Raw genomic sequence first — 115,343 nt, forward strand, 5'->3', positions numbered from 1 at the left:
GCAGGACCCATTAACCCCATTGCCATTGTACCCATTTCAATCATTACATTAGAAATCATGCCTAGTTGTAATTGTTCACCAATAGTTTTAATAATCAACCCTATAATTAAAGTGGAGAACAATCCTAAAGCCATACTCCCCATAGCGTCTATAAAATATACCTTTAGAGACAGTTTTACTCCCTTCTTATTAAGAAAAGCGTTCATAAGTATAATTCCTCCATCATTATGTTCATTTAACACCATATTATCTTATCACATGTAAAGACATATGTAATACCTTAATTTTTATTTCATTAAGATGTTAATAGAGGGAGTTACAACCTTAAAGTTTTATACCATTCAAAAATAAAATGAATGGGATGACCATTTGTATTTCTTCAAAAACGTTCAGTAGATACTTGTCCACATTCTTTCTTCATCTTCTCATATTCATACTTCATTTGATGAAATAGTTAATACCATTAGAATTAGCCGCCATACAAGCCTTCTAATAATGAAATAGACTATCTTAATGCGCGATTGTTCGAAAGATCTGTTCTTTAATAGATGAACGACATTAAGTAAAGGGTAACTTTTATTTTTAGAAAGGAGTTAAGCATCGGAACAGAAAATAGTCATTTAGCACATACAGTATCAAACAAAATAAGCAGTGCACATATTTTCACTATCAATCCATTTGATGTTAGAATAAGTAAAAGTGTAGAGGAGGAAGACAATGGAACTGAATGTATATTTAGCTGGGGAAATTCATTCTAACTGGCGTGAAGAACTGAAGGATAAAGCCAAATCACTACAGTTACCGGTTCATTTTTTCGGACCTATGGAGAATCACGATCGCAGTGACTTCATTGGGGAGGAAATCCTTGGTAAGCAGCCTAATGCTATTTTCAAAGACGAAGCAGCTTCAAATATCAATAATTTACGCACTGAGCTTTTATTGAAAAAATCTGATTTAGTGATTGCCTTATTTGGCGAAAAGTATAAGCAATGGAATACTGCTATGGATGCAAGTGCAGCAATCAACCAAAACAAACCGCTTATCCTCATTCGGCCAGAAGAACTCCACCACCCTCTGAAAGAATTATCAAGTAAAGCAAATGTTACAGTGGAAACGGTTAATCAGGCCATTAAAGTACTTTCTTATATTTTTGAGGAAAAATAGTAGACTACTCCCTACCTGCCACCATTCATGTGGTGGGTATATTTTTGAGACTTTTGCAGAAAACACATCATATGCATCTTAAATAAAAACCAGCCCTAAAATGAAATAGGCTGGTTAATTTATTGTAAAAGGCTTTATTCACCTCTATTGCGATATTGCCATTGACCATACAATAGCTTAACAAGATGGGTAAACATTTCTTCGCGGTTGATTTGATTTTCAGTAAATACCCCTATTGCTCCTTCTTGGCTACGGATATTATTTTTATTCGTAAAATCATCCATGACTGGTCCCAGTTCCTCTCCTTCAATCAGACGTTGCGCTATAGAATCTGGTAAAAGAATTCTTGCTCCACCTGCAACAATTGGCGTATGCCCTTCTACTGCAAGTGCACCCCAATTACATAAGAATAGACCATAATCTGTTTGCTGTACACCACCTTCTAGGCCAATGCCAATGACTCCATCGCCTTCATATAAGGCACCCTTCGCCCTGTTAATTGCTCCTTGAATCGTTTCTTGATCAGTCATTGGTTGTTTAGCTACATTAGATGCAACATCAACAGCAATAACATCACTATTTTCAATGAAAATATTTTTAACGGCCTGTACTTTTGTAGGGTTTTTCGATCCAATATAGATCTTCATGATAGCCCCTCCTAAAATAAATATATTAAAAATCATCCTGATATACTCATTGCCAATGCAAAACTTAAAAAGGACCTCTTGTAAAGAAGTCCCATGTTACTTATTTGAAATTCTAACTGTTTTGACGAATGGTTTCAACTGTTGTGCGATCAAGTGATTTTATCAATGTGACAAGTAGTTCTTTCGCAGCAGCATAATCATCTATATGGATAATTGAACCGTGCGTATGAATGTATCTTGAACAAATACCAACAACTGCACTTGGGACACCATTATTTGTTAAGTGAACACTGCCTGCATCCGTTCCACCAGGAGAAACAAAGTATTGGTATGGAATCTGATGACTTTCAGCCGTATCTAGAATAAATTCTCTCAAACCGCGATGTGTAACCATTGAGCGATCAAGTATTCTTAATAATGTACCTTTCCCTAACTGTCCGAACTCGTCCTTTTTACCAGTCATATCATTGGCAGGACTTGCATCAAGCGCAAAAAAAAGATCCGGTTTAATCATATTAGCAGCTGTTTTTGCACCTCTTAAGCCTACTTCTTCTTGTACAGTCGCACCAGACCATAAATTAATAGGTAGTTTCTCATCTTTTATCTCCTCAAGTAATTCGATAGCAAGACCACACCCATAGCGATTATCCCAAGCCTTCGCCAAAATTTTCTTCGGATTCGCCATTGGTGTAAATGGACAAATAGGAACAATTTGTTGTCCCGGTTTGATACCGATTTCTCTTGCATCTTCTTTATTGTCAGCCCCGATATCAATCAACATATTCTTTATATCCATCGGCTTATTTTTTGCCGTATCATCTAATAAATGTGGAGGGATAGAACCAATTACCCCAATTACCGGTCCGTTAGCAGTCATAATCTGCACCCTTTGTGCCAATAATACCTGGCTCCACCAGCCACCTAATGTTTGAAATCTGATCATGCCATTATCTGTAATAGCAGTTACCATAAAACCTACTTCATCCATATGACCTGCAACCATAATCGTAGGATCTGTTTCAGCACCTTTTTTCACACCAAAAATACTTCCTAAATGATCTTGAACAATTTCATCTGAATATTTACTAAGCTCTTCTCTCATAAAATTTCTAACTAAGTGTTCGTTACCAGCTGCTCCGGGAAGTTCTGTTAATGTTTTAAATAGTTCTAAAGTCTTCTCATTCATTATTTCCCACTCCTATTATTTGACTATATTGAATCCTATGTATATTACCATTCTACATAACTTTTATGACGGGTGCCACCATTAGGAAAGTTAATTAGTTTTTAAATATTCAATTCTTTGCTAAGATAAAAGTGAAGCAATTAGCATAGCAAAACATCTAAAAGATTATGTAGATACTTTTTAATAATGGAGGTTTAATTATGAGTTGGAAATCATTTGTTTTAGGTGTAGGGGTCGGTCTTGTTGGAGGATATATTACGCGCGAGGTAATGACAGAGAAAATAGCAGCGTCACCTGAGAAGGCATTACAAAATGCAAAAGATGCCTTCAAAGAGAATGGGGAAATAAGTGGTTCATGGATTCATATGGAAAAAGAACCTTATCAAAAGGAAGAATTACATTATGAAGTGTATAAAGGCGGCATATCCAGATATACTGGTGAAGACGTAAAACAATATGAATTTGTTGCCGATGCAAAAACAGGTGTCATTATTGACGCTTATCCTATTTAATTTATTCCTAAATGAGCGCTGAGCCTCATCGACGCAGATGCGTTGATGGGCACAGGCATTCATTATTTATTTGGCTCTTTTAATTTCTGCGATGATTTCTTTCCCCTCTTGATTCCATTTAACTGCTCGATAAAAGGCATCATGATAAAAACTAAACCAAGCTTCTTTTTCTAATCCTATCTTCATCCACTTTTGTTTTGCAGAGATAGAATCCATCGGATAATCATCAAACGCCAATACCCATAGCACATTTTGATGCGCATGTGTTGGCATAATATCGGCCATATGTATAAGCAACTCTTCTTTTCCCTCAATGATAATGATGCTATGTCCATCACTATGGCCGCCTGTATGAATCATTTGAACAGGTCCCATACTCCATTCTTTATCAAATGTTATTACTTGTTCTTGTATACTCTGCCAATTTTCCTTCCAATATGTATTACGTGAGCGAATATTCGGATTTCTCATTTCATCCCATTCGATTTGTGAACAAATAATCTTCGCGTTCGGAAATACAGAATGATAGGATTCTCCTTCTAATTTAGTCAAACCACAAGCATGATCAAAATGCATATGAGTCATAAGAACATAATCAATATCCGACGTCGTAAAACCTAGTTGCCTTAAGTCTTCCTCTATAAACGATTCTTCCCATGCACCGTAATTCCGCTTTTGTTTATCTGTAAACTTCCCAATCCCTAAACCGCTTTCAACTAACAGCAATTGATTATTCCATTGTATGAGGATAGGATCTGTTCGTAGCTCAATTTGGTTATTTTCATTACTAGGATACTTTTTGGACCATAATGGTTTCGGAACGACACCGAACATCGCTCCCCCATCTAGATGATTGACACCACCACGAAGCCAAGTTAATTTTATATCGTCTATTTGTAAAGTCTCCATTCTTTTCCCTCCCTTTCACACCATTAGTCTATCATATTTACGCAATATTAAGAAATCTATTATTAAGCAGTATTCCATTAATTAAAGAAAAAACAAGTTCAGTTAAGCCACTGGGTATAGTCACTAAAAAGTTCTGAAATCAGGAGGAGAAATAGAGATTCATCGTTCACATAGAAACTCTCTTTCCGTTGACTTCCGTTACAGGATCGATGTGCTTACAATTCTTCAATTTTTCATATATTCGATTTTGTACGGAACTCGTATTCTCTTCGCTTTTTTGAACACATACTCTTGATATGCAGTCTACTCAAAGAAACATGATTAGAGAAGTGAAAAAGGCCTTTATCACCAACACAACATGACGATAAAGACCTGTTACTATTTTCTGAGCCTTTCTTAAGTGAAGCGGCATTTTCACCTTATCGATATTGCACTTCACATCGGAAAATACGACTACCTTTATTCGAGAACTTTTCTTCGTACTCTGTCATTATATTTCCTTCATAATCACTCTGGTGAAGGTCTAAGCTGACATATTTCAATATCATTCCGTATTGAGAGAAACTCATTAAAGAATATTCGAAAAGACCTTGGTTATCTGTTTTAAAATGAATCTCTCCTTGAGGAGGTAGAATATCTTCATAAAGAGATAAGAATGTTTGATAAGTTAGTCTTCTTTTTGCATGTCGTTTTTTAGGCCACGGATCTGAGAAGTTTAAATAAATCCGATCTACTTCACCTTTCTCAAATACCTCCCGTAACTCTGCTGCATCGATATTCATCAGTTTTACATTTGGTAATTCTTCTTCAATAATATGATCTAGCGCACTTACAATGACGCTCTCCGCTAATTCAATACCAATATAATTAATCTCAGGATTCTGTTTTGCCATTCCAGTAATAAAACGACCTTTTCCCGTACCAATTTCGATATGAAGTGGACGATTATTACCAAAGCACACTTGCCACTTTCCTTTTTGTTCTTTTGGCTCTTGGATAATGTATTGTGGATAATTGGCAAGTTTTTCTCTCGCCCACGGTTTATTTCTTTGTCGCATAATTACACCTCTATATTCAATTCATCTTTCAAAAGATAACATGCAATGTAAAAGTGTGCAAGCTCCTTTAAAAGGGTAGCTTACTATGCAGTTTTGCAGACACTCAATACTTCCCATGGTGAAACCTCTTTTGTCATTACGGTTTTTTGCATGTATAAAAAACGAAAGGAATCACAATCTAGTTGTGATTCCATAAAAAGAAAAAAGGTGAGTAAAATGCCAATTAGTCAAAAAGACCAATTAACATTGCTGCAGGATCTATTAAGGAACCATCACACAGATACCTGTGGCTCCAAATCAGAATGTGAACAAATTGCTAGGCTTGTACAATCCCTACAAAACCAAGAAACTATTCATCAAGATTTACTTCCTTTATTAAATGATGTTGACCAATATAGTAAAAACGGTATAGAATCATCTGACCTAAACGAGCATATTTCTTCTAGCAAAGATGAACTCGCTCAATGGGTCGACACAATGAATCAACTAATATAATCTAAATGAAGCCTTCTTTCCAACCCTTGGATTAGATTATTCATTTCCTGAAAACGGAATTTACTTTTATGCCATTGAATACTATCCAAGGCTTGGAACAATGCATACCACTTCATGCGCAATCGCAAATCTTCCGTCAACACCATGCCATATAACTGAAGCCACTCACTCCATTGTTCATATGGAATATAGGCATATAATAATGTACCAATATCTATAGCCGGGTCACCGATCATTGCTCCATCCCAATCTATTAAAAACAACTGATTATCCTCGGATAATAGCCAATTATTATGATTCACATCACAATGACACACAGTCGTTACATCCGTTTCAATCGCATTCACTGTGTCTTTTAAAAATGTTAGTGACTCAGCTACTAATGGAATTTCCAATAAGTCTTGATCCAATTCCGTTAATAGTGATTGTAATACTGTCTCTGGATGGATGGCCGATTTCCCTAACCTAGTTAACATGGCAAGCAATGGTTTTGATGAGTGAATCTTCTTTAGCAGCTTGGCTACTCTCTCGCTATTCATTTGCGATTGCCTAAGCTCACTACCACTCATCCATTGCTGAGCAGTAAATACATCTCCATTCTCCATCCTTTTCGTCCAAACAAGCTTCGGGACAATTCCTTCTGCAGAAAGCACGGCTAGAAAAGGAGAAGAATTCCTTTTTAAAAATAATCGCTGTTCATCATGTTGTGCATAATAGGCTTCTCCAGTTGCACCACCAGCCGGGATAATCCGCCAGTCATCCCCGAATAAATTTTCCAAAATAGTTCACCTGCAATTTACTACGCCATTTATGAATAGCTGTATTAAACAATTTCACACTTAAAGTTTCAATTGAAAATAAAAATAGCTATTGATACAAATTCAACAATAGCTATCTTTATAAATTTTATCTCTTTCAAGAGTTTTTAGCAAGTTACTTTTTCCTGAACAAAACAATAGCAGGAAAAGGGAGGCAAAGTAATATTAGAATAGTTACCTAACGAATGAGGAGAGGCTTGATTTTGAGTGACATATAATTTCCATTGCCCATATGGTAAGGAAATTTCATATTCCTTTTCAGTTGGATTAAAATAACATAATACATCCTCATTAAACTTATGATGTGAAAGTAAATACGCCAGTAGTGGTTTTTCAATATCTAGAAAACTTACCGCTTCATTAATTTGCTTCGTACTGGATAAACGTAAAATCGCATACCTTTTTCTGAAAGCAATTAATCCTTTTACATATTCAACATTCTCTTTATATTTACTCCTAGCCATCCAATCCAATTGATTCACACAATCAGGTGAACGATAACTATTCCCTTCACCGTTTTTTGTTCGAAAGAACTCTTGACCACTGTGCAAGAAAGGAATCCCTTGTGCAAGAAGAACCATCGCTGTTGCTAATCGATGTCTTAGTCTTTTACTTTCATCTGTGTCTTCAGGAAAACATATATGGATTTTATCCCATAATGTATGATTATCATGTACTTCCACATAATTAACCGTCTGAAATGGTTCATTAAATATCCCTTGTTGACCAATGCTCCCCTTCAATACTGTTTTAGCTGTTTGATAATAATAGTGATTACCAAGTGCATATCCACAATCGTATAGATTAAATGTATTCCCTTTTATTCCATCTCTAAACTGATCATTAAATTGTGCAATGGCACCAAGCCTATCTTGATTATGAATATTCGCTTTCTCTTCTTTAGCGAGAGGTGTATTTAAGTCCCAACCTTCACCAATAACAAGGATTGTCGAATCAATGCCATCTAACGTTTTCCGGATAAGTTTCATCGTTGTCACATCTAAAATACCCATTAAGTCAAATCGAAAACCATCAACCTTAAAAGTGTTGGTCCAATAAGTAATCGAATCAACAATAAACTTTCTTACCATATGCCTTTCAGATGCGATATCATTTCCGACACCTGTACCATTTGATGGAGTACCATTTAGATCATGTCTAAAATAATAACCTGGTACAATTTTTTCAAAAGAGGAAGTTTCTCTTTCATACACATGATTATAGACAACATCTAAAATGACCCTTATACCTTTTTGATGAATGTCATCAATGAGTCCGATTAATTCATTTATTCTTGTATAAGGAGTGGCAGGATTAGAGGCATAGCTTCCTTGTGGCACATTAAAATGAAGAGGATTATATCCCCAATTATAACAATCGTCTGGTCTAGTCTCATCAACTCCAGCAAAATGATTCAATGGTAAAAATTCGATATGTGTTATACCTAATTCTTTCATATAATTGAGCGCTGTAGAGTCTCCTTTTACGTTAGCAGTGTTCTCTTCAGCTATGCCTTTATATAAACCTTTGTGGCGGACACCGCTATTTGGATGAATGGTCAAATCCCGAATATGCGTTTCGTAAATAATAGCATCTGTCATCATTGAGAAGGATGGGCGTGCTGTTTTTGGATGTTTATATCGATTCTCATCAATAATGACACCTAATTGCCCATTTGGAGTAATTGCTTTTACATATGGGTCTACAGCTTCTCTCCAAACCCCGTTCACACATATGTGGTAGCAATAACACCATTCATGTACATCCATTGATACAGTAACCTGCCAAACACCTTTTTGCTTCCTACTCAGTTCAATCATTTCTGAATCATTGCCATGATGTAACTCTAATCGTAGGGCAGTTGCCGTTGGTGCCCATACTTTAAAAGTCGTTGCATGCGGTTGATATTCATATCCAAGAGGCCCTTCATATTTGAAGAGCTCATCAAATTCAGGTGTTCTTGTCACCGACCCAATATCGACCTCAATCACATCTCCGTGTTCACTTTCTATATAACATATCGCCCCAAATGGAAAAGGATGAGGAAAAGAACAATAGTATTTGCGAAAATCATTAATTTCTTCTATTCCTTCTATCACAAGCTCGTAACTTTCATCACGATGGATATAAGTAAAATACTTTGAATGACCCTGGTGATAATCATAAGGAAGTAATAATGTGACTAAATCTAATCGATCTAAATACGCATAAAATGCTTTCTTACTATCATTCATATTACTCCCCCATCCCTTCATTTAATTATTGTCCTCTTTGCTAGATTGGAAATATCTCTTAGGCGAAATGATAAGCCATTCTCCCCTCTATCCTGCACATCAAATGAACGGGAAGCCGCATTGAGATAGAAAGTCCAAGAAGTGACATCACTTCTTTATACTTCCCTACTTTCCTTTGCAATGTGAGCATACTAATCAATTATAAATAATGTCCATCTCTGTACTCACCACAGTTCCTACGACATTTGCGGAAATCATATGTAACGCCAACAAAAAGTCTCAGGTTCTATTCCTATCGGTTTATAAACCGATTCACCTTATAGGCAACTTAAGCATCAAACCACAGCCCATTATTTTTACAAATAGCAAATAGAGTTATTTAATCCCTAAATTCACCCGATATCAAAACTCTTCTTCATTATCTATATTATTCACCAGTGATTTAAGTGCTTGTTTAGCTGAATAGACTTTCAAAATACCTCTTATCAAATCATTACCCGATCTATATGGAAAAAGGCCAGTTTAACAGCCGAGCTCTTATTCCATCCATGCAGTTCATGAATGGTATAAACACTGCCTTACAAACCAATAACACTTTTTATTCGGACCTGTTACTGGACAAGAGTATTTGACTTTGCTGTCTTAAATTTGCCTGAACGAGAGACACACTCATTTCATTTTTTTCGTATGGATAGACAATAATGATTAATCGCCTATTCGTTACCCTTCCCCTATGTCACTCCATTCCGATCTTTCGAATGATATACTTTCCGCATAAGTCAACAAGGCTTGTGCTGCTAATAACTGCTGACTTTTTAACGGTGCTTTTGTTTGTCTTTTATTTATGAACCAAGACGGATACTCTTTCCGATCAATTAAAGTAACATCAAAGGGTACTGAAGGATAATCAATATATCCTTCTCGGCAAAGAACAACCTTTTGAACAGGTAAAGTGACATCATGTTTGTCCAAAATTTTCTTGACTACTGTGACTGTTCTGTTTAATGAGATCAATGGGTTTAAAATTTTCTGTTCATTTTCTTTTTTAGCTAACCAAAATCGGCCAGCACTTCCGGTATAAGCCGTTAATTCAGCACCGTCTAAAAAATGGAGACAGATTACTTCCGTCGGTGTGAGAATAATTGTATCAAGAGAAACCGGTGCTTGACCTAGCTTTAGTATCGGCTGGAATAGGACAAGGAATGTATCTGGAAACCTTTGTAACAAGTATTTTAACTGTTCATTATAATAGTAACTTCTTGGTAGAGATGATTCAGAAAACAAGGTTGAGCTTGCCCACTTTAATTGTGTACGAAATAATTGATCGAGGTACATTTGCTTAAGTTCCTTTGTTGAGGTAGGTCTCACATGATAGTCCGCGGTAAACGAAAATGAATCTTCATTATGATTCGTTTCCTCTTCAGCCACCTCTTCAATCATTGTCTCCTTGTTTCTTTTTACAATATTGAGCAGCTTATCCTTCAAGCGTGGTTTATGATATTGAGCTGGTTCTTCCTCTATGAGTTGGTACTCTTTTCCTTCTTCTTCAAAACGGGTCAATAACAGTTCCCATTGTTGTTTTTTTAATTTTACAAATCTAGATGGATATAAATAAATATTCTGCTCATATCGTGAAATACAATCGACAATTTTTATTAACTGCCCCACCCTACTACCCCCTTAACTTTTTAATGAGAATGTTGCTATTCTTTTATATTTCGGCTTACTCTCTGTATTTACTTCATAAAGACCCACTTCAGTAGCTTCAAATGATAACGGTGTTTCCATAATAGGCGGAAAATGTGTGAACTGATTTTTACCTTGCCATTTTTTAGCTAATGTAATATGTGGTGTGAAATTTCTTCTATCACGTGAGAAACCATACTTTCCACAGACTTGATTAACAATGGATTGAATTTCATGTAATTGCTTTTCTTTATGTATATCACACCATAGAATACGAGGGCGTTCCTTAAGTCCAAAAGTTTGAACACCTTCAAGATACAGCGTAAATGGGGAAGTATTTTTTAAATCATTAACTATCAGTTGGTTCATTTCGTCCAATACTTCTAAAGAAGCACTCCCTAAGAAAGCAAGAGTAATGTGATAATCACATTCATGTACCCAATCTTTAAACGGATAATCAGCCTCTACTGCCAGACATTTTTGTTTTATGATTAATTGTATATTTCTTGGTATACTAATCGCATAAAAGTAATGAGGATTTCTCTTTTCCATCATCTTTATCCTCCCAATTCCTTTTGATTATCTATATCTATTTTATCAGAACAGATAAGAATTTCAGTATTTTTCCATAGGTATGATGTCATGTTTGCCTTTAAGCAATTCCTTTATAACTGATAAGTTAAATATGATATAACTATAATAAAGAGTAAAGCATTGAAGAAAGGATGCGACTTGAATGAAGGTTGTTGAAAACTTAGCGCAACTAATAGGAGACACCCCTCTATTGAAATTAAATAAAATTGGGCCTAAAAATGGGGCTACTATTTATGGAAAACTAGAGTTTTTTAACCCTAGCAAAAGCGTAAAGGACAGAGCAGCATATAATATGATTCTAAAAGCTGAAAAAGCGGGGTTATTAAAACCAGGGGCTACAATTATTGAACCCACAAGCGGAAATACAGGCATAGGTCTTGCTATGAATGCTGCCGCTAGAGGATATAAAAGTATACTCGTAATGCCCGATACGATGACGAAAGAAAGAATCAATTTATTAAAAGCGTACGGTGCAGAAGTTGTTCTCACACCAGGAGATGAAAAAATGCCTGGTTCAATCAGAAAAGCAAAAGAATTAGCTAAACAAATTCCTAATAGCTTTATCCCTATGCAATTTGAAAATAATGCTAACCCAGATGCCCATAGGCATTCAACTGCTATTGAAATTATTGATGGGATGAAACAAATAGGTAAGGATTTGTCTGCATTCGTTGCTACTGCAGGCACAGGGGGAACCATTACAGGTACCGGGGAAGTATTGAAAGATTATTATGAGGGACTCCAAGTCCATGTTGTAGAACCAAAAGGTTCGCCTGTGCTTTCCGGTGGAGAACCAGGAAAACATAAATTAGTAGGGACAAGTCCTGGCTTTATACCAGAAATCTTAAATACAAATGTCTATGATGAAATACATCAAATCACAGACGAAGACGCCTATCAAACAACAAGAGACCTCGCACGAAAAGAGGGCATCCTTGTCGGTCCATCATCTGGAGCAGCTTGTTTCGCAGCGATACAGGTCGCTAAAGGTTTAACATCAGATGATGTCGTTGTATTCATTGTTTGTGACACAGGTGAGAGATATTTATCAAGTGATTTATTTAAAATTTGAATATAGAGCTAGAAAGCCGGACGAATGCTATCGTAGATTTGTCAGGCTTTTTTATTATTACACTCCTAAATTAAATACCGATCCCCCGTTAACCAAGTTTACCAAGCTTTCACACCTCGTGTGTACCCAATTTAATTCCCTAATTTCCTATTTTAGTTTTCATTTGTGTCTTTCCTGCTGAATGACTTGCAAGTTCGCATTGCTCGGCTTTCATTTCCATTCTCGCTTCTGAGTAATATGCAAACCACACATTTAATAAGTACCTTGTGCTTCCAATATGCCCTAAAGAAACCCTCCCATATTTCTTTCGCGTGTTCCCCGCTCATATGCGTTATGTTTAGAACAACAAAAAAAGGCCACTCGATTTATCGAATGGCCTTTCTCTTATACTTCAGCACTCACTTGTTTTGAATGCCTATTGTCTTCCTCTTCTTCTAACTTACGTACTGCTTCCTCACTTGTATCCACTCGTTTTATAAATAATACGAGTATAAGTGCAACAATATTAATTGCAAGTGATACATAGAAGGCATATTGTATACCTGCTAGTAACGCTTGTTGAGTAACTGCAGCAGTTGTTGCTTCTGTCATTGTTGTAGGGTCTACACCTGTCATTAAGCTTTCTGCTTTAGATTGTGTGACACTATTCATAATCGTTACTAATATAGCTGTACCGATTGAACCCGAAACTTGTTGAGCTGTGTTATTTATTGCTGTTCCATGTGGATTTAAGCGATTTGGAATTTGGTTCATACCATTTGTCATAATTGGCATCATTACCATTGACATACCAAACATTCTCAACGCATAGATAATCACAATATGACTATAGGATGTATCGATTTGTAAATTAGCTAACATATAAGTTGAAATAGCTGTCACTATTAAACCAACAGCAGCTAACATACGCGGCCCAAATTTATCAAATAACTTACCAGTGATTGGTGACATAATTCCCATCACAATTGCTCCTGGAAGCATTAACAGACCAGAATCGAGCGGCGATATTCCACGAACACTCTGTACATATGCTGGAGTTAAGATCATACCTGAAAACATGGCGACCGCATTAACAATTGCAATCACTGATCCCAGTGCAAACATCGGATATTTATATACACGTAAATCTAATAGTGGTTTTTCCATTGTCATTTGACGAATAATAAAGAGAATAAGTGAAATGCCACCAACAATTAAAGTCGTTAGTACCCATGTATCTGTCCAACCATCAGCACTTGCAGAACTAAAACCATAAAGCAAGCCGCCGAAACCTAAACAAGATAGCACGACTGAAAAATAATCAAGTTGCACATTTTTATTTTGAGGCATAACGTTCTCTAATTTCCAAATAGATAGTAATAAGCTGATGATTGCTAATGGCAAAATCATCTCAAAAAGAACACGCCAATCATGATATTGAACAATATACCCAGACAAAGTCGGACCAATGGCTGGTGCAGTAATCATAACTAATCCAAACACACCCATTGCAGTACCGCGTTTTTCACGAGGAAAACTAACAAGCATGACGTTCATTAATAAAGGCCCCATAACGGATGCACCTGCAGCCTGAACCATACGACCTGCTAATAACATACCAAAGTTTGGTGCAAATGCAGCCATAGCTGTACCAATTGTAAATACAGACATACAGAAAATATATAAGCTACGATTTTTAAAACGTGTTAGTAAGAATGCTGAAGCAGGAACAAGCACGCCACTAACTAGCATATACCCAGTTGCCAGCCACTGTACTGTAGAATAATTTTCTACATTTAAATCGACCATAATACTAGGCAACGCCACATTTAATAATGAATTATTTAAGAAAGACACAAACGCACCGACAAATAATATTGCAAGCATTAAATACGGAGGTTTTTGAGGTTGTAAACTTGAATCCATACTTTCTCATCCTTTTTATTTTTTATTTCGAGTACTGAACCATTTTAAACCCAAAGTATAAATCGGTCAACATATTTATACTAAAAGTTCAATTACATTGTATTTCTCTTCTTAAGAATTTATAATTAAAGCCATAAGGGTGGGGAATACACGATGAATAACAAGAAGAAGAAAGTGGCAGATGCAGCATTGAAACTGTTTCAAGAAAAGGGAATTCAACAAACATCTGTACAAGATATTATTGATTCAGCAAATATTTCCAAAGGGACATTTTACAATTATTTCGCCACAAAAAATGATTGTATCGCTGAGATATTAGAGGATTTGCGCTATGAAGCAAGTCAAAGAAGAATTGCACTACAAGTGGGGAAAGATACAAAAGATAGAGATGTCTTTATAGATCAAATCTCCCTATTATACACACTACAAGAAGCCAGTAATCTTCATCGATTATTTGAAGCGATATTGCATTCCAATGAAAAGGATTTAAAGAAACTCGTTTTACAACATAGAGTGTACGATATGGAATGGTTAACATTTAGAGTTATTGAGGTATTTGGAGAAGACACTAGAGATTATGCGTTTGAAGGAGTTGTCTTATTTACTGGAATGCTCCAACACCTTCTCTTTGTGAAAAGAATTACGAATAATGTTTATGATTTAAAACAACTTATTGATGTGACACTATCTTATTTAGAGATGATTTTACAAACGATGAAATCTAGTGGCGTTTCTCTTCTCAATTATTCAGCTATTAATCAGCTAAGAACTCATATAAATAAACGGATTATCAAAATTGAAGAAATTTTTGAGTTTGCTCAGCAATTGCAAGAACAGCACCAATTTGATGAAGATCAACAAGATTTATTTGATGCGATATTAACAGAATTAAAAGCAGACCGAATTCGTAAACCTGTTCTGTTACCTTTACTCAAACCTTTCCAAACCTCACTAGACAAGACAGAGATCGAACTACAAGCTCATACGTTTACAAATTTGATTTGGTACTATTTACAAACAAAATAAAAACAGCTTGGACAGTTTTGCTTTTATCTAAAATAACCACGAGCCAAATGAATTTGGTTCGTGGTTATTTATTTCCCATTAGCTATTTGCTTTTGCTAACTTTGGCCAGAAGACAATTGGTACTAAAATGAATGAAATCAATCCACCAACTATACTTAAAGTAGCATAACTAGAATGAGCAACAACCATGCCCGAAAGCAACCCACCTGTCGCACCAGATAGGGCAATAAACACATCGACTTTTCCCTGAATGTGAGCTCTGTTTTCATTGGTTGTTCCATCAACAATTAATGTCGTTCCACTGATTAAACCGAAGTTCCAGCCTAACCCTAATAAAGCTAAAGCTAAGATTAATCCAAATAAAGAATCCTCAGGCACACTAGCAGCGGTAATTCCAGATAACAATAATGTAACACCTGCAGCAATTGCAATAAAATATCTACCTAATCTATCAACTAGAACACCTGTAAATAGAGATGGTAAATACATCGCACCAATATGAACGCCAATTACCACTCCGATTGCTTGTAGTGTATGACCATGATGAAGCATATGAACAGGGGTCATCGTCATAATCGCTACCATAATTAACTGTGTTAAAATCATTACTGTTGCCCCAACAACGATATGATATTTATTTACATTTTTGGTAGCAATAACAGAATTACTCATTTGATTTTCTTCTTCAGCGACCCATTGCTTCGCTAAGATAAATGGGTCTGGACGTAATAAAATAAACAATACAATCCCAGCAGCTATGTATGCAAGAGCAGATAATAAAAACGGGCCAGCTAAAGGAGGAATGGTTAATCGGCCTGCCACCTCCCCCATAATATTAACTAGATTGGGCCCTAATACTGCTCCAAATGTGGTCATAACCATTGTTAAACTTACTGCTTTTCCCCTTTGATTCTCATTAGCCAAATCACTGCCGGCATATCTCGCTTGTAAATTGGTTGCCGTACCTGCGCCGTAAAGGAATAAAAAAAAGAATAATAGAAAGATATTCTGTAATATAGCTGCCAAAACAACCCCTAATGCTCCTAGTCCACCTACAATAAAACCTATAGTAAGTCCAATTCTTCTGCCATAATGTTGAGAAGTTTTCCCTACTATAAAAGCAGTAACTGCTGATCCAATCGTGAATAAAGCTGTTGGCAAGCCTGCATATGAAGCCGTTCCTAATATATCCTCTGCTAATAATGCTCCTACCGTAATGCCTGCAGCCAAACCTGCTCCACCAAACAACTGAGAAATACTCACAACCGTTAAAGTTCTTTTATATAATCTCTCTCTCTCACTCTCACTATAACTCGATTGAATCGGTTCTCCCATTTCTTCCCCTCACTTTGTTAAATCTTATATTTCTTGATTTTGAAGTTTTATTAGTATTGTATCCTTAATAAACTGTCGGCAGCTTTCAGATAAAAGTGACTTATTCGGATGAATCATATCACCATATATGTTATTCCCTAGAATTCTCACTTCTCCTGCAAATGGTTTATCGGATTGTGCATCGTACCCTTGTAGGACAATATAAATAGATTGTCCCCTCCTCGCAAAATCAATGATAGACATTTGATGTTTACTCAATTTTATTCCATCCCCTCTGGTTATAACCGTTATTGACTAGTTTACTCTATTTTTGGTAAATGGGAGCAATGATTTGATTATCATTCAGCTAGTAAAAGCTTTCATAACACCTTATTTTAAGGTATTCAACCATTTTTTAATCTTCAAGCATAATAAGTAATACATGAGAGGAGTTGATTTTATAAAGGAGTTTTTATAATTGACCCTATTACGACGTTTAGATGGCACTAATCGTCTTTACTGGATCTAACAGACAAGAGAAGATAACGGATGATTTGATTAATAAAATTGAGGGTACAACTATTTCAAAAACAATACATCATAATCATTGAAGAAATTCTCTATAAAACAACTATGTATGATAGAAAAGATGATACATGTAGTTAAATTTACTATTGAACGCAAAAAACAGAGACACCATTAGATGACGTCTCTGTTTTCCTTCTTAGTCATTATACTTGCGACCGATTCCAAAATCTGTGAGCGGACAAAGCATCAATTATTTGTTTCGCAAAATCATTACCTGATTGTTCTTCTAGTAAAATGCCTTCTTCACTAGGATAATCTAAATCTTTAATCCAATAGATGGCATCACCAGTAGCAGCGATTGGTTTGAAGTGTTGGTATGCTTCATCTATAAACAGCAATGCATCATGCTTAAAGGTTGCATCAACTTCATCACTACCAATGAGATACACACCATCAAATACCACTGAACTGTCACTAGCAAATGTATGTTTTGCTTGTAACTCTACTCCCCCACTCCCTCTAATTGTGCCAAGACGGTCACTTATAATACATGGGTTCACACCAGCTTCTTGCAAATCATTGATGATTGACTTTGCTTTTTCACCTTCAAACCCATCTGTAACAATGATTGCTAGTTTACGTGTAGCTGCGGAAAAGATTGTGTTTTGTTGACTTAGTGCAGGTGATGATTTCGCTGTAGTTGTCTCATTTTTATTCTCAACTGCATCTACACCCACTTTTTCAGCAATGCGATTAGCAAGATCACTATTTACGTGACTAAACATTTCGACTACACGCTCTTTTACAGCTTGGCTTTCCACTTTACTCAATTCGAATTGAAAAGCACTAATCGTATGTTCTTTTTCTATATCGCTCAAGCTATTCCAGTACAGTGTAGCTTGACTAAAGTGATCTTCAAAACTATCACTTCGTTCTCTAATTTTCCTACCTTCTACTTTTTCTTGATAGTGAGCATAACCACCTTCAGATTCTTCAACCGTATTCGGCGAACCATTTGCTAGGGTATTATTATGATAAGCAGCTTGTCCTGTATTAATCGTTTGGCGACCATAACCATCTCTTTGATTATTGTGGAAAGGGCAAACAGGTCTATTAATAGGTAGCTCATGGAAATTTGGACCACCTAAACGAATGAGTTGGGTATCTGTATAGGAAAACAATCTTGCTTGTAATAATGGATCATTCGTAAAATCAATACCAGGTACTACATTTCCAACTTGGAAGGCCACTTGTTCTGTTTCAGCAAACACATTGTCTACATTGCGATTCAGTGTCATTTTACCAATTTTACGAACAGGAATTTCTTCTTCTGGCCAAATCTTCGTTGGATCCAGAATATCGAAATCAAACGAAAATTCATCCTTCTCTTCTAAAATTTGCACACCAAGTTCGTATTCAGCATAGTCGCCTGCTTCGATAGACTCCCATAAATCACGGCGATTGAAATCAGGGTCTTTCCCTCCTAACTTTTGTGCCTCGTCCCAAACAAGGGAATGTGTGCCTAATACTGGTTTCCAGTGAAACTTAACAAAGTGACCTTCCCCTTTATCATTAACCAATCTAAATGTATGAACACCGAATCCTTCCATTGTTCGATAACTTCGCGGAATACCACGGTCACTCATCACCCACATCACCATATGGGCAGATTCCTGATTTTGCGAAACCCAATCCCAAAAAGTATCATGTGCAGAAGCCGCTTGTGGCATTTCATTATGCGGTTCAGGTTTCACTGCGTGAATTAAATCAGGAAATTTAATACCATCTTGGATAAAAAATACAGGAATATTATTACCTACTAGATCATAATTTCCTTCTTCTGTATAAAATTTTGTAGCAAATCCCCTGGCATCTCTCGGCGTATCAAGTGAACCACGCGAACCAACAACTGTTGAAAACCGGACAAAAACAGGCGTTGTCGTATGAGGATTAGTTAAAAATTTCGCTTTCGTGAATGCCTTCATTGAATCATCATAAACTTGAAACTCACCGTGAGCCCCAAATCCCCTAGCATGAACAACACGCTCAGGAATTCTTTCATGGTCAAAATGCGTTAACTTCTCACGTAAATGGAAATCCTCTAGTAATGTTGGACCTCTTGTACCAGCTTTTAAAGAATGTTCATCTTCTGAAAGTTTTACTCCTCCGTTTGTTGTTAAGTCTTTATCCTTATTGTCATTACTTCTAAAATTTTCAAGTTGTTTGTCTTTATCATTTTTAGACATAGTCATTCTCTCCTTTTATTATGTAATTATTTTTAAGGAATAGTTGTTTTTATTTACCCTCCATATTTTTTCTAAAACAAAAATAATCATTTTTTTTAAATAATAATTATAAAAAAGATGGAATCAACACATTGATTATTTTAAGCCAACGCCTATTTACAGGTTTCTTTTATGACATACTAGCGTTTTATCATAAAAAAAAAGCACCCTATGATGGATGCTTTTCTTCGTGCATTTGTAATGATCTTTGAAGATGAATCATGTCATTTTTCAAGTTAGATAAACCTTGCATTTTAGGAAAGGACAAATTTGCTGGAGCGTGCTCTCTGTAAGCTGCATTAGCTAAAGATTCATAAGAATACAAGAGTTGCGCTAAAGCCTCATCAGATAATTTCACTTGGTGCGCTTTCTCTTCTGCTGTTTTTTCAAGAAAATAGGTGATTTGCTCTAACCAAAAAACAACTGGCCAATAATAGGTTAATGCGCTGCGATCGATCGGGATCTCACCAGCTGCTGTATTATATACAGTCTTTAAGCCTTGAATATTTGTTTTCAATTTAGATAGTTCTCTTTCTGATTCATGACCATCTTTTGTATGGGTTGAAAACATTGTAAACATGAGCTGAGCTTGGCTACGAATTGTTTTTGAAATGAGGTGGGGTAGCCTACTAGAGGCTGAGCTTCTCCCAATAATTAAAACACCTAATAAACCAATGATACTGCCTATAAAAACATCAATTATTCTTGCTTGTGCGAAATAAGTAAAAGCAAAATCACCTGGCGTTACTGTTTCTGCCATCAACAGCGCATTAGGTGTAAAAAAGATTGCCGCTAATCCATAGTTTTTCACAATAAATAATTCTGTAATAAAGGTAAGTAAAAAGATTAATAAGGCAATGACAAGTCCAGTAGGGTGAAAACTAAGTATAAAGCTAGCGATTAAGATTCCCACTATTGTTCCAATTCCACGTTGAATTGCACGATGATAAGTGGCAACGACTGTTGCTCCAGACATGACAGCTACACAAGAAAGAGGTACCCAAAATGAACGTTCAAAATGAAATTGGTAAGCGATAATCCCTGCAATGATTGTCATAATTCCAATTCTCAAAGCAGACAGTAATACAATCGAGTTCTTATCAAATGAATGAAGTAAAGCTTTTCTAACAGTGGGCTTAGAAAGCTCTATTTCTTCTTTCACATGCGAAGATATATCTTCTGTATCCCAATCGAGGCGTTTAATAATTGCATATAATTGCTTATACTTGGCGTGCCAGCCTCTTACTTCATCTTCTTCGATTTCAATTATATCCAATCTATTTTTATCAACTGAATTCGATAAAACTTGAAGCTGTTCTATTAATTTTTGTGGTGGCGCTGTTCTTTCATTTAAAAAGTTTTTAATCACCTCTAGAAAAATGCGATTCAAATGATCATTTAACACATATAAACGATCATATCTCTTCTTCCTTCTAAGAGGTAGGTAGCCAGCAATTAAGATATCCTCGACATCATTTAAGGAGGACATGACTTTATATCTCTGTTCATCAAACTGCTCTGTACCAATGCTTTTTATCAAAATGGTTAATTCATTATAAGCCCTTTTAACGACATCTGTTTCAGGTCCAAAAGGATTCACAAACCAGCCTGCCATCGCAATCAACCATGACAGTGCACCACCTAAAAACACAAACCCAGCACGCTGAAACGCTAGCTCAGGCTCTGTAGGCATTCCAGAAGTCATTGCGAACACTAATACAAAAAAGATCGCACTTGGCCCGGTAAAGCGTAACGCTCCAAAGACAAACGTGGCCATTGCAGCAATTATACCCATAATGATTGCAACAGCAAGTGGAAACGGTGCAGCAATTGTCCCTAAGAAGGATGATAAAGTAATTCCTATGGCAACGAAAAATAGTTTTTTTGCTCTTTGGGCATAAGGGATATTAAATACATAAAGATAGGTAAACCCACCCATACCTGTTAATAAACCATACTCTAGCTCTCCAAAAAGGATACCAATAATAACTGGAAGACCTGCAGCTAATCCAGCTAGAAAAGCCTTTACCCATGGAAAAGGTTTTTTGTTCACCTTTAGAGCTTGTTGAAGAAGGGATGCATTTCCTTTATCTGTATTTCCACTCATTTATAAAACCTCACTTAAAACCTTAAAATAAAAACAATAAAGAGCATCTATTCACACTAGATGCCCATGTTCTATAGAACGTAAATAAATCCCTTTAAAAGGGAATTTCCTGACATATATATTAGTATAACATATTGCCAAAATACTTATGTGGCAATCCTCATGGTACATTTTCACTTTACTACTTGTATGAATATTTCGTATACTTTTATTGATTGTAGAAAAAGTAAGGAGTGTGGTTGCTGTTGAAAGTACACCAAGCGTTGTTAGCTGATGTAGATGATATTCTTACTTTGCAGAAAGGGATCGTTGAAGAAAATCGATTTTTCATTACTACAAACGAAGAATTTTTAGCAAATATAGATGAAGAAAGAAAAAGATTATCTGCAATCATCACAAATAGCAAAAAACACTCGGTTGTCTTTGTCGCTAAGTCTGATCAAAGAGTCGTTGGATGTATTATATTTCGCTCATCATCCATAGCCCGACTAGCTCATCATGGTAGTTTTAGTATATATGTTGACTCAAGCTATCGTAAAAAAGGCATTGGTATGCAATTATTGCAAACACTGATTAAATGGGCTGAAGAACATCCTGTCATTGAAAAATTATCTTTAGGAGTGTTTTCTACTAATTACCCTGCTATCCATCTTTATGAAAAAATGGGCTTTGTGGAAGAAGGACGAAAAATAAAAGATATTAAACTTAGTCATGATGTGTATGTTGACGATGTTTTAATGTACAAGATGGTTTAAAAATATTACGAGGTGATTCCGTTGATAAGACGTCATACTGTTCTTATGAATCAATTACACACGTATCGTGAGGAAGTGCTATTAATCCTCAAGAATGTATCTGCATAGCAAGCAGAAATCATTCCTGCCGGTTTCCGCAATAACATCAGATGGCATATGGGGCATATTTACCTTGATCAGTTTTTATGGATACAATCGTTAACAAGAGAGGTTAGCATAGACTTATCAGCCTATCATTCATTCTTTGGTTTCGGTACAACACCAACTGATTTCAATGAATGCACCCCTTCTTATGAAGATCTTATCAGATTACTTCGTGACCAACCGACAGTTATTGAACAGCATTATGGTGATATCTTAAATCGCGAATATCAACCTATTGATATGGGTATGTGCACCATTGAGGATGTCCTCATCAGAACCATCTGTCCTGAGGGAATCCACATGCAAACAATCAATATAATTATCCGTTTAATTAAGGAAGGTTCCTATGACCAATATTCGAAAAATTAAGCAGAAAGATAACTTAAAGATTGCAGCAATTATAAAAGAAGCATTAGAGTCAGCCAATTTAGCTATTCCAGGAACGGCTTATTACGATCCTCAATTAGATTCGCTCCATCAATACTATGAAGAAACCCCAGGCTCAGCCTATTGGATTGTTGAAATGGAAAAAGAAATCATTGGAGGTATCGGCATTGCTCCTTTTGACTTAGACGAAGGAATATGTGAATTACAAAAACTATATGTATCACCTAAAGCTAAAGGACTGGGCTTATCCAAAAAGTTAATGGATACTGCGCTGACATTCGCAAAACAACATTATCAATATTGTTATTTAGAAACACACAATACACTAACAATTGCGGATCGCCTATACCAATCATATGGGTTTGAATTACTTCATGAGCCACTAAAAGGGTCAGAACATTCAGCTATGGATCGTTGGTACATAAAGCCACTGTAAATGAAAAAACGAACAAATTGTTCGTTTTTTCTATTTCACCAAACTAACCAGCTTTTTCATTCTGAAACCCATCTCTTATAAAGTAATAAATACTATGTGTAATCTTTATATCGTGAAGAATGATAAGCAATACAAGTGTGACTGGACCAATAAATAAGCCAAATGCTCCGAATAATTGGAGACCAACAAAAAGAGAGATTAACACAGCAACCGGATTTAAATCCATGCTGCTCGATAAAACTTTGGGCTCTAACAATTGTCTTACGACTAATGTCACACCATAAACAATGGCAATGCCAACCCCAAGTCTGACATCTCCTGTAATGAGAAGATAAACACTCCAAGGAATGAGGATTGTCCCTGTGCCTAAATAAGGTAGAAGTTCTGCGATACCTATAATAACCGCTAGTGTAAATATATTTTCTACTCGCAAAATAGCTAGACCAATGAAGACAATAATTCCTGTTGCGATCATTAGAATAAACTGCGCTCGTATAAAACCAAACAGTCGGTTTCTTATGGCAAAGTTAAACTCTTTTGCCTTCACTCTCACACGAAAAGGGAGGATTCTCCTGAAAAAACTTCTATATTGTCCCCAATCTTTTCCCATAAAGTAAATGCTTAATAAGAAAAAAATAAAGGCAACAAAAAAAGTAGGCAAGCTGAGTAGCAACTGAGATAACCAATCAACAACCCCTTGACCAATATCTCCTAAAATAGAACCAACCTGTGAACCAAGTTCCATTATTCCTTGCTTCATGGCCTGATTATTACCCGAACCAATTGAGTTAAATAACCCTGACGCATCTTGCCAAAAAGGTAAAATAACCGTATTAAAAAAGTGTTGCACATTAATAGAAGCGCCCTCTATCCAGTTAGGGATTTGCAAGAAAAAGGTTTTAAAATTGGCAATTAGTAAGAACAGTAGGCCAGTAATCATACCGCATATAACAAGAACACCGCCTAACAAGCCAACGAAGCTTGCCCATCCTGAAGAAAAGCGTAATTTACTTTGTAATAACCGAACAAGGGGCTGTAAAAACCAGGCAAATAAGGCAGCCAACCAGAAAGGATAGGTAAGGGTGAATGTTTTTATGACGAACCAGCCGACCAACACCAAAGTGAGTATAAGCACGCCAGCTCGTACAATCATCCAAGCATGACTTCTTTTCATAAAACATCCTCTTTTCATTCAATTCTACTGTTTATTTCATGTCATAATTATATACTAGTCCTCTGAAAGAACAAAAAGTCTACACTCGAAAACCATGAAAAATTTGGTGCGTTTTTTTGAAAAGTGCTGGATATTTAGAGATATTAAAGTTAGTAACTTTACAATAATGTCCTTGAAAGTGAAAAATTCCTTGAGCATCTCTATGCAGCTAAAGAAACAGCCCCACGCCCATTCTTCATATTCATGAAGACGATTAATGATTTGTGTGCAATCAAGAAAGGTATTAGCTGACTTTATTCATGAAAAGGCCCTGCTAGCAATAAAAAAGCACCTCCACTTGTAGATACCGTCTAACAAGTGGGGTGCAGTTTTTGATATTACTTATGGTTAGAAAGAATTCTACTTCCCTTTATATTGATATCCCTTACACTGTCGTTGTTAAGCTTCCGCATTCGCTTTCAATCGCTGCATCAAATAATCCTTGAATTCTCTTTGTTAACACGCCAGGTACACCTTCACCTACTTGTTTTTCGTTTATTTGAATGATAGGTGTAATTTCTGAAGTTGTGCTAGATAAAAATACTTCATCCGCTGTATTTAAATCATTTAACGAGAACGGCTCTTCCACTACCGGAATACCATCCTTTTCACAAACCTCAATCATTTTACGACGAGTGATGCCATTTAAAATCAGATTGGAAGCAGGATGTGTGTAAAGTGTTCCATCTTTAATAATAGAAATATTAGATGAGCTACCTTCTGTTACAACTTCGCCACGATGTTGAATCGCTTCATAACATCCTTTTGAGATAGCCTCTTGTTTAGCCATTACATTACCAAGTAAATTTAAGCTTTTAATATCGCAAAGTAACCAGCGAATATCTTCTTTTAATATGGCTTTGACACCATTTTCTAAATTCGCAAGCGGACGCGCTACTTCCTTCGTATAAGCCACAAATGAATGAGCTACATCAGAAGAGGGGTATGGATGATTACGTGGAGCTACTCCTCTTGAGAATTGCATATAAATCGTTCCATGCTCTAATGAATTTTTTGTTATTAATTGTGTTAACAGCTCTTTCATTTCTTTAACAGTATAAGTTAACTCCATGCCAATTTTTTTTGCGCTTAAAATAATTCGCTCCAAGTGTTCTGTCGCTGTAAACATTTTGCTATTATAGACGCGAATGACTTCATACACTCCGTCACCAAATTGGTAACCACGGTCTTCAATATCAACATTTGCTTCCGATCTTTCAATGATATTGCCATTAAAAATGACATAATTCATGATAGAGCATCTCCTTCAACGATTTCATTTTTCCTTTAAAGTGCTAAACTTCAACGCTATCTTATCAAGGAAAACAGCATTTATCAATAGATTATTTTGTTAATTCGTATATTGCTTCTGCATAGATGGCTGTTGCTTTCAATAAATCTTCAATATACATATATTCATCTTTCTGATGGGCTACATCTTCTCTCCCAGGGAATAACGCACCAAAAGCTACTCCAGCTTTTAATGAACGCGCATAGGTTCCTCCACCTATCGAAAGTAATTCAGCTTCTTCCCCAGTCTGTTCTGTATACACTTTTTTTAATGTTTGAATGAGGAAAGAGTCACCATCTACGTGATGTGGTCTTGAATCATCTAGGTTTTCAAATAGCATCCCCAATGTTTGAGCTTTTTGTTCAATTTTCTTCAATGTAGATTCAATATCAGTAGTAACTGGATATCTCATATTTAAACCCAATCTACCTCCAGTTTGTTGTTTGTAATAGATTTTACCTACATTGATTGTCAAGTCTCCCGTGATATCGTCCGAGAAGGCAATACCTAACTGATTACCTCTAGAATCATTAGCAAAATGCTTCGCTATGAAACCGATAAATTGGTCTGCTTGTTGATCTAGCTTTAAACTTGAGAGAAAATCTGCTAATAATAGTCCGGCGTTTTTACCCAAATTCGGCTCCATCCCATGTGCAGATACACCTTCAAGCTCAAGAATAAGTTCACCATTGTCCATATAATATTTACCTTGAAGTTCTTTTTCCTTTAAAAAGTCAACATACATTTGTACAACTTCAGTTGGCTCATATTGAACCATAAGTGATGCTTTAGCAAAGTCAGGAACCATATTGTATCTTTTACCTGACTGGAGTGAGAGCACTTTTACTTGTGAGGAAGCGACACCGCGAATAATTTCTTTTTGCACAAGGTCAAAGTCAGCAATGCCCTTTTCTGCATAAATAATAGGAAAATCCGCATCTGGGGCAAAACCTAAAGTTGGCATTTCTTCTACTTCAAAGTATCGATCCACACAACGCCAATCACTCTCTTCATCCGTACCAATAATCATCCTTACTCGCTTGTTCATATCCAGGCCTAACTCTTTGACAATTTTCATTGCATAATACGCAGCCATTGTTGGTCCTTTATCATCAATCGCTCCACGAGCAAAGATTTTACCATCTCTTATTTCGGCACCATAAGGATCACTGGACCAGCCATCTCCCTCAGGAACAACATCGACATGACAAAGAATACCGAGTAACTCTTCACCTTGTCCAAACTCTAGGTGACCAGCAAGATTCTCAACATTTTTTGCTATAAATCCATCGGATTCACCTAAATTCAATAGATAGGTTAACGCTTCTTTTACCTCTTTACCGAGCGGTGCATCAGATGTGGCATTTTCCTCATCTAGCACACTTTTAATTTGCAATAACTTTTGTGTATCTTTAATTAAGTCGTCCTTCCTTTTCATAACTTCTTCTTGCCAATTAATATCACCCAATATAAAAACCTCCTGCTATATGTAATCAACATCCTTCTCTTTTAAAAGGATTAATAAAGTAAGTGCTTTCATGGTTATTATAACACTACCCTTAAAAATATAACGATAAGTACGGTGTTCTTATATTCATTATTGATTATTTCTTTAATAAACGTTAAAAGTCCGAACAACACATCACATTGTTCGGACTTTCTTATCTTTCTTGTTCGCTACTGGATAAGACCTTTCTCTTTTAAATATTCTTCTGCTACTTCTTTGGCACTTATCCCATCAACATTTACTGCATAATTCATTTTTCGCATCTCATCGTCTGTTATCTCCCCTGCCAACTGATTGAGAGGATCAACAATTTCCGGATATTTCTCAATTGTTTCTTGTCTCAATAACGGTGCACCTTGATAAGGAGGAAATAGTGATTGATCATCTTCTAGAACAGTTAGTCCATACTCTTCTAACTCAGAATCAGTTGAGTAGGCATCAACAAGATTGATTTCACCATTTTCCAAAGCGGTATACCTTAATTTAGGCTCCATTGTCACCACTTCAGAAAAACTTAAGCCATACAACTCCTGAATACCGATGTAACCATCTTCTCGATCAGAGAATTCGAGTGTAAATCCTGGTTTCATCATGCTTTCAATTGCTTTTAAGTCGGATATTGTTTGAAGTTCATGTTCTTCGGCAAATTCATTAAGCACAGCTAATGCATAGGTATTATTATATTCCATTGGTTCTAATAGAACTAAATCGAATTCCTCTTGAATTCCTTCTTTCGCTTGTTCATAGACGGCTGTTTGGTCTGTGCTTACTGCTTCTTCCTTTAAAAACTCAGCAATCACTGTACCAGTGAATTCAGGATAAATATCAATACTACCGGAAGTTAAAGCTTTAAATACAAAAGAAGTCTTACCCAGTCCTGGCTGGAGCTCAACCGTTAAGTCTGTTTCTTCTTCAATCAATAATTTATACATATTGATAAGAATCTCAGGTTCTGATCCAAGTTTTCCGGCAATCTTCAAGTCTTTCTCTTGTTGAAAGATATAAGGAGACACCGTTACAAACAAGGCAATTATAGCTCCAATACTGACACCTACTAGCGCTTTCTTAAATGATAATTTCTGGAACCTTCTTAAAATAAAATCAAATAAAATAGCTAAAAGGGCCGCTGGAATAGCGCCAATCACAATTAGTGTAGAATCATTGCGGTCAATCCCTAGTAAAATAATATCTCCTAGGCCTCCTGCACCTATAAGTGCTGCTAGAGTTGCCGTTCCTATAATTAGAACCATACCTGTACGGATTCCAGCCATTATGACAGGTATCGCTAGAGGGAGTTCGACTTTCATCAACCGTTGTGCAGATTTCATTCCCATCGCACTGGCCGCCTCTATTAAGGCTGGATCAACTTCTTTAATTCCTGTATATGTATTTCGTAAGATTGGTAAAAGAGCATAGGCAACTAAAGCAATAATAGCTGGGATCTTACCAATACCTAATAAGGGAATTAATAAGCCAAGTAAGGCTAAAGAAGGGATTGTTTGAATAACTGCCGCAATGCCAAGAATGGGTTCTGCTACCTTTTCATTCCTCGTTAAGATAACCCCTAATGGGATTGCAATAATCACGGCAAATAATAAACTAATAAACGAAATTTGCATATGCTCAATTAATGCACTGAGCAATTGGTCTTGTCTCTCTGATAAAACGTTAATAAGTTCATTCATACTCTCCACCCACATCTTTCGCTTGAGTGGCTAAAAACTGAATGACACTCTCCCTTGTAATCATCCCAACGATAACACCATTTTCTTCCACTGCTATTTTTTCATGTGTGACCAGTTGATCTAGCACTTGCTCTTTACTTATGTTTGACGTTACTGTTTCAGTGATTGATACATCGCTCGTATCAAAAGGAATCATCACATGATTAATGGCAAATCGATCAACTGTTTGGTCAGTTGAAGTGATGAACTCTTCAACAAATTGACTTTCAGGTTGATACCTCAGCTCTTCTGGTGTACCAATTTGGACCATTTTTCCTTCATTCATAATAGCAATGCGATCACCTAGCTTTAGCGCTTCTTTCATATCATGTGTCACAAAGACAATTGTTTTATTTATATTTCTCTTCATTAACAATAAATCATCTTGTAGCTTCACTCTCGTAATCGGATCAAGCGCACTAAATGGTTCGTCCATTAATATCACTTCAGGATTGGCAGCTAAAGCACGGGCGACACCTACTCTTTGTTGCTGACCACCAGATAGCTCAGCTGGCTTTCGGTTCCGATACGTACCTGCATCCAGTCCCACTAAGTCTAATAATTCTGTCACACGTTGATGAATTTTGCTTTTTTTCCATTTTTTTAATTCTGGTACAATGGCTATATTCTCTTCTACTGTCATATGCGGAAAGAGAGCTATCTGTTGCAACACATAGCCGATGTCATAACGTAAATCATGAAGAGCATAATCACTAATATTCCTTTCATTTATTGTAATTGATCCACCACTTGTTTCTTCTAAGCGGTTAATCATCTTTAGTGTTGTTGTTTTACCACAGCCGCTTGGACCTATTAATACAAATAGTTCGCCTTTTTCTATGGAGAAATCCAAAGAAGTGACGACTTCTTTTTCTCCAAAAGCCTTAGACACACCAGCAAATGTAATCATGAGTTTCCTCCAACTAGATAATTTCAATCTATAATAACTTCCCTAACATTTCATTCTTTAAACCAATAAAAAAGTTTTTTCTTTTATTTTTTTGAATATTTAGAACATAAAACAGGCTCCTTTAGCCATATATATGATGTTAAAAAGAATGGAGGATGCTTTTGTATATTTAGGAGGAAAAAGAGAAAAATAATGTAAAATCATGCAAGTGACTAGAAATTATCTGAAAATAGGTTTACAATATTAATAATTAGTATGACATCTTGATTATTTCTTCTGTTAAACCAAAAAAGGAGTTGTCTCGGGAAAAAGAAGACTACATATAACTGAAAGGACATGTTTCTTAACTGAAACTGTCGGTTGCAGGCACTTGCCATGGGTTTATAAATTGGATAGGGAGTGGTTTTTTGAAACCTTCGACTAACCGGATGTTAAACCGTATCAAATCCGTTTATATGTTTATTCGGAAAAACGGAACTGTAACAACTCAGGAGCTTGTAGAGGAATTCGGTATCACTCCTCGTACGATACAGCGAGATTTAAATGTTTTAGCTTATAATGACTTGGTGAAAAGTCCAAGCCGAGGAAAATGGACTATTACACAAAAGAAAGTGAAGATGTCATCATAAGAAAATGACAAGCGAAAAAAAGAAGCTCTTATTCAGGCTTCTTTTTTTGTTACAAAGTATATTTTAGTACTTACATTTCATTACTTGGATCATAAGATAATAATTCTTCTAATTCTTCATCCGTTAATTCTCGATATTCTCCTAACGCAAGAGAATCATCAAGTTGAAGCGGACCCATTGTAAGCCTTTTTAAATAAATCACCTTTTTATTTACTGCCTCAAACATGCGTTTGACTTGATGAAACTTCCCTTCTGTAATCGTTAAATAAATTTCAGAGTTTGTCTCACTTTTTAATATTTCTAGTTTTGCTGGCTTCGTTTCATAACCATCATCAAGCTTCACACCTTTAGCAAAGGAATGAATATCAGCCTCTGTTACTCTATCATTAATAATGGCATAATATGTTTTTGGCACATGTTTTTTTGGTGACAATAACTGATGACTAAGCTTCCCATCATTCGTTATTAGTAATAGTCCCTCTGTATCCTTATCCAGTCTACCTACAGGAAATGGAGAATAAACGATATCTTCCAGCTCTAATAGATCAATGACAGTTTGATGCATCGTATCTTCTGTGGCAGAAATTACCCCGTTAGGCTTATTCATCATTAAATATATGTATTCTTTATACTCAATTATCTCCCCATGAATACCCACTTCGTCCTGTTTTGGATCAATATGTTGTTTAGCATCTTTAATCTGCGCCCCATTTACCTTTACTGCTCCTTGCTTTAATAATTGCTTTACTTCTTTTCTACTTCCATAACCTAAGTTTGCTAACATTTTATCTATTCTCATCTTACTTACTCCTTTTATATCATCGTTCCTACGCACATATTGCTCTTATCAACATAGACTAACATCATAGTTTATCGATAAAGGAGTGCAAGAAACATGTATTACTATCGTCAACAACCAACGTTTTTCCCTATTCCAGGCTTCCCGCCGAGCAACACCAACCGTAGAATAGAGCGTTTAGAAAATCAAGTACAACGCTTAGAGCAACAATTCGATCGTTTAGAAAGAAGATTAGAAAGAGTGGAACGACGCATTGGTATTAGTCATCCGCCACCCTCTCCTCGCCCTTATTAAGGAAGGAGGAAAGACCAAGAGGAAGTTTTTCCTCTTTCTACATATCCTCTTTATGTCAGTTACTCCTAGTATATCATCTACCTAACATAATGTAACTTACACATACATCCTGGCTCATACACTCTTACTATTTGTTAGAGGACCTTTCTCTATTTCTTTGTTATCTCCATGCTTTTGTCTGTTTTCATTTAAATGACAAAGGGAACCTAATTTCTGTTGCCCATAGTGATGTGACATGTGTTTTTTCCTGTTAACTAACATTTTCCTCACCTCTTCATTCAGTTTTATTAAATATTCTATGTAAGTCCTTCAATAAGTGATTAAAACAATAGAAAATGAAACAAGACTGCATGGTTTCATCATGCAATCTTATGCTTATTTTACTTCCTCCAAATAAATGATAATGTCTTCTTTATCAACAGAAGGTGAATCCTTTAAGGTCTTAAAAGCAATCGATCCATCCTTTTTACGAACACATAAAGGATAACCGCCCACTTGTGCTTCCTCTATTTTTTCATAATTGTCGTTAGCTTGCTTACTTTCTATCGAATAAGTTGTATTTATCTTCTTATTTAACTCTGTGAACACATGCTCTTCGTCAAAAAGCATATGAGCTTTCACAGTTGTGGGAAACCCTCCATCCTTTTCCTCATCCATCCGCTCAGTCGCAATGGTAAACGTTTTATTATAGCCAAACTCCGGAAGAAATGACTGTGTAACCAGGGCATTATAATTAGGGTCATCAGACAATACCAGGATGAATTCGTAAGGAGTTAAGTCGATTTCGAATTGACTATGCTCATCTAGAATTTGTCCCGAGTAAGTTTCAATCCCCTTTTTTCGGATAAGCTTTAACTTGCCACTTGATGTGTCACTAATCAGTACAGGATTACCCAACTCTTTTAACTTGTATGCTAAAGCAATTGAAAAACTACTTGCTCCAACAATCAGTACACCTGGCTCTGATTCAGATGCTAATTTTAATTTTTTTGCCAGCGGTGCTAACGTAAAACCATGAGCACAAACCGTAATAAAAACGAGAGCAAAAGTTAATGTTGTAAGTAATCCTGCTTCTCGATAACCATCATCCATTAATATAGTTGCGAAATAACCAGAGACCGTTAATGCCACAATTCCTCTTGGGGCAATCCATCCAATTAAAGTTTTCTCTCGGTTGGTTAGCTCTGTCCCTATTGTTGATATCCAAATCGACAGTGGACGAACAACAAATAACATCACGATTACAAAGCCAATAATTTGGATACTAAACACTTCTGCAATCGTCTCTCTTGTTAAAGAAGCTGTTAATAGAATAAATATTGTAGATGTTAAGATTACAGAGACATTTTCAATGAAGTGACTAATATTCCCAAGGGCAGATACTCTTTTCTTCTCTCTAGCTAGTACAAGTCCCATCACTGTCACAGCAAGCATGCCTGTTTCATGCATAATCACTTCACTTATGCCAAAACAAATGAACACAAGAGATAAAGTAATAGGGGATTTCAAGTATTCTGGAAACAACCCTTTGTTAGCCATCCAGCTCAAAACCTTTGCAAATATGTAACCGATCACTATCGCTAATAATGAAGCTAACAAGAATTTTCCGAGTTCCATCATGCCTAATGTATCACTTACTAATACTTTAATAACCTCATAAGCAAATAAGGCTAGAAGTGGTCCTGCTGGGTCGACAATAATACCTTCCCATTTTAATAAAGCACTCACTCGTGGTTTAAGTTTGGACTGCCTTAATAAAGGGATTATAACAGTTGGCCCTGTAACGATAAATAATCCACCGATGATAAAAGCCACCTCTAAACTCAAGCCTGCGATATAGTGAGCTGCCAAAGATCCAAGTATCCAAGCAAGAAAAGCCCCAACAGTAACTACCCGAAAAACAGATTTGGAAATACTACGAACTTCACGAATATCAAGCGTTGTACTACCTTCAAATAATATGACAGCTACAGCTAAAGAAATAATAGGGCTATAAAGACTTCCTAGATCTTGTTCTGGGTTCAATAGTCCGAGCGCTGGACCGATTACTAATCCAGCAATCGACATAATCACAATTGAAGGCCATTGAATTTTCCATGATAACCACTGAGAAAAGACCCCTAAGGCAATAACGAGAATAATTCCTAATAATCCAAATGATTCCATTTTATTCACTTCTTTCAACGAAATACGCGAAGGATACACTTCTCTCTCTTTTTAGTAATTACAATTCATTTTGTTTTTCATTCACATTATCAATAAAAAGTAGGAAGAATGCTTTAGTTGGAAAATATTAAATATACTGAAAATTTACTGTTGACAGTATACATTTATATTCTTATGATAAGTACATATTGAATACGCTTACATTTTTTTTGTTGAAAGGAGTGGTTTACTTGATTTCCATTATGAGAGAAACATTAACTGTACAAGTGTATCAGCATTTAAAAAAGAGATTATTAGACGGATATTATCCTGGAGGGGAAAGATTAATAGAAGTAAAAATCGCTGAAGAATTTAACGTTAGCCGAGGGCCAGTACGTGAAGCATTAAAAATGCTCATCCAAGAAGAATTAGTTGTACAAAACGGAAACACCCTTAAAGTATTTAGCCCTTCCCTTACGGATATGATACAAATTTATCAAATTAGACAGCAATTGGAGTCGTTCGCAGCAAAGTTATCTGCTAAAAATATTGAAAATTCCGACTTAGAACTTTTAGAAAGCATTATTGATCAAACGAAACAAGCATGGTTATCTCAGGCGAAAGAGGATGTCGTAAGACTTAGTATACAGTTTCATGAAATCATCTTAAGCTCATCTGGAAATGATCATTTAGTTTCATTAACTAATACCATTCGTGATAAAGTAACCTATTTCAGAAATAGTGGGATTAAAATCGGCATACGAGACGAGAGTTGTATCGAGGAACACGCTCAAATTCTAGCCGCACTTAAAGAACGAGATAGCTTAAAAGCAGCCAATGAAATGTACAATCATATTGAACAAGATTTACTCTCTTTACAAGCAATCTATAAGTAAATTTATTTATTAATCATAGAGGTGAAAAAAATGTCCAATAAAGCGTTATCTGGTTTAAAAGTTCTTGAACTGGGACAGTTAATCGCTGGACCCTTCGCATCGAAATTATTAGCTGAATTCGGTGCAGATGTCATTAAAATTGAACCTCCTACAAAAGGAGACCCTCTTAGAACTTGGAGAGTAATAGAAGATGAGACTAGCCTTTGGTGGTATGTGCAATCTAGGAATAAGAAATCAATTACACTGGATTTAAAAAAAGAGGAAGGTCAAAAAGTTCTCCGCGCATTAGTAAAAGAAATTGATATTCTAATTGAGAACTTTCGTCCAGGTACCCTAGAGAAATGGGGTATTGGATATGAGGAATTAAAAAAAATTAATCCACGATTGGTTATGGTACGAGTGTCTGGTTATGGACAAGATGGACCCTACAAAGATAAACCTGGGTTTGGATCAATTGGAGAAGCAATGGGTGGACTTCGCTTTATAACGGGCTATCCCGACCTCCCTCCAGTGAGGGTAGGCATAAGTATAGGTGATTCCCTATCTGCTCTATATGCAGTAATTGGTGCACTAATGGCGGTTTATCACCGTGACGTAACTCATTCAAAAGAAGGACAAGTCATTGATGTCGCCCTTTATGAATCAGTGTTTAGTTTAATGGAAAGCATCCTACCTGAATACGGAAGAAATGGGGTAATCAGAGAGCGTACGGGTAGCACACTACCAGGTATTACTCCTTCCAATACATACCTTTGTTCGGATGGCAAATATATCGTCATTGGTGCGAATGGAGATACGATTTTCAAAAGGTTAATGAAAACCATTGGCAGAGAAGAACTTTCAAAAGATTCTCGCTTTGAAAATAATATCGGTCGCTCTAAACATGCAAAGTATTTAGATCAGCTGATTGAAGCTTGGACGAGTCAGCACCCACTACTTGTAGTCAAAGAGCTCTTAGATGAGGCTGGTGTACCAGCTGGGTCGATTTATTCAATTGAAGATATTGTAAATGATCCACATTATCAAAACAGAAATATGATACAAGAAGTACCTATTGATGGAATCGGAACTTTGAAAATGCCAGGAATCGTACCGAAAATGAGTAAAACACCTGGTGAGATTAAGTGGGCCGGTCCAAACTTAGGGTCGCATACAGAAGATGTTTTAATGTCAGAATTATCGCTCACAAAAGAACAAATCGCAAAATTAAGAGAAAAAGGGATTATATAGAAGTAAAACACATCAACTTATAAATAAAAAAGGAGTGAATGTAAACGTGCTATCTCTATTAGGCTTCTGCATGATGATATCTTTTCTTCTTTTAGTTCTGACTAAAAAACTTTCACCTGTTGTTGCTTTTGTCTTTGTTGCAGTTGCTTTTGCCATTATCGGAGGATTCAGCAACGAAATGGGCCAACTGATGATGGATGGGATTATCCAAGTAACCCCTACAGCGATAATGATTGTTTTTGCGATCCTATATTTTGGATTAATGATTGATGTAGGGCTATTTGACCCAATGATTTCACGTATTTTAAAGTATGTCAAAGGGGATCCATTAAAAATAGTGATAGCTACAGCTCTTATTACAATGATTGTTGGTTTAGACGGGGATGGCTCATCAACTTTCATGATTACCATATCAGCGATGCTACCTCTTTATAAGAAGTTAGGCATGAACCGCCTTATTTTGTCATGTGTTGTTGCCTTAGCTGCAGGGGTAATGAATATGATACCTTGGGGAGGTCCTTTAGTTAGAGCCGCTGCTAGTTTAAATGTGGAAATGAGTGATTTATTTATCCCTCTCATCCCAGCGATGATCGGCGGACTAGTCTGGACATTTTTCTCTGCTTATATTCTAGGTAAAAAGGAAAGAGAAAGAATCGGTGTCATTCAAATATACACTGAGAGTTTCACAGAACAATCGAGTACAATAGAACAGAAAAAAACGTCCCCCACATTATTCTGGTTTAATTTACTTTTGACAATCGCATTAATGATCATGCTTATTATGGACGTATTGCCATTACAAATTTTATTTGCCATTGCTTTTTCTATCGCACTTTTTGTCAACTTCCGGGATCCAAAAGCGCAACAAGAGCAAATTTTAAGTCATGCAAATAACTTTGTATTAATCAGTACATTAATCTTTGCTGCAGGGATATTCTTAGGTGTCCTAAATGGAACGCAAATGATGGACGCGATGGCTGTTTCCATTGTTTCTGTCATACCTGAAGGCCTTGGCCCTTACCTCCCTGTCCTCGTTGCGATAACGAGTTTACCGTTAGTATTTGTTTTCCCACCTGATGCTTATTACTTTGGCATTTTACCAATTATAAGTGAAACAGCAGCCAACTTTGGCATCGACCCAGTGGAAATAGGTAGAGCAGCATTACTCGGTCATTCAACAACAGGCTTCCCTCTGTCTCCTTTAGTACCTGCGACCTTTATTCTCATCGGGCTATCTGGTGTAGACTTTGGTGAGCATCAGAAGTTCCTATTTAAGTGGGCGTTTGGGACCACGATTGTGATGACGATTATTGCCGTACTTACGGGTGCCATTTCCTTTTAGTAAAGATTTTCAGTATTTCCCAACTCCTATGAAACTTCCATCTCATCATTCCGTCTACTCATAAAAAGGGGAATGAACTTGATGAAAAAAACATCTCGTCTACTGCTATTTCTATTACTACTCTTCTTAAGTAGCTGTTCAGCAGCACCAGAACCTAAAATTTCCGAACAACAAGCCAAGTCCATCGTTATTGAAAAAAACACAAGAACAATTGGGAATGTAACTATCGTTTCAATTGAACAGAAAGGGAATAAATATATAATCAAATGGGAGAATCCAGAGAATTGTGAAAGCGGGGTTGAACATATGAACCACCAAAGCGGTAAAATCATTACAAGTGAAGTTACTATCTGTTAACTGAAGCCGTAAAAAGCTAAGGATATATTGATTGGACCTACTCAAAGTCTGCGACAATTATACCCCTATTCGCTTATCTTTTTGTCAAAAGGCTACATTAACAAACACAATGGCACCCAGTATACATACGCCGGGTGCCTAAAAAAATTACTATTTCTTCAACTTCAATTTAATTAAAATCCGCTCGATTCTGTCTCCGAATAATAAGGGCAATAGACGAATCCTATTTGCAAGATAGAAGTATACACTTGCACCTACTCCTCCACAAATAAAAACAATCATTATCGCATGCCATCCGGATGTTGGATCTAAGAAAATCATTAGCATTTGATACAATAGCCAAGTAATGACCGTCATAACCAACGTAAGAATGACAATTAATAAACTGCGTCTGAATACTAATCTAAATTGATAGCCTGAGAATATTTTAATGACAATTAAGTTAATCAAGATCGCCACAGCATAACCAAGTGCTGTTGCTAGAACTGCTCCCTCTGTTTCTAACCACTTAATCAGGGGTATATTTAATGCAAGCTTAACTAAAATTCCTACTAATAAACTAAGAATGGTAAAGCGCTGCTCATTGATCCCTTGTAGAATAGCAGCTGTCACTGCATAAAGGGCAAATAACATCGCCACTGGGGCATAAGCTCGAAGTACAGCGGTACCTAACTCACTATGCTCATAGAACAATGTGTATACTGGTTCTGCCAGTAGTGCAAGACCAACAACTGCCGGTAAAATTAAAAACAAGATCACTTGAAACGTTTGATTCAACTGACGATTCATCGTCAAGCGATCATTTTTCATAAAGGAATTCGTAATCGTTGGCACAAGTGTTAATGAAAATGCTGTTGCTAACGTAACAGGAATCATCACTAATTTATGCGTTTGATAGTTCAATACGGAAAGGGCTTCTCCTGCTTCTTTACCAGAGTATCCTATCGATTGCATCGCTTTATTAAACGTTGATAAATCAATCATTTGGAATAACGGATTAACCAATGCGACAAGGACAAACGGAATCGAATAAAGAATGATTTCTTTATACATATCTGTAAGAGAGATATCCATTGTACCTTTATCTTTAGCTAATAATTGATCTAAATAAGGCTTTCTTTTGTACCAATAAATAAACAAAACAGCTAAACTACCGATACCACCTATGAAGGCTGCAAAAGTAGCTACACTGACTGCTGTAACTAAATCGCCATCCATTACATAAAGGACGACAAATGCCCCAGCAAGTAGAAAGGCAATTCGTACAATTTGTTCAACGACCTGAGATACGGCTGAAGGTCCCATGGATTGATGACCTTGGAAGAATCCGCGAATTAAGCTCATAAACGGAATAATGATTAAGGCAAAGCTGACCGCTCGAATAACGGAGACAATATCTTGTAGCATTGCTACATCTTCTGGGTCCACAAAAATCTTTGCTAGAGTAGGCGCTCCCATATACATGATTAAGAAACAGACAATTCCGCTACAAAGCATAATAATTAAACCGGATTTGAATAGCTTCCTACCAACTGCATACTCCTCTAATGCGTTATACTTTGAAATAAACTTTGAGACGGCAAGCGGTACACCCGCAGTCGCCACACTGATAAAGATTGTGTATGGTACATAAGAATAGTTATAAAGGATTGTTCCTTCGTTTCCAACGATTTGATAAAATGGAATCACATAAAATAATCCAAGAAACTTAGATATGAATGTACCAAGAGTTAAAATAAATGTTCCTCGTAAAAGCTTAGACGACATATAATCCCTTCCTCTATTGTCCAAGCGCTACCAAAAGCGTGGTGTTTTCTATCATTCGCAAAATTAAACTATACAACTTCTCATTCTACCATATGTTACGACAATAATAGACATATTTTTATCTCAGAAGACCCTTTTCATTCTTGATGATTTTTTAAGAAGATGTTTAGATGTTTTATCTTTTGCTTTATAATAGCAAAGGTATGCTATTTTCATTGAAAGGGAAAAAGTTGGTGAAGAAAATGAAACAAACACAATATGATGTCATTGTCATTGGCGGTGGACCATCTGGACTAATGGCTGCCATTGGTGCTGCAGAGAATAAAGCAAAAGTATTACTTATTGATAAAGGCAATAAATTAGGTAGAAAACTGGCGATTTCAGGTGGTGGTCGTTGTAACGTGACTAATCGACTCCCAATCGATGAAATCATTAAACATATTCCTGGTAACGGTCGCTTTCTACATAGCGCCTTTTCTATTTTTAGTAATGAAGATATCATCCGTTTTTTCGAGGACCTAGGCATTGCTTTGAAAGAAGAAGACCACGGTAGAATGTTCCCAGTAAGTAATAAAGCACAATCCGTTGTCGATGCACTACTTATGCGACTAGACGAATTGAAAGTAACGATAAAAACAAATAGTCCTGTTGCTGATATTCAATTCCAACCGGAGAAAAGCCATACAGTCCAATTACATTCCGGTGAACAGTTTCATGCAAAAGCAGTTGTGCTAGCAGTGGGAGGCAAATCTGTTCCTCATACAGGATCTACAGGAGATGGCTATGGTTGGGCAGAGAAAGCTGGACATACGATTACAGACTTATTCCCTACAGAAGTCCCGTTAACGTCAAGTGAATTATTTATTAAGAACAAAGCGCTACAAGGACTCTCTTTACGCGATGTAGAAGTAAGTGTATTGAACCCTAAAGACAAGCCGTTGATTACACATCAAATGGATATGATATTCACCCATTTCGGGCTGAGTGGTCCTGCGATTTTAAGATGTAGTCAATTCGTTGTCAAAGCCATGAAAAAATGGAAGCTAAAAAAGGTAAACGTACGCATCAATGCCTTACCTGGGCAAAATGGCGAGAAAACCTTCCAAGAGATCATATCACTAAAAAAATCAGAGCCAAAAAAGAGTATCAAAAACTTGCTAAAAGGGATCGTTCCAGAGAGATATCTTCTCTTCCATTTAGAAGAAGTGGGTATTGATCCGACGGCACAAGCAGTGAGTATCACGAATGAACTGCTACGTTTATTCGTTAGCCGTCTACATGATTTCCGTGTTGAAATCGATGGGACATTACCATTAGAAAAGGCCTTTGTAACTGGTGGCGGCGTTTCTGTTAAAGAAATTGAACCACAAACAATGGCGTCAAAAAAAATGGCTGGTTTATATTTCTGCGGAGAAATTCTTGATATTCATGGCTATACCGGTGGCTACAATATTACCTCAGCCCTTGTAACTGGACGTTTAGCTGGCAGTAATGCGGCTCTATGTAAAAGCGTAACTACTTGATAAGTAAAAGTAGTTACGCTCTATAAATGACCATCGCCGAAAAACAGTAAATTTGCTCTTCATCCTCTTCTTGCATCGCAGCAATATTATACTTAATATCAACAAGCTTTTGTTCTTCCACCTTTTCTAAAAAACGGTTCATCGCAACCTCTAAATCTTTTTCATGCTCTTGGTCGAATAACTTTACCTTGATCATTTGATGAAAACTCCCTTCATGGGAATAAGTATTTTTATTTATTATTAACAGAAAATTCATAATATATACATAGGTAGGAGGTGATGAAATTAGCGTCGTTAAACGAATACTTTTAACTACCATTTGTCTTTATGGCTTGTGGGTAATTGGAGATATCAGTAATTCAATTACTAAATACAATGGTGCTGGTTTTATTGACGCCATTTTGATAAAAGAAAAAGGCATGATTTACTTTATCGACGAAGAAAAACGGCCCACTGTCCAGATAAATGAAGAGGCATCATCTAACACGACCTATCAACCTGACTATATACCGAATGGACCGACATTTTTGCTTGATTACCACTCATTCGATTCAGGGGATCAAGTTCGCATTTGGTATACAAGCATTTTAGAGTCTTATCCTGGGAGAATAAATATCGTAGACGTAGAAAAAATTGATTAATCTCCGTCATTTTTTTCTCTTAACATGGTAAGAATCTTTTTTGTATCTGCGATTGCTTCTTTTAAAGACATTAATAAGCGATCAGTAACATATACAATATCCTCCTGATTTTCTGATATGTTCAATACCTTTCTGACATGAATTGGATGAGCCATTTTTGCTTGTTGGACTAGGCGTAAAATAGATGCATAAGAATAATGAGCCATCCTTAATACTCGAATCACCTTTAGCATATTAATTTCCTTTTCTGTAAAAACACGATACCCCTTTTCATTACGAGGAATAGTAATTAATCCGTTTCTTTCCCAATTTCTTATTAGCTCTGGATGAAGTTGAATTTTTTCAGCTACTTGTTGTCTGGACAATCCTTCACTTTGTATTTCCTTAGGTGAATATAACCAACTCTCTGCAATCTCAGCTGCTTCAACCGCTCTTTCATATTCCTTGGTTAAATGCAGTAAATGCTTTTCAGCCTGCTCGTACGCTTTCAGAAATTGCTTCTGACCACTAAGGAGCACAATCTCTCTTGCATTTTTACGAATACTGCCTTGAATGATTTCACACCGAAAAGCGAACCTCGCTATTTTTAATTGAAAAAGATGTATGTCATCATATTGTCTGTATCCATTATCAGCACGAGGAGCAGGGGAAAGATATCCCCATTCCTCGTAAACTCTCACAGTATTAGGATGAACGCCCATACTATCAGCGATTTCTTTAGTTGAATAAACCAAGATATCTCACTACTTCCATCTAAAATATTTAATCGAAAGGAATCCACTAATGAATACACAAGCCATCATTGTCACTATTGGAAAAATCATGTCGCTTAGAACTCCGCCTAAACTTACTTCCTTAAGCAACTGAATACCTTGTGATAAAGGAAGGAATGCAAAGACATTCTGTAAAATTTGTGGAAAAATCTCAAAAGGTATAGTAGCACCTGAAAAAAGAAGCATGCCGAAATAGGCTAACGACCCCCATAAATTCGCTGCTTTTTGATCTGGAACAATACTCCCGATGAGTATGCCAATGCTATACATAGCCATTAAAACAAATAAATAACTACAAAGAAACAAACCAAAGGAACCAGCCATTTCATAATTGAAAACAAAAAGATATACCGCAGTCACCCCTAGGAAAGACAACATAGAGGCAATAAACTGAACCAATGCCTGCGCACAAAGCAAAGTTAAAGGCGAAGCTGGGGTCACCTGAAACCTTTTTAAAATATGGCGATGACGGTAATCAGCAATGGTAAGGGGCAGTCCCATTACACCTGTAGCTAATATACTAATAGTTACAACTGCCGGATAAGAATGGAGGAACATAGTATTTCCTTGGGTAAACAGTTCATTATTCATAATATAACCAAATAATAAGGCAACAATGATTGGAAAAATGATACCGAAGATCAGTATATCTAAACCTCTCCAAACGAGTTTCGCTTCTATTTTTGTTAAAGTATAGAATGTCATCATCCTTCCCCCTCTTCATCTGTTAAAGTTAAATAGGCAGCTTCCAACGAAGCTTGTCCTGAATAATTGATCACTTCTGCTATCGTTCCTTCGCATATGATATGTCCGCCCTTTAAAATCATAATGCGGTCGCAAAGTGCTTCAACTTCATCCATATAGTGAGAGGTAAGGATAATAGATAATCCCTCACGCTTATAATTTCTTAGCGTTTGCCACAATTTTTTTCTTGCTTTCGTATCTAAACCCGTAGTCAATTCGTCTAGAAAGACTAATTCTGGGTTGGGTAACAATGCTAATAACACCGCTAATCTTTGCTTTTCACCGCCTGACAATGATTTAACTAATGATTTCTCCTTATCTTGTAGGCCAAATTTGGTCAATAAAAATTGATATGGCGCGGTTGCCTTGTATAACACACTCCATTGCTGACATGCTTCAGAAACGGTCATTTTATCTGGAAAATGCGATTCCTGAAATTGCACACCCACTTTCTCAAAAACTTGCTTTCTATTATGAATTGGAGATTGTCCTAATATAGCGACTTCCTTATAAACAGCAGGCCTAATTCCTAGCACAGCTTCTATCAACGATGTCTTTCCTGCGCCATTTTCTCCTAGTATTCCGAGTACCTCTCCTTTTTGAAGGGAGAAACTAATCTTATCAACTACCGTTTTCTCTCCATAACTAACGGACAATTCTTTTACCTTCAGAACCATCAACTCACTCCCTTTTCTAAGAATAGATTCACATCATAGCAAAAGAAATGAAGGGTGGTGGTATATTGGAGGGTTTTTAAAACTTTTTTATTTATTTTCTGATAATAGGATATCGATGATTTGTGTGAGTGGTTCTTTATCTAGGACTCTATAAAAAGTAGGTTTTTTGTTTTTGTAGTGAATGGCGATTGCTTCATCATATACGCTAACACTTTTTCCAGCTGTTTTCGTTACAAAACCAATTCTATACAGTTCTTTAGATGCTGTGCGATGATATCTTTTTAATTCAATATCTGCCAAAAGTGAGCGAATTTCTTTTAGTTGCTTATCATGATCGTCCTTATTTAAAGATACAGTTTCTGTTGTTTCACTAGTAGCTATAATGATGGACTGTAGATTTTCCTCCGATATCAGTACGACCTCATTAAACCCCAGCTTTTTCTGAGAAAGATAAAATTGATATACACCCATGGACAAAAATAATAGAACAATTACCGATAAAAAAGGAATGATTTTTTTACTCATTCTTTCTCCTTTCGCATCTATTTGAACGATCGTCTGAAGTAAATAAATTGAATTTTTATAATATTATACCTATAATAGAGTAAATTGTTAACAGGTGGTGTAAATATGCAATACGCAATTTATGGTGGCACAAGCGTAAGCAAGGAAGCGATAATCGCTCTTCCACCTCTTGGTGAAAGAAAGGAAATTTGCTCCTCTCTTGGCAGTGTGTTAAGTGGCCATCGTATCATTTCATTTGACACAACTCTGAGAAACCCACCGTGTTAGATAATATTCAATTGATCAACACATTTCATGACAAATTTGGCATATTGTAAAAGCAAACTGAAAGTTATGTAAACAACTCGTGATTCTTACATACTAATGGTTATACGATAACGAAAAAAAGAAGACCTCCTAAAAAGAGGCCTTCTTCATAAGTACCAATTATTTTGTTTCGCCTTCCCACTCAAGCATACCCCCGACCATATTGGTCACTTGATAGCCTTGTTCTTGCATAAAACGACAAACTTGTCCACTACGATTCCCTGAACGGCAAATCATAATATACTCTTTGTCTTTATCAAACTTATCTAGGTTTTCAGGAATTGTGCCCATTCTAATATGCTTCGCACCAGGAATAATTCCTTGAGCTACTTCGTCATCTTCCCTTACATCTACAAGTTCAAGCTGTTCTCCAGCTTCTATCTTTTTCAGTAATTCTTCTGTTGTGATTTCTTTCATTTCAGTCATCATCAACCACCCTTTCCATTATCATTATCTTTATTCTAAAGAAGTGTTGATCGAAATGCGAATATTACAGTCTCATAGGGAAAGGGTAGCTCTTTTCATTAAGCTACCTCTTTTTCTAAATAATCTTAATTAGCGACAATATTCACTAGCTTCCCAGGAACAGCAATTACTTTTCTTACTGTTTTGCCATCAATTTGTTCTTTGATTTTATCATCTTCCATGGCAATTTGTTCTAGCACATCCTTTTGTGCATCAACGGGTACCATTAATTTAGCCTTCACTTTACCATTGATTTGGATAACGATCTCCACTTCATCATCTGTCATTTTCGCTTCGTCATATGCTGGCCAAGCTTCATAAGAAATGGTTCCTGTGTGACCAAGTATCTCCCATAGTTCTTCAGCAATATGTGGAGCAATTGGAGCCAACATTTTTACGAACCCTTCTGCATAAGCCTTTGGAAGAATATCAGCTTTGTAGGCTTCATTGACGAAAACCATCATTTGTGAAATTGCTGTATTGAAGCGCAAACCTTCAAAGTCCTCTGTTACTTTTTTGACTGTCTGATGATACACTTTTTCCAGTTGAGACACTTCTACATCCTGCACTTTGTTGCTTAATGTATGATCTTCTTCAGCAATTAAACGCCAAATACGGTCTAAGAATCGTCTAGAGCCATCTAATCCATTTGTAGACCAAGCAATTGAGGCATCAAGTGGTCCCATAAACATTTCATATAAACGAAGCGTATCCGCTCCATGGCTTTCTACAACGGCATCAGGATTAACAACATTTCCTTTTGACTTACTCATTTTTTCATTATTTTCCCCAAGAATCATGCCTTGGTTAAATAATTTTTGGAATGGTTCTTTCGTATCAACTACACCTATATCGTATAATACTTTATGCCAGAAACGAGCATATAATAAGTGAAGAACCGCATGTTCAGCGCCACCAATATAAATATCAACCGGTAACCACTCTTTTAATTTTTCGGCATCAGCTAATGCCTCACTGTTTTTCGGATCAATATAACGTAAATAGTACCAGCAGCTACCTGCCCATTGTGGCATCGTGTTGGTTTCACGGCGACCTTTTTTACCTGTTTCAGGGTCAATAACATTAACCCACTCTTCAATATTAGCTAACGGTGATTCACCTGTACCAGATGGCTTAATCTCCGTTGTTGTTGGTAAAATTAACGGTAACTCTTCGTAAGGAACTCCCGTCATTGTACCATCTTCCCAATGAATAACAGGAATCGGTTCACCCCAATATCTTTGACGACTAAATAACCAATCACGTAAGCGATACGTCACTTTTTTCGTCCCAATCTCTTTCTCTTCTAGCCAAGCGATCATTTTTGTAATTGCTTCTTCTTTACCTAAGCCATTTAAGAAATCAGAATTAATATGTTCTCCTTCACCCGCATAAGCTTCTTTAGAAATATCTCCACCAGCTACGACTTCTTTAATAGTCAAGTTAAATTCTTTCGCGAAATCATAATCACGCTCGTCATGAGCTGGAACAGCCATAATGGCACCTGTACCATATGAAGCAAGCACATAATCAGCAATCCAGATAGGCATTTTTTCACCGTTAGCAGGGTTAATTGCATAAGCACCTGTGAATACACCTGTTTTTTCTTTGGCTAAATCTGTTCTTTCTAAATCACTCTTTGTTTTAACTTTTTCAATATAAGTCTCAACTGCATTACGTTGCTCTTCTGTTGTAATTACATCAACTAGTTTATGCTCTGGGGCAAGGACAGCATATGTCGCACCAAATAATGTGTCTGGGCGTGTCGTAAACACTTCAAACGTACCTTTGTCACCTTCGATATGGAAAGTCACTTCAGCACCTTCAGAACGACCAATCCAGTTGCGCTGCATATCCTTCAAGCTTTCTGGCCAATCAAGTAAATCAAGATCTTCTAGTAAACGGTCAGCATAAGCTGTTATTTTTAACATCCATTGGCGCATCGGTCTTCTTTCAACAGGATGGCCTCCACGTTCACTTTTCCCATCAATTACCTCTTCATTAGCTAGCACAGTTCCAAGTGCAGGACACCAGTTCACTGCTACTTCATCGATATAAGCAAGACCTTTTTCATAAAGCTTTAAGAAAATCCATTGCGTCCATTTATAATATTCCGGATCTGTTGTGTTAATTTCACGATCCCAGTCATAAGAAAATCCTAATGATTTAATTTGACGGCGGAATGTATTAATGTTTTTCTCGGTAAATTCAGCTGGGTCATTCCCTGTATCAAGGGCATATTGTTCAGCAGGTAAACCAAATGCATCCCATCCCATTGGGTGAAGAACATTATACCCTTGCATTCTTTTCATACGGGCAAGAATATCTGTTGCTGTATATCCTTCAGGGTGTCCTACGTGTAAACCTACACCAGACGGATAAGGAAACATATCTAACGCATAGAACTTTCTCTTCCCTTTTTCTTCACCCGTTTTAAATGTTTTTTGTTCTCCCCAATAGTGTTGCCACTTACCTTCAATTTGCTGATGATTAAAGCTCATCTTCTTTCCTCCTAAAAATGCTACGTTTTTAAGTATAAAAAAACCCCTCATCCCTCAAAAAGGGACGAGAGGATTATGTATATCTCCCGCGGTACCACCCACATTAACAGTTTACGGTTAACTGTTCACTTCATTCATCCTTAACGCGGAGTACGGCAAGCATTACTGTCATTTTCACACTTGCTGCTCAGTAGGTGAGTTCATGAAAGGAGCTGACTAGCTTACACCAACCGCTAGCTCTCTAATATCAGGCTTCCTAGCATTACTATTCCTCATCATTGCAGTTATAAAATATTCATATTGACATTGTAATCAATTTCAATGGTTGATGCAAGTAGGCTTTCACAAGTTACTATAGATAAGTATAAGCTATTCAAGAAAAATGAAAACGTGTCAATTTTTTAATCCATGTATTACTCTTCCTTATTTTGCCCATAACTATAGTAAAAAATAAGGAAAGGTGATTTCATATTATGAAAGGTATCGCTTTTATTAATGAAAAGTGGATTATGAATGATTATAAAACGCTAGATGAAAGCCTTGAAGTTCAGAAGCAATCCATCCAGACGTTCATTGAAAATAACCAAATGAAAACCATTAAATTAAATCCTTATCAATTACATGATTACTACACCATTCCACATGCCTTATATTATGATTTAAAACAAACCAAACCGAAGTTAGATTGCCTGATACTCTACTCCGAAAAAGTCATTGAAAGTTTTATCGAGGCCTATCCCGCTCGTTGGTTGATCTTGAAAAGTTTCTTTCATAAAGTCATTTTTCTAGATGAAGTTCAATCACATCATTACCAGGATATTATCTGAATGGTTAAGTAGAGAGCCCCTGGATTTTTTATCTATGGGGCTCGCTTTTTATGAAGGTATAGCTGGCAAAACTTTTTTCTTTTTAAGCTTCTTATCATAAACAACTGTTGTATATACGGAGATGAGCAGTAATGCCATTAATATACCGAAAAGCATCTTCACACCGTATACATCCACGAGTACGCCCCCAAGTAATGGCCCAATCATTCTTCCTCCTGTAGAGACACTGTTAACAATCCCTTGATAGAACCCTTCTTTACCTTTAGGTGCTAAGTCATTAGCAATTGTAGGTACCGCTGGCCATACGAGCATTTCCCCAATGGTTAAAATAATCATTGCTGTGACAAAGCCGGAAAAGGCAACTGCATTTCCTACAACAGCAAAAGAAATAGCAAAAATAAAAATACCAATAATAATTTGTACTTTTAATGATTTTATTCTTTTAACTAGAAGACTAATTAATGGTTGCGCAAGTACAATCATGGCGCCATTTATTGTCCATAGCATACTGTATTGTTTTAAAGAAATCCCAATTTGTTGAGTATATGCTGAGATAGTCGATTGCCATTGCACATAGCCAATACAACATAATAGATAACCGATTAATAAAACGAATAAAGCGTTTAATTTAGGATTACCGCGAAATTTTTGTGCTGTTTTTATTTCATTTGGTTGACTAACAGACTTTACTTCCATTTTTCGATAGCTAGTAATAGCTATCAAGAAAAACAGGATATACATTAGACAATTAGCGATAAAGATATAATTGAAAGAAAATGAAGCTATATACCCTGCCATTGCTGCACCTAATGCTACACCTAGATTTGTCGCTACATACATCGCATTAAACGCTTTTCTGCCGCCCTCTTTCCATACACTTCCTGCCAATGCATACATAGAAGGAAACACGATCCCTGAGCCAAAACCTAAAATCGTCAATAATACAATGTATTCCGGCCATCCATGTTTAAAGACCATAATAATGAGTGAAGATAACGAAATGACTATGCCTAATAAGATCGAACGATAGCCACCTAATTTATCAAACAGCACACCACCAACTAGATTGCCTATGACTGTTGCTGCTGAATTGATCATTAAAACAATGCCGGCAATCGATAAAGACTTTCCTAATTCTTCATGCATATAAATGGTGTTTAAAGGCCATAAAAAAGAGGAACCTGTTACATTAACAGCCATTCCAATTACTAATAACCACAAAGCTCGAGGCATCATCCATACCCCTTTCAAATTCTATTCATTTCATTCCATTTCGAATTCCAAAATAAATTCTATTCGTTTTTTATGATGGATTCAATACTAATTTTGTGACAGATTTAGACATCTATCTAATCTATACATATAAATGAATAATTACTCTTGAATCTAAGCATAAACGGAAGGAATGGATGAATTTATGTATGAAATATACAGAAATATTTTTAAATTTATCATAACCATACACAAGCAAACTCCACGAGAATTGCTTGTGTACAGATCATTTACTAAATACATATTATTTATTCTGGATGAAATTTAGATTTAACGGGTTGCCCACCTGTTTCCTCATATTTCTTTTTAGATCGTGGGATCACATTGGCACTACCGAATTCTACCTCTTGGTTATTGATACCATTTCTTGTTTTTTGCTCTGGATTGTTTTGTTTTGACTTTTTTCTAACCAATTGTTATTCACCTCTTAATGGGGAGTAATGATCATTTGATTTTGTAACTGCTGTAGCTGTAATCTCATTCGATGAAGTTCTTCCCTCTGCGCATCTGTAGCACTAAGAGACATCGTCATCAAATCATTGTAGGCTTGTTCGATATGAGCAAGCGCTTTAGCATAGTCTTGATCGTTATAATGTTCTTGCATTTGCCCATCTTTAAACTGCATGTTAGCAAATTCAATGACTTCTTCACATTGTTGCATTAATTGTTGTACGGAATCACGGGTTGCCATAAAAGCCTTCCCCCTCTTTTTTAATGAAATGTACGAAGCAAATACGCCTCAATGATAGTATTTACCGAGTGTTCGATTTCTACTAATTGAAATGTTATCAATGTGTAATTGAGTTGATGATTTCTTTCATGATAATATTGAATTTGTCACAGTGGTGACTTTAGGAGGGCTGACTTTGGATTTACTGACTCAATTTCCATATACAAATGATCAAAAACGTTATCATACATGGAACTTTCATTTAAAAAAACATTTCGGGCACAAGGTCTTTAAAGTTGCTTTGGATGGAGGCTTCGATTGTCCTAATCGGGATGGTACTGTCGCTCATGGTGGCTGTACATTTTGCAGCGCAGCAGGATCAGGTGATTTTGCCGGTAATCGTGCAGAACCATTAGACGTACAATTTATTAAAATCAAGGATAGTATGCATAAGAAATGGAAAAACGGAAAATACATCGCCTATTTTCAGGCATTCACAAATACCCATGCACCTGTTGAAGTACTAAAAGAAAAGTATGAATTTGTTTTAAAACAAGAAGGGGTTGTTGGCTTATCTATTGCCACAAGGCCTGATTGTTTACCAGATGATGTCATAGATTATTTAGCTGACCTTAATAAAAGAACATACTTATGGGTTGAATTAGGCCTACAAACCGTTCATGAAAAAACAGCCCAATTAATTAATCGTGCACATGATTATGATTGCTATAAAGAAGGAGTAAAGAAACTTCGTCAACATGATATACGTGTCTGTTCTCATATCATTAATGGTTTACCTGAAGAGTCACCTGAAATGATGATGGAAACAGCACAAGAGGTTGCAAAATTAGATGTACAAGGAATTAAAATACACTTATTACATCTATTAAAAGGAACACCGATGGTTAAGCAATATGAAAAGGGAATGGTTTCATTCCTTAGCCGAGATGAATACATTCAGTTAGTTTGTGACCAATTAGAGATTTTACCTAAAGAGATGATTGTTCATCGCATCACTGGCGATGGTCCCATCGACCTTATGATTGGTCCTATGTGGAGTGTGAATAAATGGGATGTGCTAAATGGCATTGATCATGAACTGAAGCAAAGAGATAGCTGGCAAGGTAAATATTATCAACCATTTACCGAGGAGGTGAGCTCTTGAAGCTAGAACGTATTCTACCATTTGCGAGAGAACTACTACAGAAAGCAATTGCACCAGGAGACGTCGTGGTTGATGCTACACTTGGGAATGGACATGACACATTATTTTTAGCTCAGCTCGTTGGCGAACATGGCAGAGTATATGGATTCGATATCCAAGATGAAGCCATACAGTCTACCCAAATAAAACTTGATGAACATGAACTTTCTAATCGTACTGTTCTATTCAATCGTGGTCATGAGCATGTGACTGCTTGCATTCCACCAATCCATTTCGGCCGTATCACTGGCGCTGTTTTTAATCTCGGGTACTTACCTGGTGGAGACAAAACGATTGTCACAAGACCGAGAACAACCATTTCCGCGATTGAACAGTTAATTGATATGATGGCACCTGAAGGCATCATTATTTTGGTGATTTATCACGGCCATCCAGAAGGTGCTGTTGAGCGTGACTATATTTTGCGTTACTTGAAAACCATTGATCAAAATACTGCTCATATTTTGCAATATCAATTCATTAACCAAGCTAACCGTCCACCTTTTATTGTTGCGATTGAGAAAAGGTAAGTTAAGACAAAGAAACACTCCCGAACAGACAAGAACAAATTTGTTCTTGTTTTTTTTATTCTCGTTTACTTTTGTTTGAATCGAATCTGAGTTATCCTAGTCTACTTGTAGCCTTTTCTTAATGGTTGACTAGATGCCGCTTGCGAGTAAGATTTTTCCGATTTAGACTATCCTGTTCCTGCTTTTCTCTTGTTTTCTGGATTGATTCCGATTTATTGAGCCAGAAGCCCCTTACTAATGTTCCACGATGATGACAAGTTTTATGGGCTGGAGAACTTTATTCTGCAAATTTTATCGTTAGACATGATTTTAAGCTATTAACCGCGCGATTCATGAACGCACAACCCCCTGCCTACTTTTTAATGCGCGATAGGCACGACCATTAATATAAAAAAAGAGGCTTGAGAATCCACCAGATTTAATCATCTTTCTTGCTAGTTTTTTCATTTGTTGTCCTCTCCCGACTTTTTCATCCGATAAGTATAACCCTAATAATCCTCGATTAATTAAAAGGTGAAATCGTTTATGAGGAAGCTTGTCCGTATGCTTATCTGCACACTTTACAAAATAACGTATGCGCTCAAATAATTCTTTTTCATCTTCATAATAAAAGCAAAAGTTTAAATCTCCTGCTTCCTTATCTTCCTCTTGATCAATGTAATAGTCTAATAAAATGTGCAGACCTTGTATATATGGAAAATACCCATTACGTATAATCTCCCCGTAACTTTCCTTATAGTCCCTTCTCGTTGCATAAGCAACTAAGCAAAAAATACCGAGTGTAGAACCCGAACAAGCAGAAAATTCATACCAGCTCATAGGTGGGATGATATCTTGATGTTCTTTATGCCAACATTGCAGGCGAGAAACTCTTTCCTCAATTGCCACATGTTTATGTATTTGCAAATCACAATAATAACGACAAAGCTCTGTCAAATAAGTTTTGATCAATGAATAATTTTCCATAGAAGCTAAAACTTTACGGCAAGTCATCACTAATGCTAACAGATAGCCACCATCCTCCTGGTCATCCCGATAACGATAATAATTCACCTTAGGTAACTGCTCATCGATTAACAATGAGTGACGCATCGCTTCATGTATTGCCGTAAAATCTTTAGGGTCCATCGATGTACTTCTATCACATAGATTATCTAAGTAATCACTAATGGTTTGATAGGCAACAATAAACGTTATGACTTGACGATAGTCATCAACGGCCAAAAGTGACATGATGGCCCCACCCTCACAATGAAAGGTTTTATCTTTTATGCTAGAAAGTGCTTGTGACTTTAATTCATCATTGGGGATTGATTCCGCCAATTTGCGCCATTTGTTTAACTCCTCATTCACAGCAGGCATCACTTTTTTATATGCATTTGTCATTAAGCTGATCGGCATTGTTGGAACATTCATTACATGGACTCCCTTTACTCTTTACTATACGATATACCCGATAGACCGCAAACTACTCATTACAAAATCCTTTGCGTAATCAAATACATCTTCCCTCTCCGGCTCATTAAAGATTTCATGATAGCATTTTGGCCATTCTTTAAAACGTTTCTCAGTAAACGGAGCTTTATTGAACCATTGTTTAACAGGAACTTTATTAACGATTTTGTCATCCCCACCTTGCATAACCAGTAAAGGAACATCTTGCACCTTTTTTATATCTTCAAATGCCAAATTGATTGTTTGGTGTAGTTCACGAAACCATCGTACAGACACTTTGGTAATATACAGTGTGTCATTTACATCCATTTCTCTTACATCAGCATTCCTTGTTGCCATATCAATAGTTAACCCCGAATTGACTCTCAATGTAGGAGCAATTTTATTTAAAGGATACGACGCAAGCTCGAGTAGCTTTGGTGGATTTTTCATAAGCCCTAAACATGGAGATGAAAGAATGACGCCCGCAAGCTTTAATCTTTCTTCTTGTAACAAGCGTATTGTTATTAAACCACCCATACTATGACCTAAAAGAAAAACAGGTAAATCAAAGGTGTAAGCAGCTTGTATCCAATCCTTTACTTCAATAAGATACTCTTGAAAAGAATCAATATGCCCTCTTCGTGATCTAGTCGTCATTCCTTGACCCGGAAGGTCACCCATAACAACGTGAAATCCTGATACTCTCCACATTTCTATTAACCAACCATACCTGCCGTGATGTTCCATTGCCCCATGAACCATCACAATCACACCTTTTGCCTCACCCTCAGCTTCCCATTTCCACATCGTCTGATCCTCCTAAAAACAATTCTGTTTCGTTCAAGTTTGTTACCCTTTATTATATCCTACCTTTTAAAAATCTTCACGATTTCTCATGATTTCTCCATGATATAATATTAAAAAAGAACAGAATGGCTAGAAAACAGTCATTCTAAATTGACTAAGGTAAAAAGGAGCTATGATAACAATGATTTATCCTTTTCATGACAAACAACCCAAAATTGCTGATGATGTATTTATTGCTGATTATACAACTATTACGGGTGATGTAGAAATTGGCGAAGAATCAAGCGTTTGGTTCAATACAGTCATCCGCGGTGATGTTGCACCCACTTATATTGGAAAAAGAGTGAATATACAAGACAATTCAGTTCTTCACCAAAGCCCTAATAACCCACTCATCCTGGAAGATGAAGTAACAATTGGACACCAAGTTATCTTACATAGTTGTAAAATAAGAAAAAAAGCATTAATTGGCATGGGTTCTATCGTCTTAGATGGAGCAGAAATTGGTGAAGGTGCATTTATCGGAGCAGGTAGTCTTGTTCCTCAAGGTAAAATCATCCCTCCAAACACTTTAGCATTTGGTCGTCCAGCAAAAGTAGTGCGTGAATTAAATGACGATGATAAAAAGGATATGGAACGGATTATACGAGAATATGCTGAGAAAGGGCAGTATTACAAAGCACAAAAAAAGAAAGGCAATAACTTCTGATAAATTCTGCTCAATCGCCGATAATAAGTGGAAGACATTTTTTAGGTGGTGTAATTGTTGAAATTTATTATTGTATTGGCATTAATTTTGTTAGTTTATTTATTTATTAAACTGCTAAAAAATGGTGCTAAACAACTGCTTATCCTTCTTCTTATTTTAATCTTCCTTCTTCCTTCTCCGAAAGCAACAACGGAACACGCTGATGCTGCCCTTTTCCGAGAGAACAAATGGGCGGAAGGAACAAACAATGAAGAATTTATCGTAAAAATAAAACAACAAGTATTATTAGACATTCCGGTCATATCACAATTTCCAGAACTCCCTCGCGGATGTGAGGTTACAAGCCTTGCGATGTTACTCAACCACGCAGGCGTAACTGTGGATAAAATGACTTTAGCTAAAGAAATTAGGAAAAACCCTGCAACCTTTGAAAAAAAAGATGGCAAGATTTATTATGGTCACCCCAATGACGGTTTTATTGGCGATATGTACTCTTTTAACAATCGAGGTCTCGGTGTTTACCATACGCCTATTAAAGAGCTGGCAGAAAACTATTTACCAGAGAAGATTCATGATTTTACTGGTGATGACTTTTCGTCAATCAAAACACATCTCTCTAATGAGAAGCCTGTCTGGGTGATCATTAATACGAAATACAATGAACTGCCTGATGCTTATTTTCAGACATGGCACACACCAAGCGGCGTAATTGACATTACGTATAAAGAACATTCCGTTTTAGTGACTGGATACGATGAACAATATATATACTTTAATGACCCCTTCTCTAATATAAAAAATAAGAAAGCACCTATCAAAGAGTTCCAGGCCGGTTGGGAACAAATGGGCAGGCAGGCAATTACTTATTTAAATTAGTAAAGTACAGTTAAGACATTTAGAATTTTTTTACTTTAACAACAAGAAAACCCGAACTCAGTTCGGGTTTTCATTCTTTTTCACAGTTGTTGACTTAAAGGTGTGCTGTTGTTGCTGAAATAAATTGCTTTTCAAAATCATATTTCTTTTCAATAAACACATCATGCCACACAATAAACATAAGTACCGTCCAGATTTTCCTACTATAATCTGCTTTTCCTTGTGCATGCATTTCAAGTAAGTTTACTACATACTCTTTATTAATTAAATAATCTGTATGACTTTCTTTAATTAACGTTTTCGCCCAATCATACATCTCATCTTTTAACCAATGACGGATAGGGACCGGGAAGCCTAACTTTTTACGATTCAACACATGTTCTGGCACAATACCTTCCGCTGCCTTACGAAGGATATATTTCGTTGTTTGATGAGACGTTTTTAAATGAGTTGGGATGGTTGAAGCCACATTAAAGACCTCTTTATCAAGGAATGGTACCCTCAATTCTAATGAATGTGCCATCGTCATTTTATCTGCTTTTAAAAGAATATCTCCGCGCATCCAAGTATGAATATCAATATACTGCATTTGATTAACCGCATCATAGGCTGCACTTTCAGCATATAATGGACGGGTAATATCTTTAAAATCATTCTTCTCATTATAAACCTGCAATAATTCTCTTTTTTCATGTTCTAAGAACATTTTCGCATTGCCAATGTAGCGTTCTTCCATTGGCGTCGTTCCTCGTTCAATAAAGCTCTTACCCCTCATCCCCTCTGGCATGATTCTAGAAAGGGTACGCAATAACGTTCTTCCTGCCGAAGGTATTTTACTAAAAATTTCCAAATCCTGTGGTTCACGATATATATTATATCCACCAAACAATTCATCAGCACCTTCGCCTGATAATACCACCGTTACATGTTTTCTTGCTTCCCTTGCGACAAAGTAAAGTGGAACGCAAGCAGGGTCCGCTAATGGATCATCCGTGTGCCACATAATTTTTGGAACTTCTTGCATATATTCTTCTGGAGAGATGATATAGCTTATATTTTCAACACCTAGTTTTTCAGCTGTTTCTTTAGCCACATCCACTTCACTAAAACCATCTCTTTCAAAACCTACTGAAAACGTTTTAATATTAGGGTGAAACTGTTTTGCTATTGATGCAATAATAGAAGAATCAATCCCGCCGGATAAAAACGAACCTACGGGTACATCACTGCGCATATGCATTTTAACTGAGTCAGTTAAAACATCTTGAATCTCTTTAATAAACTGAGATTCTTCTTTTTGTACAGGTTGGAAATGTGCTTTCCAATAACGCTGGATATGCATAGATCCACCGATTTTCTTCTTGAAATAATGACCTGGCTCAAGTTTCTTTATACCCACCGACATTGTCATCGGTTCAGGTACAAATTGATAAGTCATATAATACTGCAAAGCATCATAATTAATGACATCGTTTTTTAATGCCAACAGGATACTTTTCTTTTCAGAGGCAAAATAAGTGGTTTCACCATCTTCAAAATAATAGAATGGTTTGATTCCAAAAGGATCTCTCGCTCCAAAAACTTCTTGCTTTTCTTTATCCCAAATAACGAAGGAAAACATACCTCTCAGCTTTTCTGCCGCCTTCTCCTTGTAATAACTGTACAAAGCAATAATCACTTCAGTATCCGAATTAGTTTCAAAAGTTAGTCCTTTATTGATTAATTCCTCACGTAGTTCAACATAGTTATAAACTTCTCCATTAAAAATAATCCAGTATTTACCATTGTCATAAGTCAGTGGTTGATGACCACTTTCAATGTCTATAATACTTAATCGACGGAAGCCAAATTGGATATGGTCTGCACGATAATATCCTGAATCATCTGGTCCACGATGAGTAATAATGTTATTCATATTCTCAAATTGCTTATCTGCTTCTTGTACTTTTTGTGCTTGATCATGTATACAACCAATAAAACCACACATTATGTACGTCACCTACTTTTTATTTCATCTAGTTTGTATTTTTTCCCATACCTTGTATAGACGATAAGTTATTTTAAAAAGTTTCACCTTTCGAAAAAAAAATGGAATGATTTATGCTAGGCAGTATGTTCATGTTTACTTCTTCATATACTTAAGGATGTTTATTCTTTACCCTCAATTTAAGACGAAAAGATGACAATTATTTTAATTTTATATGAAATCGTTTCCTTAAGCGTATTTGTCCATTATTAGGGGGCTTAAAATATTATATTTATTTGCTACTGTAATATCTAAAAAAACGACTTTTACTCTTCTATCTTTGGCTATTCCACTTCTTGATGTACGAGCTAATCGCTTTGGCTCAATTGTACGTTTATTAAAATTTAACGATAGCCCCTTTTCCACATAAAAAAACTGTAGAAAACTCATTAAAGGAGTTTTCTACAGCCATAATTTTCTAATTTATTTTAAAGCTTCCTTACGCAATTCTTCCGCTTTATCTGTGCGCTCCCAAGGTAAATCAATATCTGTACGACCAAAATGTCCATAAGCAGCTGTTTGCTTGTAAATCGGACGGCGTAAATCAAGCATTTTGATAATGCCAGCAGGACGGAGGTCAAAATTGTTTCTAACAACTTCAACTAAAACATCCTCAGATACTACTCCAGTTCCAAATGTATCAATACTGATGGATACCGGCTGAGCAACACCAATTGCATATGCTAATTGTACTTCCGCTTTGTCAGCTAGTCCAGCAGCAACGATATTCTTTGCTACATAGCGAGCTGCGTAAGCAGCTGAACGGTCAACTTTCGTTGCATCCTTACCAGAGAATGCACCACCACCGTGACGTGCATAACCGCCGTATGTGTCAACGATAATTTTTCTACCAGTTAAGCCAGCATCACCTTGAGGTCCACCAATAACGAAGCGACCTGTTGGGTTGATGAAGTATTTTGTGTTTTCATCAATTAATTCAGTAGGAACAACTGGGTTAATTACATGCTCTTTTAAATTGCGTTGAATTTGCTCTAAACTAATTTCTGGATGGTGCTGCGTAGAGATAACAATTGTATCAATACGTACAGGTTTGTTGTTTTCATCATATTCTACTGTTACTTGTGTTTTACCATCTGGGCGAAGGTAAGGTAAGATTTCCTCTTTTCTTACTTCAGCTAAACGGCGAGAAAGTTTATGAGCTAATGAAATAGGTAATGGCATAAGCTCTTTTGTTTCATTACATGCAAAGCCAAACATTAAACCTTGATCTCCAGCACCAATGGCTTCAATTTCTGCATCAGTCATCTGTCCTTCACGCGCTTCTAATGCTTGGTCTACACCCATAGCAATATCAGCTGACTGTTCATCAATAGAAGTTAATACAGCACATGTTTCAGAGTCAAAGCCATATTTTGCACGTGTATAACCAATTTCCTTAATGGTTTCACGAACGATTTTTGGAATATCTACATATGTGGATGTAGTGATTTCTCCTGCAACCAATACAAGACCTGTAGTAACAGACGTTTCCGCAGCAACCCTCGCATTTGGGTCCTGTGATAAAATAGCATCTAATATTGCATCAGATATTTGGTCACTGATCTTATCCGGATGACCTTCAGTTACTGATTCAGAAGTAAACAATCTACGTTTTGTTGACATCTGACTTCCTCCTTATTTATCGAATCAATAAGACTTTATTATAGTCTTTATTTTTGATACGGAACTCATTCCCTTATTTGAATCTTCATTATTTATGGGCCAATGTTTATCTCATACCCTTAATAACCTATGCGCTAACTTGGAATATTGAGAATAAAATGGTTGGTCTTTTTCCCATACATAAATAGTACATTCCAAAAGCCGCTCCTCGTATTCGCCAACATCATGTTAAAAAGCATGAAAAAAAACCTCTTCTCTGATTTAGTGAAAAGGTTGAAGCAAAATGATTCGCGCCTTTCACTCTTATCGTTCAAGGATAGTGAGTAATAAATCCTTGCATCAGGTTAGCACCTTTGCTCATGAAAATGTAGTTGGCAGGTTGCTGGGTTTCATAGGGCCTGTCCCTCCACCAGCTCGGGATAAGAGAGTATCCGTTCAAGGATTCATCATAACTTACACATGGAATATAGTCAAATGTTTTTCATTAACAATTCAATGTAAAAATTGTCATATCCGACTCTATAAACTTTAGTTTTGATAACGGATAATTTTAGTTAAGATCATACCGTTCTTTTTCCTTAATATATATAAAAATTACATTAAATTTGCTGATTATCCTTTTTAAATTTGCAAAAGCTATTTATAATGAATACTGCCTGTATTTGTGACAATTTCATTAATTATATAAAAATGATTTATATAGTATAGACTGAATGAATAAATGTGTTATACTATTTTTGAAGAAATAATCACAAATAGCGACTGAGATGCATATCTCTTAAATAATATTATATAAAGGAAGGTATTCATCAGATGAATTCTGTATCGATAACTGAGTTAAATGATTTACTAAAAGGCGAAAACATCCAAGTTCAATTATCTGTGCCGCAACTAGTTGAAAAAGTATTAAACAGAAACGAAGGTGTTCTTACATCTACTGGTGCAATTCGCGCGACAACAGGTAAGTATACAGGTCGTTCACCTAAAGACAAATATACTGTTGAAGAAGCAAGCTCTAAAGATAAAATTGACTGGGGAAGTGTGAACCAACCAATTTCTGAAGCAGTCTTCAATAACTTATACAACAAGGTGATTGCTTTCTTAAAAGAGAAAGAAGAAGTTTTCGTATTCAAAGGATTTGCTGGTGCGGATAAAAAACACCGTATGCCAATCCAAGTAATTAATGAATATGCTTGGCATAACCTTTTTGCACACCAATTGTTTATTCGTCCTACAGAAGAAGATTTATTAGATCACGAATCTGAATTTACAGTTATTTCAGCACCTAATTTCAAAGCAGACCCAGCAGTTGACGGTACAGCTTCAGAAACTTTTATCATCGTTTCATTCGAACGCCGTATTGTACTTATTGGTGGTACTGAGTATGCTGGTGAGATGAAAAAATCTATTTTCTCTGTTATGAACTACATGCTTCCTGAAAATGGAATTCTCCCTATGCACTGTTCAGCCAATGTTGGCCGCGAAGGTGATGTTGCTTTATTCTTTGGCCTTTCCGGAACTGGTAAAACAACATTATCAGCTGATCCCAACCGTCGTTTAATCGGTGATGATGAGCATGGCTGGTCTCCAAATGGAGTATTCAACATTGAAGGTGGCTGCTATGCGAAGTGTATCGACCTTACACGTGAAAAAGAACCACAAATTTTCGATGCCATCCGTTTTGGCGCTGTACTTGAGAATGTTGTATTAGACAAAGAAACACGCGTAGCAGATTATGCGGACAATACGCTAACGGAAAACACGCGTGCGGCTTACCAATTACAAGCAATTGACAATATTGTTGACCCGAGTATTGCAGGTCACCCGAATACTATTATCTTCTTAACAGCTGATGCTTCTGGTGTATTACCTCCAATCTCTAAATTGAATAAAGAACAAGCAATGTATCACTTCCTAAGTGGATACACTTCTAAGCTGGCTGGTACTGAGCGTGGTATTACTTCACCACAAGCGACTTTCTCCACTTGTTTTGGATCACCATTCTTACCATTACCAGCTCAACAGTATGCAGAAATGCTTGGTAAAAAAATTGACGAGCATAACGCGAAAGTATTCCTAGTAAACACTGGTTGGACTGGTGGAGAATATGGTGTAGGAAGCCGTATGAAGCTTGCTTATACACGAGCAATGGTTGAAGCTGCTCTAGAAGGCGAACTAAATTCTGTTGAGACAGTAACTGACCAAGTATTCGGTTTAGAAATTCCTCAACATGTAACTGGTGTTCCAGATGAAGTACTATTGCCTAACAAAACTTGGCCAGACCAAGATGCATATAATGTAAAAGCAAAAGAACTTGCTAATGAATTCCGTGAAAACTTCAAGAAATTCGGTAATATCTCTAGTGAAATCGCTGAAAAAGGCGGTCCTATCGCTTAATTAAAAAAACCTTCGAGCATCCGACTCGAAGGTTTTTTGTTTCAATAATTTCACTTCACTCATCACTCACTGTTTATTTTTGAGGGTCAAAATACCGGTTCAACCGGCTTCGATTTCTAATAAGTGCGATTAACTTAAGTCAATCGATTAGCTAATCTCACCAAGTTGCAATCGACGGCTTGTTTCATATAGCCACCACTCACTATCTTTCCTATGTATCCAATATTCGCCCTTTATGAGTCTACAAATTAGCTGCTAACTTAAGAAACGATGATCTTTTGTTGATGGTCACCGCTTAATAAATACTTATATTCATGCAAAGTTTCAATAGACATTTGTATACAAAATAAGCACAACACTGCAAAAGCAGTCGGGCCAATTTTTAATTTGTAGTTTTTAGCGAAATCAGTTGATAAAAGATTTTCGTACAATCATTTTCCATTTCTAACTTTTGGATGCTTCCCATTCCACTGATTTCACCGTCTCTTGTTTTCTTTACTTCAAGTGGAATATTTAGTGGGTAGAGGCGGTATCCTTCTTTTGTTAATGTAAAAAGGTTTTCATTTAGCCTCTCTTCTCTTCCTTTCGTAACGATCATTGTATTTAATTCTAAAGGCATACCCATAATTGTTTTGCTCCTTGTTCATCGAGTTTTATATTACTATTGTATCTTACAATCTCTATACAATAAAGCTTATTGTTCTTTCATCCACCGCCCAAGATCACGGACAATTTGTCTATTAATAGCTGGCGGAAAATAATGCGTATATTCTTTGAAATACCATGTATCTACAGGTTTACCTAACTCTTTTAATCGCTTCTCTAAGCGGAAGGCATGCTCGACAGAAACATTATGATCTAAGACACCATGAATAATTAATACATTTGCTTGCAGTTGATTAAGTTCATATAATGGTGTGCGATATTCATATCTTTCTGGGTATTTATGAGGCGTTCCACCGATGACTCGTTTCATCATTTTACGCAAGTCCACTCTTTCTTCATATGTGAGGAACATATCGCTAACACCACCCCACGTAACAACTGAAGCCGCTTTAGGCATATGTAAGGCTGTTAATAACGCCATTACACCTCCTCTAGAAAACCCAAAGACATGTACCCTTTTAACCCGAGGGTGTTCTGCTAAAAGTTGAAAAGCTGAAAAAGCGTCATAACGATCATCACCTGCAAAATCTTCATTTCCCTCCCCTCCTTGATTGCCCTGATAAAAAGGCGCAAATACAATGAAACCTTGGAGGGCAAACTGTACAATCCGACTAGGGCGCACTTTACCGACGTTCTTAATCCCACCTCTTAAATATAGAAAACCTTCTGATACGTTTTTATTTTCTGGTTCAGCTAATAGACCTTTGATTTTTAGATCATTAGATAAGTATGTAATGATTGATAATTTCACTTGAGGATGCGGAGATGGAAACCGCCATTTATCGATTATCAATGCTTTTCCCTCCTTTACATATAGTAAAAATTTCACATGGGCAATCACACAAATTTGTCACCCTCATAAGATAGTTTAGATGCAAAAATCTAAGAAACATTGAATGAGGAGGTTCTCAAATGAAAAAATGGCTTAAATGGAGCTTCATGCTTCTCTGTATTTCTGTTCTACTCATTCCTCTTGCAGCTTGTGGAAAAGAGGATGTGACAAAAATACGTATCGGTGAGGTCACAAGATCTCTTTTTTATGCTCCCCAATATGTTGCAATTGAAAAAGGTTTTTTTAAAGAGGAAGGTTTGGATGTTACGTTAACCACCACTGCCGGCGGCGATAAAACGATGACTGCGCTATTATCCGATAGTATTGATATTGCTCTTGTTGGCTCTGAAACATCCATTTATGTTCAGGCGCAAGGAGCAAATGATCCTGTCATAAATTTTGCCCATGTAAAGCTAAACATAGTACAGGGAAATTAAAAGATAAATCATAGCCGTAAAAATTACAAAATAAAAGAGCACAACGTGTATAAGTGATGTACCACCATCCTTATACCGTTCGCCTACTCACGATAGGCAAACACTTGCTGTACTCTTAGATGTATATTATAACATCTTGGGTTATTTAGCAACGGTTTGCTAGAATGGCCGTTGCTCTTGACCCAGGAGATGTGATGTAATATGAAAAACCGTATTGATGTAATTGCACAAGAAGAATCTTATAATAACTTATCATCATTCGATGATATAGAATTAATGAACCAAACTGTACGCAAATATAGAGACGTCATAACTGCGTCTATTAAGCGTGTTGATGTGAGAAGTAGACTAATTGCATTACTAGAGATTTTAAAGCGTCATAGCTGCAAGCAAATCGGTGTGAGCTATATGTGTAAAAATACTATTGCAGCTAAGTTAGAAGTTTCTTATAAAACTGTTCAAAGATTAATAAAGAAGTTAGTTGACTTGGGTATGATTCGTCAAGTAGAAATGAAGCGTAAAAAAGATATGTTGCAAACTGCTAATGCTGTTATCATTTTACCTATAAAAGAAGAAGTGTCCAACAAGCAACCTGTTAAAAAGTCCAAGAAGTGTCCTACCATTAAAACAACTTCTAGTTCTTTAAAACAAAATATTAAAAGATTAAATAAACGTAATAATAGCGTTAAATTGTCATCTGCAAATTTTATTGCTCATTGGGTTCCAAAAAGCTTTGGTGAGTTAACAAGCTACTTTTATTCAGAAGCTAAATCCATTGAAGAGTTCTGGAAGGTAGTTAAACAATGTAATAGAGTAGTAAACCACATGAACGGTTTAAGAGCCTTTACTGAAGAGCAAGAGCTTGAAATTGGTGTCCAAGCATTTAAGGAATTTGTGATGAAAATAAAGTCTGGTGCAAAAATGATTAAAGGGGAATTTGCTTATTTTAATGGCATTGTCAATAATCTTATGGACAAGCTTTATTTTGATGACGCTTTTATGTCTCGTTAAAGGCGCAATGTTCATTTGACCATACTGGAAAAAAGTGTGTAAAATACTTTAAACTTCAATTAATTTATCCGATAATATAATTTGTAAAATACAACTATGGGGGAATTTGTGAATGAGGAAACTTATATTATTTTCATTAATTGCGGGATCTTTGACATTAGCAGCATGTAGCAATGATGACACAGCAAGTGCTGACAAAGAAAAAGAAACTAGTCACAGTGATTCGACTCAAACTAATCAAGATGACGGAGACTTTTACGAAGAAGGGTTTGGTCAAGTAAAAGTAATTGCTAATGGTCCAAACGAAGCGAAAAAAATAGATATGGGACCTATGAAGGTTGAATTAAGTAATATTCGAGTTGTTGATGTTGAGCTAGATAAAGAAATGGTTGAGTACCTTAACGATGGTAGAGAGACTTCACGAGGAATAATCATTGATATAACCGCAGAGAACACAACTGAGGATGATATAACTTTTGACCCCAACCAGGCAATTATAGTAACCGATACAGGTGAACAAATTGAGAGTGATCTAGGTTTAATGGGTGAAGCTGGCGGAGATTTCTTAGGTAAAGTAACCAAAGAAGGTTCAACATGGTGGTTTCTAGATAACATAGATAAAGACGTAAAAAAAATTACTGTTATAATCTCAGCACCTTATGACACGCAAACTGGTGAAAGTATAGGAGAAGAAAAGCGAATTGAATTTGAAATTGAATAATTAAATAAAGACGGTCTCACAAATCATGAGACTGTCTTTATTATTCTTAAAGTCCTTGGTCGTCCTTCTTCCCAATTGACATATCCATTGTCTCGTAATCTATTTAAAACTCCGCTTATAGTTGATGGAGATGCTATTCCAACCATAGTTCCTAACTCTCTATATGAAGGCGGATAATGATTTGTTGCAACATATTCCTCTAATGTTTCTAACACTTCTTTTTGTCTAGATGTTAGTTTATGCATAATTGACCCCTCTTTGCCTTTTTGGTTTTGCTACTGATAAGATTCCATCAATGCTAAATGTCCTCATCTGTTGCTTTTGCAAGTCATAAACCATCACATTATCTACTTTAATTCTCCGTATGATGACCAACCTATAAGAGATTTCTCCAGAAGTATTTAAATAAATCAGTTCAATTGGTTTACGCTCGTTTAATGAGTATTTAAACAAGTGGTTCATTCTTATCAGCTCCTTTAAGCATAATTTTACAGGAACATTCGTTCTATTTCAACTTGTTTTCGAACAAATGTTTGTATAAAATTAATCCATAAGGAGTGAATGGATATGTTAAGAGATCGTGGAAAGATGAAGTGGCAAGGATTCTTTATGAGCGAACATACTGAATTACTTAAACAGATACCAGTTGAATATGAAAAGATAAAGAAGCCACAACTTGATGAGCAGGAACTTGAAGAAATACAGATAATAACAATGGAGTCACTAAACTACACTCTTACAATTAAAATGACCATCTGGATTGATGGATTCACAAAAGCTTATGAGGGCATAGTAGATAAAATTGATCATATTAATATGTTCATCCACTTGGAAACGAACGAATTAAAAATCTTAAAATTTCACATTGATGAAGTGATATCAGTCGAAAGGGTTTAACAACATGACTAGGATTAATGAAACTGATCGTGATGTTCTTGAGCAAGCAATATACTTACCGATGATTATTATCATTCTTGAAAGAGATTTAAAGATCATTGAAAAGTCCCCGTTTAAGATTAAACAGCCTTATATTACCTTGATGGAAAATACAATAAGGAAAGTCCGAAGTGACCTAAAAGAAGTTAAAGATAAAATGCGAAAAGGGAATATGAGAGTAAACCAGATTGGACATGACGAATCGTTTACTATGTATGAGTTTCACTATAAAGGATATGATGAGCAGCATAATTATTTTAATCCAAGGATTAGGAATAAATGTGAGGAATTGTTGAATTTTTATATTAACAGGCAGGAAAATTGACCTATAAAATGAATTATTATGTAAAAAGGAATGATGTCATGAAATCTGAGGATATGTATGTTTTTGTTACAGGTGGAAAAGGTCGTAAATACTATATTTTTGCCCAAAGCAATCCAGTAACTATTGTTGGAACCTCTAACAATGGAGGGATAAAGGTTGAAGGTAATACAATAAAAGAAGCCTTACAGAAGGCATTTAAAGGAATGAAAAGTCCAAATAAAATTGATTAATCGAAAAGGTGCCCCTTTAATATGGACACCTTTTTATTATTTTTCATTTAATTAAAAATATAAACCGATAAAATAAAATAAAGGCTTATATATACAACATATACAATGACTAAGTTTAACTTATACTTTACAAACATTTTTTTAACTTTATCTGCTAAATCAAGTTTCTCGACAATAGTTATTACTACTAAACCCAACAATACTATCCAAATTAAATAAGTATTAGCGAATGCGTTCTCAAAAAAAGATAATGCCCTTACTAATAGAGTAATTACCACAAAATTTACAAACGTGGTGTATTTCTTTTTTTCCTGAGAATCTGATGTATTATTGATAGATTGTTGCATTTTACATAACTCCTTTAAAAAATATTACTTCCAATGCAAAGTAACATCATAATATTGTACTGATGAAGGGGAAGTGTAATTACTATTTTTATAACGTGTCATAGTTTCATAGTATCTTCTCTCACCATTCACATATGAACTTGAAACCCAACCACCAACATAAGTTTTATTAATTGAGCTCGCCCATGATTGAACTCTTCCCAAAGTCCAAGTATAAATTACTGACTTTGTTAATTTGCCACCAGACTTTGCTACGATAGCTGATACAAGTAATTCTGCAGCTGCTTTTGCTCCTGCATTATTATAAGTTTTATAAGTTGGTGCAATAACAGAAACATAGCTACCGCCAGAATCATTTGCAAATGGTGTGATTTTTGGTTCTGGTGATACTACATTACTATACATGCCTGCTAACTGTTCCTCAGTTAATTCAGTATTCCCAGTAAACTCAACCCCATTATACACATATGTAAATTGGTTTTCTACAGATTCTTCATAATTAACTTGATTTTCTGTCTGTTGATTTTCTACCCCATTTGCAAAAGCTGGTGTTACTGCTGATAAACCTAAGATAAATGCTGCTGATGTTAATAAAGTCTTCTTCAAGTCTATTTCTCCCATTTATAGTAATAATTATACAAAAAGTAATAATTGTACAATAATTAAAATAACAGAAAAATTCAATTTTTGTCAATATATTATTTTTATAAAATTTAAAATCTAATAAAACCGCTATATATCACAGAGATTCAAACAACTATAAGTATCCTATTAAAATCTTATTCTTATCTAATCTTTTTCTTAGTATAATAAGAAGCCCCTCGATTAAGAAGGGCTTTTATTATTACTTAACTCTTAAACTCTCGCCAACATAAATCGTGTAATTTTTATCTAGATCGTTCCAGCTTTTAATTTGCTTAATCGTGCTACCATATTTTTTAGCTAGTTCAGATACAGTTTCACCTTTTTTTACAGTGTGATAAGTAGCACCAGAAGTAATATTTAATTTACTTCCTATTTGTAATGCATCCACATTAATGCCAGGATTAAGCTTTTTAAGATTGTTAACAGTTGTGCCGTATTTTTGGGATAATGACCAAAGAGTATCACCTTTAACTACCGTATGACGATAACCTTTGCTCGGTTTTGACGTTTCCTTTTTCCTAAGGTTAAATGCTTTAACAATTCCATTAACATGACCTCTTGCAACATCATCTATAAAAGAATCTTGCTTAAGTTTAGCAGCATCCCCACTATTATCGATAAACCCATTTTCGGTTAAAATTGCAGGCATATGGGATTCTCTAAGAACATGTAGGTTCTTTTGTTTTTGCCCACGGTCATTGAAACCTGTAGCTTTTATCACTTCGTTATGAATAGCATCTTGAATGGCCAATGTGGTTTGTCCTACTCCTGGATAAACAAAATCCTCATAACCTACACCGCCACCAGCATTAATATGTGGTGATACATATACATCGGCACCCCACGCATTTGCATCATCAGTTCGATAAGTTAATGAGCGAGTTTGGTCACCTGTACGGCTCATCTTGATTTGTACGTCTTCATACTCTTCAAGATACTCTTTGATTTTCAACGCAATTTTTAATGTTAATATTTTTTCATACAGGCTATTCCCTACCGCACCTGGATCAGTACCACCATGACCTGGATCAATATAAATTTTAACCATTTAAAATAACACTCCTTTTAAATATTTTATAAAGAACAAAGACTGCCCGATTGGACAGTCTTATAATTTATCTTCTTTTTCTAACCATGCTTTTTGATTTTTTGCTTTTTGGGTAAAGCCAAAATGGTTTTTATAGATTGTATAAAGAGTGATACCTAACGCAATGCCAGCAGTTATAACAATGCCAAATGCGTCAATACTCGCAGCTGTAAGCCACTCAAACTTAACATTAAGAGTCCCTAGAAACATCATGATAGCTGACAAAAAACCTACCACTTGAGCAACAACATCCTTATTCATGCCTATCACCTCCCTTCAATTGAATTTCAAGACCATGCACCCTTTTATCTAACCTGTTAATACGCATATGAATAGCTTTACGATCATCATCACTCTCTTTCATTTGCTCACGAAACTCATCTATAGATTCTTGTAAATTGGCAATGGCATCACTTAATGGCTTGATAATAATTGCCTTAAAAATAAAAGAGATACCCCCAAAGAGAGTACCTAATATGGCTAGTAGCGCAGCCCATTCTTGTAATGTTAGTCCGATAAAAGTCAAAATTTCTCCCCCTTATACAAAATAAAAAAGCCTTACTCGGCTTTATTTAATCAAATCTTCTCTTCCTTCTGCTACTAGCAATACTCTTACATCTTCTTTCCAAAGCAAGGGCACTCTTTCATATGTCCAGTTCCCTTGAATAATTTGAGTAGTAAATAAGATAGCCAACATTTACTCACCTCCCTTCATTGAAGTTATAGCCATTTGTGAAATAAGCTCGGCTAACTCTAAAATAGCAACTGCATTTATCTCTTCCTGGTTAGGCACATTACTTTCTTTTTCTGCTTCAGCAATTAATTGATTTTGATATTCTGTATCTTTTATAAACTCATCATTTTCATATTTAAAAATATAAGGGTTACTTAAAACCTCATGATCTTCTGGCACTTCTGCTTCATACATGTTACCTGGACTAGTAGACGACCAACCGTCTAAACGGCCATCTATGAGATTAAAATAAATTTTCATAGTATCACTCCTAAAACTCATAAACTCTCGTTAAAGCTACCATATTACTAGAACCAGTATCATTTTGAGCATGACCACTAATACTTACATCATTAAAATATAGGTATTTAAAAACTGATCCAGTATTGGAATAATCATTTAATGGAACAGAAACAGAATGCGACTTCCCTTCATTCATCTCTGCTGCTTCTTTTGGTATAAATGTATAAGATACCTGTCTTTGATTCACACCAGAACCGACAGTATAGCTTTGCCATTGTAATATCCAACCATTCCTACATTTACTCAAGGGTAATTCTGGTACAATTGTTTGTGACGCCGCATCCGTTGGATATCTCGTACCAGACCAAAGTATTTTACTTGATCGCATAGGTCTGTAATTACCTTGAGTAATCTCCCATATACTATCTTCTGGCTGATAGACTGATGCTATATCTCCCTCTACCATTTGAACCCCATCACATTGAATCCATTTATCATCACCCCCACTGATAATCACTTCTAATGAATCACCAGATTCGAAGGATGAAGGGACAGTGAATGTAGTAGAATGACGAGAAACGGAGTAATCATTACTCACAGGGTCAAAAGTTGAATTGACTATTGTAGAAACTCGGTTTCCTGCTGCATTAACATGCCAAATTTCTATTCTAGGAATTCCCCCACCAACAACTTGCCATTGACGTTTAAAAAATGCGCTGACTGTATATATAGACCCCGCACCAACTCCATCATAAACATACTGCCTAACATAGTTAGCATTACGAACGATAATTGCTTTTTCTCCAAACATCGCCAACGCTTTTTTGGAATCTGGCGCAAATTGAATGGCCACTTTTGGCGAGCCCATTCTTTCCCATGGCGTATCTTCTAAATAAAATTGGTTTGGTAATATTTCTAACCAATTATATTTTACACTGTCGGAATTCAGCGAATCAGGGTCAGGCCTTATTAATTCAAACGAATGATCTTTAATGAGGTTTCGTTTTGGTGTAGCACTATATTCCATTCCACTTACATCATCTTCAAGTTTAAAGTCTCCGCCTTTTACAGATACATCACCGAAAGTTCCTGAAGCACCGACAAGATGACCCGCAAACTTAACATTTCCATCTGCATCAACGACAAACTGCCCTTGACCAACATTTAAGCCATTTAGAGATTCAATGTAACGTGCAACCAACCACTTATCACCGAATGTGGTATCTTTATCAACCTTATTAGGTCCTTGTGGTCCTTCTATTTTGCTCCATTCATAATCTAACGGATTAGTTGATTCATTAGCGGTGGTTTTATTATAGGCAATACCCAAATATTGCTTACCTACAGGTGAATCACTCATCCCACTTCCAGTTGCACTATTCGCATATTTTATCCATGTATATCTTGGCGTTCCATCTGTTCCTTTTGGCCCCTGTGGTCCCTGCTCACCTTCCACCTTTGACCAACTATAGTCTTTAGGGTTAGATGATTCGGTAGGAGATTGCTTATTATAAGCGATTCCCATATAAGGCTTACCATCTGGACTATCAGACATGCCGTTGCCTTGTGCATCATCAGCATATTTAAGCCAAGTATATAAAGGCTCTCCTTTTTCCCCAGGTGGTCCTGGAATACCCTGTGGACCACTTGGACCAGCTACCCACTCAGAACCATTCCACACCTTCCAAATGATATTATTCGGATCAGATGTATCAATCCAAATTACTTCTGTATCAGATGGTGCTGTCTTACTTTCCACACGTTTCTTCTCAGCATATTTCTTTGTATAACTAAGGGCTTTTTCTAGGTTTTCCATCGCCTGTTCAATACGTTTTTTCTCTTCCTCAGAAAGCCTTTCATCACTATAATGAATGGCTTGTTTCATTTGCTCCACGGCAACCTTGACTGGAAACTCTTGCTTTTCCACGCCTTCAATATCATCAAATTTATTTTTAATTTTAGTAATCAGCGTGGGCTGCGCTTCTCCAAATGTTGCTTCTAATAAGAAACCACTTGCTTCATATATCTCGGTAAACTCAGTAATAGGCGCATCCATTGTAATGTTCCAATTTTTATTAAACACTTCTACTACATCACCAAGACGGAAATCAACTTCATACTCAAAAGGACTTCTTAATGCAAAGCGCCCAGAATGGTCATTGATGGTGGGTGTTAATATCTGCGCTTCAAGATAGAAGTTTGTAAGAAACTCCCTCATCTTCTCTTCCCCACGCTGAATCAATAACTCTTCCATTTCTTCTTCGGTGAGTTCTTCCTCTTCTTCTGGATTCCCTACGTCCCTTGCATCAATAAATGTTTCTTTTCTTTGCAAGCCTACGCCTTGGCCAACTTTTATTACTGTTCTTTCTGCTCCTTCACCTTGACCGCCAACATACCCTACATTTTTTAGATTAAGGTCACTATCAACAAACAATTGATTTTTAATGGTTTGAAAATCAGGGCTAAAAAAAACAGGCGGCAAGCCACCTGGATTATCTTTTGTTAAATTTCTCGGTTCAACCACATCAAATATCCACTTCTTTAATGTCATGTCTGCATAAATGACAAATCCTAAGTTAGCCTGTTTACTTATACTTACGATTTCATCAGCAACATATTTATATCTTGATTCCCAACTAATTTCAATTCCTCTATTCAAGTTAGGTGCAATTTCTATTTGATCAATGCGTCTAGTTGGGTCAGCTGGATTGACAAAGTGATTATAAACATAATGTTTCATGACCGTTTCTGCGTTTCCCTGCTTACGGTCATATCCTGTATCTGAAGGTGGCACAGTTATTCTTTGATCTAATACACCATCTAACGTTACACCTGTTATTTTCCAATTCTCAGACGCCTTGCCACTCTCATCTAAGGCAATTTCACGGTGACGAATAAGCATTGCCTTATCCCCACGTTTGTTAGGGATAATCACATTCCCTTTTTGGAAGTATTCTGCTCCCTCGATATACTGACTCACATGTAATTCAAACTCACCAATCTCATAGAATTTTGGTACTATTCTTAGACTGATATATTTGTCAGTTTCATGTAATAGATTCATAAATGAATTATAAATTCTAATAGGTTGTTTCATAAAATCACCTGACTATGCCATTTTTGCAATGCGAATTCTAATAAAGTTTGTTGTAGGTAAATTGGATGCACGAAATGCAAGAGCCTGAATCGTTACCTCATCCCCTGCATTTAATTCATCAAAACCAGATTGAATGACAAAATTATCATTTACATCACTAAGTACATTTGCAGCAAGTGGGAAGGACTCTTGTCCATTTACAAATAAATAAACCTGTATATCTGAACCCGTTAAACCATCTTCTTGTGGCCAAGCAAATTCGACCCAAAATTGATAAATCCCATTCGCTTTTGCTTTAAAGGTAGTAGAATTTTTTATTTCACTTTGCTTATCCCTTTCAATTGTTCCAAATGGAATCACTTGTCGAGTTGAAGTTAATTGTATTGGATTCCTATTTATAGCTTTCATAAATGATTGATTGGGCATGGACACCATACCTACTTCATTAATTTGTAACCCTCGGTAAATATTGTGTAAAGGGATATATCCGCAAACTGCATCATTCGTTCTTTCATCTGTAATTTGATTTTGCTCAATGAATGACTTACCAGCAGTAATTCTTACCCGTGCCACACTCATTTCAAAAATATATCCATCACGTATGATAGCTGGTGCTACTGGATTACTTGCAGGAACACCTTTCTTTACATATGCATATATCCTTCTTTCCGCAGGGTTTCCATCAAAACAAATAACTATCCTATCAATACGATCTTGCGTTGTGTGAGCCACATCATGAACCAAATCCAACGCAGCAGTATTTTCATACATGTAACCATTCGCAAACATATAGCCTGCACCTAAAGTGACTGTCATGTTTTGTTTGGCTTCTACAGTCAAATCAGGAAGATTAACTGTATTTGATACACCGTTGCCAATAATTTGAGCGTGAAATCTTGCGAAATCTGCTGCCTGGTAAATCCTTTGATCTTCCTGTGTACTATCGAAAAAATAAGAGCGTTCCATATCTTCACCCCTTGTAAAATAAAAAAAAAGCACTGTTTTAAAGTGTTTTTAAACGCCTAAATAATAGCTATGCCATGCAATTGCCACAATTCCATTAGCTGTACCAGCATCAGCAATATATTTTATTTCATTTTGACCAGGTTCAAGTTTCCAAAAATCACTATAGTGATCTAGGTAACCTATTGCCTTTTCGATTGTTGCTCCATTCCTGTAAACCTCAACTCTTTTATTTTGATCATCTGTATTAATGTGTAAAACTTCATTATCCGATAAAGAGCGATTCACACGAATATATTGACCCGTTGTGACATTTATAATTTGAGGGTTTGTAATTGGTCCCTGAATATCTATCGTTACAGGTGACTCAACATCACCTTCATTTACAATGATTGTTGAATCACCACTTAAACCTAATTCAAAAGGAAACGTCATTGGTAACTTAAATAACCCTTCATATGCTCGTAATGCCCTTGAAACTTCTTTCGGATCACGCCAGTAAGGATTAGGACATTTCCAATTGATCATGAACGTTTGAAAAAGGTTTTCCCCTCTTTCAGGGAAAGTAGGCGCACCATCTAATACGCCATAGATTTCTTTTGTATCCCCATCAAGGTTTAATGTTAATTTACCTAGACCCAATTTAGGGTTACAAACACGCAGAATTTGCTTTCTTAATTGTTTCATTCGTAATAAGTCACCCTCAATAATTGTTCCTTCTAATGAGGGAAATCTAGGCTGTAGAATGGTATCTATATAGGTATCTCCATCTTGATACGGTGCTCGCTGACTTTGTATTTCAGCCGACACTTCTCCAATACCTGTTAAACTATCGATAAAATAAGGTTCAGTATCAAATAAAATACTTTCACCTCTACTATTCGTGAAAGTTAATCTTCTCATCTCACCACTCCATTGCCAATTGGCGTGCAGCTTGTTTCATTTTCCTAGCATTTTCTGAAGGTGAAGATGGTTCTGGACTCACTATGGTTATATGTTGAGTCACTCCATTACCCTTCATTGTGGCAGCTATTCCCTTCCCAATATCACCTAATGTTTGTTCATTAAGTGGGAGTACAGCTTCATTTTCTCCTGGTACTTCACCAGCCCCCTGTAAAACACCATTATTCATACCAAAGATGGTTGGACGTGTAAAAATACCACCTTTAGCATTCCATTTAATACCGATGCCAGACGGATAAGTGATTTTCTTATCAAATATAGTTTTAGTTGATGTTTCCAATGAGAATGTTGGCATTTTAGGCATTTCTGGCTTAGGGATTTTTAGTTTAAGATTTTCAAAGAATCCTTTTATATCCTCGATAACACCTGAAATTTTTTCTTTGGCAGTTTCAATTGGCAAAAGAATATTTTCTTTTGCCTCTTCCATCGCATTACCAGCTTTATCCCTTAATTCATTAAACTTGTTAATGGCACCATCTTTCAAACCCTTAACAAGCCCTTCACCACGATTTTTTAACTCATTAAATTTCCCAATGGTATTGTCCTTCAATTGTGTTGCTTTATTAACAAAGCCATCTTTTAACTCAGTAGCCTTATTGACGACATTCGTTTTAAATTTTTGGACAGCTGCTTCACCGCTATTTTTCAAATCGTTCACTTTTGCTAAACCTTGATCTTTAAGCTCATTGAATTTATTGACCGCTCCATCTTTCATGTCATTGAACCAATTAACAAAATTAGTTGCTAAATTTGAGGTGGTTTCCGATAGCCAGGAAGTAAATTGATCCCATTTATCACCTATCCAATCTGTTATAGCCCCCCAATTTTGAATGACTAATACAATCCCTGCTATAGCTGCTGAAACTCCAACAACGATACCGATAATCGGTAATAATGAAAGATTAAGTGCTCCAATCGCAACGACTAATCCAATAATAACTGGTGTTAACGCTCCTGCAACGACTAAAACTCCGCCAAATACAGTAACAAATGTTTGGATAGGTCCTGGTAATTTCGAAAACCATTCTCCTATTTCTGCTAGACCATCCACTATTGGCGTTAGAGCATTAACTAGATTTTCACCAACTGGTAATAATGACTGCTGCAGTTCACGAAAAGAGGATTCCCATTTCTCTCCTGGGGATTTTTCAGCCATCTGATCAGCTTTGCCATTTACATCATCTAATCCATCTCCGATACCTAGCAAAGAAATAGAACCTCGAATTCCTAAATCCTCAAATTGTGTAGACAATGTACTTAAAGCTTCTTGCTGTTTAGATGAGTCCATTTTCTGAATATCTTTCTGGATACTGTTCATAACTTCTGCCATCGTTACTTCGCCTTTTTCCCAACCCTTAAAAAGCTTGGCCGTATCATCCGAAAACATATCCAAATTTTCTTTAAAAGTACCATCACCAAATCGTATTTGTAGCTCTTTAATAGCATCTGCAGCTAAATCAGTGTTTCTTGCTCCGCCTTCCAACCCATTTTTTAAGGATTCCATCATCTGTTCACCTGAAAATTGAGCATCTGCGAAAAGTGGGGCATATTCATTGATTGTATCTAAAAAGTCACCAGATTTATTTAAACCATTTTCATATCCAGCACTTAATAAGTCCATTGCCTCTTCACTAGTATAACCAAATTCCATCATCAGTTTTTCAGCTGCTATTACATTCTCGTTTACATCTGTTCCAGTACGCTTGGCAATGGTAGTTAGGTTGTTTGTTAACTTGGCCAATTCTACATCATTTAGATCACTAAATGCTCTTTTAGCTAACATTACCGCTTCTGAAGCTTCATCAACTGAACCTACAACCCCATTCCTAAATACATCATCCACAACACTGTTTAGCTTTTCTGCCTCATCAGCTGATACACCTAAATTTGCTTGTAAATAGGTCTGCGAATTCCCAAATTCAAGTGAAGAATCCATTGCAGCCTTTCCTAGGTCCAATAACTGATCTGTTACACCTTGAAGAAGTTCTGTCGCTTCCATCAAGTTATTTAAATCTAACTTGTTTCCAATTTCCTCTAAGTCAGTTCCAGCATCATCCGCACTATCACCAACTTGGTCCATAGAGCGTCTAAAATTATTCAATGTACTCCTAGCTTCATTCAAACGAGTTTCCATCTGCATAACTTCAATAGAATTTTCACCATATACTCTTTTCGTTTGTTCCAATTGATTTTCTAAATTAGCAATAGTTCGTTCCGTTAAATCCATCTGTCTCGTTAACTGACTTTGAGCTAATTCAAGCTTTTCCGCCTCGCTTGCGTTCTCATCAAGTGCCTGTGTTTCCAACCTCATTGCACTTGCAAGGTTCTTTTTCTCTGCTTCAAGCAATTTAGTTTCATCTTGAAGTTCACCCAATTTATCCTTTGCATCACGAGCTTCTAATGCTTGCTCAGATAAACCACCGTTTACACGCTCTAAGGATGTTTGCAAAGCTGTCTCAGCACGCTCTGCATCAAGTAACCTCCCATACATCTTATTTAATTCCTCAGCTGATGTATTCGTATCATTTGCCATGGCTTCATATTCTTCTCTAAGCATTCGAGTACGTTTACGGGCGCCTTCCATTTGTATTTCAAGCTTTTGTTTCTCGGCTCTTAATTTATCAGTGACGGAGGCATCTCTCCCCATAGCAGCGATGTGGTTTTTATACTCTTTAGCAGCATTATTCATAACCATATTGATTTGTTTAAGTGTTTGAGCATATTGTACTTGCCCATTCATCTTAAAATTAAGAACTACGTCACGCTCTCTATTATTCGCCATGTTCTCACCTCACTTTATAAGAACGGTGTTTGATCTAACGTGTGGATCACTTTTTCTTTTTTGAGCGCATCAGGGTTGGTATATCGCAAATGCATAATAAATTGTTTGAGAAAATGATTAGGTGTAATGTTCCAGAAGTCATCCATACTCAAGCCCAACACCGTATTACCAACATAAAAATAAAAATCCCAATCCAGTTCGGATTGAGACTCTTCATTTTTTGTTAGTATGTTTTGGACTTTTTTTCAGATTTAATTCTCTCCTGGTCAGATCGTTGAAAATTTTGGTTATTAAACAGATCAATAGCGACACCAAAAATGCCAGGTAAATCTGCAATAGGGATAGACCCCTCTAATTCATGCAATGTGCAATCTGTGCCAGCACTCCTTACCATGCCATATATTAGAGCAATCATTAAGCGTACTTCATTCTTCCCAAGCTTAAATTCCCTTTTCAACATATTGTTTACATCTTTTTCGAAAATATGATACGGCTTACCGTAAGCTTCTTCAACAAACGGGAAAGATTTCATAGTGAATTTTACTGGAATTTCAGCGCCTTGAATTTTAATCACATCTTTATTGATATTTACGTTTACTAAATCACTTAATCTAGCCAATTAAAATCACGCTCCTGTTGAACCTGGGAAAAGTTCTTCTAATTGTGATTCATCACATACGACTTGTTTAAGAAAATCATTTGAAGTAATTCCAGCTGCTTCTAATGCCCCTGTATCTAATTCTGCTTTTGTCACATTATTAAATAGCAATGGATCCGCAGTAATTGTATAGGCACTATCATTTATGGCCATTTCTTCGTTTTGAGTCACCCAAGATTCTTCACTAGGTGCAATAGAACAACGAGGATACCACCTAACAACCTTAGTACCATCATTTAATGGAAAAACAGTACCTACTGCAAATTTCGGATATTCAATCACATCAGCACGCTCAAAAGAAATACCCTTTGTTCTTTTTCGACCAAAGAGCTTATCTTTTACTTCTCTATTTAACCCCGCCAAATTAAAAGCTAACCCATAATTTGTATTCTTAATAAAATTTATAATCTTTTTATTCGATGCCCACTTAGTCACATTCGTTGCAGTGGTTGAAATGGTTAAATCCGATATATTGGATTGTTGATAAATGGTTGGCTCATATGTTGGTAAGGAATCTTCTGGCTCTGGGCCATCCATAAAACAAATAAATAAGTCTTCAATACCAACTGGATACTGAATTTGTTTTCTCTCGATTGTCAATTCAATTCACTCCTAATCTATTAATTGTCCCATCATAATATCTTTAATTTTCTCAATCTCTTGATCTACTGTATTACGGACAAAGTGCTGCCCTTTTACACGACCTTTACCATTTGATTTGCGGTGACCATGCTCGACCATATACCAATAAAACTTATCACTCTCAAACTGGACAGACACATGATCGTCTTTAATGACCACTTTCAAGCTATCTCTCAAATGCTTAGTGTTTCTATCAGATTTTTTTATTTTACCTTCAAGCTTCCGAACAAAATATTTTGCCGCTTTATCAAGATTACTCTGGCTAACAATGCTATCCACACGAGCCAAGGTGTTTATATCTTCTAAAGCTTGGGCGAAACCATTGTTATTGTTCATTGGCGCACCTCACATTTGTAATAAATTGTGTGATGGTAGAATCATTTTCATCATATGGATAGCCTTCAAACTGGTCATAAGTAACGCCATATTTATTGAACACCTCTTTTAACGGCTTACAAGCCGTTTCTGTGCCGTTTGTGATAATCGCTATCTGATACAAGGGCATATCTATTAAAACACGATTTGAGGCACGTATGTGCGTCTCATTGACAAATTCGTAAACTATATACGGATAAGTCGCATTGTTAGGCTCACTATCACGATAGACTGGCAAACCTGACTCTTTCATAATGCTTCGTAATTGTTGAAAATTAATCTGCATAAGATAAACTCAACTCCATAATGCGCTCTTCTTCACGCACATAAAGGCGCTCTATGTCATAAATGCGCTCATTAATTTTGACTCGAAAATCATCCTGGTTGTTTTCTACAGCACGATCAAGACGGGTCTCTATTTTTTTCATAATCTCCTGTGAATCTTTAAAAGTAAATTTATCCGCTGCGGTAATACCAAGATTGTTATACTTTAATTCCCTTACTTTGACATATCCCGTCACTGGTCTATCTGTTTCAGGGTCAATGTATTCCTCTAAACGCATAAGTTCAGCAGTCCACTTTAAATTATTCGTCTGTCTCTTCGGCATCATAAACCTCCTGGACAAAGAAAGGAGTCATGGCATCTAATGCTTCAGATAACTCTTTTTCTGCCACACGGTATTCATACATAATCCCAGCAACCATTATGATTAAATACTCTGTTTGTTTTCCAGTAGCCCTTTTCACATATCGTTTTGCATTATCAATGTAAAAAGAGAGCATGGAATCATCCATCCCCTCTTCCCAATGAATATGCGACTTTAATTTAACGACAAGCTCATCATTCATATTTTATTATCCTCCTTGAGTAGGCCAAGGAATTGTTAAAGTATTATCATCCGATAGTGTAAATACGATATTCGTTCCATCAGATGTTGCACTTACAATACTTACACCATTTGCTCCTGTAGCACCAGGATCACCTTTTGGACCTGGTGTGCCTGCCAAATCAATTAAATCATGAAAATCTTGTTGCGTTGGCACTGCACCAGTAACAAAAACTTGTTTTAATTCATCTTTTGTCGGCAATTATTTCACTCTCCTATCTTTTTTAACCAACTATGAAACTTTCACCTATGTTTCCTTCCCCTATTGGTAGGGGAGAATCAGGGAGTTTCTGGATTCGCTTGTCCAACTTCGTAACGATATACCGCAGGCTCGAATGGAGAATATACAAGTTGTCCATCTAACAGGTTGTAAATTTGGAAACCAACTTTGTTTGTACCTGCATATTTCTCAATTAATTTTTGAAGCTCCATCGCACCAATAACGTCTTGGATATGAAATGCCTTGAAATCACCAAAATAGAATACTGGTTTAGTTGAATCAGTACCATCAGCTGCATCTGTAAAATCAAGTTTATGACCAAGTAATTTGTAACCTACACCATCTGTTGCATCTTGGTGCAATAGGGGTCGACCTGTTGTGTCAGTCATATCCTCTAAAATTGTTAAAGCTGCACGGTTGACAATCCACATTGATTTTTTAAGAACTTCTGTTACTGGTTGTCCTTTTAATTTTACAAGTTGAGAGTATAGCAATTGAGAATATCCAGCAGCATTTACATCTACAGGTGTAGACTCATAATATTTCACTGCTTTTTTCGCAAGTGCACCAGGGTTTTCATTTCCTGAATCATCACCATTAAACATGTAATTTGTTTCTTTACGGACATAAGCTTTCTTTAATTCTTCAATTACAATATCTTCAACATTAACACCTGACATTTTCATTAATTTCTTTGTAACGGTTGCCAATGCATCGAACTCAGCTGGATCAAGCAAGATTTCATCGAATTCGATAGACGTTTCAGGAATCTCATTCCCGTTTCCACGCTCTTTCTTATTAACATTAGCTTCAGCCTTTTTAACAAGGACAGGATATTTCACATTACCCTTTGTTTTATGACGAGAGCCATATTTACGTAATAAGTTTTCTTCCTGGGCATAAGTAATGATTTCGGAAGCGATAACTTCTGGAATTGTAACGGAACCATTCCCAGCTTCTACACCTAATGAGCGTGCTTCAGCTTCTGTAATTTTACCAACAACAAAATTAGCAAATGCGGAACGAACTTCTTTTTCACGTTGTTTAGTAGATTTCGCATTACGTGTAGAAAGTGCTGAATTAATTGCATTCATAGCATTTGAACGTTGCTCGGCAGAAATACCAGAACGATTTTCTGGATCTGCTGGCGGGTCCTCTGGGTCAGCTGGGGGATCTTCATCTCGATTTTCTGGATCAGCCGGTGGGTCCTCTGGGTCAGCTGGGGGATCTTCCGGATCATCACCTAACTCAGCTAATGAGTCAGCAATTTCTTGGGCAGCAGTAGCTAACTCCTGAACTTCTGTTTGTACACTTTCTAAATCTTCAGCACGAACCTCATTTTTTTCTAGCTTTGTACGCAGCTCCGTTAAACGCTGCTTATTTCTTTTCTGCATTTCAAGTAATAATTTTCTAGTTTTCATTCTCAAAAACTCCCTTTATTTGGTTTAGTATTTTTATCCTTTTTTCAACAAATTCATCAATCTCTTTACTTCTAACAAGTGCGGCTTCAGTATTTTCATACGCAGGGATACTCACAATACTAATTTCAAAAAGCTCGGCTTCAATAACTGTCCTTAAAGCTGGCTCTATAGAGTAATCCCAACTTTCTTCAGTTGCAAAGAAGCCAAACGAACATTCATTGATGTCACCTCTCGCCATGCTTTCAGCCAAATCACGGCCAAGTGAATTGTTAGGTAAATCAATTTCAAACTTTAATCCACGTTCATCTTCTGACAAAATCAATGTGCCACTTTTAGTACGACCAAGCACATGATCCCAGTTATGATTGAACAGCGCTCTAATATCTCCATTCACGGAAAGGGTGCGTGAGAAAGCGCCTGGGCTAATCATTTCATCAAAGTATTCACCAATAGATGTTTTAGAATTAAATACAGCTGCATAGCCGCTTACTCTTAGGGATTGGTTTTCACCATCACGCTTCTCAACGTTGGTGATGTCAAATGTCCTCGTTTCCTTTTTCTTTGTCATTTCCATCACCTCCCTTCAAGCTGTCATCTGTGGCTTTCTTCTCGCCAATCTTCGTCAGATCATTAGAAATATAGATAGCTTGTGATTCAGGTGTATTTTGCTTAGGAAAGCCCAACATATCTGCAACATTATCTGGTGATGTGATACCAGTACGCACAATGTTATAACCGATATTTGTTTTAGTTGAGTAAGTAACAAAGTCCAAAATATTAATCTTAAATTTTATTTTCTTATTAGAATTTGAGCCAAAAAAAAGAAGAGTCAAATGCTCTTCAAAGATTTTCATGATTGGCTTGGCTGCTTTGTTATGGAGATACATCATCGCCTTTTCTAAGTCTGCTTTGATTAGAGATGTGTATGTGTCCACGTTTATGCCCAAATACTTGCCTAAATCCTTTTTATAGACATTTAGGTATGCCAATGTTTTCTGGTCGTCTATGGGGCTTTCTAGCGTGTCTATCTCGTATCCTTTCCCTAATGGAATCATTTTCACTGATCTTGATTCCTCTATTTGTTCTAATTGGTCTAGGATGGCTTTTATTAATTTCGATTGTGCGCCATTCTGTGGGTTAATATGAGCGTCTAACTTTAAAAGGAAGGCTAACAGTCCACCCTTTTTATACTTGTCTGTAAGGACCTTTTCTGCGCTCATGACACCCTCAAGCGTATCCTTACCTAACTGCATCAAGCCAACACCTTGCAAATGGTTAGTGCCAATATTTTTAATATGACGAATCATAAAGCCAGGTATCTTCGTGCCATTAATGGTAAATTGCTCGATAAGCCTATCGTCAAGCTCCGTATACACATTAGATGCCAGGTGCAGCTTATCACCATCAAGCACAGGGAAAACTTCTCCTTGTAACAAATAAGTATTAGTCATGAGTTTAATAAACTCTGAACCAGTTAAATAATTGTTAGGGTTTTTCAAAACATTTAGTGCAGAATCATTTTTAATCTCATTGCCGTTGTCATCCTCGACAACTATCTCGGCCAACATTAACTGATTACTTATGTCTTGTAGCAACTCATAAACATCAGACGATTCAAGAATATTGTCATCGTTGACGTATCTACCACCATAACGAATAGTATTTGAGAAAATATCCTCTACCCATCCACGCTTCTCAACTTGCTTATAAATAAAATTAGATGCCCAATTTCGTAATCCCAATTTCTCACCGCCTTTCATAGGATTTTCCTCACTTCTTGTCGAATATTGCATTGAAGGAGGTGGGAAAAATGTCCAATGATGTTAACTTAAGTACGTTTCCTAGTAATAGAACCGAAGCATTAACAATGCTGTATCTTCAAAATCAAAATTTAAGTGATAAAACTCCTAGAGAAATAGTTGAACTTTATTTTTCAGTTCTAGCAGGAGTTAGAGAATCAATTAGAGAAACAAAACCCAATTCTATTAAAGCATTAAAATAATCCTTCTAAGTTCAGCCATATTATTTCCTGGCTGAGCTTCTTCTTTTACCAGTCCTAACTGGACCTTTACATTTAGGACAATTGATTCCATCTAAATGTCTATGGGTATCTATGATATTCCATTCACAATTCATACAGAAAAAACTTTGTTTCGGTGCTTTACTCATTTTTCCACCTCACCTATAAATTGATGCTAAGTAATCGTCCATTTCTTCAGGCTCAACTAAAGGATCCATCATGTTCATAGTTTCTTTATGAGCAATTAAAAAAGCGACAAACCCATCTATATGTTCGGGGCTTTTTCGCTTTGAAGGTACTTTCAAATTATTCATATTGGTAACTATCTTGGCATTTGACGCACAAAATAAAAATAAAGGATTATCCGTAAAAACCCTTTCTTGTAATAACAATGTTTCAAAATCATCAAATGGTTCATTCATTACAGTTGGAATTTGTGATACTTCAATACAATCAATACCCAGCATTCGCCACCGCTCTACTAATTTTTCAGCAAGGGCAGGGTCATAATTAATCTGACGCAAATCATAATTATCAAAAACCCATTGCACATATTCATCCACCATATCTTCATCAATCGTTTTGCCAGGACATAGTGTGACAAATCCCCTCTTAGCTAATTCACGATATGGGACATTTCGTTGCTGCTCTTTCTCTTCAATACCAAACTCAGGGATGAAATACATTTGTTTAAATTTCAATACTGGTTTTCCTTCCTCATCATAAGTTGGAAAATTAATATCTACACATGTTAAATCGGTTCGCCTAGATAAATCAATACCCACCACACAAGTGAGTCCTTCCAATTCTCCTAAATCATCCACTTCTACTTTTTCCAATTGGTCCAGTTCAAAATAAGTTTCTGCATAATTGACGAAAACATTTAAATGCTTGGAAAGAAACTCGGCACGATTAAAGCTATTGTTTCGTGCTTCTTTAAAGGCATTCTCCAAGAATTCCATATTTACAGAAACACCAATGTTAGGGTTAACCATCATCCATACTTTGCGATCTTCCCAATCGTACCCTTTGTTTGGTTCATATATCATAACAAACCAGGAATCATCGTTATTTTTCTTCAATACTTCCTTACCGTATGCATGAATTTGCGAACCAAGTGAACCCGTTTGTTTACCAGCTGTTGATGTAATAATATTTAGTGGTTCTTCTTGGGCAATTTGAGCAGAACGCAAGTTATCATATTGCTCACGATCCATTTGAGCATGGACCTCATCGAAATAGTTAATGTACGGGTTTTTACCTTCATTTCCTGCATTATCTTTCGAAAGGACTTTTAATGTATTAGCATATTTAATACCATCTTCAACAAAAGAATATTTGATAGACCTAATTGTATCTTCTTTGCCTTTATAAATTCGTGTTCCTGGTCTTAAATCTGGACTATTTTCAATGGTAAGTCCAATTGGAATGGCTGCATTTTGGCATTGTTCAAATGTATTTGCTGAAATGTAAATATCGGCACCTTTAACACCTTCACCATACATGCCATAAATAACAGGGGAACCACCCATAATTGTTTTTCCGTTTTTCTTCGGTACTTGGAGGTAAGCTGTTCTAATTACTCTTACCGCATTCCCATCTTTGTTGTATTTTTGCCATCCATAAATGTTAGCAAAAAAGAACTTTTGCCAGGATTCTAATAATAAAGGCTGTCCAGCCCATTTTCCCTTGGCATGCTTTAGAAATGTTTCTGTAAAATAAAGCATGTCATTGGCTTTGTCATTATCAAACCAAATATCCTTCCTCTTTTTCCATTTCTTATATCTTTTAATAGCTAGTTTAAGAGACTTTGGATATTTATCAGGATCCGCATCAAACTCTTTAACAAATTCATCTGCATAATTCACATTGAAATCTATCATTGGCTGCGCATCCTTCTTTGTCTAAACTGAATTAATTTATTGTTTTCTTCCTGTTCTTCTTTTTCTTTAGGTTCTTCGCTCTCTTTTGCAAGGAGAACGCCATTTTTCTTAATTAATTCCTTGTTCTTACCATCCAAACCAAGTTGGCCAAGAAGCTTCGCTAATTCTTTCCGTAATTTCTCTGTTCTTTCTTCCTGGTATTCCTCGTATGCATCTAAATAAAGCTCAATCAATAATTCCAAAGCAGGGGAATAGGTGCCAGCTTCGACTAATGCATTGACAACTTGTTCACGTCTAACGGAACGACAAGAACTTTCTTTTGCTTTTGTCGTACTACGTTTCTTCTTTGTAGTACTACGAACAACACCGCCTATTTTTTCGTTCCATTTATCACGACTCTTCCAGGCGGAAATAGTCTTTTCCAAAACATCTAATTGTTTCGCTATTTCACGATTGGTAATGTTCCCAGCGTGTTTGTTAAATAATTCAAATGCTTTATCTCTGTTAGGATCTCTTTTCCTCGGCAACCCATTCCCCCCTCTCTTTGCAGTAATAAAAAATTTCTAAAAATCAATTTGAGGTGCACGCTTGCCCCCACTCTACCTATCCTCCCAAAATGGACTATCTTTCTTTTTCGATAGGGGGCTTACAGTTTCCAATTAAACTTCGTCTTTTTCTCATTCGTCTCATTCTCTATAATCATGTGACACTTTGGACAAAGGAGCATTAGATTGTCATCATCTAACTTTAATGATGGATCAACTTTAATTGGTACAATATGATGCACATGAGCTTGTCTACCGAATACGAACTTACCGCACTCTTGGCAGCAGCCTTTCTCTCTCTGGTATACTTCAGAACGTTTGAACTTCCATTCATCAGTAGCATAGAATGATTTATTGTGTGAATAAACAACCTTCTTCTTTTTCCTGCGCTGATGTGCTTCACAATATCTACCTGATGAAACGTATGTCCTACACCCTTGCTCACTGCAATACTTCATTGATCGCCTTTAGAATATCCTCATGCTTCTTTGCGTCAGCTGGTATTTCGATATTGTTATCAGCTGCATATTTCTTTAGTTGCTTTACGTTCATAGACTCTAAGGAAGGTTGATTAGAACTCACTGGAACAAATATAATCTTCTTCTCCTTAGTATCCCAGAACTCTTTACCCTGTGCGGTCTTTCTAATGAATACGTGCATATTAGTCATCTCCTTTAAAATAACCCTTCTATATATACATCATTTGTATGACAAAAAAGAGCCTATTCACATAAGGCTCTTAGGAATAGACTCTCATTCTTTCTTTGCTCTATTTTCATTTCTGCTCGTTTTAAGTGGGTTTGAACTGTACTTTTCTTAATACCGAGTAATTCAGAAGCATAATCAAATGTAATGCCTTCAACTTTGATTAATAAGAAAATCTCTTTCTCTCTATCACTCAATGTACATAAAGCATCTTCAACTATTTCTTTTTCATATTGAGTGAAGTCTTTTTCACTTGGACCTTGTTGATTTATAGGAAGGACATCTAATACAGAAGGATCAGTAATGTAAACACCATTCTTATCAATGCCACGCCTTGCATCTGGATTATGTCCTCTTCTTAACCACTCTATAGTAAAAACTAAGTCTGAAATAATACTAGAAAGTACTTTTTCATCTTCTTCATTTTTCAATGATTTATGATCAACATGCTTTATTTTCCGTCTCATTGTCCTGGCAAGGCGTAATGATCTCTTATATTCAGCAATTAACACCCTCATTTACACATGCACCTGCCTTTTTCTGGTTAAACGTAACAGAACGTAACGCATTTTAAATTGTTCTGTTACGCCATTCACGCCTTGATACTACTGTATTTCTTATACGGTAATAGGGTATTATGTAACGCATTTACCCCCTTATTTTCTTTATATATTTTTATAATTTATTTATATATATTTATATATAAGAAAGTGATTTTATCTGTTACATCTGTTACGTATGTGTTCAACCCTTGATACATCAATGTTTTTAACGTAACTACTTTCTGTTACGCATAACGCATTTACCTATATTTTTAATAGAAATGGTCAAAAATCAGCCTAATTTTAGCTATTTTCGTGACCGTTTTTTGTCTACTCCATTTTGACCACCCATTGATATGACTAGGTTTAAAAAATATAAATGACTAAAAACGGTCACTGATTTATTTATTTTTGTGACTTTTTATTGGAGGAGCGCAAAAATTAATCTTTCAAAACGAATAATCTCTTGTTTTTACCGTCAATTCTTTGCACCTTCGTATCATATCCAAATATGTGCTTAACCATCTTACTGAAGCTGATATTGCTAACAGCTTGAAAGCCATTTTCGGAACAATAAACTTTATATTGCATGTATACATCACCAACCACACTACGCTCTAATTCGATATCTTCATTGTTAATGAATGAAAGAATAGGGTTGTTTTCTTCCTGGTATTTCTCCATTTCCGATTCAACCAGTTTAGATTTAGTAAACTTATTGTTCTTCAATAATCGTTTTAATGCATGGAGAGCGATATTTAAAATGTATTGCATCGATTCTTCAGATAAAAGCTTGTCTGTAATGAATGGATCGTAATCCTCATCATCAGGTGAAAATTTAGCTTTAAATGGTACAATCTGCAACCGTCTCCCTAACCCATCACTATAATCATTAATCCTGGGCATTTCATTGGCTGAGAAAATTAACTTTGCATAATTGGTGAAGTCAAAGGGATCCTTACCCTTTCTTTCTACGTTCAATGTCTCACCTGTAGAAAGCTTTTTGAAAACGGATGATTCTTTGATATACCCTTTAGAAATATCATCACCAATGTTTACTAGCTTTCCAAACAATTCAGCTGTTTTAAATCGTTGGTCTAGCTCCTTTAAATCTAAAGATGCGGTATTGTCAGGACCAACTAACTTACGAATGATTTTAAGGTAAGATGATTTACCATTAGAGCCATCACCAGTAAGAATAAATGTGGCAGCAAATTCATTTCTTCTAAATAAAATGTAACCCAATATTTCTTCCAAAATGGCACGGATATTCTTATCATTAACTGCCATTTTATTTAATGTGTTATCCGTTACATCATAATGAGCATCTTTCACATAAGCAACTGGCACTTTATTACGAGTGATAATATTTGGATCAAAGTCCTGTAGCTGCCATTTCTCTAAATTGAAAATACCGTTCTTCACTGGTACATATTTTGTAGAAGCAAAGTTTTTAATTGGCGCTTTCAACTGTAAATATGCCAATGTCTCCTGCCGTTGCATTCTCTTTAATGATGGAATGTGACCAATCATTGCGCTCTCTATGTCCTCTTGTTTATCCGAATACACACCATCCTGGTATATGTGCAGGAGGTTAGCAATCTTACATATGTGATGCTCGTTAATTAAGAAATTGCCAAACTTCTCATGCTGGAAAGCATTCTTAACAAAAAATGATTCCTTCAAAAATGCTTCATCACGTAATATGATGTTTAATTCGCTTTTATCTACTGGATCGTCAAGAATATATGAATTAATGATTGATATCGTTTCTTTAATGTCATTCTTGGCCATTCCTTGCGACTGCATTTTTAAGATATAGGTGAAGAGCTTATCATTGCGCCCATCACCTTCAGATAATTTGTTTAAATTAGGATTTTTCTTATTGTATGGATATAACCATGCTGGCAATGGTTCATGTTCATTTACCTTGCGGATCCACTTCCGAGTTACACCATCTATTTTTAGTGGATCCCCAGTGTTCTTTATGCCTAGTTTGTAATCACAAAGAATACCTATATTTGAATACCATTTAATTTTGTTGGCAGTAATGTCATAACCTTTAAAGTAGAAATGCATGCCGTTATTTGTTTCAAGAACTGAACATTTTATATCTTTATCTTCCACGATATCAAAAAGCGTTTCTGCTTCATCCATATCATCTATATCAACCATTATGAACTCATCTTCTAAAATACCAACAAATGAATCTTCTTTTCTTGCGGTATGATAAGAGAGTAGTTTACCACCGTTTTTGAAGGAGGTTGCCGCATGCTTACCGTTACCTTTTAAGTATCCTTTGTACATATTCACTCACCTCCTAGAAAAGCATTTATCCTATCTATTGCCAAATCTAGATACCACCAATAATCTAACTTACCTGGCACTTCCATTTTTGTTATGTCTCCATTCTCTATAAAACAACGTTCGGGTACATAAGGGATTTTTTCAGAGGAACCATTCTTAACTTTCGTCAAGTTATGGTCATTTGTATCAACTGAAGCAAATACACGAAAAACACGCTCGTTCATTCTTTTTCTGCCATATCTGGCATAATCATATTTGCTACTCACCTTTACTATCTTTTGAAATTTAATCAGGTCCTTACAATTGAAAATGGTTTCTTCTGGTTCAATATTTTTCACAAAAAAGTTAGTTATTGCTTCATTAACAATGGGCAAATCATTGTCTAAGTTATTGAGCTTTTTTACATAGGACCCTTTGGATTTATAGTTCCCCTCAGCATCAACGAGAATATAATTGTTAACGTCCTTTTGAATGACCTTTGAAAATTCCTCAAACTCTAATTCCATATGCGTGCGCTGCTCCCATTCATAACAGATATCATCAATCAATTCGTAATCGTCAAAACTACGCAACTTAACAAGAACACCATCCGTATTAGATTGAATAATGTCACAGTGTGGCTCTAACTTCTCAATCAAATCTAACAACAAAGTCATACCACCTATACATACATTGTTCGCCATTAACGGATCATACAGACCATTATATTGGTCTTTCATCGCACCGTATGTGCCATTAATTACGATTTTCAATGGTGCCTGACGCTTATCTTTTGCGGCTTTGTATTTAAGTCGTGTATCACGGATTTCTCTGAACTTATCAGGATTTTTCACATTGCGGCTTAAATATCCGTATTCAATCATTAATGCTGGGTAATAACTGGCTACATCAATATTAAGAAAGTAACCTGTCCCATAATAATTACTCCTAGCCCCATGTAACCCACCCCATGCAAAGATGTGATGAACACCAGCAATTTCTGTTTCAAATACCTTTTTATAATCTTTGTTTTCCATATAAAAATTCAGCACTTCTTTATATTTATCAATACGTAATGTATTGGGAAAAGAGAAATCAAACTCATCATTTCGTAGCACCTTTGGTTGTTTAGCATCCAGGATAAAAGCAGATAACTGCGCCTTCGTTTTAGATATATTCTTTAATGGTAAATTGAACATTTTCAGTAGCTCAATTTGGGATTCAAACTCCGTTATTGTCTCCATAAAAATATGCATAGTTTCATGTACATCGTGGCGACAATACTTTATAACTTCATTAACTTGCGAACTTGTCAGTTCGCTATCAATATTAAAGTCAACTGATGACTCACGAATATCATGACCTTGGAATCCTTCCAGCTGCTTTAATGAACGAAATTTATTTGTCATTACATCAAAGTTAAAAAGCTGTATTTTCCAAAAGTCTTTGTAAAATTTCCAACCAGGCTCTTTTTTCACAATTATCCACTCGTTTATTTCTTGTGGTGTAAAACCACATATAATTGCCTTTAAGATGTACTGATCATAATGGCGGGAATTATATCCCACCCATATGTCAGTCTTATGCTCATTGTAAAAATCAATTAAGGCTTGTTCATTATTAACAATGACTTCTTCCGAGTGATCTTCAGTGTTGGTTATAACAACAAGCCAATCATATTTAAATACCTCAAAGTCATAAAAGAGCATGTGCTCACTCCTTTATTAATAGTTCTTTTTATAGTTTAAAAACTCCAATAAATCCTCTTGGGTTTTAGATGTTGGTATTACAATAGATGCGGATTTTTTAACTAATAAATCAATAACTTCTAGCTTTTCTTCGTCCATTCCAACCAAATGAACTTTCCCGTCAATTGACAATAACAAGTTTAATTGTGCATTTTTAATATCAATATCCATACAATTCGCTCCTTCTCACTTTCGTTATACTCAAGGCAGTTTTTTTTAATACTTGTCATAACTCATCTACATTTCCATAATATGTTATAATGTACTTGTACTAGAAAGGAGCCAAACAATACATGAATTTGATTATATTCCTTGTAATTATATTTGTAGCTTTAATTGTCGATTTCCTTTGGCTAGATATGGAAAGTAAAAGATGGAAATGGCTTAAAAGTCAATCTAAACCACAGCAAATATTATTTTTCACTTCATTTTTAGGCGCTTCAATGATTCTTTATTTTCTATTTGGATTAAAATTTCTAAATTAATTAAAACGCCCTATCATTTATCCGAAATTCACATATCATATAGAGATTACAATGGATTAGCCAAATTTATCTCCTGGGAGAGCCACCGCATGGGCTCTTCTTTTATTTTTCCATTTAACTATCTCCCCTTAATTTTCATCACAAATTCTTCTTTTAAAGTGAACTGACAACCACACGTACACTTAAATTTAATAGGTGCTTTCGCCCCTCTACTCCTTGTTGTTGAATAGAGAGTAAATTTACATTTTGGACAATATGCCTTGTACATCATTTCCATCACCCCATAATAAAAGGGAAGGATTACCCTCCCCTTATTCAATTATTCAACTTCGAAAACTTCTAAAATCTCGAATGTGTCAAAACCGCCATTGTTTGTTCCCTTTTCAAGCAGATATTCAAATTGCCCGTCAATATCCTCATGAATATCTAGAACTAAATCTGCGTAATCTTTGAAGCCTGTGAACTTAACGTCATCTTTCTCACAATCCCATAGGGCACGAAGCATTTCGTTATTCTGATGTACCTGAAGACCAAATGCTTTATCATTTTGTGGCTGCATTACTTTGTTATAGAAAATACGTTGATTCTCGTAATCTCCTTCAATAATTTTGAACCAAATTGTTAGCATCGGATCTCCCTTTGATGATTCCTTTAACTCCAACTTCTCCACTTCAACCTCATACTGTCCATCTGGTACAGAGTCAAAATCTCCACCACCATTTTCTTCAACTTCTTTTACATCTTCAGCGAGTGCTTCTAAATCTACTTGTTTATCAAACTTATCCCAATTGAATGCTGTCATTATTATTCAACCTCCATTAAGCCTTTTGGCGTATTAAATGTGAATTGCAAATCAACTATGAAGTACTCACCATATTTATTGTGCTTCTCGCTGATCTTCCATGATGTTAAATGCTTATCTTCCTTTGCTTCATCCACAATTCCCTCTGCTTCTTTACGAGTTGTAGCAAAATGCTGCTCCTTAGTATTCAAATCATATTTAGCCATTTCCATTACCTCCAAATAGTTTTATAGTTTACTTGCGTGATCTGCGTCTACGAGTTTTTGGCTTTTCTTCTTCCTCAGCTTCATCTTCGTTGTCATCTCCCTCACCTGGTGGCGTATCATCTTCAACAGGTTTGCGAGACTTGCGCTGGCGCTTCGGTTTTTCTTCCTCAACTTCATCCTCTTTTTCATCATCTGGCTCAGGTTCACGCTTTTTACGGCTGCGCTTTGGTTTCTCTTCTTTAGCTTCTTCTCGAACCTCTTCAGCAGCTTGACTTACTTTTTCATTTTCTTCTTCAGATGAATCTTCCTTCTTTGTACGCCCTGTGCGTTTAGGCTTCTCTTTCTTCTTCTTTTTCTTACCTTCTTGGGCAGCAATCAACTCTTCAATAAACTCATCCATATCTAATGAAATAACATCAACTTGGAAGTCAAAACGACCGCCACCGAAAACATTTTGTTTCTTAGTTAATTGTAGGAATCGCTCATCATCTGAATTTACGAACGCTCTAAGAGTGAGGTCTACAGTACCAGTAAGGAAATTTGCTACTTTGTCATTAATGTTAGGCTTGAACGTGGTCCGTTTTGCTCCACCTTTAAGCGTAATTTCCTCAACCTTCTCTTTACTGATGTAAATTACTTGGTATCCTAAAGCTTTCAATCGCTTCATTGCGTTGTTAAATTCTGTCGTTACTTTCGACCAACCTTTACCGTATGAGCCATCAGATTCATGCTCCCAACCATTTTTATCAAAGACATAATAACGGCAATGTTCATAAATATCCTCAACTAGATCGAGCGCAACGGCTTCATAATCATTTGTTTCTGTTTCTAAATCACTGATTGTATCTAGGAACACATCCCAGGCTAATTTTCGATTAGTAATACGGCCAGTTTTAGTTACTTCATCTTTAATTGATACGACTGGTGCCGTCGTGTTGTCAGTGTTTCCGTCAGTGTTGAGGAATAGAACATTATCCACACTGTCAACGAAAGTGGACTTACCAACATACGAATCTGCGTAAATCCAAAAGTCAGGTCTTTCATCAATTTTTCTTTCTCTGCGTTCATTTTTAGGCAATGCCATAATAATCTCTCCCTTTTCATTTTGTAGAGCTTCCAAGTAAATTGGAGCGAATCGTGGATTACAGCTAAAGCAGTTTCCACTAGCATTCTTTTTTGAAAAATCCTTTGTTTCTTCAATTTTCGCTATAGAATTTTTAAAATAAATGCTTTCCATTTCATCAAACTCTATTGGAACAAATGTGACTTTCGACTCTTCAACTGTTTGAACTAGCCTTTTTCTAAAATGGAACAAGTCCTCATTATCTTTTTGTTTAATGCTTGTCTTGGGTACAAACAAGTAAGCGAGCTTTCTAACATCAAATCCATCCTGTTTCAAATAGTCCCTATATATGTGCAACTGACCAGAAGTGAGGTAGTTTTTAATATGATTGGAATACTTAAAATCAATTACCATGCATTGTCCATCTGGTGCCTTTGCTATCAGATCTACGAAGCCTATATAATCCTCATGATCAATCTTATATTCATGAATAAACTCGAAGCCTGGGAAAGTACTTTGTAAGAACTCTTTAACTTTTGGGATTAATATTTCTAGCTTCATAGATTCCTCAATGATTGAATCTGTTAGTACAGGAAAAGAATTAAAGTATTCCTTCTCTGCGGTTTTATAATCATGTTCAATGCCAGTATGCAGAGCATGTCCAATGATTAATGGGTTAGCTGCATCATATTTTGTTAACTCGGTTAATTTATCAATATACCGAAGTTTAAAATGGTAAGGGCAGTCATTGAACAGTGACACACGGCTATAAGAGTATTGAGTCACTCAAACCACCTTTCTTTCCAGGACTCAAAATCTTTTGGGCGAAGTATGTATGCTTCTCCACCTGAATCCTTGATTTTTCGAATATTGTAGAGTTGTAGCTTACTAGGTTGTCCCGTATCCGTTTTTAGTTCAATCCCATGGAATGTACCATCAATACAGGCTAAAATATCTGGAATACCTTCTTTGGTGTACTGACTACCAGCCCAATATTTCACATGCCAGATATCATTATCTTTTAAGAACTTAATGACTTTTTTCTGAAACGCTGATTCACGCATCACTTAACCGTAAATTTCACATAAGCTTTTTTATTTGTTACTTTTGGATAATCCTCAATCAGCTCACCATACAGATCAGGCTCTTTTTCCTTGAGCGTCTTTACATCAACTGTAGTGGAAGAGCTTGCTGCTACTCTGGTAATCTTTAAAAGCTGATTATCAATCGATTTAATGTCGTATTCATCCATAGCTCTTTCTAGATCAGCTTTCAATTCCTTATTTTTAGCTACAATCTCCTTTTCTTGTTGAGCTGTAAAAGCGATTGCTGACATAAGAGCCAAGTATTTATTTTCAAAAGGTGTTAATTGGTTTGTCATTTGATTCACTCACTTTCAACTAATATTTTGTAACAACCAGAAACTAATTTAATTTGGAATATCACATCATCAAATGCATTGTGATGCACAAGAGCTTCATCATTAAATCGTGCCTTTAATTCTTGTTCAGAAATTCCTAATTTTTTACTTGCTAGTTCAACTAGTGTTCTAACATCACGGTCATTTCTATAAAAGATAGGGTAATCTAAACCTAAACTTTCAAATTGATGTTGAATCATCTTATTATCGAACAAAATTCCATTTCCCCATAAATAGGTGTGTTTGACTCCACTTATTCTGTCCGTTAACCATTTATGAAAGTTTATCAACACTTGTTCACTCGAATTTTCCCCACCGTTTATTAACTCGGCGAATAATTCCTTATTGGTGTTTAACCACCATTGAATAGTGGAACCAGTTACTTTTATCGGCATTTCATTTTTTGCTATATTTGCAATCTGATTGAATTCAAATTTGTGTCCCCCACTTTCAATATCAAAAGCAATAGCTGAAATTTGAATAATTGTAGAATCTGAATTTGTACCCAATGTTTCAATGTCTGTCATAATATCTAATCTCATTCACGTGTCCTCCTTCTCGAATAAGGCATCTGTATAATCTTTTCGTTCTTTTAATACATCAAGCATTCGCCATTCAATAGATCCATCTGTAAGTAAGTAATAGTAAAAGCAAGGTCTTTCTTGACCAATTCGGTGGATACGCTTCTTGCTTTGTTCAAACAACTCACTTTTATCAGTGAGTGTAAAATAAACAATCTTGTTAGCCTTTTGAAGATTAAGCCCCATAGCGCCCGCCTGGTACTGAATAAGCGTGATGCTGTTATCTTGCTGTTCATATGCTGTTAAATCCTTTAATGAACCATTTACAGTGCTGTAAGGTTTATCAATCATGCTTACCAATGCTTCATATTCTCGTTTAAAGTTATAAAATATGATGATGCGATCATTGGTACTGTCTATAATGTCTTTCACATAATTCAATTTGTGCTGATTGTAGAACCCAGCTAATTGTCGTAAATATAGTTTCTTTGCTGCGGCTGTATCTCCAATCAGTTCATCCTCACCAATCTGGATAATATGATGCTTTTTAAATTCCTGATAATCTTTCGTGCAGGGTATCTTCACATGTTGCTCATTCACCATTGGAAGATTAAAAACTTCTTCTGTTTTCATAAAGATGGCTCCGTGGCTTCTTAACTTGTGCTTTAATCGGTCCACATTTTTATAGCCTGTTATTTTAAATTGTTGGTTGCGATCATCCCACTCCTGATTAACAAATTGCTTCAGGAAAAGCTTTTTATTAATCTTCCAACCTAACAAATACAATTGACTCCATAGTTCCTCATACTTGCCACCAGTGGGCGTACCTGATAGTAAAATAACGTTTTCAGCTGCCAGATTAAGAATGAATTTACTTCTATTAGACTTCTCATTCTTAATCATGGACGACTCGTCCAACATTAAAGTGAAATCCTTTAATTTTAATAGCTCGGGTCGTCTCCATACCTTGTCATAATTAACAATCAGAACACTTTCAGGGGGGATGATATCTAACTTTTGCTTATCGAAAACAATAACCTTGTAATCATAGTGAGATTCAAAATGCTCTTTCCAATCTGATATTTTGGATTTTTGGCAGATTACAAGATTGTAGGCGGTGTTGAGTTCCCACATCTTTTCACTACCAACAAATGTCTTTCCCAATCCCATATCTAAGTAATACGCAACACGATTGTATTCATAAGTATCATCAAGCGCTTTGTCCTGGTGTGGGAAGAGTTTCATTTACATCACTTCGTTTCCTTGCTATACTTTCATTGGAAATTTGTTTTTGCGGACCACTTGGCAGAGTGGTCTTTTTTTATCCCATTGCACGGAAGCACTCCATATTGTGCTCTTCTATTAAGTAAGTTTTAAGATTCAAATCACTGACGACTGTCTTGCCAAACATCCAATAAACATCGCCTTCCTGAATTTCCAATCCATATGCATCTTCTACTGGATGATCAGTAACTTTCTTTACACTAGACAATTTTTATTCCTCCTCAATGCAATTTTCTAGCATGTAACCTACAGTGACGATCTCTCGAATGTTTGTTGAATACTCAATTCCATCAACAGTTGTATGAAAATCTCCATCTACAACCGAACCTATTAATGCTTTGTGAATGCTCACTTCTTCCAACTCCTTTTAGCTTTATTCAAAATGGCAATGTAACGATCAACTGGCGCCATTGCTAACCATTGTTTGGGGCAAATTTTCAATATGCTCACCTCCTTTAAGGTAGAATCATTATTTTTCTACAAATTTCGCAAAAAGGGCAAAAGAAAAAGGAAATTTACTGTCGTGATAATTGACCTCATTTATCAACCTTTACTGTGCTCTTTCTCTTTTTGGCAATCTCAAGATAAATTTTGATAAACTTATCAATCGCACCATTTGACGGCTCTTCACAAAGTCCAACATTGATAACTTTATCCATGCCCACCATCTCCTTTAATGAATGTATATGATTGATGGGAGGTAGGACTGCCCTACTCATTTGAAACCTCCTTTACGCAGTTTTTAATTTCCGAAAAAAATCGGATTGCGGACCAAAAAAAATATTTTCAACCGGAACTTTGTAGTACTCTTCAATCTTTACAAAAAAGGAACGGGGGACGTTTGTGGAATCTCTTTCATACTTAGAAAGCGTATCTTTGTTGATTCCAAAAAGTTCAGCTGCTTCAACTAACTTCAATCCCGCATTCACTCTCGCTGCCTTAAGTGTGATTTTGATTTTCATTTTGCATTCACCTCCTGTTATCGCTTGGTTATACAATATCCGATTATTTTCGGAATGTCAACCGATTTTTCTCGGATTAATGATTTTTATTATATATTTTTATGAAATATTATTTCGATTTTTTTCGGAATTATTCTTTACATTCCGTATATTTTCGGATATCATTAAGATATCGAAAGGAGGTGGAACAATTGATAGATAGAGATTTACCTTTAAAAAAAGAAATATCAGAAAGAGTTAAGAAATTGATGAAAGCAAAAAGTTGGACACAATTAAAACTTAGTGAAGAATCTGGGATTTCAAAGAGTACACTTTCGGACTACATAAATTGTAAAACTCTTATTAACCCAGGGAATGTTGAAAAACTTGCTGCAGCATTTAATGTTTCTAAATCTGATATTGACCCTAGCTTTAAAAGAACAGATGTTTTAAAAGAAGAAAAGATAACTTATATTTTTGATGATAGTTTACAACTCCCCCTTTATGGAGACATTGCAGCTGGAGCTCTTGCTACAGTAGAAGGTGTTACTGAGGATAGGGTAGAATATATAAATATTCCTGAAGTTCTTCTTGGTAAACATGCATTTTGCGATGGTCTTTTTGTAATGAAAGTAAATGGAGATAGCATGAATAAGATCATTAAAAATGGTTCTTATGTTGTAGCCAAACCTGTTGATACACACAGCTTTAAAGATGATGATATTGTTATTTTTAGTTACGATCGAGAGTATAGTATGAAAAGAGTTAGAAGAGATGAAGAAGATCAGGTTTTAATTTTCAGTCCCGAATCACATGACAGAAAGTTTCGAGACATAGAAGTACCGTATAATACTAATTCGGAATTAAAAATTTATGCAAAAGTAGTATGGTACTCAACAACATTAGATTAAATTTCTAGCGCTAGCAATTTAAACAGTTAGGGAGGGCGACGGCTCTCCCTATTTTATAAGGTTGGTGAATATTTGTGAGAGTTGCTATTTATGTTCGAGTATCCACCCAAGAACAAGCAAAAGAAGGGTTTTCAATTCCTGCTCAAATAGAAAGTTTACGTGCATTTTGTAAAAGTCAGGGATGGGAAATTGTTGAAGAATACAAAGAAGAAGGAAAATCTGCGAAAGATTTAGACCGTCCTAAAATGCAGGAAATGATGAAGGATCTAAAAAAGCGAAAGTTTGATTTAGTTTTAGTTCATAAATTGGATCGACTAACCAGATCAGTATTAGACTTATACAAACTACTAGAGTACTTTGAAAAATACGATGTTAAATTTAAATCATCTACAGAACAATATGATACATCAACAGCGTTGGGAAAATTATTTATAACTCTTGTAGCCTCCCTTGCACAATGGGAACGAGAGAACCTTGGTGAACGTGTTAAGTTTGGTATTCATCAAATGATTGAGGAAGGTAAACGCCCAGGCGGACATTCTCCTTATGGCTATAAATTTGATTTATCTTTTAATTGCACTGTAATTGAAGATGAATCAAAATGGGTTATAAAAATTTTCGAATGGTACGCTGATGGATACGGATATAGAAAAATATCAGATAGATTAAACGAACTTGGAATTAAACCTCGAATTGCGAAAAAGTGGAACCACAATACGATATACGGAATGTTGCGTAATGATATTTACACAGGAGTATACAGATGGGGAAACAAAGTAGTATTCAATAATCACCCTGCAATAATCTCTAACTCATTATTCTTAAAAGTACAACAAAAACTTAAGAATAATCATAAAAATTTAGTGAGAAAAGGGAAATTCCCGTTAACTGGCCTATTGAAATGCGGTCATTGTGATGAGCCTATGAATGGTTTTTTCGATAAACGTGATAATAAAACATACTATCGTTGTTTTGGCTGTAATCGTTTAACGTACGGCAAAAGAATTACCGACCTACTTTTAGATGAAATTGAAAAACTAATTACTTCAAAGGAATATTTTATAAAGCAAATAGATAAAAACTATCAACTATCAAGTATTAACGTTGATGAAATAAAAAAAAACCTAGATAAAATTGAAAAGCAAAAGGAAAAATGGTACGCCACCTTTTTAGATGATGACAATCCAATTCCAAAACAAACTCTATACGATAAGATTAATCAATTGAATGAACAAGAAGAAGATTTAAAAACTTTACTTCAGGAAGCAGAAATTGATGAGGAATCTCCAGAAGAAAAATTCAAAAAGCTTTCAAAAGTAAAGGATATCCATTTTATATATAACGAAGCAGATCCTTTCGAACAAAAGGAACTACTCAATAGCATATTTGAAACGTTGTTCATTCTAAGGGATAAAGGCAGAAACAAACCAATAACTTTAAAGTATAAATTAAAGTAAAGTAATATCTACATGTAAATCCCCCTGTATTATGTTTTACTTCACGCAACTGACGCAAACAGATGGCACCTTCCTTGTTGCAAGGGAAGATATCCAAGATTTCACTTGGGATATGGTAAAGAAGAGTACCTTCCTCGGGCAAAGAAAAGGTGGCATGCCGCAAATGGCTGGTGAGTATACGTTAAAAAAACATGATATTGATCCACATGCTGACTTAGAGCTAATTCAAAATATTGATTTTGCCAATATCGCTCCTGCCTTTTCATCTGGTACTGGTGAGTTTGTACAATTATTCGAACCGACTGCGAGTGTGTTTGAAAAAGAAGGCATTGGACATATCGTCGCTTCCTTCGGTGAAGAATCTGGCCACCTTCCTTATACAGCATATATGACAAAGGATAGCTTCATCAATGGTAACGAAGAAACAGTAGAGAAATTTACACGTGCCATCTATAAAGCGCAACAATGGGTAGATGAACATTCAGCAGAAGAAACAGCTAAAATCATTACAAAATACTTTGATAATACAGATTTAGAAATTTTAACCATGTCAATTGATCGTTATAAAAGTCAAGGGTCCTTTGCGACCGATCCTATTTTAGAAAAAGAAGAATGGGAGAACTTGCAAAATATTATGGATGAAGCAGGTGAACTGCCTGCTCGAGTGGATTATGAAACTCTTGTCAACACATCCATTGCTGAGAAAGTGATTAAAGAATAGTACTATGTGGAGCGGATAGAATGATTCTGTTCGCTCAACCATCCAGAAAAAAAAGAGGAGACTGCAAGATGACATTCTTAAAAGTGCAAGATATTCATCATACTTACTTTACGAAATCAAATGCAGTGACGGCTCTCTCTAATATCTCACTTCAAGTGAATGAAGGAGAATTCATTTCATTTTTAGGACCGAGCGGATGTGGCAAAACAACCTTGTTATCTATCATTGCTGGTCTTTTCCAACCAACGGAGGGCCGTGTAGAATTAGAAGGAAAACAAGTAGCTACATTGAAAAGTGAAATTGGATATATGTTGCAACAAGATTATCTATTCCCTTGGAAAACCATTGAGGAAAATATTCTTTTGGGTCTAAAGATCAATCATCACTTAGATGAAGAAAGAAAAGCTTATGCAAAAGATTTATTATTACAAATGGGCTTATCAGATGTCGAGTCATTGTATCCAAAACAATTATCAGGCGGCATGCGACAAAGGGTAGCACTTGTAAGGACGCTGGCAACCGAACCTAAACTTCTCATGTTAGATGAACCATTTTCCGCTCTCGATTATCAAACAAAATTGCATTTAGAAAATCTTGTATCTGACACATTAAAATCATTTGGAAAAACAGCTATTCTTGTGACACATGATATCGGCGAAGCAATTGCGATGAGCGATCGCATCTATTTATTCGCACCAAGCCCTGGTAAGATTCATAAAGTATTTGAAATACCTGAGGAATTAAGAGAATGCTCTCCATTCGATACAAGAAACCACCCAATGAATGCAGAAATTTTTCAAACGATTTGGAAGGAGATGGAGTCCCTTGGATCACAAGAGTCACACAAAAGCACTCCATAATGCGTATATCCGCTCCCTTAAGAAAGAAAAGTATTGGGTACGATTTTATCAACTCGTTATTTTTCTTATTTTCTTCTCAGGCTGGGAGATTGCCAGTAGAAACAAGTGGATCGACCCTCTCATTTTCAGTTCACCTTCAAAAGTATGGGAGCTCTTTTTAATTAAAGTTCAAGATGGTACGCTGTTTTTTGATTTAGGTTTTACTTTATCAGAAACCATACTCGGTTTTATTTTAGGGACATTATTGGGAACGATATTGGCGGCGATTCTATGGTGGTCACCGTTTCTCTCTAAGATTCTAGATCCTTATCTCGTCATTTTAAACAGTATGCCGAAAGTGGCTTTAGGACCGATTTTAATTGTCGCTCTTGGACCTAGCTTCACGTCGATTGTAGCAATGGGAACGATTATTTCCGTTATTATCACAACCATCGTCGTTTATACATCTTTTAGAGAGGTAGATCCAAATTATATAAAAGTGCTTCAAACCTTTGGTGGAACCCGCTTCCAAATATTTAAGGAAGCCATTCTTCCGTCATCCTTTCCTGTAATTATTTCCACACTTAAAGTCAATGTCGGCTTATCTTGGGTCGGGGTGATTGTCGGGGAGTTTCTCGTCGCCTCTAAAGGGTTAGGTTATATGATTATTTACGGATTCCAAGTATTTAACTTTACTTTAGTTATGCTCTCTCTGCTTGTCATAGCTGTATTAGCTACCATTATGTATCAAGCAGTAGAATTTTTAGAGAAGAAATTAATAAAAAACAACTAAGGGCTTGCATGAGCGTGCAGCCCTTTATTTCAAGCGATTTTGTAGATAAGCTACACTTCTCTCTACTACACGATCTTTCATTATAAAACTATAATTGGGTTGATGAATCTCCCTCATGAGCTGATTAATCGCTACCCATTTTGGACCATCCGTTTCGAAATAATGGTCTACTTTTTGTAAATAATCAACCTCTGCAAACATGATAGCCTTTATAAAGGAACGATGTTTTTCCATTACTTGATATGTACCAATATGTTCAATAGAAGACAAGACTGCTCCGGTTTCTTCCTTTACTTCTCTCTTTGCAGCTGTATATATATCTTCTCCTTCCTCCGCCTTTCCACCTGGAAACTCCCACCCTCTTTCTTTATGGTTCGTTAATAACCAGTCATCGCCTTTTTTACATAACACCAACACATGACGCGGCTCCATTTCAAATCCTTCTTCATTAAATGAGAGTGCTACACGATTCCCGTTTTGATCGATAAAATATTCCATTTAATCTCCCACTTTACATATACTTATTGGTATATTTTACTTGGAAAGAAACGTAACGTACAGGAAAAGGTGAAAACACCGTCAATATTTATAACGGTGTTTAGAGCACAGTTTTATTGTTGTTCAGGGGGAAGAATCCCCATATTGACAATATGATTTTTAGCTTCTTCATCGCCTAATCGATAAATGGCGCTATATATTTGCGTCAAACCATCATCATACTTATCATTTTGCCTGTCGAAATGATACTGTAAATAAGGAACATGAGCCCGGAAAAAACCTTCCCATTCTGTTGAGTAATTTTGATCAAACAACTCTCTCAATTCGATAATTTCATCATCAGTTGCCTCTATTTTAAAATTCCATGATGAGGAAGTAGAACTTTGTGAGATTTCACCATCATTCACCGTAATATAATAAGTTTTCTTCTGATCCACACTTTCAGCCCCTTTCTTCTTATTATTTGTTTCCCTCATTATGAATGAATTTATACGAAAAATGAGCAAAACCATGAACTTAACATATACTAAACGTAAAATAAGAAGAAAATGGGCAGGTGCAAATAATGAAAATTATTGATGAACTGTACGACTATTATCGTAATAAGCTTACAGGTGACGAAGAAGATATTGATATGCTTACGTTTGCTTTCTTAGAGGAAATGTCCCGAGAAGATATCCTTACATTAATTGAAGAACTGGATAACCAAGAACTATATAATTTAATGGGGCTTTATGTTATTGAATCCCTTAAAGGAAAATTTGCAGAAAGTGATTTTACAAAGCCTCAAAATTATCATTGAGTCTACATAGGCTTCTGATAAAAAAGTGGCATGTTACAGAAAGTGGTGGATTGGGGAAATAAGGATAAACTTGGTGGCATGTTTAAAAGTGAAGCTGAATATTCACCCATTTAACTTGCTATATTTGCCAATTAGTGGCATGTTAGAAGCATCTTGGTCTTCTCTCACTTGATATTGATTCAAATAAATGATGGAATTACGACTCATCAGGATGGGGATGCAGAGTTGAGTCGGGCAGATGATGGAATCGCTACTCATCTGGACGGCGAAACAAAGTTTAGTCGGGCAGATGATGGAATCGCTACTCATCTGGACGGCGAAACAAAGTTTAGTCGGGCAGATGATGGAATCGCTACTCATCTGGACGGCGAAACATAGTTTAGTCGGGCAGATGATGGAATCGCTACTCATCTGGACGGCGAAACATAGTTTAGTCGGGCAACTGCTTGTATCGCTACTCATCTCGACGGAAAAACATAGTTTAGTCGGGCAACTGCTTGTATCGCTACTCATCTCAACGGAAAAACATAGTTTAGTCGGGCAACTGCTTGTATCGCTACTCATCTCGACGGAGATCCACAGTTTAGTCGGGCATTTGCCTGAATCCCTACTCATCTCGACGAAAATCTACAGTTTAGTCGGGCATTTCAACGAATCGCTACTTATCTCGACGGTGAAACAAAGTTTAGTCGGGCAACTACTCATATCCCTACTCATCTCGACGGAAAAACATAGTTTAGTCGGGCAACTACTCATATCACTACTCATCTCAACGGAAAAACAAAGATTAGTCGGGCAACTACTCGTTTCCCTACTTATCTCGACAGAGAAACAAAGATTAGTCGGGCATTTGCCCGAATCCCTACTCATCTCGACGAAAATCTACAGTTTAGTCGGGCATTTCAACGAATCGCTACTTATCTCGACGGTGAAACAAAGATTAGTCGGGCAACTACTCATATCCCTACTCATCTCAACGGAAAAACAAAGATTAGTCGGGCAACTACTCATATCCCTACTCATCTCGACAGAAATCCACAGTTTAGTCGGATCAATGCTGGAGTTCTCGGTTCTTTACACTTTCTTGTGTTCGTATTCCAGTTTAACAACTATTCTCGGCTCTTTTCAGCCCACTAAAGTTCGCAATTTCAGATTTCCTTTTCATTCGGCTCTTTTCATATTCCACATTCTTTCATATCGTCTCTCCCTGCACATTTTATATTTCCTAAAATTAAAAAAGACCTCTTAAAAGAGATCTTTTTCCGCTTATCCTAAAAATGCTTTAAGCATCCAGTTATGTTTTTTCACACTCTGTTTAACTGCAATCAGCATATCACCAGTGGCTTCATCTTTCGCTTCATCAGCTAGTTCAATACCTTCTTGTAGTTCATCTAACATTTTATCGAAGTCACTCCATACAGATTGTACCATGTCTCTTGCGTCTTCTTTACCTGTTGCTTCTTCAATAGAAGCCGTATCCAAGCAATCCTTCATTGTTGCTACAGGATTTCCACCTAAAGCAAGTATTCTTTCCGCTAATTCGTCAATATGGTCATTAGCTTCGTTATATAGTTCTTCAAATTTTTCATGTAATACGAAGAAGTTGCTTCCTTTAACATACCAATGGTAGTTATGTAACTTCACATACATTACAGTCCAGTTTGCTACTTGTTTGTTTACTGATTGGATTAATTTTTCGCTCATATTTATCAACCTCCACTTATAAGATACCCGCTTATCCAATTTTCAAACACATAACTATCGGATAAGGAAAGATATTTTAGTTCAGATTAAAAGAGAGAAATGGTAAAATAGCTTTTGTAAAGGGGGAGACTATTTATGACTTATATTATTGTCATTATGATATCAATTATTATTGTCTTTACAATCCTTATTTTAAGTGTAATGACAACATCCAAAGCTTACACATTCAAACATACCGTAGATCCTCTACCGAAACCTCTTTCAGAAGAGGATAAGGCACCCAATCAAGAGGACAAGGATATAAAGTAACACTAATACTTTTTGAGAGGAATCTGCACTTCTATGGATATTTACTCCATATTTATTGGACTCATTTACCTTTTAAATATGATTCTTGCCATTGTCGTTATTTTTCTTGAACGAAAAGACGCCGCATCCACATGGGCGTGGTTACTAGTTTTGTTCTTTATCCCGCTACTCGGGTTTGCCATTTACTTATTATTCGGACAAAACTTCTCCAAAAAGAAGAAAATGTTTCAATGGGAAGATCGTAAGAAAATTGGCATTGATGAAATGCTCAAAATGCAAATATCAGCGCTTCATAATCGCAGTTTGCCTGCAGAGAATGAGCAAGTTCAAAATCATTATGACCTCATTCATATGCAATTAGTAAATAATGATGCTGTACTTACGCAAGATAATGCTATACAAATGTATACAGATGGCAAAGACAAGTTCGATGCCCTATTTAAAGATATAGAAGGCGCTACTGACCATATCCATCTGCAATACTATATCTTAAGAAGGGATGCATTAAGCAAAAGGCTAATCACACTTCTGAATAAAAAAGCCCGTGAAGGTGTGAAGGTCCGCATTTTATATGATGATTTAGGATCAAGAAGTTTAACCAAACGGTTTTTTAAGAGCTTACGTGAGGCTGGTGGAGAGGTTGAGGCGTTCTTTCCTTCTAAATTCCACTTTATTAATTTACGGTTAAATTATCGTAATCATCGCAAGCTAGTAATTATTGATGGCAAAATTGGCTATGTTGGTGGCTTTAATGTTGGAGATGAATACTTAGGTTTAAATAAGAAATTCGGTTATTGGCGAGATACACATTTAAGGATAGAAGGAAGCGCAGTTTATGCGATACAAACACGCTTTATACTTGACTGGAATCAAGCTTCACATCGTCATGATATTCACTATTTACCGGAGTATTATCCCCCTATCACTACAAAGGGACGTATCCCTATGCAAATTGTAGCAAGTGGACCAGATAACGAACTCGAACAAATCAAACTTGGTTATATAAAAATGATTATGTCGGCAAAAGAAACTATCCTTATTCAAACTCCTTATTTTATACCTGATGCTAGTGTTGTTGATGCGCTTAGGATAGCTGTTTTGTCAGGTGTGAATGTGAAAATTATGATTCCTAACAAACCTGACCATATGTTTGTTTATTGGGCTACCTATTCGTACATTGGCGAATTATTAAAACTTGGAGCAAAAGTGCTAATTTATGATAATGGTTTTATTCATGCGAAAACAATCGTAATTGATGATGAAATTGCATCTGTTGGGACAGCCAACATCGATGTTCGAAGCTTTAGGCTCAACTTTGAGGTCAATGCCTTTATTTATGACCGCAAGATAGCTGAGGAAGTAGCAGCTAGCTTCTATAATGATGTAAGAGTATCACGTAACCTTACATTAGATGATTACAATAACCGTTCCTTTTATATTAAATTCAAGGAATCTATATCGCGCCTACTATCACCGATTCTGTGAGTCGGTGGTTTTTTGTATAGATTTATGGTGATCTATAACATAAAATAGGAATATATGGATAAAAAAGGAGTCTTGTTGATGAAGATAAAGTTTTGGACTATTTTCCTCATTACCTTTGCCATCGAAACAGGTATCACTTATTTTCTCTCTTCTCAGTTTTCTGTGCGCTTTATTGAAGTCATATTCTTTACGGGCATTGTATTTCTTATCACAAGCATTTACTTTTCTGGAGGGCTCCCTTACATCAAGGAGCAACAAGATGCTAAAACTCGTGCAGAAACGGGCTTTACACCATTTGTAGAACCACCAACTATATTTAGACGAGGACCATTCTTTTTCGCTTCCCTCACTTTTTGTCTTATCGGACTTATATTTTTCATCTTGCTGTTAACTGAAATTATTTCTCCAGTATCTCTATAAAATATAGATTAATTTTCAATAGAAAAAATGAGTTTTTTCATAGAATTTTTTTAAGAATAAGCTATGTTAAATAACTCTATTGATATCTGAATAAAAAGAACTCTTGTTCTATAATGAACGTAAAATAAGACGAGAGCGAGTTGTTTAGAATGGCATTGAAGGACATCATGCTAGAAATCCAAAAGTTTAGTACAGCAGACCAATACCGCCGGAAAGAGTTCATTGTTACATCCTTAGCTTCCTATACCGCTAGTGAGACTAAATATAAAGAGGTTTCAGAGCGGAAGCATAAAGACGGATTCACTTGTTCTCATTGCGATTCCAATAACGCATTTCGGTTCGGAAAATACAACGTGAAAATGGGTACTCGCACAATTGTACGCCAACGATACCGCTGCAAGGTTGTGCTAAGATATTTACTAACCTAACGAATACTCCTCTTCACGGTACTCACCATCCTCACAAATGGTTGGAGTTCGTTCAGTGTATGATAGAGGATTACTCACTTCGGAAATCGTCAGAACTCTTAGGGGTTCACTATGTAACTTTGTTCTATTGGAGACACAAGCTCCTTTCAGCTATTAAACAAATGATTTTGACAGATTTGAAAGTATCGTGGAGATGGATGAGACTTATTTTCTGTACTCAGAAAAAGGGAAACGCAAAATTGATGGTCGAAATGCACGTAAACGAGGTGGTTCGTCTTCACAACGAGATATTAGTAAAGAACAAGTTTGTGTATTGGTTGCAAGAGCACGTCAGAAGGCAACGTATTCGAAGGTCGTTGGTCAGGGTCGAATTGTAAAACCCCGACTGGAAGAGGCAATTGGCACTATACTGTCTCCTGCAAATGTTCTATGTACCTATGCTTGGCGGGTATTTATGACTTACGCAAAAGAAAAAGACGTTTGAGCACTATAGGTTTAAATCTGATGGAAAAGAACGTGTCCGAGGCGTTTATCATATCGAAAATGTGAATAGTTATCATAGTCGTTTGAAGGGCTGGATAAATCGGTTTAATGGCGTGGCAACGCAATAACTCGACCATTATTGGAGTTGGTTTCAATTTCTAGACCAAATTAAACATCGAAATGACGACACGACGGTTAGCAAGATAATTGTTGAAAGTTGTCTGTTTTTAACGGATGCTGCCTATGATAAAATTAGTTTATCAGAATTTTCCAAATGGGTAACGAAGCGTATTTAGTTATTGGACATATTAATTAAACAAAGAGGTGGAGGGATTATATGATTTTACATACAAATATTACAGGTGAAGGTGAACCCTTAGTTCTCATTCACTCTGGAGGAATGACTGGCTTGACCGAGTATCAGGAACAAAGTGAATACTTTTCAGCTAGGAAATTTAAAGTAATTAGACCTGATTTAAGAGGACACGGAAAGTCTGTTGGAGAAATCGATAATTACTTTAATCGTTGTGTCAAAGATTTAAATGATACCTTGGAATTTCTGAATATTGAACAATGTCATATTGCAGGAGTTTCAATAGGTGGAATCGCTGCTTTGCTTTTTGCTAAAGTATATCCTAATAAGGTTAAGTCTCTCAGCTTTTCTGGGATATTTCCAGTAGAGCCTGTTAACTGGACAGAACTTTCAAGAGAAGAAGCTGTATCCTATGAACAATTGTTTAATAACGAAGAAGCCGTAGCATTCTTAAACGAAATTCACGGAGAAAGTGATTGGAAATTGTTACTTCAATCTTTCAATGATGAAGATTTCTACCCCTTTGATAAAACAGGTGAAGTATCTGATATCAAAATCCCAACATTATGTATTGTTGGCGAAAAGCAAGAAATAGAAGTTTCCGCCGCTATAACCTACAAGCAATTAAATTATAATATTAATATATCTGTTATTCCTTTTTCTGGTCACTTGGTACATAGGGAACAACCAGATTTATATACTAAAACTTTACATACATTTCTTAACAAGATTATCAGTCTGTAAAAGTAATATAATTTACATTCTGGTTAGAAAGTTGATGAGTTATTTAATCTTCTTGAACTTATACGGAATAAGGGAACTCCTAGCGAATATAGAGTTCCCTTGTATATTTTATAATATCAACATTATCATTTAACATAGCTTAAGAATAAAAATAAGAGTTGAAAAGGAAATGACCTGTAAGAACTGAAGTGGATATTCATTTATACGAGCGACAGATTTAATTCCTCTTCGTCTTTTAGATTTAAAATGGCTCTTGGTTCAGAGAAGGTTTATACTTTCTGTTTGCGTGGGTGAAGTAACAAATCACTTCAGTAAAAATAAAAAACCTTCCATCAAATATGATGGAAGGAGAACCACTTAAGCAAATACTTGCTTTAATTCTTCTTTTGATTGAGAAAGCCAATATTTCATTAACTTCTTTGCACCTTCTAGGTCGTGTAGCTTCGCTTGACCACATTGTTTTTCATTTGCTGCTGGTATTTCTACAATTTCAACAGCATCTTTCATTGTTGCATCTAAAAGGTCGATAATTTCTTCTACTGTTGGCTCACCACTTACAACTAAATAATAGCCTGTTTGACAACCCATTGGCGAAATATCAATAATATCAAAATGATCATATTTCTCTGCGTGTGTTCTAATGTTAAACGCAAGTAAATGTTCAAGTGTGTGAATAGAATCTGGCTTCATAGCCGCTTTGTTTGGCTGACAGAAACGAATGTCATATTTGTTGATCTTTCCGTCTGTTCCTACTTTATGCACGCCACAATGTCTCACATATGGAGCCTTGACAGCGTTATGGTCTAATTCAAAACTTTCAACTGATGGCATAAAATACACTCCTTTATCATCATTGCCTTTATTATACTATAAAATCCGACTAATTTCATCAACTTTAAATATATAGTCAATGATTTGGACTTTTCACCCTATTATATGATATCTTGGTGCTAAAAGAGCAACTTTTTTCAAAGGAAGGTCCATATGTTACAAAAAATCATGCTTGGATTTTTTAAATTCTATCAAGTAGCCATTTCACCCATCAAGCCACCTACTTGTCGTTTTTACCCTACTTGTTCCAATTACGGATTAGAGGCAGTTAAACGATTTGGTGCAATAAAGGGCGGATATTTAACTATTAAAAGAATCTTAAAATGTCACCCATTCCATCCTGGTGGGGTTGATTTCGTGCCAGAAGAATGGCCAACTCGCAAACAAAGCAAATAACTTATTTCTTCTCATATCCATCCACGACTAAGTCCAGTTTGCCCGTACTAGGATCGATGACAAGACCATGTACTGGTACTGCTGGAATCAGCGGGTGGTTCTTAATCATATCTACACTATGTGCGACACTGTCCTCTACTTTATTAAAGCCTTCTAACCAGCTCTCAATATCAATACCGGAATAATTCAAAGTAGAAATTGTTTCTTCTGAAATGCCTCTTTCCTTCATATTTTCAATCATTGCATTGGCATTCATGCCACTCATCCCACAATCATGGTGACCGATAACTAACACCTCGTCTGCTTTTAATTGATACAGCGCAACGAGAATACTTCTCATAATACTGCCAAATGGATGACTCACAAGTGCCCCTGCTGTTTTGACGATTTTTATATCACCATTTTTTACATTTAATGCTTTCGGTAATAGTTCCACCAATCTTGTATCCATACATGTTAAAATAACCATTCGTTTGTTTGGATATTTCGTTGTGGCATATTCACGATATTGCTCTGTTTCCACAAACTCCTTATTAAATGCTAATACCTCTTGTAAAAGACTCATTATTTTCATCTCCACTACGTATATTGTTAAATATGTGTTAAATCGCTTGCTCTTCTTTTATGATACAAAATAGTATCCATTTTAACAAATTTTATACTTGATTTTTCGATTTAGTTTTTGTATGATTACATATGTGAATCGGAACGGTTACGTATTAATACGAAAAATAAATCGTAATAAATACGATTTGATAAATTAAGGGGAGAAACATATGAAGAAATTATCTATTTTACTTATTCCTTTTATTTTCATCCTTGCTGCATGCTCAAATTCAACAGCGAGTGACAAGGAGACAACACAATCATCAGAAGAAGTTTTAACTGTTTATACTACAGTCTACCCATTACAATATTTCACAGAAAGAATCGGTGGAGACCTTGTTGATGTAAAAACTGTTTACCCTCCCGGTTCTGATGAACATACTTACGAACCTTCACAAAAGGACATGATTAAAATGGCCGATTCTGATTTATTTATCTATTTGGGCCTTGGTTTAGAAGGATTTGTTGATCAAGCGAAAGATATCTTAAGTAATGAAGGCGTTAAAATGGTTGCCGCTGGGGAACATCTTGCAATAGAAAAAACAGAGCAGCACGAACACGATGAACATGATCATGAACATGATCACGACCATGATGGTCATAGTCATGATGGTCACGATCATGGCGATGTTGACCCCCATGTTTGGATTGATCCAGTATACGGACAGCAATTAGCAGAGGAAATCCAAACACAATTAATTACTGCCCTTCCAGAGCATGAAGAAGAATTTACTGCAAACTTTGATAAACTAAATGAAGAACTTAATGAATTAAATGATAACTTTACTTCAATGGTTGAAAATGCAGATAAAAACAAATTCATCGTTTCTCATGCAGCCTATGGTTATTGGGAATCGCGTTATGGATTAGAACAAATAAGTGTGGCCGGGCTTAGCACATCTAGTGAACCCTCCCAAAAACAATTGCAAAATATTATTCAAACAGCAAATGAAAATACCTTAGACACGATTTATTTCGAACAAAATGTTAGCTCTAAATTAACTGAAATCGTTCAATCTGAAATCGGTGCCGAGAGCTTACAGCTTCATAATCTTGCTGTCTTAACTGAAGCAGATATTAATGAAGGAGAAAACTATTTTACATTAATGGAAAGAAATATTGATAACCTGGAAAAAGGTTTAAACTAACTAATAGTAGGACCAGAGCAAATAAATGCTTTGGTTCTTATTTTTTCTTTAAGAGGAAATTGTATTAGGTTTCGGACTAATAAAGCATGTAACTACCTATATCTGAGTTAGCGATAATTAGTTTACTCTCCCTTTTTTTGAAAAAACTTATGATTATATCATCAGCCAATTATGGTAAGAATAGTGATGATGGTGAAACCCATCTGAAGATTTTTCTAAAAGGAAGTGAAAATGATGGCAAAAGATGTATTGTGTGAAGTCAATAATTGTACTTTCTGGGAAAAAGGCAATCTATGTGGTGCTGATCAAATTTATGTAGTCAGCCATCGAGACCAGGCATCTACGAGCAAGGAAACTGACTGTAAAACATTTGAACCTCAATAAGAAATAGCCTATAGACGCTTTTATATGTAATTTTCGTACATATAAAGGCGCCTTCCTTTTTCTAAAAAAAATAATTATTGCTATTTTTCAAATAGCATTATATACTAAAGCTACTAAATATTGAAAGTAGGTGAGCATGATGAATCTAATTGACTTTTTCATACCGAAGCAATTAAAGTTTTCATATTTATCATGCTCATTGGAAATAGGTTAATACCCTATTATTCATTTCTTTCATTTATGTGCGGATAAACCTTATGATCCTTTAATTGCGGGTCATAAGGTTTTTTATTTATCACAAAAATGGAGGAAAAGAATTTGAAAAAAAAGCATGAAAAACAACTCATCGGGCGAATTGCTATCGCCTATAACCATATGTACAAAATATTGACAAAAGAGCAAACCTTTTTACCCGCTAGCCTCCCTGGCAACTATCACTTTCAAGTTCAACATGAGGCAGACTATCCAGCGGTTGGTGATTGGGTTGTGTTTCACCAATTACCAAATGAAGATAAAGCAATGATCAAAGAAGTTTTACCACGAACGAGCAAGTTTTCAAGAAAAACTGCCGGAGTTGCTGTGAAGGAACAAATTATCGCTACTAACATTGATTATTTATTCATTGTTACAAGCATGAACGAAGATTTTAATATAGCAAGAATCGAGCGCTATTTAGTTGCAGCACAACATTCTGGAGCTTTACCTATTATTGTCTTAACAAAAGCTGATCTTTGTGAAGATAAAGGATGGATTTTGGATCAATTATTACTACTTGGCGTCGACTTCACAATGGTTAGTATGTTTCAACCTGAATCTGTAGAGGTCATTAAAGATTACTTAATTGGAGGCAAAACTGGTACATTTGTGGGATCATCTGGTGTCGGGAAATCTACACTTATTAACTTACTAACGAATGAGGAACGGATGAAGGTGGGCAATATTCGTGAAGATGATCAGAAAGGTCGTCACACCACAACCCATAGGGAATTAATTCAATTAGGTGACGGATATATCATCGATACACCAGGTATGCGTGAATTTCAACTTTGGGAAGATGATATAAATATAGGGGAGAGCTTTACAGATATTCAAGCACTAAGTGAGCAATGTAAATTTAGAAACTGCTCTCATCATAAAGAAGTGGGATGTGCCGTACAACAAGCAATTGATGAAGGAAAAATAACTGAGAAGAGGCTTAGCAGCTACTTTAAACTAGAACGAGAGTTAATCATGCTCGAGAAACGCCGTGCGAAACAAGAAAAGAAACGTATGAAAACAACGAATAAGAAAAAGAGTGCACGTTATGAGTGAAATTCATTTAACTGCAATCACAAAAGAGAATTGGTACGAAGTTGCATCATTACATGTTACAACAGAGCAGAGTAAATTTGTGGAAAGTAATGCTACCTCTATCATTCAACAACAGTTTGAACCAACTTTACAAACCTATGCGATTACAGTAAATCAGCAAATCATTGGCTTTGTTATGTATAATCGTCA

130 protein-coding genes, 3 pseudogenes, 1 riboswitch and 1 other annotated feature (2 of these 135 running past the window's edge) are annotated in these 115,343 nt (G+C 36.1%); of the genes and pseudogenes, 48 read left to right on the forward strand and 85 right to left on the reverse strand.

From position 1 onward, the window contains the following. Positions 1 to 206, reverse strand: the 5' portion of a protein-coding gene (locus MHI57_RS09275) for a PTS transporter subunit IIC (RefSeq protein ID WP_095372219.1). The gene continues 829 nt to the left of window position 1, outside the view; the window shows 206 of its 1,035 coding nt (coding positions 1-206); the start codon lies at positions 204 to 206; its stop codon lies off the left edge, out of view. Positions 207 to 717: 511 nt separating this feature from the next. Between MHI57_RS09275 and MHI57_RS09280 the strand changes: the two genes are divergently transcribed. Continuing rightward, complete coding sequence (locus tag MHI57_RS09280; RefSeq protein ID WP_095372218.1) at positions 718 to 1,164, forward strand: YtoQ family protein; 447 nt, start codon at positions 718 to 720, stop codon at positions 1,162 to 1,164. Positions 1,165 to 1,298: 134 nt separating this feature from the next. On the opposite strand, the gene MHI57_RS09285 is transcribed toward MHI57_RS09280, so the two are convergent. Together MHI57_RS09285 and MHI57_RS09290 are read right to left on the reverse strand one after the other, a co-directional pair. Beyond that, the gene (locus MHI57_RS09285) at positions 1,299 to 1,811 is read right to left on the reverse strand and encodes a DUF84 family protein (protein WP_095372217.1); all 513 of its coding nucleotides are present in this window, start codon (positions 1,809 to 1,811) and stop codon (positions 1,299 to 1,301) included. 112 nt (positions 1,812 to 1,923) lie between these two features. After that, on the reverse strand, positions 1,924 to 2,997 hold the full coding sequence (locus tag MHI57_RS09290) for a M42 family metallopeptidase (RefSeq protein ID WP_095372216.1): 1,074 nt from the start codon (positions 2,995 to 2,997) through the stop codon (positions 1,924 to 1,926). A 200-nt stretch (positions 2,998 to 3,197) separates the two neighbouring features. Here MHI57_RS09290 and MHI57_RS09295 point away from each other — a divergent pair, with 200 nt between their 5' ends. Continuing rightward, positions 3,198 to 3,509 carry a PepSY domain-containing protein gene (locus MHI57_RS09295; RefSeq protein WP_095372215.1) on the forward strand — a complete coding sequence of 104 codons (312 nt, stop codon included), beginning with the start codon at positions 3,198 to 3,200 and terminating at the stop codon, positions 3,507 to 3,509. A 66-nt stretch (positions 3,510 to 3,575) separates the two neighbouring features. Here the strand turns inward: MHI57_RS09295 and MHI57_RS09300 are convergent, their stop codons facing one another. Both MHI57_RS09300 and trmB read right to left on the reverse strand, forming a co-directional pair. Further along, on the reverse strand, positions 3,576 to 4,418 hold the full coding sequence (locus tag MHI57_RS09300; protein WP_095372214.1) for a YtnP family quorum-quenching lactonase: 843 nt from the start codon (positions 4,416 to 4,418) through the stop codon (positions 3,576 to 3,578). 419 nt (positions 4,419 to 4,837) lie between these two features. After that, positions 4,838 to 5,476 carry a tRNA (guanosine(46)-N7)-methyltransferase TrmB gene (gene trmB, locus MHI57_RS09305; protein ID WP_095372213.1) on the reverse strand — a complete coding sequence of 213 codons (639 nt, stop codon included), beginning with the start codon at positions 5,474 to 5,476 and terminating at the stop codon, positions 4,838 to 4,840. A gap of 216 nt (positions 5,477 to 5,692) precedes the next feature. Here trmB and MHI57_RS09310 point away from each other — a divergent pair, with 216 nt between their 5' ends. Then, entirely contained in the window at positions 5,693 to 5,971 is a 279-nt protein-coding gene (locus tag MHI57_RS09310; protein ID WP_307316725.1) for a YtzH-like family protein, read from the forward strand. On the opposite strand, the gene MHI57_RS09315 is transcribed toward MHI57_RS09310, so the two are convergent. The 4 genes from MHI57_RS09315 to thpR form a co-directional block, all read right to left on the reverse strand. Continuing rightward, on the reverse strand, positions 5,959 to 6,750 hold the full coding sequence (locus MHI57_RS09315; protein ID WP_095372211.1) for a phosphotransferase family protein: 792 nt from the start codon (positions 6,748 to 6,750) through the stop codon (positions 5,959 to 5,961). The two genes, MHI57_RS09310 and MHI57_RS09315, sit on opposite strands and share 13 nt — an antisense overlap. A 146-nt stretch (positions 6,751 to 6,896) precedes the next feature. Then, complete coding sequence (gene pulA / locus MHI57_RS09320; RefSeq protein ID WP_340975973.1) at positions 6,897 to 9,023, reverse strand: type I pullulanase; 2,127 nt, start codon at positions 9,021 to 9,023, stop codon at positions 6,897 to 6,899. Positions 9,024 to 9,743: 720 nt separating this feature from the next. Further along, positions 9,744 to 10,691, reverse strand: a complete 948-nt coding sequence (locus MHI57_RS09325) for a nuclease-related domain-containing protein (RefSeq protein ID WP_095372209.1) — start codon at positions 10,689 to 10,691, stop codon at positions 9,744 to 9,746. Between the two features lie 12 nt (positions 10,692 to 10,703). Next, positions 10,704 to 11,264, reverse strand: a complete 561-nt coding sequence (gene thpR, locus MHI57_RS09330; protein ID WP_307316718.1) for an RNA 2',3'-cyclic phosphodiesterase — start codon at positions 11,262 to 11,264, stop codon at positions 10,704 to 10,706. A gap of 181 nt (positions 11,265 to 11,445) precedes the next feature. Between thpR and cysK the strand changes: the two genes are divergently transcribed. After that, positions 11,446 to 12,375 carry a cysteine synthase A gene (cysK, locus tag MHI57_RS09335; RefSeq protein WP_095372207.1) on the forward strand — a complete coding sequence of 310 codons (930 nt, stop codon included), beginning with the start codon at positions 11,446 to 11,448 and terminating at the stop codon, positions 12,373 to 12,375. A 384-nt stretch (positions 12,376 to 12,759) separates the two neighbouring features. On the opposite strand, the gene MHI57_RS09340 is transcribed toward cysK, so the two are convergent. After that, complete coding sequence (locus tag MHI57_RS09340; RefSeq protein ID WP_095372206.1) at positions 12,760 to 14,280, reverse strand: MDR family MFS transporter; 1,521 nt, start codon at positions 14,278 to 14,280, stop codon at positions 12,760 to 12,762. A gap of 153 nt (positions 14,281 to 14,433) precedes the next feature. On the opposite strand from MHI57_RS09340, the gene MHI57_RS09345 reads away from it, so the two are divergent. Beyond that, on the forward strand, positions 14,434 to 15,306 hold the full coding sequence (locus tag MHI57_RS09345) for a TetR/AcrR family transcriptional regulator (protein ID WP_095372205.1): 873 nt from the start codon (positions 14,434 to 14,436) through the stop codon (positions 15,304 to 15,306). A gap of 78 nt (positions 15,307 to 15,384) precedes the next feature. Here MHI57_RS09345 and MHI57_RS09350 read toward each other — a convergent pair whose 3' ends face one another. The 4 genes from MHI57_RS09350 to MHI57_RS09365 all read right to left on the reverse strand — a co-directional run bounded on the left by MHI57_RS09350 (position 15,385) and on the right by MHI57_RS09365 (position 21,540). Next, positions 15,385 to 16,641: an MFS transporter gene (locus MHI57_RS09350; RefSeq protein ID WP_095372204.1), complete on the reverse strand. Its 1,257-nt coding sequence runs from the start codon at positions 16,639 to 16,641 to the stop codon at positions 15,385 to 15,387. 24 nt (positions 16,642 to 16,665) lie between these two features. After that, positions 16,666 to 16,899, reverse strand: coding sequence for a hypothetical protein (locus MHI57_RS09355; protein WP_322910361.1), 234 nt, complete (start codon positions 16,897 to 16,899; stop codon positions 16,666 to 16,668). A 452-nt stretch (positions 16,900 to 17,351) separates the two neighbouring features. Continuing rightward, positions 17,352 to 19,394: a catalase gene (locus MHI57_RS09360; protein WP_307316711.1), complete on the reverse strand. Its 2,043-nt coding sequence runs from the start codon at positions 19,392 to 19,394 to the stop codon at positions 17,352 to 17,354. Between the two features lie 208 nt (positions 19,395 to 19,602). Beyond that, positions 19,603 to 21,540, reverse strand: coding sequence for an FUSC family protein (locus tag MHI57_RS09365; protein WP_307316708.1), 1,938 nt, complete (start codon positions 21,538 to 21,540; stop codon positions 19,603 to 19,605). A gap of 245 nt (positions 21,541 to 21,785) precedes the next feature. Between MHI57_RS09365 and MHI57_RS09370 the strand changes: the two genes are divergently transcribed. The 3 genes from MHI57_RS09370 (at position 21,786) to MHI57_RS09380 (ending at position 23,262) form a co-directional block, all read left to right on the forward strand. After that, positions 21,786 to 22,295, forward strand: coding sequence for a GNAT family N-acetyltransferase (locus MHI57_RS09370; protein ID WP_307316704.1), 510 nt, complete (start codon positions 21,786 to 21,788; stop codon positions 22,293 to 22,295). Positions 22,296 to 22,451: 156 nt separating this feature from the next. After that, positions 22,452 to 22,808 (forward strand): DinB family protein, encoded by a 357-nt coding sequence (locus MHI57_RS09375; RefSeq protein WP_307316702.1) that lies wholly within the window; start codon positions 22,452 to 22,454, stop codon positions 22,806 to 22,808. Next, on the forward strand, positions 22,786 to 23,262 hold the full coding sequence (locus MHI57_RS09380; RefSeq protein WP_095372199.1) for a GNAT family N-acetyltransferase: 477 nt from the start codon (positions 22,786 to 22,788) through the stop codon (positions 23,260 to 23,262). Before MHI57_RS09375 ends, MHI57_RS09380 begins: the two co-directional genes overlap by 23 nt. A 43-nt stretch (positions 23,263 to 23,305) precedes the next feature. Here MHI57_RS09380 and ytvI read toward each other — a convergent pair whose 3' ends face one another. From ytvI to MHI57_RS09405, 5 genes are all read right to left on the reverse strand, one after another. Then, positions 23,306 to 24,436, reverse strand: coding sequence for a sporulation integral membrane protein YtvI (gene ytvI, locus MHI57_RS09385; protein WP_095372198.1), 1,131 nt, complete (start codon positions 24,434 to 24,436; stop codon positions 23,306 to 23,308). Between the two features lie 424 nt (positions 24,437 to 24,860). Continuing rightward, positions 24,861 to 25,727 carry a D-amino-acid transaminase gene (gene dat, locus MHI57_RS09390; protein WP_307316696.1) on the reverse strand — a complete coding sequence of 289 codons (867 nt, stop codon included), beginning with the start codon at positions 25,725 to 25,727 and terminating at the stop codon, positions 24,861 to 24,863. Positions 25,728 to 25,818: 91 nt separating this feature from the next. Further along, positions 25,819 to 27,234, reverse strand: coding sequence for a dipeptidase PepV (gene pepV, locus MHI57_RS09395; protein WP_095372196.1), 1,416 nt, complete (start codon positions 27,232 to 27,234; stop codon positions 25,819 to 25,821). Positions 27,235 to 27,443: 209 nt separating this feature from the next. Beyond that, a complete protein-coding gene (gene opuFB, locus MHI57_RS09400; protein WP_340975983.1) occupies positions 27,444 to 28,958 on the reverse strand; it encodes an osmoprotectant update ABC transporter permease/substrate-binding subunit OpuFB in 1,515 nt (504 codons plus the stop codon). Then, a complete protein-coding gene (locus MHI57_RS09405) occupies positions 28,951 to 29,907 on the reverse strand; it encodes an ABC transporter ATP-binding protein (RefSeq protein ID WP_095372194.1) in 957 nt (318 codons plus the stop codon). Before MHI57_RS09405 ends, opuFB begins: the two co-directional genes overlap by 8 nt. A gap of 407 nt (positions 29,908 to 30,314) precedes the next feature. On the opposite strand from MHI57_RS09405, the gene MHI57_RS09410 reads away from it, so the two are divergent. Next, positions 30,315 to 30,536, forward strand: coding sequence for a DeoR family transcriptional regulator (locus MHI57_RS09410; RefSeq protein WP_095372193.1), 222 nt, complete (start codon positions 30,315 to 30,317; stop codon positions 30,534 to 30,536). Between the two features lie 70 nt (positions 30,537 to 30,606). Here the strand turns inward: MHI57_RS09410 and MHI57_RS09415 are convergent, their stop codons facing one another. Continuing rightward, the gene (locus tag MHI57_RS09415; protein WP_095372192.1) at positions 30,607 to 31,335 is read right to left on the reverse strand and encodes a pseudouridine synthase; all 729 of its coding nucleotides are present in this window, start codon (positions 31,333 to 31,335) and stop codon (positions 30,607 to 30,609) included. Between the two features lie 96 nt (positions 31,336 to 31,431). Here MHI57_RS09415 and MHI57_RS09420 point away from each other — a divergent pair, with 96 nt between their 5' ends. Next, positions 31,432 to 31,629, forward strand: a complete 198-nt coding sequence (locus MHI57_RS09420; RefSeq protein WP_095372191.1) for a hypothetical protein — start codon at positions 31,432 to 31,434, stop codon at positions 31,627 to 31,629. 375 nt (positions 31,630 to 32,004) lie between these two features. Here the strand turns inward: MHI57_RS09420 and MHI57_RS09425 are convergent, their stop codons facing one another. After that, positions 32,005 to 33,795 carry a cation:proton antiporter gene (locus MHI57_RS09425; RefSeq protein WP_095372190.1) on the reverse strand — a complete coding sequence of 597 codons (1,791 nt, stop codon included), beginning with the start codon at positions 33,793 to 33,795 and terminating at the stop codon, positions 32,005 to 32,007. A 230-nt stretch (positions 33,796 to 34,025) separates the two neighbouring features. Here MHI57_RS09425 and MHI57_RS09430 point away from each other — a divergent pair, with 230 nt between their 5' ends. The 4 genes from MHI57_RS09430 (at position 34,026) to MHI57_RS09445 (ending at position 37,599) form a co-directional block, all read left to right on the forward strand. Then, a complete protein-coding gene (locus tag MHI57_RS09430) occupies positions 34,026 to 34,670 on the forward strand; it encodes a GntR family transcriptional regulator (protein WP_095372189.1) in 645 nt (214 codons plus the stop codon). Between the two features lie 30 nt (positions 34,671 to 34,700). After that, positions 34,701 to 35,900: a CaiB/BaiF CoA transferase family protein gene (locus tag MHI57_RS09435; protein WP_218971963.1), complete on the forward strand. Its 1,200-nt coding sequence runs from the start codon at positions 34,701 to 34,703 to the stop codon at positions 35,898 to 35,900. Between the two features lie 46 nt (positions 35,901 to 35,946). Then, complete coding sequence (locus MHI57_RS09440; protein ID WP_095372187.1) at positions 35,947 to 37,242, forward strand: CitMHS family transporter; 1,296 nt, start codon at positions 35,947 to 35,949, stop codon at positions 37,240 to 37,242. An 81-nt stretch (positions 37,243 to 37,323) separates the two neighbouring features. Continuing rightward, on the forward strand, positions 37,324 to 37,599 hold the full coding sequence (locus tag MHI57_RS09445) for a hypothetical protein (RefSeq protein WP_307316683.1): 276 nt from the start codon (positions 37,324 to 37,326) through the stop codon (positions 37,597 to 37,599). Between the two features lie 150 nt (positions 37,600 to 37,749). Here the strand turns inward: MHI57_RS09445 and MHI57_RS09450 are convergent, their stop codons facing one another. Further along, positions 37,750 to 39,366 carry a putative polysaccharide biosynthesis protein gene (locus MHI57_RS09450; RefSeq protein ID WP_095372185.1) on the reverse strand — a complete coding sequence of 539 codons (1,617 nt, stop codon included), beginning with the start codon at positions 39,364 to 39,366 and terminating at the stop codon, positions 37,750 to 37,752. Positions 39,367 to 39,608: 242 nt separating this feature from the next. Here MHI57_RS09450 and MHI57_RS09455 point away from each other — a divergent pair, with 242 nt between their 5' ends. Beyond that, positions 39,609 to 40,889, forward strand: coding sequence for an NAD(P)/FAD-dependent oxidoreductase (locus MHI57_RS09455; protein WP_328198837.1), 1,281 nt, complete (start codon positions 39,609 to 39,611; stop codon positions 40,887 to 40,889). Positions 40,890 to 40,902: 13 nt separating this feature from the next. Here the strand turns inward: MHI57_RS09455 and MHI57_RS09460 are convergent, their stop codons facing one another. Further along, entirely contained in the window at positions 40,903 to 41,085 is a 183-nt protein-coding gene (locus MHI57_RS09460; RefSeq protein WP_095372184.1) for a sporulation protein Cse60, read from the reverse strand. 136 nt (positions 41,086 to 41,221) lie between these two features. Here MHI57_RS09460 and MHI57_RS09465 point away from each other — a divergent pair, with 136 nt between their 5' ends. After that, positions 41,222 to 41,530: a hypothetical protein gene (locus tag MHI57_RS09465; RefSeq protein WP_340975991.1), complete on the forward strand. Its 309-nt coding sequence runs from the start codon at positions 41,222 to 41,224 to the stop codon at positions 41,528 to 41,530. Here MHI57_RS09465 and MHI57_RS09470 read toward each other — a convergent pair. From MHI57_RS09470 to MHI57_RS09485, 4 genes are all read right to left on the reverse strand, one after another. Beyond that, on the reverse strand, positions 41,527 to 42,264 hold the full coding sequence (locus MHI57_RS09470) for a MerR family transcriptional regulator (protein WP_340975993.1): 738 nt from the start codon (positions 42,262 to 42,264) through the stop codon (positions 41,527 to 41,529). The genes MHI57_RS09465 and MHI57_RS09470 overlap by 4 nt on opposite strands. Positions 42,265 to 42,273: 9 nt before the next feature. After that, positions 42,274 to 43,008 carry an ABC transporter permease gene (locus tag MHI57_RS09475; protein ID WP_233435207.1) on the reverse strand — a complete coding sequence of 245 codons (735 nt, stop codon included), beginning with the start codon at positions 43,006 to 43,008 and terminating at the stop codon, positions 42,274 to 42,276. Then, positions 43,008 to 43,724: an ABC transporter ATP-binding protein gene (locus MHI57_RS09480; protein ID WP_307316675.1), complete on the reverse strand. Its 717-nt coding sequence runs from the start codon at positions 43,722 to 43,724 to the stop codon at positions 43,008 to 43,010. Before MHI57_RS09480 ends, MHI57_RS09475 begins: the two co-directional genes overlap by 1 nt. Before the next feature lie 87 nt (positions 43,725 to 43,811). Further along, positions 43,812 to 44,249, reverse strand: a complete 438-nt coding sequence (locus MHI57_RS09485) for a hypothetical protein (RefSeq protein ID WP_307316674.1) — start codon at positions 44,247 to 44,249, stop codon at positions 43,812 to 43,814. Between the two features lie 105 nt (positions 44,250 to 44,354). Between MHI57_RS09485 and MHI57_RS09490 the strand changes: the two genes are divergently transcribed. Then, the gene (locus MHI57_RS09490; RefSeq protein WP_307316673.1) at positions 44,355 to 44,516 is read left to right on the forward strand and encodes a hypothetical protein; all 162 of its coding nucleotides are present in this window, start codon (positions 44,355 to 44,357) and stop codon (positions 44,514 to 44,516) included. A gap of 159 nt (positions 44,517 to 44,675) precedes the next feature. On the opposite strand, the gene MHI57_RS09495 is transcribed toward MHI57_RS09490, so the two are convergent. Both MHI57_RS09495 and leuS read right to left on the reverse strand, forming a co-directional pair. Beyond that, entirely contained in the window at positions 44,676 to 44,981 is a 306-nt protein-coding gene (locus tag MHI57_RS09495; RefSeq protein ID WP_095372177.1) for a rhodanese-like domain-containing protein, read from the reverse strand. Positions 44,982 to 45,106: 125 nt separating this feature from the next. Then, positions 45,107 to 47,521 (reverse strand): leucine--tRNA ligase, encoded by a 2,415-nt coding sequence (gene leuS / locus MHI57_RS09500; protein WP_340975995.1) that lies wholly within the window; start codon positions 47,519 to 47,521, stop codon positions 45,107 to 45,109. A gap of 57 nt (positions 47,522 to 47,578) precedes the next feature. Next, positions 47,579 to 47,809 (reverse strand) — a binding site (T-box leader). Between the two features lie 185 nt (positions 47,810 to 47,994). Between leuS and MHI57_RS09505 the strand changes: the two genes are divergently transcribed. Further along, positions 47,995 to 48,348, forward strand: a complete 354-nt coding sequence (locus MHI57_RS09505) for a hypothetical protein (RefSeq protein ID WP_191809793.1) — start codon at positions 47,995 to 47,997, stop codon at positions 48,346 to 48,348. Positions 48,349 to 48,396: 48 nt separating this feature from the next. Here MHI57_RS09505 and MHI57_RS09510 read toward each other — a convergent pair whose 3' ends face one another. From MHI57_RS09510 to MHI57_RS09520, 3 genes are all read right to left on the reverse strand, one after another. After that, complete coding sequence (locus MHI57_RS09510) at positions 48,397 to 49,581, reverse strand: MDR family MFS transporter (RefSeq protein WP_095372174.1); 1,185 nt, start codon at positions 49,579 to 49,581, stop codon at positions 48,397 to 48,399. 287 nt (positions 49,582 to 49,868) lie between these two features. Continuing rightward, positions 49,869 to 50,033 carry a glycogen biosynthesis protein GlgD gene (locus tag MHI57_RS09515; RefSeq protein WP_095372173.1) on the reverse strand — a complete coding sequence of 55 codons (165 nt, stop codon included), beginning with the start codon at positions 50,031 to 50,033 and terminating at the stop codon, positions 49,869 to 49,871. Between the two features lie 14 nt (positions 50,034 to 50,047). Then, the gene (locus MHI57_RS09520; RefSeq protein WP_340976001.1) at positions 50,048 to 50,311 is read right to left on the reverse strand and encodes a YtzC family protein; all 264 of its coding nucleotides are present in this window, start codon (positions 50,309 to 50,311) and stop codon (positions 50,048 to 50,050) included. 175 nt (positions 50,312 to 50,486) lie between these two features. Here MHI57_RS09520 and MHI57_RS09525 point away from each other — a divergent pair, with 175 nt between their 5' ends. Together MHI57_RS09525 and MHI57_RS09530 are read left to right on the forward strand one after the other, a co-directional pair. Further along, positions 50,487 to 51,455: a TIGR01212 family radical SAM protein gene (locus tag MHI57_RS09525; RefSeq protein ID WP_095372171.1), complete on the forward strand. Its 969-nt coding sequence runs from the start codon at positions 50,487 to 50,489 to the stop codon at positions 51,453 to 51,455. Next, positions 51,452 to 52,024 carry a class I SAM-dependent methyltransferase gene (locus MHI57_RS09530; protein WP_095372170.1) on the forward strand — a complete coding sequence of 191 codons (573 nt, stop codon included), beginning with the start codon at positions 51,452 to 51,454 and terminating at the stop codon, positions 52,022 to 52,024. Before MHI57_RS09525 ends, MHI57_RS09530 begins: the two co-directional genes overlap by 4 nt. Before the next feature lie 330 nt (positions 52,025 to 52,354). Here MHI57_RS09530 and MHI57_RS09535 read toward each other — a convergent pair whose 3' ends face one another. Both MHI57_RS09535 and MHI57_RS09540 read right to left on the reverse strand, forming a co-directional pair. Continuing rightward, positions 52,355 to 53,440 (reverse strand): tetraprenyl-beta-curcumene synthase family protein, encoded by a 1,086-nt coding sequence (locus MHI57_RS09535; protein ID WP_340976004.1) that lies wholly within the window; start codon positions 53,438 to 53,440, stop codon positions 52,355 to 52,357. A gap of 24 nt (positions 53,441 to 53,464) precedes the next feature. Next, complete coding sequence (locus tag MHI57_RS09540; RefSeq protein ID WP_095372168.1) at positions 53,465 to 54,268, reverse strand: alpha/beta hydrolase; 804 nt, start codon at positions 54,266 to 54,268, stop codon at positions 53,465 to 53,467. Positions 54,269 to 54,449: 181 nt separating this feature from the next. Between MHI57_RS09540 and MHI57_RS09545 the strand changes: the two genes are divergently transcribed. Beyond that, entirely contained in the window at positions 54,450 to 54,977 is a 528-nt protein-coding gene (locus MHI57_RS09545; RefSeq protein ID WP_340976008.1) for a gamma carbonic anhydrase, read from the forward strand. Positions 54,978 to 55,031: 54 nt separating this feature from the next. Beyond that, complete coding sequence (locus MHI57_RS09550; protein WP_445293196.1) at positions 55,032 to 55,853, forward strand: C39 family peptidase; 822 nt, start codon at positions 55,032 to 55,034, stop codon at positions 55,851 to 55,853. Between the two features lie 94 nt (positions 55,854 to 55,947). On the opposite strand, the gene asnB is transcribed toward MHI57_RS09550, so the two are convergent. Both asnB and metK read right to left on the reverse strand, forming a co-directional pair. Continuing rightward, a complete protein-coding gene (gene asnB / locus MHI57_RS09555; RefSeq protein ID WP_340976013.1) occupies positions 55,948 to 57,840 on the reverse strand; it encodes an asparagine synthase (glutamine-hydrolyzing) in 1,893 nt (630 codons plus the stop codon). Between the two features lie 462 nt (positions 57,841 to 58,302). Next, positions 58,303 to 59,502, reverse strand: a complete 1,200-nt coding sequence (metK, locus tag MHI57_RS09560) for a methionine adenosyltransferase (protein ID WP_095372165.1) — start codon at positions 59,500 to 59,502, stop codon at positions 58,303 to 58,305. 300 nt (positions 59,503 to 59,802) lie between these two features. Then, a riboswitch (SAM riboswitch) is annotated at positions 59,803 to 59,928 on the reverse strand. Between the two features lie 387 nt (positions 59,929 to 60,315). On the opposite strand from metK, the gene pckA reads away from it, so the two are divergent. Next, entirely contained in the window at positions 60,316 to 61,899 is a 1,584-nt protein-coding gene (gene pckA / locus MHI57_RS09565) for a phosphoenolpyruvate carboxykinase (ATP) (RefSeq protein ID WP_095372164.1), read from the forward strand. A 382-nt stretch (positions 61,900 to 62,281) separates the two neighbouring features. On the opposite strand, the gene MHI57_RS09570 is transcribed toward pckA, so the two are convergent. Together MHI57_RS09570 and MHI57_RS09575 are read right to left on the reverse strand one after the other, a co-directional pair. After that, positions 62,282 to 62,524 (reverse strand): DUF2584 domain-containing protein, encoded by a 243-nt coding sequence (locus MHI57_RS09570; RefSeq protein WP_095372163.1) that lies wholly within the window; start codon positions 62,522 to 62,524, stop codon positions 62,282 to 62,284. A 69-nt stretch (positions 62,525 to 62,593) separates the two neighbouring features. Continuing rightward, entirely contained in the window at positions 62,594 to 63,358 is a 765-nt protein-coding gene (locus MHI57_RS09575) for an alpha/beta hydrolase family protein (RefSeq protein WP_095373622.1), read from the reverse strand. Between the two features lie 119 nt (positions 63,359 to 63,477). Between MHI57_RS09575 and MHI57_RS09580 the strand changes: the two are divergent. The 3 genes and pseudogenes from MHI57_RS09580 to MHI57_RS09590 all read left to right on the forward strand — a co-directional run. After that, positions 63,478 to 63,807: pseudogene (locus tag MHI57_RS09580) on the forward strand (ABC transporter substrate-binding protein); the annotation flags it as partial. Positions 63,808 to 64,035: 228 nt separating this feature from the next. After that, complete coding sequence (locus tag MHI57_RS09585; RefSeq protein ID WP_340976020.1) at positions 64,036 to 64,845, forward strand: helix-turn-helix domain-containing protein; 810 nt, start codon at positions 64,036 to 64,038, stop codon at positions 64,843 to 64,845. Between the two features lie 112 nt (positions 64,846 to 64,957). After that, positions 64,958 to 65,566, forward strand: a complete 609-nt coding sequence (locus MHI57_RS09590; RefSeq protein ID WP_340976022.1) for a hypothetical protein — start codon at positions 64,958 to 64,960, stop codon at positions 65,564 to 65,566. 23 nt (positions 65,567 to 65,589) lie between these two features. Here the strand turns inward: MHI57_RS09590 and MHI57_RS09595 are convergent, their stop codons facing one another. Beyond that, the gene (locus MHI57_RS09595) at positions 65,590 to 65,811 is read right to left on the reverse strand and encodes a transcriptional regulator (protein ID WP_340976023.1); all 222 of its coding nucleotides are present in this window, start codon (positions 65,809 to 65,811) and stop codon (positions 65,590 to 65,592) included. Continuing rightward, positions 65,804 to 66,028: a hypothetical protein gene (locus tag MHI57_RS09600; RefSeq protein WP_328199895.1), complete on the reverse strand. Its 225-nt coding sequence runs from the start codon at positions 66,026 to 66,028 to the stop codon at positions 65,804 to 65,806. Before MHI57_RS09600 ends, MHI57_RS09595 begins: the two co-directional genes overlap by 8 nt. A 105-nt stretch (positions 66,029 to 66,133) precedes the next feature. On the opposite strand from MHI57_RS09600, the gene MHI57_RS09605 reads away from it, so the two are divergent. From MHI57_RS09605 to MHI57_RS09615, 3 genes are read left to right on the forward strand one after another with little or no spacing between them, the layout of a single operon-like run. Next, a complete protein-coding gene (locus tag MHI57_RS09605) occupies positions 66,134 to 66,463 on the forward strand; it encodes a YolD-like family protein (protein ID WP_340976026.1) in 330 nt (109 codons plus the stop codon). A 4-nt stretch (positions 66,464 to 66,467) separates the two neighbouring features. Then, the gene (locus MHI57_RS09610; RefSeq protein WP_340976027.1) at positions 66,468 to 66,827 is read left to right on the forward strand and encodes a hypothetical protein; all 360 of its coding nucleotides are present in this window, start codon (positions 66,468 to 66,470) and stop codon (positions 66,825 to 66,827) included. Positions 66,828 to 66,865: 38 nt separating this feature from the next. Next, positions 66,866 to 67,057, forward strand: a complete 192-nt coding sequence (locus tag MHI57_RS09615; protein ID WP_340976028.1) for a hypothetical protein — start codon at positions 66,866 to 66,868, stop codon at positions 67,055 to 67,057. Between the two features lie 47 nt (positions 67,058 to 67,104). On the opposite strand, the gene MHI57_RS09620 is transcribed toward MHI57_RS09615, so the two are convergent. From MHI57_RS09620 to MHI57_RS09720, 21 genes are all read right to left on the reverse strand, one after another. Beyond that, on the reverse strand, positions 67,105 to 67,404 hold the full coding sequence (locus MHI57_RS09620) for a hypothetical protein (protein ID WP_340976029.1): 300 nt from the start codon (positions 67,402 to 67,404) through the stop codon (positions 67,105 to 67,107). A 24-nt stretch (positions 67,405 to 67,428) separates the two neighbouring features. Then, complete coding sequence (locus MHI57_RS09625; RefSeq protein ID WP_340976030.1) at positions 67,429 to 68,010, reverse strand: hypothetical protein; 582 nt, start codon at positions 68,008 to 68,010, stop codon at positions 67,429 to 67,431. A gap of 238 nt (positions 68,011 to 68,248) precedes the next feature. Further along, entirely contained in the window at positions 68,249 to 69,097 is an 849-nt protein-coding gene (locus tag MHI57_RS09630; protein WP_340976032.1) for an N-acetylmuramoyl-L-alanine amidase, read from the reverse strand. Positions 69,098 to 69,157: 60 nt separating this feature from the next. After that, positions 69,158 to 69,397, reverse strand: coding sequence for a phage holin (locus tag MHI57_RS09635; RefSeq protein ID WP_340976034.1), 240 nt, complete (start codon positions 69,395 to 69,397; stop codon positions 69,158 to 69,160). After that, positions 69,390 to 69,662 (reverse strand): hypothetical protein, encoded by a 273-nt coding sequence (locus MHI57_RS09640; RefSeq protein WP_340976036.1) that lies wholly within the window; start codon positions 69,660 to 69,662, stop codon positions 69,390 to 69,392. Before MHI57_RS09640 ends, MHI57_RS09635 begins: the two co-directional genes overlap by 8 nt. A 42-nt stretch (positions 69,663 to 69,704) precedes the next feature. Further along, positions 69,705 to 69,833, reverse strand: a complete 129-nt coding sequence (locus MHI57_RS09645) for a hypothetical protein (RefSeq protein ID WP_340976038.1) — start codon at positions 69,831 to 69,833, stop codon at positions 69,705 to 69,707. Further along, positions 69,834 to 70,130, reverse strand: coding sequence for a hypothetical protein (locus MHI57_RS09650; protein ID WP_340976039.1), 297 nt, complete (start codon positions 70,128 to 70,130; stop codon positions 69,834 to 69,836). A 10-nt stretch (positions 70,131 to 70,140) separates the two neighbouring features. Beyond that, positions 70,141 to 73,209, reverse strand: a complete 3,069-nt coding sequence (locus MHI57_RS09655) for a siphovirus ReqiPepy6 Gp37-like family protein (RefSeq protein ID WP_340976040.1) — start codon at positions 73,207 to 73,209, stop codon at positions 70,141 to 70,143. Positions 73,210 to 73,221: 12 nt separating this feature from the next. Further along, positions 73,222 to 74,175: a hypothetical protein gene (locus MHI57_RS09660; RefSeq protein WP_340976041.1), complete on the reverse strand. Its 954-nt coding sequence runs from the start codon at positions 74,173 to 74,175 to the stop codon at positions 73,222 to 73,224. Between the two features lie 48 nt (positions 74,176 to 74,223). Next, a complete protein-coding gene (locus MHI57_RS09665) occupies positions 74,224 to 75,075 on the reverse strand; it encodes a phage tail family protein (RefSeq protein ID WP_340976043.1) in 852 nt (283 codons plus the stop codon). Position 75,076: 1 nt separating this feature from the next. Continuing rightward, entirely contained in the window at positions 75,077 to 77,917 is a 2,841-nt protein-coding gene (locus tag MHI57_RS09670) for a phage tail tape measure protein (protein WP_340976044.1), read from the reverse strand. A gap of 223 nt (positions 77,918 to 78,140) precedes the next feature. Next, positions 78,141 to 78,536, reverse strand: coding sequence for a hypothetical protein (locus MHI57_RS09675; RefSeq protein WP_340976045.1), 396 nt, complete (start codon positions 78,534 to 78,536; stop codon positions 78,141 to 78,143). Positions 78,537 to 78,542: 6 nt separating this feature from the next. Next, a complete protein-coding gene (locus tag MHI57_RS09680; RefSeq protein WP_340976047.1) occupies positions 78,543 to 79,175 on the reverse strand; it encodes a phage tail protein in 633 nt (210 codons plus the stop codon). Positions 79,176 to 79,187: 12 nt separating this feature from the next. Next, a complete protein-coding gene (locus MHI57_RS09685) occupies positions 79,188 to 79,553 on the reverse strand; it encodes an HK97-gp10 family putative phage morphogenesis protein (protein ID WP_340976048.1) in 366 nt (121 codons plus the stop codon). Beyond that, a complete protein-coding gene (locus MHI57_RS09690) occupies positions 79,543 to 79,878 on the reverse strand; it encodes a hypothetical protein (RefSeq protein ID WP_340976049.1) in 336 nt (111 codons plus the stop codon). Before MHI57_RS09690 ends, MHI57_RS09685 begins: the two co-directional genes overlap by 11 nt. Then, positions 79,868 to 80,200, reverse strand: a complete 333-nt coding sequence (locus MHI57_RS09695) for a hypothetical protein (RefSeq protein WP_340976050.1) — start codon at positions 80,198 to 80,200, stop codon at positions 79,868 to 79,870. Before MHI57_RS09695 ends, MHI57_RS09690 begins: the two co-directional genes overlap by 11 nt. Continuing rightward, positions 80,178 to 80,441: a head-tail connector protein gene (locus tag MHI57_RS09700; RefSeq protein WP_340976052.1), complete on the reverse strand. Its 264-nt coding sequence runs from the start codon at positions 80,439 to 80,441 to the stop codon at positions 80,178 to 80,180. The genes MHI57_RS09695 and MHI57_RS09700 overlap by 23 nt, the downstream gene beginning before the upstream one ends. A gap of 6 nt (positions 80,442 to 80,447) precedes the next feature. Continuing rightward, the gene (locus MHI57_RS09705) at positions 80,448 to 80,681 is read right to left on the reverse strand and encodes a hypothetical protein (protein ID WP_340976054.1); all 234 of its coding nucleotides are present in this window, start codon (positions 80,679 to 80,681) and stop codon (positions 80,448 to 80,450) included. 77 nt (positions 80,682 to 80,758) lie between these two features. Next, entirely contained in the window at positions 80,759 to 82,120 is a 1,362-nt protein-coding gene (locus MHI57_RS09710) for a phage major capsid protein (RefSeq protein WP_340976056.1), read from the reverse strand. Next, a complete protein-coding gene (locus MHI57_RS09715) occupies positions 82,110 to 82,688 on the reverse strand; it encodes an HK97 family phage prohead protease (protein ID WP_340976058.1) in 579 nt (192 codons plus the stop codon). The genes MHI57_RS09710 and MHI57_RS09715 overlap by 11 nt, the downstream gene beginning before the upstream one ends. Then, complete coding sequence (locus tag MHI57_RS09720) at positions 82,657 to 83,880, reverse strand: phage portal protein (protein WP_445293197.1); 1,224 nt, start codon at positions 83,878 to 83,880, stop codon at positions 82,657 to 82,659. Before MHI57_RS09720 ends, MHI57_RS09715 begins: the two co-directional genes overlap by 32 nt. 50 nt (positions 83,881 to 83,930) lie before the next feature. Here MHI57_RS09720 and MHI57_RS09725 point away from each other — a divergent pair, with 50 nt between their 5' ends. Beyond that, entirely contained in the window at positions 83,931 to 84,122 is a 192-nt protein-coding gene (locus MHI57_RS09725) for a hypothetical protein (protein ID WP_340976060.1), read from the forward strand. 176 nt (positions 84,123 to 84,298) lie between these two features. Here the strand turns inward: MHI57_RS09725 and MHI57_RS09730 are convergent, their stop codons facing one another. From MHI57_RS09730 to MHI57_RS09765, 8 genes are all read right to left on the reverse strand, one after another. Next, a complete protein-coding gene (locus MHI57_RS09730; protein WP_340976061.1) occupies positions 84,299 to 86,023 on the reverse strand; it encodes a terminase large subunit in 1,725 nt (574 codons plus the stop codon). Continuing rightward, positions 86,020 to 86,550, reverse strand: coding sequence for a phage terminase small subunit-related protein (locus tag MHI57_RS09735; RefSeq protein ID WP_340976063.1), 531 nt, complete (start codon positions 86,548 to 86,550; stop codon positions 86,020 to 86,022). Before MHI57_RS09735 ends, MHI57_RS09730 begins: the two co-directional genes overlap by 4 nt. 119 nt (positions 86,551 to 86,669) lie before the next feature. Continuing rightward, positions 86,670 to 87,026, reverse strand: coding sequence for an HNH endonuclease (locus tag MHI57_RS09740; protein ID WP_340975545.1), 357 nt, complete (start codon positions 87,024 to 87,026; stop codon positions 86,670 to 86,672). After that, complete coding sequence (locus tag MHI57_RS09745) at positions 87,010 to 87,228, reverse strand: hypothetical protein (protein ID WP_340976064.1); 219 nt, start codon at positions 87,226 to 87,228, stop codon at positions 87,010 to 87,012. Before MHI57_RS09745 ends, MHI57_RS09740 begins: the two co-directional genes overlap by 17 nt. 62 nt (positions 87,229 to 87,290) lie before the next feature. Continuing rightward, the gene (locus MHI57_RS09750; RefSeq protein ID WP_340976066.1) at positions 87,291 to 87,791 is read right to left on the reverse strand and encodes a sigma-70 family RNA polymerase sigma factor; all 501 of its coding nucleotides are present in this window, start codon (positions 87,789 to 87,791) and stop codon (positions 87,291 to 87,293) included. A gap of 465 nt (positions 87,792 to 88,256) precedes the next feature. After that, positions 88,257 to 90,122, reverse strand: a complete 1,866-nt coding sequence (locus MHI57_RS09755) for a DNA primase family protein (RefSeq protein WP_340976067.1) — start codon at positions 90,120 to 90,122, stop codon at positions 88,257 to 88,259. Between the two features lie 2 nt (positions 90,123 to 90,124). Beyond that, positions 90,125 to 91,810 carry a hypothetical protein gene (locus tag MHI57_RS09760; RefSeq protein ID WP_340976069.1) on the reverse strand — a complete coding sequence of 562 codons (1,686 nt, stop codon included), beginning with the start codon at positions 91,808 to 91,810 and terminating at the stop codon, positions 90,125 to 90,127. 15 nt (positions 91,811 to 91,825) lie between these two features. After that, the gene (locus MHI57_RS09765) at positions 91,826 to 92,020 is read right to left on the reverse strand and encodes a hypothetical protein (RefSeq protein ID WP_340976071.1); all 195 of its coding nucleotides are present in this window, start codon (positions 92,018 to 92,020) and stop codon (positions 91,826 to 91,828) included. Between the two features lie 122 nt (positions 92,021 to 92,142). Here MHI57_RS09765 and MHI57_RS09770 point away from each other — a divergent pair, with 122 nt between their 5' ends. Then, positions 92,143 to 92,334 (forward strand): hypothetical protein, encoded by a 192-nt coding sequence (locus tag MHI57_RS09770; protein WP_340976072.1) that lies wholly within the window; start codon positions 92,143 to 92,145, stop codon positions 92,332 to 92,334. Between the two features lie 319 nt (positions 92,335 to 92,653). On the opposite strand, the gene MHI57_RS09775 is transcribed toward MHI57_RS09770, so the two are convergent. The 11 genes from MHI57_RS09775 to MHI57_RS09825 form a co-directional block, all read right to left on the reverse strand. After that, on the reverse strand, positions 92,654 to 93,136 hold the full coding sequence (locus MHI57_RS09775) for a DUF669 domain-containing protein (protein WP_340976073.1): 483 nt from the start codon (positions 93,134 to 93,136) through the stop codon (positions 92,654 to 92,656). Positions 93,137 to 93,138: 2 nt separating this feature from the next. Continuing rightward, positions 93,139 to 93,342: a hypothetical protein gene (locus MHI57_RS09780; protein WP_340976074.1), complete on the reverse strand. Its 204-nt coding sequence runs from the start codon at positions 93,340 to 93,342 to the stop codon at positions 93,139 to 93,141. Between the two features lie 28 nt (positions 93,343 to 93,370). Next, a complete protein-coding gene (locus MHI57_RS09785) occupies positions 93,371 to 95,191 on the reverse strand; it encodes an AAA family ATPase (protein ID WP_340976075.1) in 1,821 nt (606 codons plus the stop codon). After that, a complete protein-coding gene (locus tag MHI57_RS09790; protein ID WP_340976076.1) occupies positions 95,188 to 95,469 on the reverse strand; it encodes a VRR-NUC domain-containing protein in 282 nt (93 codons plus the stop codon). Before MHI57_RS09790 ends, MHI57_RS09785 begins: the two co-directional genes overlap by 4 nt. After that, entirely contained in the window at positions 95,469 to 95,786 is a 318-nt protein-coding gene (locus tag MHI57_RS09795) for a hypothetical protein (protein ID WP_340976077.1), read from the reverse strand. Before MHI57_RS09795 ends, MHI57_RS09790 begins: the two co-directional genes overlap by 1 nt. Before the next feature lie 5 nt (positions 95,787 to 95,791). Then, positions 95,792 to 96,367, reverse strand: coding sequence for a 3'-5' exonuclease (locus MHI57_RS09800; RefSeq protein ID WP_340976079.1), 576 nt, complete (start codon positions 96,365 to 96,367; stop codon positions 95,792 to 95,794). Next, on the reverse strand, positions 96,368 to 97,591 hold the full coding sequence (locus MHI57_RS09805) for a DEAD/DEAH box helicase (protein WP_340976081.1): 1,224 nt from the start codon (positions 97,589 to 97,591) through the stop codon (positions 96,368 to 96,370). Between the two features lie 76 nt (positions 97,592 to 97,667). Further along, the gene (locus MHI57_RS09810; protein ID WP_340976084.1) at positions 97,668 to 97,838 is read right to left on the reverse strand and encodes a YqaI family protein; all 171 of its coding nucleotides are present in this window, start codon (positions 97,836 to 97,838) and stop codon (positions 97,668 to 97,670) included. Positions 97,839 to 97,841: 3 nt separating this feature from the next. Continuing rightward, positions 97,842 to 97,982, reverse strand: a complete 141-nt coding sequence (locus tag MHI57_RS09815) for a hypothetical protein (RefSeq protein ID WP_340976086.1) — start codon at positions 97,980 to 97,982, stop codon at positions 97,842 to 97,844. 184 nt (positions 97,983 to 98,166) lie between these two features. Then, on the reverse strand, positions 98,167 to 98,349 hold the full coding sequence (locus tag MHI57_RS09820; protein WP_340976090.1) for a hypothetical protein: 183 nt from the start codon (positions 98,347 to 98,349) through the stop codon (positions 98,167 to 98,169). A 12-nt stretch (positions 98,350 to 98,361) separates the two neighbouring features. Beyond that, positions 98,362 to 98,592 (reverse strand): helix-turn-helix domain-containing protein, encoded by a 231-nt coding sequence (locus MHI57_RS09825; protein ID WP_340976093.1) that lies wholly within the window; start codon positions 98,590 to 98,592, stop codon positions 98,362 to 98,364. A gap of 191 nt (positions 98,593 to 98,783) precedes the next feature. Between MHI57_RS09825 and MHI57_RS09830 the strand changes: the two genes are divergently transcribed. The 5 genes and pseudogenes from MHI57_RS09830 to MHI57_RS09850 all read left to right on the forward strand — a co-directional run bounded on the left by MHI57_RS09830 (position 98,784) and on the right by MHI57_RS09850 (position 103,292). Continuing rightward, positions 98,784 to 99,482: an XRE family transcriptional regulator gene (locus MHI57_RS09830; protein WP_340976096.1), complete on the forward strand. Its 699-nt coding sequence runs from the start codon at positions 98,784 to 98,786 to the stop codon at positions 99,480 to 99,482. A gap of 74 nt (positions 99,483 to 99,556) precedes the next feature. Then, positions 99,557 to 100,939 carry a recombinase family protein gene (locus MHI57_RS09835; protein ID WP_340976099.1) on the forward strand — a complete coding sequence of 461 codons (1,383 nt, stop codon included), beginning with the start codon at positions 99,557 to 99,559 and terminating at the stop codon, positions 100,937 to 100,939. Positions 100,940 to 100,979: 40 nt separating this feature from the next. Beyond that, positions 100,980 to 101,660: pseudogene (locus MHI57_RS09840) on the forward strand (ABC transporter substrate-binding protein); the annotation flags it as partial. A gap of 68 nt (positions 101,661 to 101,728) precedes the next feature. After that, on the forward strand, positions 101,729 to 102,520 hold the full coding sequence (locus MHI57_RS09845; protein WP_095372161.1) for an ABC transporter ATP-binding protein: 792 nt from the start codon (positions 101,729 to 101,731) through the stop codon (positions 102,518 to 102,520). Continuing rightward, positions 102,486 to 103,292: an ABC transporter permease gene (locus tag MHI57_RS09850; RefSeq protein WP_224938834.1), complete on the forward strand. Its 807-nt coding sequence runs from the start codon at positions 102,486 to 102,488 to the stop codon at positions 103,290 to 103,292. Before MHI57_RS09845 ends, MHI57_RS09850 begins: the two co-directional genes overlap by 35 nt. A 24-nt stretch (positions 103,293 to 103,316) precedes the next feature. On the opposite strand, the gene ytkD is transcribed toward MHI57_RS09850, so the two are convergent. Together ytkD and MHI57_RS09860 are read right to left on the reverse strand one after the other, a co-directional pair. Further along, on the reverse strand, positions 103,317 to 103,790 hold the full coding sequence (gene ytkD / locus MHI57_RS09855) for an RNA deprotection pyrophosphohydrolase (protein WP_095372159.1): 474 nt from the start codon (positions 103,788 to 103,790) through the stop codon (positions 103,317 to 103,319). Positions 103,791 to 103,903: 113 nt separating this feature from the next. Further along, the gene (locus MHI57_RS09860) at positions 103,904 to 104,266 is read right to left on the reverse strand and encodes a hydrolase (protein ID WP_095373621.1); all 363 of its coding nucleotides are present in this window, start codon (positions 104,264 to 104,266) and stop codon (positions 103,904 to 103,906) included. Between the two features lie 89 nt (positions 104,267 to 104,355). On the opposite strand from MHI57_RS09860, the gene MHI57_RS09865 reads away from it, so the two are divergent. Both MHI57_RS09865 and MHI57_RS09870 read left to right on the forward strand, forming a co-directional pair. Then, entirely contained in the window at positions 104,356 to 104,592 is a 237-nt protein-coding gene (locus MHI57_RS09865; protein WP_095372158.1) for a DUF6154 family protein, read from the forward strand. A 238-nt stretch (positions 104,593 to 104,830) separates the two neighbouring features. After that, entirely contained in the window at positions 104,831 to 105,841 is a 1,011-nt protein-coding gene (locus MHI57_RS09870; protein WP_340976105.1) for a hypothetical protein, read from the forward strand. 17 nt (positions 105,842 to 105,858) lie between these two features. Here the strand turns inward: MHI57_RS09870 and MHI57_RS09875 are convergent, their stop codons facing one another. After that, positions 105,859 to 106,296 carry a Dps family protein gene (locus MHI57_RS09875; protein ID WP_095372157.1) on the reverse strand — a complete coding sequence of 146 codons (438 nt, stop codon included), beginning with the start codon at positions 106,294 to 106,296 and terminating at the stop codon, positions 105,859 to 105,861. Between the two features lie 135 nt (positions 106,297 to 106,431). Here MHI57_RS09875 and ytzI point away from each other — a divergent pair, with 135 nt between their 5' ends. The 5 genes and pseudogenes from ytzI to MHI57_RS09900 all read left to right on the forward strand — a co-directional run bounded on the left by ytzI (position 106,432) and on the right by MHI57_RS09900 (position 110,478). Further along, on the forward strand, positions 106,432 to 106,605 hold the full coding sequence (gene ytzI, locus MHI57_RS09880; protein ID WP_095372156.1) for a YtzI protein: 174 nt from the start codon (positions 106,432 to 106,434) through the stop codon (positions 106,603 to 106,605). Positions 106,606 to 106,638: 33 nt separating this feature from the next. Further along, on the forward strand, positions 106,639 to 108,090 hold the full coding sequence (cls, locus tag MHI57_RS09885; RefSeq protein ID WP_095372155.1) for a cardiolipin synthase: 1,452 nt from the start codon (positions 106,639 to 106,641) through the stop codon (positions 108,088 to 108,090). 78 nt (positions 108,091 to 108,168) lie between these two features. Continuing rightward, entirely contained in the window at positions 108,169 to 108,510 is a 342-nt protein-coding gene (locus MHI57_RS09890) for a hypothetical protein (protein ID WP_340976109.1), read from the forward strand. A gap of 149 nt (positions 108,511 to 108,659) precedes the next feature. Further along, positions 108,660 to 109,717 (forward strand): annotated as a pseudogene (locus MHI57_RS09895) (IS1595 family transposase). Positions 109,718 to 109,758: 41 nt separating this feature from the next. After that, complete coding sequence (locus MHI57_RS09900) at positions 109,759 to 110,478, forward strand: alpha/beta fold hydrolase (protein WP_340976111.1); 720 nt, start codon at positions 109,759 to 109,761, stop codon at positions 110,476 to 110,478. 357 nt (positions 110,479 to 110,835) lie between these two features. On the opposite strand, the gene MHI57_RS09905 is transcribed toward MHI57_RS09900, so the two are convergent. Next, the gene (locus MHI57_RS09905) at positions 110,836 to 111,309 is read right to left on the reverse strand and encodes an S-ribosylhomocysteine lyase (RefSeq protein WP_095372153.1); all 474 of its coding nucleotides are present in this window, start codon (positions 111,307 to 111,309) and stop codon (positions 110,836 to 110,838) included. Positions 111,310 to 111,462: 153 nt separating this feature from the next. Here MHI57_RS09905 and yidD point away from each other — a divergent pair, with 153 nt between their 5' ends. Further along, entirely contained in the window at positions 111,463 to 111,705 is a 243-nt protein-coding gene (gene yidD / locus MHI57_RS09910; RefSeq protein ID WP_095372152.1) for a membrane protein insertion efficiency factor YidD, read from the forward strand. Between the two features lies 1 nt (position 111,706). On the opposite strand, the gene MHI57_RS09915 is transcribed toward yidD, so the two are convergent. Beyond that, the gene (locus MHI57_RS09915) at positions 111,707 to 112,270 is read right to left on the reverse strand and encodes a beta-class carbonic anhydrase (RefSeq protein ID WP_095372151.1); all 564 of its coding nucleotides are present in this window, start codon (positions 112,268 to 112,270) and stop codon (positions 111,707 to 111,709) included. A gap of 211 nt (positions 112,271 to 112,481) precedes the next feature. Here MHI57_RS09915 and MHI57_RS09920 point away from each other — a divergent pair, with 211 nt between their 5' ends. The 4 genes from MHI57_RS09920 to MHI57_RS09935 all read left to right on the forward strand — a co-directional run. Next, positions 112,482 to 113,459: a metal ABC transporter solute-binding protein, Zn/Mn family gene (locus MHI57_RS09920; RefSeq protein WP_322910380.1), complete on the forward strand. Its 978-nt coding sequence runs from the start codon at positions 112,482 to 112,484 to the stop codon at positions 113,457 to 113,459. A gap of 234 nt (positions 113,460 to 113,693) precedes the next feature. Beyond that, positions 113,694 to 113,843: a DUF1540 domain-containing protein gene (locus MHI57_RS09925; protein ID WP_095372149.1), complete on the forward strand. Its 150-nt coding sequence runs from the start codon at positions 113,694 to 113,696 to the stop codon at positions 113,841 to 113,843. 318 nt (positions 113,844 to 114,161) lie between these two features. After that, on the forward strand, positions 114,162 to 115,154 hold the full coding sequence (rsgA, locus tag MHI57_RS09930; RefSeq protein ID WP_322910381.1) for a ribosome small subunit-dependent GTPase A: 993 nt from the start codon (positions 114,162 to 114,164) through the stop codon (positions 115,152 to 115,154). After that, positions 115,147 to 115,343, forward strand: partial view of a GNAT family N-acetyltransferase gene (locus MHI57_RS09935; RefSeq protein WP_095372147.1) — the 5' end (the start) only. 253 nt of this gene lie beyond the right edge of the window; only the first 197 of its 450 coding nucleotides appear in the window; it begins with the start codon at positions 115,147 to 115,149; its stop codon lies beyond the right edge, outside the window. The genes rsgA and MHI57_RS09935 overlap by 8 nt, the downstream gene beginning before the upstream one ends.

Origin of the sequence: Cytobacillus sp. FSL K6-0129 (genome assembly GCF_038007625.1) — a bacterium.
GTDB classification, from domain to species: domain Bacteria; phylum Bacillota; class Bacilli; order Bacillales; family Cytobacillaceae; genus Cytobacillus; species Cytobacillus kochii.

Excerpts from the sequence above, each read along its gene's own strand:
- MHI57_RS09280 (WP_095372218.1), top strand. The coding sequence starts at position 718 with ATGGAACTGAATGTATATTTAGCTGGGGAAATTCATTCTAACTGGCGT.
- MHI57_RS09285 (WP_095372217.1), bottom strand. The coding sequence starts at position 1,811 with ATGAAGATCTATATTGGATCGAAAAACCCTACAAAAGTACAGGCCGTT.
- MHI57_RS09290 (WP_095372216.1), bottom strand. The coding sequence starts at position 2,997 with ATGAATGAGAAGACTTTAGAACTATTTAAAACATTAACAGAACTTCCC.
- MHI57_RS09295 (WP_095372215.1), top strand. The coding sequence starts at position 3,198 with ATGAGTTGGAAATCATTTGTTTTAGGTGTAGGGGTCGGTCTTGTTGGA.
- MHI57_RS09300 (WP_095372214.1), bottom strand. The coding sequence starts at position 4,418 with ATGGAGACTTTACAAATAGACGATATAAAATTAACTTGGCTTCGTGGT.
- trmB (WP_095372213.1), bottom strand. The coding sequence starts at position 5,476 with ATGCGACAAAGAAATAAACCGTGGGCGAGAGAAAAACTTGCCAATTAT.
- MHI57_RS09310 (WP_307316725.1), top strand. The coding sequence starts at position 5,693 with ATGCCAATTAGTCAAAAAGACCAATTAACATTGCTGCAGGATCTATTA.
- pulA (WP_340975973.1), bottom strand. The coding sequence starts at position 9,023 with ATGAATGATAGTAAGAAAGCATTTTATGCGTATTTAGATCGATTAGAT.
- thpR (WP_307316718.1), bottom strand. The coding sequence starts at position 11,264 with ATGATGGAAAAGAGAAATCCTCATTACTTTTATGCGATTAGTATACCA.
- cysK (WP_095372207.1), top strand. The coding sequence starts at position 11,446 with ATGAAGGTTGTTGAAAACTTAGCGCAACTAATAGGAGACACCCCTCTA.
- MHI57_RS09340 (WP_095372206.1), bottom strand. The coding sequence starts at position 14,280 with ATGGATTCAAGTTTACAACCTCAAAAACCTCCGTATTTAATGCTTGCA.
- MHI57_RS09345 (WP_095372205.1), top strand. The coding sequence starts at position 14,434 with ATGAATAACAAGAAGAAGAAAGTGGCAGATGCAGCATTGAAACTGTTT.
- MHI57_RS09350 (WP_095372204.1), bottom strand. The coding sequence starts at position 16,641 with ATGGGAGAACCGATTCAATCGAGTTATAGTGAGAGTGAGAGAGAGAGA.
- MHI57_RS09360 (WP_307316711.1), bottom strand. The coding sequence starts at position 19,394 with ATGTCTAAAAATGATAAAGACAAACAACTTGAAAATTTTAGAAGTAAT.
- MHI57_RS09365 (WP_307316708.1), bottom strand. The coding sequence starts at position 21,540 with ATGAGTGGAAATACAGATAAAGGAAATGCATCCCTTCTTCAACAAGCT.
- MHI57_RS09375 (WP_307316702.1), top strand. The coding sequence starts at position 22,452 with ATGGGGCATATTTACCTTGATCAGTTTTTATGGATACAATCGTTAACA.
- MHI57_RS09380 (WP_095372199.1), top strand. The coding sequence starts at position 22,786 with ATGACCAATATTCGAAAAATTAAGCAGAAAGATAACTTAAAGATTGCA.
- ytvI (WP_095372198.1), bottom strand. The coding sequence starts at position 24,436 with ATGAAAAGAAGTCATGCTTGGATGATTGTACGAGCTGGCGTGCTTATA.
- dat (WP_307316696.1), bottom strand. The coding sequence starts at position 25,727 with ATGAATTATGTCATTTTTAATGGCAATATCATTGAAAGATCGGAAGCA.
- opuFB (WP_340975983.1), bottom strand. The coding sequence starts at position 28,958 with ATGAATGAACTTATTAACGTTTTATCAGAGAGACAAGACCAATTGCTC.
- MHI57_RS09405 (WP_095372194.1), bottom strand. The coding sequence starts at position 29,907 with ATGATTACATTTGCTGGTGTGTCTAAGGCTTTTGGAGAAAAAGAAGTC.
- MHI57_RS09415 (WP_095372192.1), bottom strand. The coding sequence starts at position 31,335 with ATGAGAATAGATAAAATGTTAGCAAACTTAGGTTATGGAAGTAGAAAA.
- MHI57_RS09420 (WP_095372191.1), top strand. The coding sequence starts at position 31,432 with ATGTATTACTATCGTCAACAACCAACGTTTTTCCCTATTCCAGGCTTC.
- MHI57_RS09425 (WP_095372190.1), bottom strand. The coding sequence starts at position 33,795 with ATGGAATCATTTGGATTATTAGGAATTATTCTCGTTATTGCCTTAGGG.
- MHI57_RS09435 (WP_218971963.1), top strand. The coding sequence starts at position 34,701 with ATGTCCAATAAAGCGTTATCTGGTTTAAAAGTTCTTGAACTGGGACAG.
- MHI57_RS09445 (WP_307316683.1), top strand. The coding sequence starts at position 37,324 with ATGAAAAAAACATCTCGTCTACTGCTATTTCTATTACTACTCTTCTTA.
- MHI57_RS09450 (WP_095372185.1), bottom strand. The coding sequence starts at position 39,366 with ATGTCGTCTAAGCTTTTACGAGGAACATTTATTTTAACTCTTGGTACA.
- MHI57_RS09455 (WP_328198837.1), top strand. The coding sequence starts at position 39,609 with ATGAAACAAACACAATATGATGTCATTGTCATTGGCGGTGGACCATCT.
- MHI57_RS09460 (WP_095372184.1), bottom strand. The coding sequence starts at position 41,085 with ATGATCAAGGTAAAGTTATTCGACCAAGAGCATGAAAAAGATTTAGAG.
- MHI57_RS09475 (WP_233435207.1), bottom strand. The coding sequence starts at position 43,008 with ATGACATTCTATACTTTAACAAAAATAGAAGCGAAACTCGTTTGGAGA.
- MHI57_RS09480 (WP_307316675.1), bottom strand. The coding sequence starts at position 43,724 with ATGGTTCTGAAGGTAAAAGAATTGTCCGTTAGTTATGGAGAGAAAACG.
- MHI57_RS09485 (WP_307316674.1), bottom strand. The coding sequence starts at position 44,249 with ATGAGTAAAAAAATCATTCCTTTTTTATCGGTAATTGTTCTATTATTT.
- MHI57_RS09490 (WP_307316673.1), top strand. The coding sequence starts at position 44,355 with ATGCAATACGCAATTTATGGTGGCACAAGCGTAAGCAAGGAAGCGATA.
- MHI57_RS09495 (WP_095372177.1), bottom strand. The coding sequence starts at position 44,981 with ATGACTGAAATGAAAGAAATCACAACAGAAGAATTACTGAAAAAGATA.
- leuS (WP_340975995.1), bottom strand. The coding sequence starts at position 47,521 with ATGAGCTTTAATCATCAGCAAATTGAAGGTAAGTGGCAACACTATTGG.
- MHI57_RS09505 (WP_191809793.1), top strand. The coding sequence starts at position 47,995 with ATGAAAGGTATCGCTTTTATTAATGAAAAGTGGATTATGAATGATTAT.
- MHI57_RS09510 (WP_095372174.1), bottom strand. The coding sequence starts at position 49,581 with ATGCCTCGAGCTTTGTGGTTATTAGTAATTGGAATGGCTGTTAATGTA.
- MHI57_RS09520 (WP_340976001.1), bottom strand. The coding sequence starts at position 50,311 with ATGGCAACCCGTGATTCCGTACAACAATTAATGCAACAATGTGAAGAA.
- MHI57_RS09535 (WP_340976004.1), bottom strand. The coding sequence starts at position 53,440 with ATGAATGTTCCAACAATGCCGATCAGCTTAATGACAAATGCATATAAA.
- MHI57_RS09540 (WP_095372168.1), bottom strand. The coding sequence starts at position 54,268 with ATGTGGAAATGGGAAGCTGAGGGTGAGGCAAAAGGTGTGATTGTGATG.
- MHI57_RS09545 (WP_340976008.1), top strand. The coding sequence starts at position 54,450 with ATGATTTATCCTTTTCATGACAAACAACCCAAAATTGCTGATGATGTA.
- asnB (WP_340976013.1), bottom strand. The coding sequence starts at position 57,840 with ATGTGTGGTTTTATTGGTTGTATACATGATCAAGCACAAAAAGTACAA.
- metK (WP_095372165.1), bottom strand. The coding sequence starts at position 59,502 with ATGTCAACAAAACGTAGATTGTTTACTTCTGAATCAGTAACTGAAGGT.
- pckA (WP_095372164.1), top strand. The coding sequence starts at position 60,316 with ATGAATTCTGTATCGATAACTGAGTTAAATGATTTACTAAAAGGCGAA.
- MHI57_RS09570 (WP_095372163.1), bottom strand. The coding sequence starts at position 62,524 with ATGGGTATGCCTTTAGAATTAAATACAATGATCGTTACGAAAGGAAGA.
- MHI57_RS09585 (WP_340976020.1), top strand. The coding sequence starts at position 64,036 with ATGAAAAACCGTATTGATGTAATTGCACAAGAAGAATCTTATAATAAC.
- MHI57_RS09590 (WP_340976022.1), top strand. The coding sequence starts at position 64,958 with ATGAGGAAACTTATATTATTTTCATTAATTGCGGGATCTTTGACATTA.
- MHI57_RS09595 (WP_340976023.1), bottom strand. The coding sequence starts at position 65,811 with ATGCATAAACTAACATCTAGACAAAAAGAAGTGTTAGAAACATTAGAG.
- MHI57_RS09600 (WP_328199895.1), bottom strand. The coding sequence starts at position 66,028 with ATGAACCACTTGTTTAAATACTCATTAAACGAGCGTAAACCAATTGAA.
- MHI57_RS09605 (WP_340976026.1), top strand. The coding sequence starts at position 66,134 with ATGTTAAGAGATCGTGGAAAGATGAAGTGGCAAGGATTCTTTATGAGC.
- MHI57_RS09610 (WP_340976027.1), top strand. The coding sequence starts at position 66,468 with ATGACTAGGATTAATGAAACTGATCGTGATGTTCTTGAGCAAGCAATA.
- MHI57_RS09615 (WP_340976028.1), top strand. The coding sequence starts at position 66,866 with ATGAAATCTGAGGATATGTATGTTTTTGTTACAGGTGGAAAAGGTCGT.
- MHI57_RS09620 (WP_340976029.1), bottom strand. The coding sequence starts at position 67,404 with ATGCAACAATCTATCAATAATACATCAGATTCTCAGGAAAAAAAGAAA.
- MHI57_RS09630 (WP_340976032.1), bottom strand. The coding sequence starts at position 69,097 with ATGGTTAAAATTTATATTGATCCAGGTCATGGTGGTACTGATCCAGGT.
- MHI57_RS09635 (WP_340976034.1), bottom strand. The coding sequence starts at position 69,397 with ATGAATAAGGATGTTGTTGCTCAAGTGGTAGGTTTTTTGTCAGCTATC.
- MHI57_RS09645 (WP_340976038.1), bottom strand. The coding sequence starts at position 69,833 with ATGTTGGCTATCTTATTTACTACTCAAATTATTCAAGGGAACTGGACA.
- MHI57_RS09650 (WP_340976039.1), bottom strand. The coding sequence starts at position 70,130 with ATGAAAATTTATTTTAATCTCATAGATGGCCGTTTAGACGGTTGGTCG.
- MHI57_RS09655 (WP_340976040.1), bottom strand. The coding sequence starts at position 73,209 with ATGAAACAACCTATTAGAATTTATAATTCATTTATGAATCTATTACAT.
- MHI57_RS09660 (WP_340976041.1), bottom strand. The coding sequence starts at position 74,175 with ATGGAACGCTCTTATTTTTTCGATAGTACACAGGAAGATCAAAGGATT.
- MHI57_RS09665 (WP_340976043.1), bottom strand. The coding sequence starts at position 75,075 with ATGAGAAGATTAACTTTCACGAATAGTAGAGGTGAAAGTATTTTATTT.
- MHI57_RS09670 (WP_340976044.1), bottom strand. The coding sequence starts at position 77,917 with ATGGCGAATAATAGAGAGCGTGACGTAGTTCTTAATTTTAAGATGAAT.
- MHI57_RS09685 (WP_340976048.1), bottom strand. The coding sequence starts at position 79,553 with ATGAACAATAACAATGGTTTCGCCCAAGCTTTAGAAGATATAAACACC.
- MHI57_RS09690 (WP_340976049.1), bottom strand. The coding sequence starts at position 79,878 with ATGCAGATTAATTTTCAACAATTACGAAGCATTATGAAAGAGTCAGGT.
- MHI57_RS09695 (WP_340976050.1), bottom strand. The coding sequence starts at position 80,200 with ATGCCGAAGAGACAGACGAATAATTTAAAGTGGACTGCTGAACTTATG.
- MHI57_RS09700 (WP_340976052.1), bottom strand. The coding sequence starts at position 80,441 with ATGAATGATGAGCTTGTCGTTAAATTAAAGTCGCATATTCATTGGGAA.
- MHI57_RS09710 (WP_340976056.1), bottom strand. The coding sequence starts at position 82,120 with ATGAAAACTAGAAAATTATTACTTGAAATGCAGAAAAGAAATAAGCAG.
- MHI57_RS09715 (WP_340976058.1), bottom strand. The coding sequence starts at position 82,688 with ATGACAAAGAAAAAGGAAACGAGGACATTTGACATCACCAACGTTGAG.
- MHI57_RS09720 (WP_445293197.1), bottom strand. The coding sequence starts at position 83,880 with ATGAAAGGCGGTGAGAAATTGGGATTACGAAATTGGGCATCTAATTTT.
- MHI57_RS09725 (WP_340976060.1), top strand. The coding sequence starts at position 83,931 with ATGTCCAATGATGTTAACTTAAGTACGTTTCCTAGTAATAGAACCGAA.
- MHI57_RS09730 (WP_340976061.1), bottom strand. The coding sequence starts at position 86,023 with ATGATAGATTTCAATGTGAATTATGCAGATGAATTTGTTAAAGAGTTT.
- MHI57_RS09740 (WP_340975545.1), bottom strand. The coding sequence starts at position 87,026 with ATGAAGTATTGCAGTGAGCAAGGGTGTAGGACATACGTTTCATCAGGT.
- MHI57_RS09745 (WP_340976064.1), bottom strand. The coding sequence starts at position 87,228 with ATGCACGTATTCATTAGAAAGACCGCACAGGGTAAAGAGTTCTGGGAT.
- MHI57_RS09750 (WP_340976066.1), bottom strand. The coding sequence starts at position 87,791 with ATGAGGGTGTTAATTGCTGAATATAAGAGATCATTACGCCTTGCCAGG.
- MHI57_RS09755 (WP_340976067.1), bottom strand. The coding sequence starts at position 90,122 with ATGTACAAAGGATACTTAAAAGGTAACGGTAAGCATGCGGCAACCTCC.
- MHI57_RS09760 (WP_340976069.1), bottom strand. The coding sequence starts at position 91,810 with ATGCTCTTTTATGACTTTGAGGTATTTAAATATGATTGGCTTGTTGTT.
- MHI57_RS09765 (WP_340976071.1), bottom strand. The coding sequence starts at position 92,020 with ATGGATATTGATATTAAAAATGCACAATTAAACTTGTTATTGTCAATT.
- MHI57_RS09770 (WP_340976072.1), top strand. The coding sequence starts at position 92,143 with ATGAATTTGATTATATTCCTTGTAATTATATTTGTAGCTTTAATTGTC.
- MHI57_RS09775 (WP_340976073.1), bottom strand. The coding sequence starts at position 93,136 with ATGACAGCATTCAATTGGGATAAGTTTGATAAACAAGTAGATTTAGAA.
- MHI57_RS09780 (WP_340976074.1), bottom strand. The coding sequence starts at position 93,342 with ATGGCTAAATATGATTTGAATACTAAGGAGCAGCATTTTGCTACAACT.
- MHI57_RS09790 (WP_340976076.1), bottom strand. The coding sequence starts at position 95,469 with ATGCGTGAATCAGCGTTTCAGAAAAAAGTCATTAAGTTCTTAAAAGAT.
- MHI57_RS09795 (WP_340976077.1), bottom strand. The coding sequence starts at position 95,786 with ATGACAAACCAATTAACACCTTTTGAAAATAAATACTTGGCTCTTATG.
- MHI57_RS09800 (WP_340976079.1), bottom strand. The coding sequence starts at position 96,367 with ATGAGATTAGATATTATGACAGACATTGAAACATTGGGTACAAATTCA.
- MHI57_RS09805 (WP_340976081.1), bottom strand. The coding sequence starts at position 97,591 with ATGAAACTCTTCCCACACCAGGACAAAGCGCTTGATGATACTTATGAA.
- MHI57_RS09820 (WP_340976090.1), bottom strand. The coding sequence starts at position 98,349 with ATGAGTAGGGCAGTCCTACCTCCCATCAATCATATACATTCATTAAAG.
- MHI57_RS09825 (WP_340976093.1), bottom strand. The coding sequence starts at position 98,592 with ATGAAAATCAAAATCACACTTAAGGCAGCGAGAGTGAATGCGGGATTG.
- MHI57_RS09845 (WP_095372161.1), top strand. The coding sequence starts at position 101,729 with ATGACATTCTTAAAAGTGCAAGATATTCATCATACTTACTTTACGAAA.
- ytkD (WP_095372159.1), bottom strand. The coding sequence starts at position 103,790 with ATGGAATATTTTATCGATCAAAACGGGAATCGTGTAGCACTCTCATTT.
- MHI57_RS09860 (WP_095373621.1), bottom strand. The coding sequence starts at position 104,266 with ATGAGGGAAACAAATAATAAGAAGAAAGGGGCTGAAAGTGTGGATCAG.
- MHI57_RS09865 (WP_095372158.1), top strand. The coding sequence starts at position 104,356 with ATGAAAATTATTGATGAACTGTACGACTATTATCGTAATAAGCTTACA.
- MHI57_RS09870 (WP_340976105.1), top strand. The coding sequence starts at position 104,831 with ATGATGGAATCGCTACTCATCTGGACGGCGAAACAAAGTTTAGTCGGG.
- MHI57_RS09875 (WP_095372157.1), bottom strand. The coding sequence starts at position 106,296 with ATGAGCGAAAAATTAATCCAATCAGTAAACAAACAAGTAGCAAACTGG.
- ytzI (WP_095372156.1), top strand. The coding sequence starts at position 106,432 with ATGACTTATATTATTGTCATTATGATATCAATTATTATTGTCTTTACA.
- cls (WP_095372155.1), top strand. The coding sequence starts at position 106,639 with ATGGATATTTACTCCATATTTATTGGACTCATTTACCTTTTAAATATG.
- MHI57_RS09890 (WP_340976109.1), top strand. The coding sequence starts at position 108,169 with ATGAAGATAAAGTTTTGGACTATTTTCCTCATTACCTTTGCCATCGAA.
- MHI57_RS09900 (WP_340976111.1), top strand. The coding sequence starts at position 109,759 with ATGATTTTACATACAAATATTACAGGTGAAGGTGAACCCTTAGTTCTC.
- MHI57_RS09905 (WP_095372153.1), bottom strand. The coding sequence starts at position 111,309 with ATGCCATCAGTTGAAAGTTTTGAATTAGACCATAACGCTGTCAAGGCT.
- yidD (WP_095372152.1), top strand. The coding sequence starts at position 111,463 with ATGTTACAAAAAATCATGCTTGGATTTTTTAAATTCTATCAAGTAGCC.
- MHI57_RS09915 (WP_095372151.1), bottom strand. The coding sequence starts at position 112,270 with ATGAGTCTTTTACAAGAGGTATTAGCATTTAATAAGGAGTTTGTGGAA.
- MHI57_RS09920 (WP_322910380.1), top strand. The coding sequence starts at position 112,482 with ATGAAGAAATTATCTATTTTACTTATTCCTTTTATTTTCATCCTTGCT.
- MHI57_RS09925 (WP_095372149.1), top strand. The coding sequence starts at position 113,694 with ATGGCAAAAGATGTATTGTGTGAAGTCAATAATTGTACTTTCTGGGAA.